This is a genomic window from Streptomyces sp. NPDC005303 (assembly GCF_040607335.1).
Lineage (GTDB): Bacteria > Actinomycetota > Actinomycetes > Streptomycetales > Streptomycetaceae > Streptomyces.
In genome coordinates, this window is sequence record NZ_JBEXGM010000006.1 from 57,672 (window position 1) to 171,539 (window position 113,868).

The following is a 113,868-nucleotide window of genomic DNA, read 5'->3' on the forward strand; positions in this document are numbered from 1 at the left end:
GCCGCGAAGAAGGTGACGGCCAAGAAGACAACCGCCAAGAAGGTGGCGGCCAAGAAGACCCCGGTGCCGAAGGCGGCCGGTGAGAGCCCCGTGGCGGAGCCGGTCGCAGTGCCGGTCGCGGAGCCGGTCCCCGCACCGGACGCATCCCTCTCGGTCCCGGCCGCGTCACCGGAGGTACCCGCCGACGACCGGGACCGGCTGCTCTCCGGCACCCACCACGACCCGCACGGGGTGCTCGGCGCGCACCCGGTTCCCGGCGGGGTGGCTTTCCGGGTGTTCCGCCCGTACGCCCTCGGTGTCACGGTCGTGGCCGGGGACGTGCGGGCCGAACTGCACGACGACGGTGACGGCTTCTTCTCCACCCTGCTGCCGATGCGCGAGATCCCCGCCTACCGGCTGCTCGTCGCGTACGAGGAGACGGTCCAGGACACCGAGGACGCCTACACCTTCCTGCCCGCGCTCGGCGACCTCGACCTGCACCTGCTCGGCGAGGGCCGGCACGAGCAGCTGTGGACGGCCCTGGGCGCGCGGCCCATGACCCACCAGGGCGTGCCGGGAACCCGCTTCACGGTGTGGGCGCCGAACGCGCGCGGTGTGCGAGTGGCCGGCACCTTCAACTTCTGGGACCCCTCGGCGTTCGCGATGCGCTCGCTGGGCTCCACCGGCGTCTGGGAGCTGTTCGTGCCCGGCGTCGGCGAGGGCGAGCTGTACAAGTTCGAGATCACCCGCCCCGACGGCTCCAAGACCCTGCGCGCGGACCCGCTGGCCCGCCGCACGGAGGTCCCGCCCAACACCTCCTCGATCATCCACGCATCGCACCACGAGTGGGGGGACGGGGAGTGGCTGGCCCGCCGCGCGGAGGGCGCTCCCGCGCATGAAGCCGCCTTCTCGGTCTACGAGATCCATCTCCCGTCCTGGCGACCGGGCCTGACGTACCGTCAGCTCGCCGAGCAACTGCCCGCCTACGTCAAGGACCTGGGCTTCACCCACGTCGAGCTGATGCCGGTCGCCGAGCACCCCTTCGGCGGCTCCTGGGGCTACCAGGTCACCGGCTTCTACGCGCCCACGGCGCGTCTGGGCACCCCCGACGACTTCAAGTACCTCGTCGACGCGCTCCACCAGGCCGGCATCGGCGTACTGATGGACTGGGTGCCGGCCCACTTCCCGCGCGACGACTGGGCGCTCGCCGAGTTCGACGGCCGCACCCTGTACGAGCACGAGGACCCGCTCCGCGCGGCGCACCCCGACTGGGGCACGCTGGAGTTCGACTACGGCCGCCGCGAGGTGCGCAACTTCCTGGTCGCCAACGCCGTGTACTGGTGCGAGGAGTTCCACATCGACGGCCTGCGGGTCGACGCGGTCGCCTCGATGCTCTACCTCGACTACTCGCGCGAACCGGGCCAGTGGATCCCGAACGTGCACGGCGGCCGGGAGAACCTGGACGCGGTGGACTTCCTCCAGGAGATGAACGCGACCGTGTACCGTCGGGTGCCGGGCGTGGTGACGATCGCGGAGGAGTCGACGGCCTGGGACGGTGTGACGCGCGCGACGCACCACATGGGCCCGGGCGGCTTCGGCGGTCTCGGATTCGGCCTGAAGTGGAACATGGGCTGGATGCACGACTCGCTGGACTACATGGCCCACGAGCCCGTGCACCGCAAGTACCACCACCACGAGATGACGTTCTCGATGGTGTACGCGTACAGCGAGAACTACGTCCTGCCGATCTCCCACGACGAGGTCGTCCACGGCAAACGCTCACTGGTGTCGAAGATGCCGGGTGACTGGTGGCAGCAGCGGGCCAACCTCCGCGCCTACCTGGCCTTCATGTGGGCGCATCCCGGCAAGCAACTCCTCTTCATGGGACAGGAGTTCGCCCAGGGCGCGGAGTGGTCGGAGGCGCACGGGCCCGACTGGTGGCTGCTGGACCCGGCGTACGGGGCCGAGGCCGACCACCGGGGCGTCCGCGACCTGGTCCGCGACCTGAACGTCGTCTACCGCCACACCCCGGCCCTGTGGCAGCGCGACACGGACCCCTCTGGCTTCCAGTGGATCGTGGGCGACGCGTCCGAGGACAACGTCTTCGCCTTCCTGAGGTTCGACGCGGAGGGCTCCCCCCTCCTCGCGGTCACCAACCTCTCCCCCGTGGTCCGCCCCGCCTACCGGCTGGGCGCCCCGGACGACGTCCCGGCCTGGCTGGAGACCCTGAACACGGACGCGGCGAGGTACGGAGGCGGTGACGTCACCAACCCGGACGTGGTGAAACCGGACCCCACCCCCTGGCACGGCCGCCCGGCCAGCATCCAGGTGACCCTCCCACCCCTGGCCACGGTGTGGCTGCGGCCGGCGTAGGGATCGACTGCCGCTTCTCAGACGCCGGAGGGGCCGATTTCAGCCCGTCCGGCGTCTGAGGGGGCGGACACTCTCAGCGGCCGACGAACATCAGCTTGCGCAGTATCGCCAGCAGTCCGCGGGGTTCATGTTCCGTCGCCGAAGTCGCCGTAGTCGCCGAAGTCGCCGAGTTCAGGGACGGCGTCGTACGCCGGGGCGCGGCAGTCACCCCCGCCCCCAGCTCATAGCGCACCGGCAACAACCGCAACCCCCGCACCACCGGCCCCGACCGCCACGGCAACTGATCCGGCGGCAGGGTCAGCTCCGCGCGGACGAAGTGATCCAGCACCCTCCCCACCGCGGTAGTCACGATCAGCCCGCCCAACTCCCGTGCCGCACTGGGGCATTGGTGCGGACCCGCACCCCACCCCAGATGCGCCCGGGTGGACACCGCGGAGCCCACGAGGTGCGAGGAACCGAGCGCCAGCAGGTCACGGTGGGCGGCCGCGGCGGACGGGGACACCGCGTCCCCCGCCCGCACCCACACCTCCCCCAGCCGCACATCCCGCGCCGCGAAGCGGAAGCACATGTTGGCCACCGGAGGATTCGCCAGCGCCGCCCGGTTGACCGTTTCTCCCAGTTGGCCCGCCGAAAGGCTGCGCCGGACCGTCGCGTTGCCGCGCAGCACCTCCAGCAGGGTGTTGAGCACCATGTTCCCGGTGATGTCGTTCAGGTACACGGCGTTCATGAACAGCTCCCGCCCGAGTTGCTCGTCGCTCAGCCTGGGGTCCGCGAGCAGCATGTAGGACGTGAGGTCGTCACCCGGCCGGGCCCTGCGATGCGCGGCGAGACGGGTGAAGGCTCCCAGTGCGCGCGCCGTCGCCGGCCCCGAGTCGGGCCCTCCGTCGAGCATCCGCCACAGGTCCATGACCAGCTCGTCGCCCAACTCCACGGGACAGCCGAACAACTTGGTCGTGACCATCAGCAGCAACGGCCTCGTGTACTGCGCCCCGAGGTCGGCGAACCCCACCGCCCCCGACTCCGCCGCCAGCATCCCGACCAGTTCGTCGGCGTACCGCGCGACGGCGACCCGCAGCTCCCAGCCCTCCGGACTCCGCGCGTCCTGGAAGGGGCTCAGCGCCGAGTGGTGCGTACGCCGGGAGCCCAGATGCTCCTCGTCGTCCATGAACATCGTCTGCCGGACCTCGTAACCGGCCAGCAGCGGCCAGTCCCGCGGCAGCCGCCCCTCGGCCCGCGCCCGCCAGTACCGGATGTCCCGCCGCCACAGGGTCTCGTTCCGCAGCACCTCGGTGACCTCGGTGTACCCGAGCACCAGCCATACCGGCACCCCCAAAAGACCGACCGGCGCGACCGGTCCGTAGGTGCCGCGCAGTCGTTCGTACACCGCGCCGGGGTCGACGTCGAACTCGGCGGTGAGCAGCGGCTCGACGGGCAGCGACCCGAGTGCGGGGCCGCCGGCCGGCGGGGTCGTGTGGGAATGGGCTTCCATACCGAACACGCTTACCGCACCGGCCGTGCACACGCAGTGACCATGGCGTGAACTGTTACGTCACGGTGATCCCTGGGACGGATGTGTCGACCAGGGCCTTCGGCAGCCGGCCCGTGTGCAGCACCCCCAGCCGCTGGGTCGCCCGGGTCAGCGCCACATACAGGTCGCTCGTGCCGTACAGCCCCGGCTCGACCACGAGCACGGAGTCGAATTCGAGCCCCTTCGACTGCCGGGGGTCGAGGAGTACGACGGTTCGTGTCAGGTCCGGCTCCGCGCCCGCCGTCACCCCGTCGAGCCGGGCCGCCAGCCTGCGGTGCAGATGGCGCGGGGCGATGACCGCGAGCCGCCCCTCGGCGGGGGTCAGCTCCTTCACCGCCTGCGCGACCGCGCCGGGCAGGTCGTCGGTGGCGCGCACCCAGGGCCGTACGCCGGTCGAACGGACCGAACTCGGGGGTTCGAAACCGGGGTTCTCCGCGCGCACCACGGCCGCCGCGAGCTCCATGATCTCCGCCGGGGTGCGGTAGTTGACACCCAGCCTCGCGTGCTCCCAGCGGTCCTGGACGTACGGCTCCAGGATCTCCTGCCATGACCCCACGCCCGCCGCCTCCGCGGTCTGCGCGGGGTCGCCGACCAGGGTCATCGAGCGGGTCGGGCTGCGCCGCATGAGCAACCGCCAGGCCATCGGCGACAGTTCCTGCGCCTCGTCGACGATGATGTGCCCGAACGCCCAGGTGCGGTCGGCCGCCGCGCGCTCGGCGGCGCTGCGGTGGTCGTCCTCCTCCTGCCGTTCGGCGAACCGCTCGGCGTCGATGATGTCGTGCGCGGACAGGACCTCGGAGTCCTCCTCGTCCTTGTCGTCGAACTCGTAGGTGCGCGAGGCGTACGACACGTCCAGCACGCCCTGCGCGTACGCGACCTGACTCTCGCGCTCGCGCTCGGCCCGGGCGCGCGCCAACCGCTCGTCCACACCGAGGAGTTCGGCCGCCTCGTCGAGCAGGGGCACGTCCGCCACCGTCCAGCCGCGGGTCACCGGGCGGCGGATGGCGGCCGCGTCCTCGTCGGGGAGGTGGCCGACGGGATCGGCGAGGAAGTCCGCGACCAGCCGCTGCGGGGTCAGACGTGGCCACAACTGGTCGATGGCGGCCCAGACCTCGGGGTTCTCGGCGAGTTCGTCGCGGATCTGCGTGATGTCGCTCGGGTCCAGCAGATTCGTCCCGTCGAACGGGTCCGTGCCGATGCGCTCGGCGACCATGTCGGTGAGCGTGTTGAGGATGTGGCCCTCGAAGTACTCACGGGCCACGTTGTGCGGCAGCCGGGCGGCCCGGGTCTTCTCGCGGGCGACCTTGACCAGGCCGTCGTCGAGCATGAGGATCTCGCGGTCGTGCTCGATCGCGATCACCGGGTCGGGCAGCGCCTGCCAGTCGCGTACGACGTCGGCGAGGACGTCCGCCATGGCGGCACGCCCCTTCACCGCGGCCGCGGCGCGGCTGTCGGTCGCCGTCGCCTTCACACCGGGGAAGAGCTCCCCGACCGTCGCGAGCAGCACGCCCGTCTCGCCCAGCGAGGGCAGCACCTCGCCGATGTAGCCGAGGAAGGCCGGGTTGGGGCCGACGATCAGCACGGCCCGCTTGGCCAGCAGCTCCCGGTGTTCGTACAGGAGATACGCGGCCCGGTGCAGGGCGACGGCGGTCTTGCCGGTGCCCGGGCCGCCCTCGACCACCAGGACCCCGCGGTGGGGGGCGCGGATGATCTCGTCCTGTTCGGCCTGGATGGTCTGCACGATGTCGCTCATGCGGCCGGTGCGCGCGGAGTTGAGCGCGGCGAGCAGGACGGCGTCACCGGTCGGGTCCTCGTGGCCGGTCCGTTCCTGGTCGCCGAGGTCGAGGATCTCGTCGTGCAGGTCGGTCACCCGGCGGCCCTCGGTGCCGATGTGCCGACGGCGGCGCAGGCCCATCGGGGTGTGGCCGGTGGCCAGGTAGAAGGGGCGGGCGACGTCGGCCCGCCAGTCGATGAGGATCGGGGTGCGGTCGGCGTCGTCGTTGCGCAGTCCGATCCTGCCGATGTGGTGGGTGATGCCTGAGGTGAGGTCGATCCGGCCGAAGCAGAGGGAACCGTCGACCGCGTTCAGCGCGGCCAGCAGCCCCGAGCGCTCGGCGACCAGGATGTCCCGCTCCAGCCGGGCCTGCATGGGGGTGTTGCCCTGGCCGAGCGCGTCCGTGACGGAGGCCTCGGTGTCGCCGCGCAGGGCGTCCACATGTGTGTACAGCCCGTCGATGAATTCCTGTTCCTGCCGCAATTCATCGTCCGGAAAGCCGGTGTTTGACAATTCCACTCCCGCCCGGATATACTCTGCTCACTGAGCTTCTTTGCGACTCGATATGCATGAAGTCGCGAACCATTCAATATACGCAAAGAAATCCCCTGGACGCAATCGTCCGGGGGATTTCTCTGTATTGCGTCAGCTCACAGGACGTCCGTGAGCTCCTCCAACAGCCGCCGCTTCGGCCGCGCCCCCACCATCGAGCGCACGGGCTCCCCGCCCCGGAACACCATGAAGGTGGGCATCGACAGCACCTTGTAGGCGTTCGTGGTCAGCGGATTGGTGTCGACGTCCAGCTGCACCACCTTGAGCCGCTCGCCCTCCTCCGCGGCGAGAGCCGCGAGCACCGGCCCCATCTGCCGGCACGGCGGACACCAGTCGGCGGTGAACTCCACCAGCACCGGCAGCTCCGAACCGAGCACCTCCGTCCCGAAGTCCGTGTCCGTCACCTCGGCCACACCCGCTGCCCTGATCACCTGTGGTCCCCTCCCAGTTCGCACACCGGCTCCGGACCGCCCGGAACCTCCGCGTCGGCGGCCAGCACGGCGCGCGCCCGCTCGGCCCGCTCCAGCTGCTGCCCGACCTGGGCACGCACGGTCTGCAACTCACCGATCAGCGCGTCCAGTTCACCGAGCTTGCGCCGGTAGACCGCGAGCGAGGCCGGGCACGAGTCGCCCTCGGGGTGACCGGCCCGCAGACACTCCACGAACGGCCGTGTCTCCTCCAGGTCGAACCCGAAGTCCTGAAGCGTCCGGATCTGCCGGAGCAGCTTCAGGTCGTCCTCGTCGTAGGTCCGGTAGCCGTTGTGCCCGCGCCGCGCGGGCAGCAGACCCCGCGCCTCGTAGTAGCGCAGCGTCCGCGTGGTGGTCCCGGCCCGTGCGGCCAGCTCGCCGATTCGCATGCCTACGAACGTAGTCCTTGACGCCGACGTCAAGGCAAGAGCGGTCCGCGCGGCAGCGGGGACGGCCCCCATTGCTCGATTTCCATTGCGGCGAGGGCGGCGGCAGGCGGAATCGGTTTCCGCGGTGGACCCCTGCTTTCCCTTTACGGCGGTCAGCGTGGCCCCCGTTCCGTGCGGGGACGACGACTTCACCGGGCGGCCGGCCGACCACGCCGACCGTATCCGCGCACACGAGCCCATCGCCGCATGGGCAACACCGGCGGCGAGTGGCCTTGCCGGCGGAAAGGCGCGACAGGGCCGTGTCGAAGGGGGTGCCAGGGCCGCTCGGAGCCAAGCCCGGCCTGTACGGGGGCGACGGCCTGGGGGCCGCCTCCGTCCCCGTCCGGCTCGATCAGCCCCCACTCCCCGTCACCGGGAAGCCGTGACCCCCGTCCACGGCTCCCCGGTGCGATCGGCCCACTCCCGGGCCGCCTCCGGGCGCCCGGTGAGCAGCAGGAGGAGGGGCGTGATGGGACCGCGGATCTCCTCACCGGCCCCACGCGTCCATGCGATGTCGGTGGCGACGAGCCGTGCCTTCGGCAGGGGCCAGGGGCGCGGCGGGAACCGCATGGTCCAGACCCGGTCGGCGGCGTCCCGCGCGGCCGCCGGCGGCACCGCGCGGTCACGGCCGAGGGCGAGGGTGATGTCCTGACCGTGGACGAGGAGGTCGAGGAGGGGTTCGTGGGGTGAGGTGGTGGGCGCGAGGCGCCGGGAGCCGATGATCGAACGGAGGTTGGCGACGATCTCGGCGACCGGCAGTTCGGCCTCGCGGACCGCCGAGTCGTGGATCATCCGGTTCCAGTTCCCCCGGGCGCGGACCATCTCCCGTACGACCTGTCCGGTGGAGAAACGCGCCGCGACCGTCAGATGCGCGGCGACGTCCCTGACCCGCCAGTCCCCGCACCGCGTGCGCGTCTCCCACTCCTTCGGGCTCAGGCCCTCCAGCAGGTCGGCCAGGCTCGCCCGCTCCCGGTCGACGACCTGCCAGAGCTCGTCGGTGTCCAGCACTGCGCCCACGGGAATCACCCACCTCAAGTGGTAAGCTTCTCTGACCAAAGTAGTCAGAGACTCTGACCAATGTCAAGCGCTGTGAGTTCAAGCAAACGCGAGTTCAAGCAGTGTGAGTGCAAGCAGCGCGAAGGAGCGTCGACGATGGTGGCCGAGAGCGAGCTCAACACGGGGCTGCTCCTGTTCCTCCCGTACCGGGCCCTGGAGAATCGAATCTTCGCCGCGCTCGCGGAAGCGGGGTTCGACGACTTCACGCCCGCCCAGGCCCGGGTCATGCAGCGGATCGGCCCCGAGGGCACCCGGCTGACGGAACTGGCCGAGCAGGCCCAGATCACCAAGCAGACCGCGGGCTTCCTGGTCGACCAGCTGGAGAAGTCGGGCTACGTCACCCGCGTCCCGGATCCGACCGACAAGCGGGCCCGGCTGGTGCGCGGGGCGGCGAAGGCGTGGGCGGCGAAGGAGGTCGCCGACGGGGTGGTGGCGGAGGTGGAGAAGGAGTGGGAGGAACACCTCGGCAGGCGCCGTATGAAGCAGCTGCGCGAGGCGCTGACGCTGCTGCGGGAGATCACGGATCCGTGGGCCTAGCGGCCCCCGGCGTCGGCGAGGGCGGTCAGCGAGGTCCCGGCGGGCGCCGAACAGCGCGCGATCCGGTCGGAGCGGAGGTCGGGAGAGCCGCCGGGTCCCTGCCTCGCTGAATCCACTCCGCCCGGGTCTCGGCCTCGACCCGCCCTCGGCCCCCACTCGCGCGCCTACTGCCGTGCCCGGGGCGCCTTCACGGCTGTGGGGACCCCTGACCGGACGCACTGAGTTCACGCAGCCCGCCGGCCTCCTCGACCTCCAGCAGCGACGCGCTCTGCCGTTCCTCCTCGAAGGCCCGGTGGCCGCCGCGCAGGCCGAACAGGCGCTTGACCAGGAGGATGTAGAGGACGGCGAGGATGTTGAGGAACAGGGTGGCGATCTTCAACCAGCTGATGCGCTCGGTGAGTTCGTAGATCTCCAGCGGGAGGAAGGCGGCGGTCGCGACCACCGTCAGGTACTCCGCCCAGCGCTTGGCGTACCAGAGGCCGACCGCCTCGACGAGCTCGATGAGGGCGTACGCCAGCAGCAGCACCGCGACGAGGACCAGGGTGCTGTGCTTGTACCCGAAGGTCTTCTGAAGGGTGTCGACGATCGGTGAGTGGTCGAGGTCGTAGTGGAAGTGCCTGAACACCGGCCGGAAGACGTCCAGATACTCGTCGAAGAGCCTGCGCACCGAATCCTGGCTGTTGCTGAACTTCCACACCGCCACCGCGGCCAGCACGATGAACACCCCGCGCACCGCCCGCTCGATCGCGAGGAAGCGCAGCACGAACAGGTCCCTGAGCACCTTGCCGCGCGGCACCAGGGGCGCGTGGTCCGCGGGTCCCGAGCCGTGCGGCTCACCGAGGGCGAAGTCCCCGCAGCGCAGGCAGCGCCACGCCCCGCCCAGGGCGGTCTCGGCGTGCAGCCGCTCCCTGAGGCGGGGTTCGTCCGGCGCGTACGTCACATGACCGCGGCGCGCACAGGTCCGCCGGTCCCAGTCGATCTTCATCCCCCGTGTGCCTCCGATGGAAAAGCGTGCCGTCCGAGGTCGGCACGCTAGTGGCCCCGGGTAAGAGTTCGGTGAGTCTGCGGGCACCGATCAGTTCCTTGTCTTGCACAGCGATGTCCACTTTCTCGATGACGTGGTGTGCCGTGCCGTGGGACGCCTGCTGCACAACGACGTGCAAGTGCGGCCGGGAAGGGCACAATGGCGCCCATGACCACGGGCCACTCCAGTCGCGCCGACGCCAACCGCCGCCGCATTCTCGACGTCGCACTCACCGAGCTGTTGCGGGACCCCGACGCGTCCATGGACCGGATCGCGCGCGCCGCGGGCGTCGTACGGCGGACCGTGTACGGCCACTTCCCGAGCCGTGAGGCGCTGATCGGCACGCTCGTCGACGGGGCCGTGGAGGCGGTGGCGGACGCGCACGCGGCGGGCCGCGAGGGGGCTCAGGACCTGGCGCAGGCCGTGGCGGGTTCCGTGCTCGCGGTCTGGAAGGTCGCCGACCGCTATCGCGTCCTGGTCACGCTCGCCCAGCGCAGCGTCACCGTGCAGGGCATCCGCGAACGGCTCGCCCCCGTGCGCGAGGCCAGCACCGAACTGCTCCAGCGCGGTCTGGACGAGGGAGTCTTCGTCTCACCGCTGCCCGCTCCCGCCCTCGCCTACGTCCACGAGCAGATGATGTTCGCGGTGATGGAGGCGGTGAACGACGGGCTGCTGGACGCGGAAGAGGCGGGCCGCTCCACCGCGGTCACCCTTCTGACCGCGGCGGGCGTACCCGCCTCTCTGGCCACCGCGCTGGTGGCGAGACTGAGCGACTGAACCCCTTCGGCAAGGGGGTCCGGGCGGCCGAGCTACGGGGGAGTACTCGGCCGCCCGGGGCGGGAGCCGGGCCCGGGTTCAGGTCGGGCCCGGCTCGGTTCTGTGTGGCCCTGCGGCCATCGGCGTCCGGCCGCTCAGGCCTTGGCCAGCTCCTTCTCGCCGCCCTGCTCGGGGATGTCCGCCGTGGTCTCCTCGTCGTGATCGAGGAGCGTCGTCTCATCGAAGGGCAGGTGACCGGCGAGCACCTGGTCGACGCGCTCGCGGTCGATCTCCTTGGTCCAGGTGCCGATCAGGACGGTGGCGACGGCGTTGCCCGCGAAGTTGGTCAGGGCGCGCGCCTCGCTCATGAAGCGGTCGATGCCGACGATCAGGCCGATGCCGTCCACCAGGGCGGGCTTGTGCGACTGGAGACCGCCGGCCAGGGTCGCGAGACCGGCGCCGGTGACACCGGCGGCGCCCTTCGAGGCGACGAACAGGAAGAGCAGCAGCGGGATCTGCTCGCCGATCGACATCGGGGTGCCCATGGCGTCGGCGATGAACAGCGAGGACATGGTCATGTAGATCATGGTGCCGTCGAGGTTGAACGAGTAGCCGGTCGGGATGGTGATGCCGACCACCGGCTTGCTGACGCCCATGTGCTCCATCTTCGCGATGATCCGCGGCAGCGCGGACTCGGAGGAGGAGGTCGACAGGATCAGCAGGAACTCGCGGCTCAGGTACTTGAAGAGCGTCAGGATGTTCAGGCCCGCGACCAGCCGCAGCAGGGTGCCGAGCACGATGAAGACGAACAGGAAGCAGGTGATGTAGAAGCCGACCATCAACAGCGCGAGATCCTTGAGCGCGTCCACTCCCGCGGAGCCGACGACGGCGGCCATCGCACCGAAGGCGCCGACCGGGGCGGCCCACATCACCATGGCGAGGACCCGGAAGACGAGCCGCTGGATGTGCTCGACACCGCGCAGGACCGGCTGTCCGACCGGCCCCATGGCCTGCAGCGCGAAACCGACGAGCAGGGCGACGAGCAGGGTCTGGAGCACCTCGCCCTCGGTGAAGGCGGAGACGAAGGTGGTCGGGATGATGCCGAGCAGGAACTCGGTGGTGTCCTTGGCCTCCGCGCTGACCTGCGCGTGGCCGACGTCCTTGACCGCGTCGGTCACGGCGAGGCCGGTGCCCGGGTCCAGGATGTTGCCGACGACCAGGCCGATGCCCAGCGCGACCAGCGACATGATCGTGAAGTAGATCAGCGCGATACCGCCGACGGCGCCGACCTTGGCGGCCTTCCGTACCGATCCGATACCGAGCACGATCGTGCAGAAGATGATCGGCGAGATCATCATCTTGATCAGGTTCACGAACCCGGTGCCGATCGGCTTCAGCTCGACCGCGAAGTCGGGTGCGACCAGGCCGACGGTGATGCCGAGGGCAACCGCGATGATCACCGCGATGTACAGGTAGTGAGTGCGGTCCTTTTTGACTGCGGGTGCCGTATCGGGGGTGCTGGCGGCCACGGCTGCCCTCCTTGACGTCTTCGTCGGCATGACCGGCGTGCGGCTCACGTCCGGGCTTTTAGGGGAATGCCGTGACTATCTCCCGCCCTGTGAGGGCGGTCACCCTTCCGTTCATTTAGTTCACAATCAGCCATGGAGGCACACTGACGACATGCGCATCCCCGTACCGAGACCCCGGAGCCTCGCGGCCCAGCTCTTCGCCATGCAGGCCGTGCTGATCGCCGTGGTCGTGGCGGGGTACGCGCTGTTCACGTATGTCAGTGACCGGAGCCAGGCCGAGGAGACGGCGCGGGTTCAGGCCAGGGCCGTGGCGCGGGCGGTCGCGGACTCGCCGTCCGTGCGGGAGGCGATAGGCACGCCGAAACCCACGGTCGAACTTCAGCCCTACGCGCTCCGCGTCATGGCCGACACCGAGGTCGACTTCGTCACGATCATGAGCCCGCGGGGCATCCGCTGGACCCACCCCGACAAGAGGCAGATCGGCAAGCACTTCCTCGGCAACACCGAGCGCGCGCTCAAGGGCCATACCTTCACGGAGAAGTACAAAGGCACTCTCGGCTACTCCGTCCGCGCGGTCACCCCGGTCAAGGACGACAAGGGGAACGTCATCGGCCTGGTCAGCGCCGGCATCCAGGTCGAGAAGATCAGCGAGCGGGTGCAGGGCCAGCTCACCGCCCTGCTCGCCGTCGCTGGCAGCGCGCTCGCGCTCGGCGCCATCGGCACGTACGTCGTCAACGCCCGGCTGCGCCGCCACACCCACGGCATGAACGCGGCCGAGCTCAGCCGCATGCACGACTACCACCAGGCCGCCCTGCACGCGGTACGGGAGGGGCTGCTGATGCTGGACGGGCAGTACCGTGTCGCGCTGATCAACGACGGCGGACGGGAGTTGTTGGGCGTGTCCTCGCAGGACGGGGTGATCGGGCGGTCGGTGGCGGACCTCGGGCTGCCGGCGCCGCTGACGGGAGCGCTGCTCTCCTCGGAGCCGCGGGTCGACGAGGTCCACCTGACGTCCACGCGGGTCCTGGTCGTCAACACCTCCCCGGTCTCCGGCGGAGAGCAGCGCGGCACTGTGGTCACCCTGCGCGATGTGACCGAACTCCAGTCCCTGATGGGCGAGTTGGACTCCGAGCGCGGCTTCACCCAGGCGTTGCGGTCCCAGGCCCACGAGGCGGCGAACCGGCTGCACACGGTCGTCTCCCTGATCGAACTGGGCCGCGCGGAACAGGCGGTGGAGTTCGCGACCGCCGAACTGGAGCTGGCGCAGGCGCTGACCGACCAGGTCGTGGCGGCGGTCGGCGAGCCCGTCCTTGCCGCCCTGCTGCTGGGCAAGACCGCACAGGCGAACGAGCGGGGCGTGGAGCTGGTCGTCTCGGAGGACAGCCGGCTGGACGACGGGCTGCTTCCGGAGACCCTGCCCGCCCGGGACCTGGTCACGATCCTCGGCAACCTCATCGACAACGCGGTGGACGCGGCGCAGGGCAGCGTACGGGCGCGGGTGACGGTGACGGCGTACACGGAGGGTACGGCGGGCCGCGGGCTGGTCCTGCGGGTCTCGGACACAGGCGCGGGCGTCGACCCTGCCCACGCCGAGGCGGTCTTCCAGCGCGGCTTCTCGACGAAGCCGGCGGGTCCGGGCGGGCGCGGCCTCGGCCTCGCCCTCGTCCGGCAGACGGTCAACCGCTGCAAGGGCACGCTGACCGTGACAGAGGCCGAGGGCGGCGGCGCGGAGTTCGAGGTACGGCTGCCCCTGGACAGCGAGGCCGAGGCCCCCGCAAACGCCACAGCCCCCGACGGCACCACGAGCCCGGAACGCTCCACAGCGCCGGAACACACACCGGGCCCGAAAGGCTCTACGGCCCCCGCAAGCGCCACGGCACCTGAAGGCCCCCCGACGCCGGCCCCCGCAAACACACCGGGCCCGGAACACTCCACGGCCGCCGAAGCCCCCCCGGACGCCCCCCCGCCCCCCAACGGCTCCCCGGTCCCCGGTGGTGCCCCGGTCCCCGGAGGGGACGTATGAGCACGCCGCAGCCCATCCGTGTGCTGGTCGTCGAGGACGACCCGGTCGCCGCCGACGCGCATGTCCTGTACGTCAACCGGGTCACCGGTTTCACGGCCGTGGGCAAGGCCCACACCGGCGCCGAGGCCCGGCGTCTGCTGGACCGTACGCCCGTCGACCTGCTCCTGCTCGACCTGCATCTGCCGGACGGGCACGGACTCCAGCTGGCCCGTTCGCTGCGCGCGGCGGGGCATCAGGCGGACGTGATAGCGGTGACGTCGGCCCGGGACCTGACGGTCGTGCGCGAGGGGGTCTCGCTGGGTGTCGTGCAGTACGTGCTGAAGCCGTTCACCTTCGCCACCCTGCGGGACCGGCTGATCCGGTACGCGGAGTTCCACGCGGCGGCCGGTGAGGCGAGCGGTCAGGACGAGGTGGACCGCGCGCTGGCCACGCTCCGCGCACCGGGCCCGGCCGCCCTGCCCAAAGGGCTCAGCGCACCGACCCTGGAGCGGGTGACGGTGGCCCTGCGGGACTGCGCGGAGGGCCTCACTGCGACCGGTCTCGCCGAGGTGGTCGGCATATCCCGGATCACCGCCCGCCGCTACCTGGAGCATCTGGTCGACGCGGGCCGGGCGGCCCGCAGTCCGCAGTACGGGACGGTGGGGCGGCCGGAGCTGCAGTACCGGTGGGTGAAGGGCCAGCAGTAAGTCCGAGGCGGTGCACGGTCATTGACGGGACTAGACCACCCCTCTTACGTTCACACGGCAGCCGTCCCGGCCACAACGACGTGAGCCCGTAGGAGGACATGCCCGTGCGCCCCACCGCCGTACTTCCCTCCCTGCTCGCCACCGCCCTCGCCGCATCCGCCCTCACCGCCTGCGGTGGCGGTTCCGGCAGCGATCCGGACACCGTGAAGATCTCCTTCAAGCAGTCCACGGACAACTCCATCCACGTGATGGACGACTATCTCGCGGACGTAAAGAAGCAGTTCGAGAAGGCGAACCCCGGCAAGAAGGTCGAGCTCGTCCCGATCAAGGCCCCGGACTCGGAGTACTACACCAAGCTCCAGCAGATGCTCCGTTCCGCGAGGACCGCGCCCGACCTGGTCTACGAGGACACCTTCCTCATCAACTCCGACATCACCAGCGGGTACTTGAAGCCGCTGGACGCCTACCTCGCCAAGTGGCCGGACTGGAACCGGTTCATCGACACCGCGAAGGCCGCGGCGAAGGCCGAGGACGGCAAGACGTACGGCGTCCCGGACGGCACGGACACCCGCGGGCTCTGGTTCGACAAGGGCATCTTCGCCAAGGCGGGCCTGTCCGCGGACTGGCAGCCGAAGACCTGGGACGAGGTCCTCGACGCCGCCCGCACCATCAAACGCAGGGTCCCGGACGTCACGCCCCTCAACGTCTACACCGGCAAGCCCGCGGGCGAGGCCGCCACCATGCAGGGCTTCGAGATGCTGCTCTACGGCACCGAGGACCGCCTGTACGACGACTCCGCCAAGAAGTGGATCGCCGGCAGCCAGGGCTTCAAGGACGCCCTCTCCTTCGTCGAGACGGTCTATCGGGAGAAGCTCGGCCCGGACGTCTCCACCGCCCTCGACCCCAACATCCAGACCATCGTCCGCGGCGACCTGCTCCCCAAGGGCAAGCTCGCCATCGACCTGGACGGCTCCTGGCTCCCGCAGGACTGGCTGCCCGGCAGCGGACACGAATGGCCCGAGTGGTCCGGCGAGTTGGGCCTCGCGTACATGCCGACCCAGCACGGGCAGGCCCCCGGCAAGGTGAGCATGTCCGGCGGCTGGACCTGGTCGATCCCGGCCAAGGCGGGCAACCCCGACCTCGCCTTCGAGTTCGTGAAGACCATGCAGACCAAGGCCAACGCCCAGAAGTGGTACGTCGCCAACTCCGGCATCTCCGTACGCGAGGACGTGGCCGCGGACCCCGCGTACGCCAAGGCCCAGCCCGGCATCAAGTTCTTCACCGACCTGGTCGCGAGCACCCACTACCGGCCCGCGTACCCGGCGTATCCGAAGGTCTCCACCGCGATCCAGGAGGCGATGGAGGGCGTGACGACCGGTGACGTGCCCGTCGAGGAGGCGGCCAGGAGTTACGACGACTCGCTCAAGGAGGCCACGGACAACCAAGTGATCGAAAAGTGAACCTCCGCTCCCTCACCCGCGCCCTCCCCGTCGCCCCCGCGCTCGTCCTGCTGATCCTCTTCCTCGCCGGGCCGATCGCCTACTGCGCCTGGATCGCCTTCACCGACCTCCAGTTGACCGGTCAGGCGCAGTCGTCGTTCATCGGCTTGGAGAACTTCCGTACGGCCTTCAAGGACGAGGAGTTCCTCAACGCCGTATGGCTGACGCTGGTGTTCACGGTCGTGTCGTCGCTGGTCGGGCAGAACACGCTGGGCCTGGCCCTCGCGGCGCTGATGCAGCGCGCCTCGAAGCCCGTGCGCACGCTCACGGGCGGCATCGTGATCACGGCATGGGTGCTGCCGGAGGTCGTCGCGGGTTTCCTGCTCTACGCCTTCTTCCGCAAGGAGGGCACCCTGAACGCCCTGCTCGACCTGCTCCATCTCCCGTCCCAGAACTGGTTGTTCACGCTGCCGATCCTGGCGGTGTCCTTCGCGAACGTGTGGCGGGGCACCGCTTTCTCGATGCTCGTCTACACGGCGGCGCTGGGCGAGATCCCGAAGGAGATCACGGAGGCCGCAGAGGTCGACGGCGCCGGCGGCTGGCGCCGGATGTGGCACATCACCCTGCCGATGATCCGGCGCTCCATCGGCACCAATCTGATGCTCAACACCCTCCAGACCCTGTCGGTGTTCGGGCTGATCTGGGTGATGACCAGGGGCGGTCCGGGCGACAAGAGCCAGACACTGCCCCTGTTCATGTACGAACAGGCCTTCCAGAACAGCATGATCGGCTACGGCACCGCGGTGGCCCTGCTGCTGCTCTTAGTCGGCTCGCTGTTCTCGGTGGTCTACATGCGCCTGCTGCGGACGGAGGTCTGAGGCCGTGTCCGACCGCCGCCGCAACCGCCGACTGGCCGCCGACGCGGGGCTGTTGGCGGTCGCCGCCGCCTTCGTGCTGCCGCTCGCCTGGGTGGTCCTGTCGGCGCTGGACCCGCACGCCGACCTGAGGGTGAAGGTCCCCGACGGTGTCACTCTCGAGAACTTCGACGCCATCCTGACCCCGGAGATCACCTTCACCCCGCTGCTCAACAGCCTGATCCTGTGCGGTGGGGCGACCTTGCTGACGGTGGTCTGCGCGGCCCTCGCGGCCTATCCGCTGTCCCGCTTCCGCTCCCGTCTCAACCGCCCGTTCCTGCTGTCGATCCTCTTCGCGACCAGTCTGCCCATCACGGCGATCATGGTCCCGGTGTACGCCCTGTTCGTGCAGGTCGACCTGATCGACACCTTCCAGGGCACGATCCTGTTCTTCGCCGCCTCCCAACTCCCCTTCGCCATCTGGCTGATGAAGAACTTCATGGACGGCGTGCCGAAGGAGCTGGAGGAAGCCGCCTGGACGGACGGGGCGGGTTCCCTTCAGTCGCTCGTCCGGATCGTGCTGCCCCTCATGGGCCCCGGAGTCGCGGTCGTGACCGTCTTCTCCTTCGTCATGATGTGGGGCAACTTCTTCGTCCCGTTCATGCTGCTGCTCACCCCGGACCAGATGCCGGCCTCCGTCAGCATCAACGAGTTCTTCGGCAACCGCGGCATGGTGGCGTACGGCCGGCTCGCCGCGTTCTCGGTCGTCTACTCGACGCCGGTGATCCTGCTGTACGTGCTGATCGCACGGCGACTGGGAGGAGGGTTCGCGCTGGGCGGGGCGGTCAAGGGATGAGCCGGCTCACGAAGGCAGCACCCCGGGACGGAACGGCTCCACGCCCACGACCCTGCGCACCCGCACCGGCTCGATCAGCAGCATCACCCTTCGCTCCCCCGCCAGCAGCCATGGATAGCGCTCCTCGCCGATGTACTTCCGGGTGAGCCGGTCCATGGAGCGCTCCGCCTCCTCGCCCTCCACGAACCGCACCACCCGGCCCCGGATCTCGACGCGGTCGTAGGGGTTGTCGGGGTCGTGGTGGGAGAGGGAAACGTTCGGATTGCGCCGCAGGTTTTCCTCCTTCACACGTCCGATCGCCGTGTTGACCATGACGTACTCACCTTCGATGTCCGCCCACATGGGCGAGACCTGCGGCGCTCCGTCCGGACCGACCGTGGCGAGATGCCAGAAGTTCGGCGCCAGCAGCCGCTCGCGAATATGCCCCTCTACCTTGCCATTCACTTCGTACACGAAGATCACACCTCTTTCCGGCCACCCGTCCGGGCACCCGGCGCCATCCTCGCCACCGCCCCCGCGCCGGCGACAGAGGATCTTCGGCCAGCCCGAATGCACGGTCGAAACCGTAGGTTCGCACAATCCGTGATCCTGGCCGAACAGACCGTAGTCACCGCACACCGGCGCCCCTAGCTTGTGGGCCGTGCGCCGACCTCCCGCCCTGCCGAACCAGCCCGGACCGCCCTTCGACAACCTCACCGCCCGCAGACTCCGTGCCGCTCTCGGCATGGGGCCCGAGCACGTGGCCTACGGGCTGTGCGTCTCGTACGGGCTCCCCTACGTCACGCCGGATCTCGTCGTCGCCTGGGAGCGCGGGATCGTCTGCCCGACCAGTCCGGAACTCACCGCTCTCGCGGGCGTGCTGTGGTGCTCCCCCGGTGAACTGATCGGCCGTCCCCGCACCCTGCGCGAGCACCGCGTCGCGCGCGGGATCGCCCCCGAGGACGTGGCCCGTGCCGTGGGACTCGAACTGCTCGTCTACCTCGGCATGGAGGAGCACGACGAGTGGCGGGGCACCGACCGCCAGTCCGCCGCCCTCGCCGACCTGCTGGAGCTGAACCTGCCGGACTTCGTCGCCGTCACGGGACGCGAGAAGCGGCTCACCGAATGCCTGCGCGGCGCGGTCTGCACCCGCTGGCAGGCGTACGTCCGTCAAGTCGCCAAGATCGTGCCCCTGGACCGGCGCCTGGTGGAGGAGACCCTGATGGATCTGCACCGGCAGTACCAGGGGCAGATGGTGTCCACGCTGAGCTGGGGCGGAGGCGGCGAACGCTCCGGCGAGGCCGGCCAGGAGTTCCTGGACGAGATCGTGGAGCGCTTCTGGGAGGCGGTCGAGAGACGGCCGTAGCAGCGCCCGGCGGATCTAGAAGACCGACTCCGCCTCGTCCATCCGGTCCTTGGGGACCGTCTTCAGCTCGGTGACCGCCTCGGCGAGCGGCACCATCACGATGTCGGTGCCCCTGAGCGCGGTCATCCTGCCGAACTCGCCCCGGTGCGCGGCCTCCACCGCGTGCCAGCCGAAGCGGGTGGCGAGGACCCGGTCGTACGCGGTGGGCACGCCGCCGCGCTGGACGTGGCCGAGGATGACCGGCTTGGCCTCCTTGCCGAGCCGGCGCTCCAACTCGTACGCCAGTGCCGTGCCGATGCCCTGGAAGCGCTCGTGGCCGAACTTGTCGATCTCGCCCGTGCCGTAGTCCATGCTGCCCTCGGCGGGGTGGGCGCCCTCGGCGACGCAGACCACGGCGAACTTCTTGCCGCGGGCGAAGCGCTCCTCGACCATCTTGACCAGGTCGGCCGGGTCGAAGGGCCGCTCGGGCAGACAGATGCCGTGGGCGCCGGCGGCCATGCCGGACTCCAGCGCGATCCAGCCCGCGTGCCGGCCCATGACCTCGACGACCATCACCCGCTGGTGGGACTCGGCGGTGGTCTTGAGGCGGTCCATGGCCTCGGTGGCGACGCCGACCGCGGTGTCGAAGCCGAAGGTGCGGTCGGTGGAGGAGATGTCGTTGTCGATCGTCTTGGGGACGCCGACGACCGGGAGCCCCGCGTCGAACAGCATGCGGGCGGCCGTGAGGGTGCCCTCGCCGCCGATCGGGATCAGCGCGTCGATGCCGAACTCGTGGATCATGTCGGAGGCGCTCTCGCAGGCCTCGCGCAGCCGGTCGCGCTCCAGTCGGGAGGAGCCGAGGATGGTGCCGCCGCGGGCCAGGATGCCGCTGACGCTGTCCAGGTCGAGGGCGCGGTAGCGGCCGTCCAGGAGGCCGGAGTAGCCGTCCTCGAAGCCGATGACCTCGTCGCCGTAATTGTCGACCGCTCGGTGCACGACCGACCGGATCACTGCGTTCAGACCCGGGCAGTCGCCGCCGGCGGTGAGAACTCCGATGCGCATCGTGCTGTGTCTCCTGCTCGCTGTTGATACCGGTGAGCCTGTCCCGATTCTTTCACGTCCCGCGGAGCACCGTCGCATGCCGTGCTGACGGGCGCCTTATCCATCGACCGGGGTACTGTCAAGAGGGTTTCCGCTCACCTCGGTGGGCGATTTTCATGACCAGTGCGAGTGAGATCCGTGAGAGAGGGAGAGCACGCGTGACCCGCAGCGTGTACGTGACCGGGATCGACCGCGGCGACGGCCGCCAGGTCGTCGAGCTGGGGGTCATGGAGCTGCTGACCCGCCAGGTCGACCGGGTGGGGGTGTTCCGGCCGCTGGTGCACCACAGTCCCGACCGGCTCTTCGAACTGCTGCGCGCCCGCTACCGGCTCTCCCAGGACCCGGCCACCGTGTACGGCCTCGACTACCACGAGGCGTCCGCGCTGCAGGCCGAGCGCGGCACCGACGAGCTGGTCTCCACCCTCGTGGACCGCTTCCACCTGGTGGCCCGCGACTTCGACGTCGTCCTGGTCCTCGGCACCGACTTCGCCGACACCCAGCTCCCGGACGAGCTCTCGCTCAACGCCCGACTGGCCAACGAGTTCGGCGCCTCGGTGATCCCGGTCGTGGGCGGTCGCAAGCAGCCCGCCGAGTCGGTGCTCGCGGAGACCCGCAACGCCTACCGGGCCTACGCCGGCCTGGGCTGCGACGTGCTCGCCATGGTCACCAACCGGGTGGGCCGTGAAGACCGGGACGAGATCGCCGAGCGGCTCCGGGGCCGGGTGCCGGTGCCCTGTTACGTCGTGCCGGACGAGCCCGCCCTCGCGGCGCCGACCGTCGCCCAGATCGGGCAGGCCCTGGGGGCCAAGGTGATCCTCGGGGACGACTCCGGGCTCGCCCGGGACGCGCTGGACTTCGTCTTCGGCGGCGCGATGCTGCCGAACTTCCTGAGCGCCCTGACCCCGGGCTGCCTGGTGGTCACCCCGGGCGACCGCGCGGACCTGGTCGTCGGCTCGCTCGCCGCGCACAGCGCCGGGACCCCGCCGATAGCCGGTGTGGTGCTCACCCTGAACGAGGTGCCGAGCGACGAGGTCCTCACCCTCGCCGCCCGCCTGGCCCCTGGCACCCCGGTGCTCTCGGTGGCGGGCAACAGCTTCCCGACCGCCGCCGAACTCTTCGCGCTGGAAGGGAAGCTGAGCGCGGCCACCCCGCGCAAGGCGGAGACCGCGCTCGGCCTGTTCGAGCGGTACGCCGACACCGCCGAGCTCGCCGGCCGGGTCTCCGCGCCGAGCAGCGACCGCCTCACGCCGATGATGTTCGAGCACAAGCTCCTGGAGACGGCCCGCTCCGACAGGCGCAGGGTGGTGCTGCCCGAGGGCACCGAGCCGCGCGTGCTGCACGCGGCCGAGGTCCTGCTGCGCCGGGGCGTCTGCGACCTCACGCTGCTCGGCCCGGTCGACCAGATCCGCAAGAAGGCCGCCGACCTCGGCATCGACCTCGGCGACTGCCGGCTGATCGACCCGGCGACCTCCGAACTGCGCGACACCTTCGCCGAGAAGTACGCGGCCCTGCGGGCGCACCGGGGCGTCACGGTCGAGCTGGCCTACGACGTCGTCTCCGACGTGAACTACTTCGGCACGCTGATGGTCCAGGAGGGCCTTGCCGACGGCATGGTGTCCGGATCGGTGCACTCCACGGCGGCGACGATCCGCCCGGCCTTCGAGATCATCAAGACCAAGCCGGACGCCGACATCGTCTCGTCGGTCTTCTTCATGTGCCTCGCCGACAAGGTGCTGGTGTACGGCGACTGTGCCGTGAACCCCGACCCCGACGCCGAGCAGCTGGCCGACATCGCCATCCAGTCGGCCGCGACCGCCGAGCAGTTCGGTGTGGAGCCGCGGATCGCGATGCTGTCGTACTCCACCGGTACGTCCGGCTCGGGCGCCGACGTCGACAAGGTGCGCGAGGCCACCGAGCTGGTACGGCAGCGGCGCCCCGATCTCAAGATCGAGGGGCCGATCCAGTACGACGCGGCCGTCGAGCCGACCGTGGCGGAGACCAAGCTGCCGGGCTCCGAAGTCGCGGGCCAGGCCAGCGTGTTGATCTTCCCCGACCTCAACACGGGCAACAACACCTACAAGGCCGTGCAGCGTTCGGCCGGCGCGATCGCCGTCGGGCCGGTGCTCCAGGGCCTGCGCAAGCCCGTCAACGACCTGTCCCGGGGCGCGCTGGTCTCGGACATCGTCAACACCGTCGCCATCACGGCGATCCAGGCCCAGATCCCTACCGCGAAGGCTTCCGCCCAGTGAGCGCCACCCGTGTCCTCGTCCTCAACTCCGGCTCCTCGTCGGTGAAGTACCAGTTGCTCGACATGCGGGACAGCAGCCGGCCGGCCATGGGGCTCGTCGAGCGCATCGGTGAGCAGTCCTCGCGGCTCAAGCACACCCCCCAGGGGGGCGCTTCCCGTGAGTGGACCGGCCCGATCGCCGATCATGACGCCGCGCTGAAGGCCGTGGCGGAGGAGTTGGCGAAGGACGGGCTCGGCCTCGACTCCCCCGAGCTGGCCGCGATAGGCCACCGCGTGGTGCACGGCGGGAAGACCTTCACCGAGCCGACCGTGATCGACGAGGCCGTGCTCGCCGAGATCGAGCGGCTGATCCCGGTGGCCCCGCTGCACAACCCGGCCAACCTCACCGGCATCCGCACCGCGCGGGCGCTGCGCCCGGACCTGCCCCAGGTCGCCGTCTTCGACACCGCGTTCCACACCACGATGCCGGAGTCGGCCGCGCGCTACGCGATCGACGTGGAGACCGCCGACGCGCACCGCGTCCGGCGCTACGGCTTCCACGGCACCTCGCACGCCTACGTGTCCCGGGCGACGGCGAAGCTGCTGGGGAAGGCGCCGGAAGAGGTGAACGTGATCGTGCTGCACCTCGGCAACGGCGCGTCCGCGTCCGCCGTGCGGGGCGGGCGGTGTGTGGACACCTCCATGGGGCTGACGCCTTTGGAAGGGCTCGTGATGGGTACGCGCTCGGGAGACATGGATCCTGCCGTCATCTTCCATTTGATGCGTGTTGGCAAAATGTCCACGGACGAGATCGACACTCTTCTCAACAAGAAGAGCGGGTTGATCGGGTTGTGCGGGGACAACGACATGCGGGAGATCCGCCGCCGGGTCGACGAGGGTGACGAACAGGCGAAGCTCGCATTCGACATCTACATTCACCGGTTGAAGAAGTACATCGGCGCCTATTACGCGGTGCTCGGCCACGTGGACGCGATCGCGTTCACGGCCGGCGTCGGCGAGAACGCGGCACCGGTGCGTGCGGCCGCCATGGCGGGCCTGCAGTCCCTGGGCCTGGCGGTGGACGACGCGCTGAACGCCGTCCGGAGCGACGAGCCGCGACTGATCTCGCCGGCGGATGCCCGGGTGGCGGTGGCCGTGGTGCCCACGGACGAGGAATTGGAAATCGCGACACAGACCTACGCACTGGTCGGAGAAGAAAGCAACTGAGCAGTAACCGCAACTGAGCGCGGCCGCGCCCATTTGTATCTTCCGCCAGACGGAATATTCCGTTGCGAAACAAACCGATAGGATCGCCCCATGCGCCGTTCGAAAATCGTCTGTACTCTCGGCCCCGCGGTCGACTCCCACGAGCAGCTGGTCTCGCTGATCGAGGCCGGCATGAACGTGGCCCGTTTCAACTTCAGCCACGGCTCGCACGCCGAGCACCAGGGGCGGTACGACCGCGTCCGTGCCGCCGCCAAGGAGACCGGCCGCCCCATCGGTGTCCTCGCCGACCTCCAGGGCCCGAAGATCCGCCTGGAGACCTTCGCCGAGGGTCCGGTGGAGCTGGAGCGCGGTGACGAGTTCGTCATCACCGCCGAGGACGTCCCGGGTGACAAGACCATCTGCGGGACGACCTACAAGGGCCTGCCCGGTGACGTCTCCCGTGGCGACCAGATCCTCATCAACGACGGCAACGTCGAGCTGAAGGTCCTGGACGTCGAGGGCCCGCGGGTCAAGACGATGGTCATCGAGGGGGGTGTCGTCTCCGACCACAAGGGCATCAACCTGCCCGGCGCGGCGGTCAACGTGCCCGCGCTGTCCGAGAAGGACGTCGAGGACCTCCGCTTCGCGCTGCGCATGGGCTGCGACATGGTCGCGCTGTCCTTCGTGCGGGACGCCAAGGACGTCGACGACGTCCACAAGGTGATGGACGAGGAGGGCCGCCGGGTCCCGGTCATCGCCAAAGTGGAGAAGCCGCAGGCGGTGGACAACATGGAGGGCGTCGTGATGGCGTTCGACGCCGTCATGGTGGCCCGTGGTGACCTGGCCGTCGAGTACCCGCTCGAGAAGGTCCCGATGGTGCAGAAGCGCCTCATCGAGCTGTGCCGCCGCAACGCCAAGCCGGTGATCGTGGCGACCCAGATGATGGAGTCGATGATCACCAACTCCCGCCCGACCCGCGCCGAGGCCTCCGACGTGGCCAACGCGATCCTGGACGGCGCGGACGCGGTCATGCTGTCGGCGGAGTCGAGCGTGGGCGCGTACCCGATCGAGACCGTGAAGACGATGTCGAAGATCGTCGTCGCGGCCGAGCAGGAGCTGATGTCGAAGGGCCTGCAGCCGCTGGTCCCCGGCAAGAAGCCCCGCACCCAGGGTGGTTCGGTCGCCCGCGCGGCCTGCGAGATCGCCGACTTCCTCGGCGGCCGCGGCCTGGTGGCCTTCACCCAGTCCGGCGACACCGCGCGCCGCCTGTCGCGCTACCGCGCCCAGCAGCCGATCATCGCCTTCACCACCGACGAGAACACCCGCAACCAGCTCACCCTCAGCTGGGGCGTGGAGTCGCACGTGGTGCCGTTCGTGAACACCACGGACGAGATGGTCGACATGGTCGACCAGGAGATCGCCAAGATCAACCGCTTCAACCCGGGCGAGATCGTCATCATCACCGCCGGCTCGCCCCCCGGCGTGGCCGGCACCACCAACATGCTCCGCGTGCACCACATCGGCGGCACGGCGCAGTAGCCGCCGGCGGTACGACAGCGAGGGCGCCCCCTGTGGCAGGGGGCGCCCTCGGGTGTTCTCGGTGTCGGGGATCAGCCGACGGTGCCCGACTCCATGGGGAAGCCCTCGGGCCAGGAGTGGGTGTAGTCGAACAAAGAGGGCTGCTCGAACGTACAGGCGGCCTCACGCCATTCGGGCCGGCCGGAGACGACGAAGTCGCCACCGGCCGGGTCGATCAACCACACGTAGGCGGCGTCCTCCGCGCTGAGGCCATGACGCTCCCTCAGCTCTGCGAAATGAGCTTCGCCTGCCCTGCGGATCCGGAGTCCCTTCTCGTAGATCGGCTTGAGGAGCATCAGCTCCACGTGCCCGAAGTACACCTCGACTCGGGTATCGGTCCCGTCGATCAGAGTGGCGTCACTGCGCAGGATGAGCTGGCGGTGCGACGGGGCGAAGCTCACCACGCGGAACAACCGCCCCTCACGCACGAACTCTGGCATTGCTGCTGTTCTCCCTGTGTCGGGGTTCTCTCGGTCTCTGGGCTCTCGGGTCACATCGCCCAGTCGGGCACGGGCATGTCGGTGACGAGACTCGGCGCTCTTTCGCCCGGCTTGGTCATGTACCAGTCGAAGTCCGTCCATCGTCTCGCGCCGTTGACCACCTTGAGCCGGAGAGTCGCCATCTCCCAGGCGGTGCCGTTGCCGCTCTGTGCGGCCGGCCTCCAGTCATTGCCGATCAGGGGCCTGCCTCGGGCGATGAGCTTCTCCAAGGCATCGGCGGCGTTCTTCGCGTCCGGGACACCGTCGAGCGAGACACTGACTCTCACCCGGGAATTCGACAGGGTGTCCTCCACGGCGACCATCCAGATCGGTCGACCGTCAGAGTTCGGATGCGGCCTGTCGAACAGGTGCTTGTTGTTGAACGTCCGCGCGCCGCCCTTCAGGGTGTCTGCCAGCGTATCGGAGTACGGGTTGATCCCGAGGACGATGTGGTCGCCGTCCTTGACGAGATTCTTGATGATGTCGTCGACGCAGGTGTTGTGAACGAGCACCGGTGTCGGGCCCGCGTACACGTAGTACGTGTGATTGTCCGCGACCTGGAAGTTGAAGACCTGGACGGCTCCGGCGGCAACGGACGTACCGGTGACCGTGTCCTTGCCCCCGTCCAGGGTCTGGAAGGCGTCGCCGGAGCGAAGGTCACGGGCCTCGGTCCAGCCCCGGTCCCGGACCCAGTAGGGGTGGTTCTCCGTGGACTGGACCGTGCCGTGCGCCGTCTCTACGCGGACCAGCCGATCGACGACCCGGTGGAACAGCTGGGTGACGGGCTTGAGGGACTTCTCGCCGGTCCGCTGGTCCATGGACCAGACCCGGTCGCCGAGTTCGATGTCCTCGATGTTCTTCGAACCGTCGGCGGTGGCGACTTTCGTCCCGGCCGGGAAGCACATGGAGAGCAGGGCCTGCATCCCCGCCTCCTCCAGCCGGGCGATGGCGGAGGCCGCCAGGCCCGACCCGCGCAGGCTCCACATGGCCGCGCCCAGCCCGGCCCCGCCACGCATGGCCGTCCGGACCGCGAACGCCGCCTCCGCCGCCTTCACCAGCAGGCCCGGGATGATGATGCTGCCGAACAGCCAGGCGCAGCTGCTGAGCTTGCCCTTGGAGCAGCCGACGATGTCCGCGACGGCCCCGGTGGCGACCGCCTTGAGGACGGACTCGGTGAGCTTGATCCCGTCGATGTGGACGTTCTTCTCCTTGAACTTGACGTCCAGGGGAGAGCTCGTGAGGTAGTCGCGCTGGATCGCCGAGCCGCAGTGGGCGCGGTCCACACCGGGCAGCGGGCAGGACTCGACGTAGAAGTCCATCTCGCCGTAGATGTGGAATTCCAGGTCGATCTCGCAGCCGATGTCGCCACCGGAGTGGCTGCCCACGCAGTCGCTCAGCGGGTTGATGTCGACCTTGGAGTCGCCGCTGGGCTTCATCACGACGCCCTCGACACCGGTGCCGCCGCCGTCGGCGGTGCGCTCCTGCTCCTTGCGGTCCTCGAAGTCGACCTGCTGGGTGCGGATGGCGGCCTCGGCGGCCTCCACGGCGAGGTTGCGGGCGTTGGCCGCGGCGGCCTCGGCCTCGGTCGCGTCCTGTTCCGCCTTGTCGGCGACGGACCGGGCGGTGGAGGCGTCGGCCTCGGCCGCGTCGGCCGCGCTGCGGGCGCTCGCCGCGTCCCGCTCGGCGTCGTCGGCGGAGGCGTCCGCGTCGGTGGCGTAGCCGTCGGCCGCGGTGGCCGCGGTCTGCGCGGCGGCGGCGTCGGCCACCGCCTGCTTGTCGTACTCGACGGTGTTGGCCTCGGACCGCTGAGCCGCCTTGGCGGAGCCGGCGGCCGCGTCCGACGAGGCCTGCGCCGCCGCGGCGGAGGTGCTGGCCTGCGCGGCCCACTCCGCAGCGTTCGCCGCCGCCTCCGCCGCCGCCTTCGCGTCGGCATTCGCCTGGGCCGCGAGCGCCTTGGCCTCGGCGGCCGCCTTCTTGGCCTGAGCCGCCTTGGCGTTGGCGACGGCGACCTGCTGCTGGGCGGCCGTCTTCGCGGCCTGACCGGTCAGCACCGCGAGACCCGCGGAGGAGTCGGTCTCCGCGTACGGGGAGCCCAGCTCGATGGCGTCGTTGGCGGGTTTGACGACCTTCGCCGCCGAGTCCCGGGCGGCCGCGGCGGCCTGCGCGGTGGAGTACGCGTGCCCGGCGGTGCGGATCGCGTCGGCGCCCGCGAGGGAGGCTTCGGAGCGGGCGACCAACGCGTCACCGCGCGCCTTGGCGGCGGCCTTCTGCGCGGCCTCGGCCTCGGCCTTGGCGGCGATCGCGTTCCACTTGGCGGCACGGGACGCGGCGATCGCGTCGGCGGCGGCCGCGTGGGCCTTGGTCACCGCGGCCCCGGTGATGGCGACATCGCGCTGGGCGCCGTCCGCGGCGGCCTGGGCGCGCTTGGCCGCCCCCTGGGCCCTGGTGGCCGCCTCTCGCGCGTTAGTGGCCGCCGCGGTGGCCTCGTTCGCCGCCTGGCGGGCCTGTGTGGCCGCGGCCGTGGCGTCGTCGGCCGCCGAGCGTGCCTTGGTGGCGGCCTGCCGGGCCTCGATGGCGTCGGCGGTGCCGTCCACGGCGGCGAGCAACGCCTCCGCGGCCTCCGCCTTGGCGACCAGGGCGTCACGGCGGTCCTCGGCGGCGAGCGCGCCGTTGCGAGCGTTCTTCGCCCGGTTCTCGGCGGCGAGCGCGGCGTCCTTCTTGTCGGCGGCCGTACCGCCCGCGGCCTGCGCGTCGGACAGCTTGTCGGCGGCGATCTGCCGCTGGGACTGGGCGCGGCCCTCGGCTTCGTGCGCCTTCTGCCGCTCGGCGGCGGCGAGGTCCGCCTGCGACTTGGCGTAGTCCCGCTCGGACTCGGCCTTCTGCCGCTTGGCCCTCGCGTCGGCAGCCGCGGTCTTGGCGGTCTGCTCGGCCGCCTTCGCCTTGTTCTCGGCGGCCTTGGCCTCGGAGGCGTGCTTGGCCGCCTCCTCCGCCTGCGCCGCGGCCCCCTCGGCGGCGGCCTTGGCCTGGGCCTCGGCCTCCTGCGCGGCGATGCGCCGGAACTCCGCCTTGGCCGCGTGCGCCTGGGTGTTGGCGAGGGAGTCGAGCGTCTTGCTGTCGGCGGCGGAGGCGCGGGTCGCGTTGAACGCCGTCTCCACGGCCTTCGCCGCGGCCTGGGTGGCCGCCGCCGACGCCTTGGCGACCTGCGCGGCCTGCTGGCCGTACAGCAGACCCCGGCCGCGCGGCAGACCGGCCGCGTCGGCGATGCCGTACGCCTGCGTCTGCGCCTGGGTGACCGCGTCGGCCTGCGTCTTCGCGGACAGCGCGGCGCGGGAGGCGACGTAGAGGCGGCCGCCGGCCCGGCCCTGGGCGTCCGTGATCCACTTCTTGACCTGGGTGAACTCGGCCGTGGTCGGGTAGTCGTTCGGGTGGTCGGCGGGCTTCTGGCCGGTCCAGTAAGCCTGCCAGTCCGTGAGCCGGCTCGCGATCAGCGACTGGGCGAGGGCCTCACCGAGCGCCTGCGAGGCCGTCGACAGGTCGGCGTTGGCCTGCTTCTCGGCCCGGATGATGGCGTCCCGCTGGGTCTTCTGCCCGTCGATCTCCGACTGCCACTCGGTGTGGGCCGTGGCGATCTCGTCGCCGAGCACCTGGTGGGGGTCCTGGGGGTCGGTGTACGCGCAGGACGCGAAGCGGGCCTTGAGGTTCTCCACGTCGATCCGGAACTCCATCGAGTCCGGGTCGGGAGCGGTGGTCGGGAAACCGCCGTACTGGAGGAAGAGCCGGGCGTCGTCGGCGTACATGTCGTGCATGAACTGCAGCGACTCCCACGCCTGGCGGTCCTCGTAGTCCTCGTAGGCGTCCGGAGAGTAGCGGGCCTTGTAGACGGCGGTGGCCGCGTCGACGGACGTCTTGTTCGCCAGGGGGTGTGGGTCGACGTAGAAGTCGCCTTCCTGCTTCCAGAACTGGGCGGCGACCCAGGACGACAGACCGACCTTGGCGAAGGGGTCGTCCTTGTCCTCCACCCACGTGAAACCGGTGTAGGTGTAGGGCGGGGGCGGGTTCTGGACGCCGAGGGACGCCTCCCACACGCGGGGGCGGGCGGCCAGCTCGTCCATCTTGGCGTCGGCGGCGGCCTTGTCCTTCTCGTACGCCGTGTGGAGTGCGGTGGTCTTCCAGTAGGACGGGTCTGCGGCCGTGTGCAGTTGGTCCTCGGTGCCGATGAGGCCGGCCCGCGCGGTCTCCTTCATCGCGGGGCCGCCCTTGCGCAGGGCCCCGCTGAGGAGGCACTGCTCCTGGCGGACGCGCTCGGCGGCCTTCGCGTCGAAGGCGGTGGGTACGGGGTCGGCGGTGCTCGCGGTCCGCTCGGACTGCCCGGCGAGGTCGGGGAGTTGACCACCCGTCACCGCGATGGCGGCGGCCACGGCCATGGCGGTCAAGGGCAGGAAACGGGATCTCGGGAAGAGCCCCCGTCTGCGTGTGTTCGTACGCATGGGAAACCTGTCTGTGAGAACGGCGGAAAGGGGGCTCAGAACAGGAGGTTGTACTGGGTCCAGCCGCTGGTGCCGATCTGCACACGGGCACTGAAGGGGGCGGTGGCGGAGCCGGTGCCCTTGTAGAGCCACAGGGCGCCGGCGGAGTCGACGGCCATCAGGTCCGTCTTGCCGTCGCCGGTGTTGTCGCCGGTCGACACGACCGCGGTGTAGTCCTTCCAGCCGGTCGTGGCCGCGGTGACGGAGGTGCCGAGGACCCCGTCGGCGGTGGCCTTGCCGGTGCCGGGGTAGATCAGCAGGCTGCCGGTGCTGTTGCGGGTGATGAGGTCGGCGATGCCGTCACCGGTGTAGTCACCGCGTCCGGCGATGACGCTCATGCCGTTCCAGCCGGTGGAGTCCTTCATCCGGACCCGGGCGGCGAGGGTGCCGTCGGCCTTGCCCTGGTAGAGCCACAGCTGGCCGTCGGTGCCGCGGGCGACCAGGTCGGGCTGGGCGCTGCCTGCCATGTTCCCCACGGAGACGAGGAGGTTGTACTGGTCCCAGCCGGTCCCCAGCACCTTGGTGTCGTTGCCGCGTTCGGCGGTGTAGTAGAGGGTGCCGCCGATCCGGAAGTAGAGGTCGTTGCCGCGGCCGTTGTCGGAGACATTGGCCTGGGCGAGCGCGGTGGCCACGGAGTAGCCGGTGCCGAGGTCGGCGCGGGCCTTCCAGCCGCCGGTGCCCTTGGCCTCGTAGTCCCAAAGGTGGCCGTCCTTACCGCGGGCGAGGAGCGGGAGGAGGCCGGTGCCGTCGGCAGCGGCCTGCTGGAGGAGAGGGGCGCCGTCGGTGGCGGCCGCTTCCGCGGGACGCGGTCCGGGTGACTCGGTGTGCGCTGTCGTGAGCGCGACCACGGTGGTCACGGCGCCCGCGAGAGCGAGAGCGGCCGCCCGGCGCAGGGGGCGGCTGAGGGAGATGCGTATCAAGGCGAGAGGTTCCCGTCGGTGGGGTCGGCGGGGACCCGCACGCGCACACCAAGACGCCGTGAACACAGGTCAGGTGTTCCCCGGTGCCGCCCCCGCGCCGCGTCTGGTCATGTCCACGGCACGTGCAACCGTAGGGAACCATGTGGATTCTGTGAAGGGATTTTTCACGACTGTGCCCCGCCGGGCCGGGCCCGGCGGGGCACAGTCTTTCTGCGGCTCCCGGAAAGGTTCGTGTGGGGGCGGCGCTCAGCCCTCGCTGTACTGGCGCATCCCTGGCACGGTCAGCGTTCCGCCGTACTGGGCGGCCTGCTGGACGGTCACATTGGTGAAGTAGATGATCGGGATGTTCAGCGGCGGGGGGCTGTCCGGGCTGAACGTGAGCGGGATCAGCCCCAGCAGGTTGCCGGAGATGCTCTCGGTGTACATGACCGTCTTGTCGCCGGTGATCGTTGACTTCGAACCCTTGCCCGCCTGCACGTGATACGTCGTGCCGCGGTCGGTGACCGTCTGGTGGAGGTCACCGATCTCGGTGCCGCCGGATATGACGTACTTCAGGACCTTCTTGGTCTTGCCGCTCGCGGTCCTGACCTTGACAACACCCTGGTAGTCCGCGTCCTTGAGGAGCAGCGAACTGGCCTTCAGGGTCCAGGAGTTGTCCGCCACCGTGATACCGGGCTCGGTGTCGCCCACGTCGTCCGTGGCGGCCGGGCAGTCCTCCGGGTCGGTGCCGGCGCTCGCCGAGGGGCTCGGGGAGGCCGTGGCGTCGGCCGCAGCCTCTTCCGCCGCCTTCGTGGTGTCCTCGACGGCTTTGGTGGTGTCCTCGGCCGCCTTGGACGCCGTGTCGGTCGTGTCCTTCACGGTGTCCTTGACCGTGTCGGTGACCTTGTCGGTCGTCTCCTTGACGGGGTCCGTGGCGCTCTGGGAGGCGGAGGCGGACGGAGTCGGGGTGGCGCTCGGCTCACTCGCGGTCGAACTCGACGAGGAGTTGCCGCCGGTGAAGATCCCGGTGATCGCGTCGCCTATGTCCGTCAGCAGGTTGCCGTCGTCGCTCGCGGAGGCGGAGGGGGACGGCGTCGCGGTGTCGGAGCCCGAGCTCGTGGAGGAGGAGCCGCTCTCCTCCGTCTCCTTGCTCGCGGAGGCGGACGGCGAGGGTGTCGGCGTGGCTTTGTCGTCGGAACCTGAACCCGACGAGGAGGAGCCGCCCGAGCCGGAGTCCGATGCCGAGCCGGCGGAGGCCGAGGGGGACGGGGTCGCGGTGGCGTCGTCGGAGTCGCCCGAGGGGCTCGCCGACGCGGACGGCGAGGCGCTGCCGTCCAGTGCCGCGACACAGTCCTTGTACTCGTCCGCCGTCAGGCTCTTGGCGGTCGGTGCGTCATCGGCCAGCGCGAGCGTCGGTGTGAACCCGATGCCCATGAGGACGGCCGTCGGCATCGCCGCCATGGCTATCGCCTTGCCGGCCGGCATGTGGAACCTGGTGATCAGCGGCTTCTTGGGTGCCGCGTGGCGGGGCCCGGATCTCGCACGGGAGGCCTCAACGTCAGCCCCGTGGGTCGCCTCGTCAGCCGGCACTGTGCCTCCCGTTCGCCCCGTTGACCGGGCTCGTTCCTGACAGATCGTTCGGCTCGCCCACTGGGTCCACCGGCCGCAGGAGCGTGGTGTCGTAGTCCGTGGCCTCGGGCGCGCCGCCCTCACCGGTCGTGTCCTGGACGGCCGGCTCCTCCGCGGGCGGTACACCCGGCGCCCACGCCACGGCCATCGCCCCGCCGAACAGCGCCAAGAGGAAGCCGACGATGAAGCCGCCGAAGTTGGAGACGGGGAGGGACACCAGCCCGAGCATGATCGCCGCGACACCCGCGAAGGTGCGTACGTGCTTCTGGAACCAGAGGGTGATGCCCAGGACGACGAGCAGTACGCCGATGATCAGGGATCCCGCGCCCGCCGTGGTGGCCATGGCGATGGTCAGGCCACCGAGCTTGAGGTGCGCATACGGGAAGTACATGATCGGAAGTCCGCTGATCATGACGAACAGCCCCGCCCAGAACGGACGGGTGCCCCGCCAGGCGCGGAACTGCTGCCTCCGGCGGTCGAACTGGCCGGGCGCGGCAGGACTCTCGGCGCTCATGGAAAACAGCTCCCTGGTGCGGCGTTGCTCTTGATGAGGGTGTATCGCGATGATGAAGGTGGGGGATGTGAAGGCGACGGGCGGGAGATGGCAGGCGGGGGACCGTAACGGCTCCCCCGCCCGTCACTGAGCGCCTAGTAGCACTCGATCCCGTCGCCGCTGCCCCAGCTCAGACCCATGTGGAGGTCGGAGAGCTTGAAGGTGCCGGCCGTGGTGGCCCACGCCGTCTGCTTCACATCGGTCAGCACGGCCTTGTCGGCCTGCTGGGCGAACCCGAACGGGTTGGACTGCTCCCCGTCCGCGGTCTTGGGCTTCGGGGTGTTCCCCTTGGTGGTCCCGGCGGGGACACCGATGTTGATGCCCGAGAACACGGCATCTTTCGCGTCGAGGTTGGCGACATCGATGTAGATCTTGTCGGCCTCGACCGCCGTGCCCTTGTCACCCGCGGTCAGCTTCAGGGTGACCGACTTGTTCAGGAACGGAACCGGGGTGACCACGGACTGGCACATGTTGGTGATCGTGGCGTGGTCGAACGCCGACACCGACACCGGGTGCGCCTGGTCCTTGCCGTCAAGACCCTTGCCGGAGTCTATGGCGCCGTACTGGTTCATGTCGTAGCCGACGAGCTGGCCGGCCCGGACCTTGAACTCCTGCCCCGACACACTGAACGACGCGGCGAGCGCGCCCTGCGCGAGGGCCACACCTACCACTGCCGTGGCGGCGACGCTGGGCACCATGACCACAGCGAACCGCTTCCATCTTGTCCCGCCACGCACCTGGGACTCCATATTTCCTCCTTCTCGGACGTACATCTCCTGACCCTGACTGCCCTCTCGAAAGGACGGCTCAGCCGGGCAGGGATGGGAGAAGTGCTACGTCCTCGGGAAGGAGAGCGCCTGCCTTCGGAGGCGCGAACCGCGCACCGATCACCGGCGATCACCCCCGAGCGACAACCACTGGTCGCGCCTGACACACATCACGCACAACCTTGCTGGACAGGCTTCGCCGGATGGGCGAAGACCCCCCTGTCCAAGAACCGGCGCACCTGCCGCCGGCTCTGCTCGGTGGGGACCCACGGAATCCCGCGGCCCGACCGGCTGTCGGGGTACGGGAAAGGACCGAGCGTCGCCGATCGTGGTGCATTCTCGCCGCCCGCACAAGGGGCTTCGTTACTCGGTAGTAACGGCGGGATAACCGAACAACGACCCACCGGTCTCGGTCGGCGACGCTGGGTGGCAAACAGGGGGAGGACAAAGCAGTTGATCGATGGACAGAATCCGACAGATCAACGCCCTTGGCTTACTGGAAGTAACAGCGGCCGCGATTGCCAAGTTTTGGCAAAGCGCGGCCGCAGTGACCCCCTGGTGGCCAATCTTTCACTCCGGCATCACATGCCGTGGTGTTTAGCGACTGGTCAGAACCGGGCTCACGCCCCGCTCGGATTCCGCTCAGAACAGGGCACGGGACAGCGCCCTGCGGGCCGCCGACACCCGCGGATCGTCGGCACCGACCACCTCGAAGAGCTCAAGTAGCCGAATCCTTACGGTGTCCCGCTCGTCACCCGCCGTGCGCTGCACGGTGTCGATGAGCCGCCCGAACGCGTCCTCCACATGGCCGCCGACCAGATCCAGGTCCGCGGCGGCGATCTGTGCCTGCGCGTCACCCGGCTTCTCGGCCGCCTCCTTGCGCGCCTGCTGCGGGTCGAGACTCTGCACCCGCTGGAGCAACTCGGCCTGTGCGAGCCCCAGTTTGGCCTCGCTGTTGCCGGGGTCGTCACTCAGTACGTTCTTGTACGCCTGGACGGCACCGCCGAAGTCCCCCGCGTCCAGGGCGCGTACGGCGGCTTCGAGGAGCGCGTCGTACGGTCCCGCGGGCACGGCCGCGGGCTGCGGAGCGGCGCCCGGCTGGGCCTCCGGGTCGACGGTGAGGCCGGTCAGCCCGAAGCGCTGCTCGGCGACCTGCACCAGCTGGTCCAGGGTCTGCTGGATCTGCTCCTTGCCCGCCGCGCCCTGGAAGAGCGGCAGGGCCTGGCCGGCCACCACCGCGAAGACTGCGGGGATCCCCTGGATGCCGAACTGCTGCATCAGCATCTGGTTGGCGTCGACGTCGATCTTGGCGAGGAGCAGGCGTCCGTTGTACTCGACGACGAGCTGCTCCAGCACCGGGCTCAGCTGCTTGCAGGGCTCGCACCACTCGGCCCAGAAGTCGATGACGACCGGGACCTCGGTGGACCGCTGCAGGACATCGCGCTCGAAGCCCGCCTCGTCTACGTCGATGACGAGATCGGACGGGGAGACGGCACCGGGCCCGCCGCCCTGCCTGGCCGCTTCGGCCCGCGCCTGCTCCGCCTTCGCCTTGGCCTCCTGGGCCGCTTTCACCGCGGCGAGGTCGACGACTCCGCTCATGGACATGTTCCGTGGCTGCATGCGTCTATCCTCCCCCGTACACGCGCGTGTGTGAAAAGCGATGTGAAAGCCGGTCGTGCAGCGCGGTCCTGACGCCGGGTCCCCACCCCACGCCGTGCGTGCCGTCGCCCGCGTACGTCCGTCGCGAGCTTTCGCTACGAGTCGTAGCGTAATGGCACCGAGTGCCTGCCCGGTACCCCACCCCGGTGATCTCCCTCACTGCCCCACAAGAACGGCCGGTTATGGTCGGAGAATGCAGAGCCGCAGCCCCGCCCCCCGCGCCACAGGTCGCCCGCGCAGCGCCGCCGCGGACACCGCGATCCTCGCGGCGACGCGGAACGCGCTGGTGGAGCTGGGCTGGTCGAAGCTGACGCTGGGGGATGTGGCTACCCGTGCGGGGGTCGCGAAAACCACCCTCTACCGCCGCTGGGCCGGCAAGAACGAACTCGTCGTCGACGCGGTGGCCGAACTCTTCGACGAACTGGAACTCCCCGACTGCGGCACCCTGGCCGACGACATCGAGGGCGTGGTCCTCCAGTTCGCGGCGATCCTGGCGCGGCCGGAGACGAAGAACGGCCTGATGGCGGTGGTGGCGGAATCGTGCCGGGACGAAGCGCTGCGCGAGCGCATCCGGTCGTCGATCGTCGACCGCCAGAAACGGCTGGTCCTGGAGGGCCGGGAACGCGCCCAGGCCCGCGGCGAACTACCCCAGGAGGCGGACCCCGCCGAGGCGGCCCGCACGGTCGACCTGATCTTCGACATGGTGGCGGGCGCGGTGGTCCACCGCACGCTGGTGAGCGCGGAGCCGGCCGACGAAGCGTGGGTCCACAGCTTCACCCAGGTCCTGTTGACGGGTCTCGCGGGAGAGAACGGGAAGTAGGGACCGCCGCGCCGTGGGGCTCAGAACCCCGGCGGCTCCGTGTACACCCCCCATTCGTCCCGCAGCACCCCGCAGATCTCCCCGAGCGTGGCCTCCGCCCGCACCGCGTCCAGCATCGGCCCGATCATGTTGGCCCCTTCCCGCGCGGCGACGAGCATCCCCTCCAGGGCAGTTCGCACGGCTGCCTCGTCCCTCGCCGCCTTACGGCCGCCCAGCACCCGCACCTGCTCCCGCTCCACCTCGTGGCTCACCCGCAGGATCTCCAGGTCGCCGGTGACGGACCCGTGGTGGACGTTCACCCCCACGACCCTCTTCTCCCCCTTCTCCAGGGCCTGTTGGTACCGGAAGGCCGCTTCCGCGATCTCTCCCGTGAACCACCCGTCCTCGATCCCGCTCAGGATCCCGGACGTGATCGGGCCGATCGGGTGGTGCCCGTCCGGATGGGCCCTCGTCCCCCGCTCCTTGATCTGCTCGAAGATCTTCTCCGCGTCCGCCTCGATCCGGTCCGTCAGTTGCTCGACGAACCACGAACCACCCAGCGGATCGGCCACGTTGGCGACCCCGGTCTCCTCCATGAGCACCTGCTGGGTGCGCAGCGCGATCTCCGCGGCCTGCTCCGACGGCAGCGCGAGGGTCTCGTCCAGGGCGTTGGTGTGCAGTGAGTTGGTTCCGCCCAGCACCGCCGCGAGCGCCTCGACGGCCGTACGGACGACGTTGTTGTACGGCTGCTGCGCGGTCAGCGAGACCCCGGCGGTCTGGGTGTGGAACCGCAGCCACTGAGCCTTCTCGGACCGCGCCCCGTACACGTCCCGCATCCAGCGCGCCCAAATGCGCCGCGCCGCCCGGAACTTGGCGATCTCCTCGAAGAAGTCGACGTGCGCGTCGAAGAAGAAGGACAGCCCGGGCGCGAACACGTCGACGTCAAGACCGCGCGACAGCCCCAGCTCGACGTACCCGAACCCGTCCGCGAGCGTGTACGCCAGCTCCTGCGCCGCCGTCGAACCGGCCTCGCGGATGTGGTACCCGGAGACGGAGAGCGGCTTGTAGGCGGGGATGCCGGCCGCGCAGTACTCCATCAGGTCGCCGATCAGGCGCAGGTGCGGCTCGGGCTGGAAGAGCCACTCCTTCTGGGCGATGTACTCCTTGAAGATGTCCGTCTGGAGCGTGCCGTTGAGGACGGAGGGGTCCACGCCCTGCCGCTCGGCCGCGACCAGGTACATGCAGAAGACGGGGACGGCGGGTCCGCTGATCGTCATGGACGTCGTCACGTCGCCCAGCGGAATGTCCCGGAACAGGACCTCCATGTCGGCTGCCGAGTCGATGGCGACCCCGCAGTGCCCGACCTCGCCGAGCGAACGGGGGTCGTCGGAGTCCCGCCCCATCAGGGTCGGCATGTCGAAGGCGACCGACAGGCCGCCGCCCCCGTTGGCGAGGATCTTCCTGTACCGCTCGTTCGTCTGCTCGGCGTTGCCGAACCCGGCGAACTGTCGGATGGTCCAGGTCCGACCCCGGTAGCCGGTCGGATACAGCCCGCGCGTGAAGGGGTACTCCCCCGGCCACCCGATTCGCTCGAAGCCCTCGTACGTGTCGCCCTGCCGCGGCCCGTACACCGGCTCCACGGGGTCCCCCGAGAGCGTGGTGAAGTCGGCCTCACGCCTGCGCGAGGCGTCGTACCGGGCCTGCCAGCGACGGCGGCCCTCTTCGATGGCGTCAGCGTCCATACCATCGAAGTTACTAGGACGTCCAAGTAAACGCGAAGGGCAACCGCCGTACGAGTGCCGTACGGCGGTGGGGTGGGGTTACGCGTTACGCCTTGACGGGCGCCGGAGACGCGTCGACGATCTTGCCCTCCAGCTCGTGGCTGATCTTCCGCTCGACGAAGAAGGCCGCCGTGGGAATCGTCCCGGCGAGCAGGACCCACAACTGCTTGGCGACCGGCCACTTCGCCTTGGAGCCCAGGTCGAAGGCGAAGACGAGGTAGACGACGTACAGCCAGCCGTGCGCGATCGCGACGACGCGGGTGAAGTCCGCGGCGCCGTCGATGTCGAGGCCGTACTTGGCGATCATGCTCAGGCACAGCAGGACCAGCAGCACACCGGTGACGTAGGCCAGGACGCGGTAGCGGGTCAGCACGCTCTTTTTCATGCCTACGAGCGTAACCACGCGTTCCGGGAGATCTTGCCCCGGGTCAGTCCTCGTCGAAGTCGTGTGCGGCGACCCTCAGCGGCCGCAGCATCGCGAAGATCTCCGCGCACTCCTCGGCGTCGTACACACCGAGCCCGAAGTCCATCGCCATGAGGTCCCGCGTGGCGGCCTCGACGACCTCGCGGCCCTTGTCGGTGATGGAGGCGAGGGTGCCGCGGCCGTCGTTGGGGTTGGGGCGCTTGTCGACCAGACCGGACCTGACCAGGCGGTCCACGGTGTTGGTGACCGACGTGGGGTGCACCATGAGCCGCTCACCGATCTTCGACATCGGCAGCTCTCCCGCCTTGGCGAAGTTGAGCAGCACCAGGGCCTCGTACCGCGCGAACGTCAGCCCGTACGGCTTGACCACCGCGTCGACCTCACCGAGCAGGATCTGGTGCGCACGCATGATCGAGGTGATCGCGGCCATGGACGGCACGTTTCCCCAGCGCTGCTTCCAGAGTTCGTCGGCGCGGGCGATGGGGTCGAAGGGAAGACTGAGCGGCTTCGGCACGGCACCGACCTTACCGGCCGGTCACATCGTGGTCAGCAGTGTCTCGCCCTTCAGACCGTCCGAGTGCGGATTCGGTGGGGGCGGGCGTTTTGCGCAGTTCCCCGCGCCCCTGGATGCCTGCGGCGGCCCGTTGCGGCTTCGGTGGGGGCTTGTGATGCGCGTTCCGTTCGGTGGGTGGGGCGGGGCCGGGGTGGGGGGTGTCCGTCCTCGGTCCGGCGGCTCGGCCCCTGAATCAGATCTCGGCAACGGACGCCGGCCGCTGCGGGCGGACACCCCCCACCCCGTCCCCTGCGCGCCGTACGCGGCCAACGGTCCACAGGGGCGCGCGGTACGGCCAACGGCCCGTCGTAGCGCGGGTGACCGCAACTACTCAGGGGCGCGGGGAACTGCGCGACCAGCCCCCACCGGCCCGCACCCGACTACACCCTCGCCGATCCCGTCACCGACATCACCAGCGAGTACAAGGAACTCGTGGCCGCGATGAACAGCCGATTCCCCTTCGGCCCGCCGAACGTCACGTTGGCCACCGGCTCAGGCACCCGCACGCGGCCGATCAGCGTGCCGTCTGGGTCGTAGCAGTGGATGCCGTCGGCCAGGGCGGCGGCCCACAGCCGACCCTCGTCGTCGAAGCGGATGTTGTCGAAGTGGACACCCTCGCGCGCCTCGGCGAACACCGTGCCGCCCGAGAGCGTGCCGTCGGCGTGGACGTCGTACCGGTGGATCCGGGCCGCTCGTGAGTCGGAGACGTACAGCCGCTGCTCGTCGGGGGACAGGATCACCCCGTTGGGGCCGTCCAGCCCGTCCGCGGCGAGCGACACCTCACCCGTGACCGGATCGATCCGGTACACCTGGCACGCCCCGATCTCCGACTCGGCCCGGTGCCCCTCGTAGTCGCTGAGGATGCCGAAGTCCGGGTCGGAGAACCAGATCGTGCCGTCGGAGCGTACGACGGAGTCGTTCGGGCTGTTCAGGCGCTTGCCCTGATAGCGCTCGGCCAGCACGGTCACCGTGCCGTCGGGCTCGGTACGGGTGACGCGGCGGTTGCCCTGCTCGCAGCTGACGAGGCGGCCCTGGGGATCGACGGTGTTGCCGTTGGTGTTGCCGGCCGGGGCGCGGAAGACGCCGACCGTGCCGGTGGCCTCGTCCCAGCGCAGGATGCGGTCGTTGGGGATGTCGCTCCAGATCAGCTGGCGCCAAGCGGGCAGGTACAGAGGCCCCTCGGCCCAGCGGCAGCCGTCGTAGAGGGTCTCCAGCCTGCTGTCGCCGTTGGTGCAGGGCCGGAAACGGTCGTCCAGGGTCTCGTAGAGGCTGTCGGACATGAGGTCCTCTCGGGTCGGAGGTGGGACGGGGTCAGCGGCGGCCGGTCCTGCGGAGATGGTGGCGCACCGCGCGCTGGGCGACCGGGCCCAGGTCCTCCAGCGCGGCGACGAGCACGCCGAGCTGCTCCAGGGCGTCCAGGGCCGAGGTGGCCCCGGCCGCGTCGACCCCTTCGTACAGCTCGATGCCCACGAAGGAGGCGGCCACCGCCCGGGCCAGGCCCGCGGGATCGGCGAACTCCCCGAAGGGCGTGGCCGCGAGGACGCGGGTGAGGACCCGCTCGATCTCCGCGATCCACAGCTGCAGGCCGGCAGCGGTGGCCGGGCCGAGGGTGGCGTGGGTCTGGGCGCCGGCCAGCAACTGGCCGAGGAGGGCGACATGTCCGCCGGCCCGCTCCTCCTCGTGGACCTTCCGTCCCACCGCGAGGAGTTCGGACAGCGAGGTCACCGCGGCCAGCCGTTCCCGGTAGCGGGCCACCGCGCGCTCCGCCCCGTAGCGGCAGGCCGCGGCGAGGAGTTCGTCGACGGTGCCGAAGTGGTAGAAGACCAGCGCCTGGTTGACCCCGGCGGCCGCCGCCACCGTACGGGCGGAGGTCTTGGCGATGCCCTGTTCGGTGAGGGTGCGCAGGGCGCCCTCCAGGAGTTTGGCCTTGGTCTCCAGGGACTTGGCGGACTCGGGGCTCACGCGCGCGCCTCCTCCCGCACGGGGCGCAGGCCGGGGCGGACTCCGCAGGCCGTGATGTCGCTGTACGTCGCCTCGAAGGAACCCTCGTAACCGAAGAGCGGGCCGAAGTACCGGTTGACGACCCGGACCCTGATGCGGAAGCGGCCCGCCCGGTCGTCGTACGACTCCCGCACCTCGGCCGTCGCGCCGATCAGCTCGGGCACCCGGACGTCCACCACGCCCTCCCGGAACCGGTGCTCTCCGGAGCGGATCAGCAGCGACCCGTCGGGCTCGGCGTGGAAGTGGAGCTCGCTGGCCAGGTGCTGGTGGGTGCCGAGGTAGTCGAGGATGCGGTCGCCCTTGGGACTGAGCACCATCTGGGCGTCGAAGCGGCGGGGGCGGCCGGGCAGGCGGAAGGTGCGCACGAAGGTCACCGTCTCACGGCCGTGGGTGTCGACGTAGGGCACGTTCTCGATCACGAACGGCACGCTCCGCCCGGGGCTCGGCACCAGGATGTTGCGGGTCGCGCCGAGAGCGAGGAAGGGCTTCACGAAGGCCCCGCCGTGCCAGACGCGGTCCATGACACCGCGGCCGGTGCAGGCCTCGCCGGACTCCAGACCCACCGAGAAGCGGCGCTGGAGCTGGGGGTGGAGGCGGTCGAATTCGGCGCCCATCACCGTGCGGAACATCGAGGTACGGCACATCGGGGTGCTGAACGGCGAGGTCATCGCGGGGTCTCCAGGGTGTGAAGGACACGCGGCGCACGCACGCGCGTGGACGGTTGGCGCAGACAGCGGCGGGCGGCCGGGGTGCCGGGCAGGGGTGACGTGAACAGGGCCAGGGAGATGGCCAGGGCGAGGAGGAGCGGCGAGAGGTAGGCCATCGACGCGGCCAGCGGGCCGAAGAGGCGCAGGAAGCGCTCCAGACCGAGGCCGGTGATGCCGACGAGCACGACGAGGGCGCGGACCACGAGCTCGGCGAGCCAGTTCCACAGGGCCCGCTCCGGGGTGATCCCCCGCTCCAGCCACAGCCGCAGCCGGTCGAAGGACCAGGCCGTCGCCCAGCCGATGAGAGGGCGGAAGAGCAGGCGGTCGGCCACGGCGCCGAAGCGGCCCCAGCGAGGGCGGTAGTCGTAGCCGGTGAGGAAGACGACGCCGTCGCCGTCGGGGAGGTAGCGCCAGTAGCCGCTGCCCTCCGCCAGGAGCGAGAGCGGGTGCGGGGAGGAGAAGCGCAGGGCGGAGGTGCGGGTGCCGTCGGGGCGTTCCCGCTCCCCCGCGGAGACGCCGGTGCCGGCGACGGTGAGGCCGGGCAGCACGCGCGTGGCGTAGCGGAAGCGCTGCGGCTCGCCCTCCGCGCGCGGGAGGTAGGTGATCCGGGTGAAGCGAAGGTCCCAACGCTGGTGCTGGGACGGTTCCTGCGTCCGGGTCCAGAGGTCGTCGAGTCCGGCACGGATGCGTGTCTCTATGTAGAGCCCCATTGTTCCCCCAGTGAGCCCATTGTTTGAGCGACTGCTCAAACCGCCTGGGCGAGAAGGTACACGCTTTTGAGCGATCGCTCAATCACGGGGTACGAGAAAACCCCGGCCCGCGCGGGCCGGGGTTCGTCTGTCGCGGTGGGGCTCGATCAGCCGGCGAGGTGCCGTTCCACCGTCTCCACCTTGGAGGTCAGACCGTCCGTCACTCCGGGCCGGATGTCCGCCTTGAGCACCAGCGACACCCGCGGCGCCCGCGCCTCCACGGCGGCAACGGCACGCTTGACGACGTCCATGACCTCGTCCCAGCTGTCGCCCTCGATCGAGGTGAACATGGCGTCGGTGCGGTTGGGCAGCCCCGACTCACGGACGATGCGCACCGCGTCGGCGACGTACTCCCCCACGTCCTCACCGACCCCGAGGGGGGTCACGGAGAAGGCGACGATCATGCGTTCACGACTCCGTCCTGCGCCTTGCGGGCACGGGAGGCGATGACGGCGTCCTCGGCCTCGCGCTTGAGCCTGCGCTCGGCGAAGAAGCCGCCGGTGGGCAGCAGGGAGAGGACGAAGTACCAGATCCCCGTCTTCGCGGACCACCTGGTGCGGAACCAGGCGTCGAGCCAGAAGATCAGGTACAGGATGAACAGGACGCCGTGGACCATGCCCATCACCGGGACGACGTTGAAGTCCGTGGTCCGCTTCAGCACCGAGCAGACGAGCAGGAGCAGGAACGAGATCGCCTCGGGGGCGGAGACCAGGCGGAGGCGTCGAATGGCGGAGGCTGTCTTGAGGTCCACGGGTCACCTTCGGTGGGAGGTACGTCGACGACTTGTGAACGCACGCACAAGCGTCCGCCCATTGTGACAAACGGTTCGGGGGGCCTTGTTCGGGGGGTCGCCGGACTTGGGGCACGTCGGGCGGGGGCGGGTGCGGGTGCGTTGTGACTGGTCGCGGGCAGCTGCGCCGGGCTTGGCGCCTCGGAGGGTGCCGGGGCGGGTTGTCGGGCGGGTGCAGGTGCGTTGTGGCTGGTCGCGCAGTTCCCCGCGTGGCCGCTGCGCTGGGCTTGGGCGGGGCGCCTCGGAGGGTACCGGGTGGGGTTGTCGGGCGGGTGCGGGTGCGTTGTGGCTGGTCGCGCAGTTCCCCGCGTGGCCGCTGCGCTGGGCTGGAGCGGGGCGCCTAGGGGGGTGCCGGGTGGGGTTGTCGGGCGGGTGCGGGTGCGTTGTGGCTGGTCGCGCAGTTCCCCGCGCCCCTAGGGGGTTGCAGTCGCCTGCGCCAGGACGGGCCGTTCGCCATCCCTGACGCGTCACGACGAACCGTTGGCCAAACCGCGCGCCAGGACGAGCCGTCTGACCACGGGCCGGACAGTTCGCCAGGACGAGCCCTCTGCCACCCCTCGCGCGCCGCAAAAGACCACGGGCCGGACCGTTCGCCAGGACGGGCCCTCTGTCGCCCCTCGCGCGCCTCGACGGGCCGTTCGCCGGACCGGGTGGCGGGACGGGCCGTTCGCCGCGTGCGGCGGGCAGGGGGTGGGGTGGGGGGTGTCCGCCCGCAGCGGCCGGCGTCCGTTGCCCAGTACATGTCGATCGACAGCTGCCGCCGGACCGAGGACGGATACCCCCCACCCCGGCCCCGACCCCACCACCGAACCGCCCGCGCTGCCCAAGCCCCCACCGGGCCGCAACGGGCCGCCGCAGGCATCCAGGGGCGCGGGGAACTGCGCGACCAGCCCCCACCGGCCCGCAGACAAACGACCACCGAACCCAGAAAACGGACCCCCGCCGACACCCCCGAGCACTGTCGGGAAGGCCTTGCCGCCAGCTACCTTCACCTCGTGGCGATGTTTCGACTCCAAGGCAGCAAGGTGCTGGCCGTCGACATGACCGGGGACGCCGTGAAGGCGAAGAACGGCTCGATGGTCGCGTACGACGGGCAGATGGCGTTCAAGAAGATGAGCGGCGGTGGTGAGGGGATCCGGGGCATGGTCACCCGGCGCATCACCGGCGAGCAGATGACCGTGATGGAGGTGTCGGGGCACGGGACGTGCTGGTTCGCGGACCGGGCCTCGGAGATCAACCTCGTCAGTCTCCAGGGGGACAAGCTGTACGTGGAGTCGAGCAACCTGCTCGCGACCGACGCCGGCCTGAGGACGGGCACGTCCTTCACCGGTCTGCGCGGCGCCTCGCAGGGCAACGGGCTGTTCACGACCACGGTCGAGGGACACGGCCAGGCGGCGATCATGTCGGACGGTCCGGCGGTCGTGCTGCGGGTCAGCCGCCAGTACCCGCTGACCGTCGACCCCGGCGCCTACGTCGCCCACCAGGGCAACCTGAGCCAGTCCTTCCAGTCCGGTGTGACCTTCCGCACGTTCATGGGTGAGGGCGGCGGTGAGGCCTTCCAGATCCGCTTCGAGGGGGACGGTCTGGTGTACGTCCAGCCCAGTGAGCGCAACACGATCGCGGGGGATGTGTGACATGCCCTTCCGCGAGATCAACTCCAAGATGGTCGAGGCCACGGTGATGCCCGGCCAGCGGCTGTTCAGCCAGCGCGGCGCGATGCTGGCGTACAAGGGCGAGGTGGCCTTCACCCCGAACATCCAGGGCGGCCAGGGCGGCGTCATGTCGATGATCGGCCGCCGCGTGGCCAACGAGGACACGCCCCTGATGACGGTGGAAGGCAGCGGCACCGTGCTCTTCGGGCACGGCGGCCACCACGTCACCGTCATCAACCTCTCCGGCGACACCCTGTACGTCGAGGCGGACCGGCTGCTCGCCTTCGAGGGCACCCTCCAGCAGGGCACCATGTTCATGGGCTCCCAGGGCGGCGTCATGGGCATGGTGCGCGGCCAGATCAGCGGCCAGGGCCTGTTCACGACCACGCTCAAGGGCCACGGCTCGGTGGCCGTCATGGCCCACGGCGGGGTCTTCGAGGTCCCGATCACCCCGCAGCGCCCGGTCCACGTGGACCCGCAGGCCTACGTCGCCCACTACGGCGACGTCCGCAACAAGCTGTCGACCGCTCTCGGCTGGCGCGACATGGTGGGCCGGGGCTCCGGCGAGGCCTTCCAGCTGGAACTCAGCGGGAACGGCGTGGTCTACGTCCAGGCGTCCGAGGAGAAGCTGTGAGCCACTACCCGGGCGCGGGCCCCACCGTGTACGACCCGATGACGCTGCCGTCGGACGACAACGTCAACAACTACACCTTCTGCGTGGAGCTCAAGGGGAGCCAGTGGTTCCTGCAGAAGGGGAAGATGATCGCCTACTACGGGCAGATGGATTTCAACGGCATCGGACACGGCCGACTCGACGGCCTCATCCGTACTTCCTTCCATTCGCCTCTGCACGCGAGCGACTGGGTCGTGGCGCAGGGCTCGGGCAAGATGCTCCTCGCCGACCGGGCCTTCGACGTCAATTCGTACGACCTCGAAGACGGCAACCTGACCATTCGCTCCGGCAACCTGCTCGCTTTTCAGCCAAGTCTCGCGCTCAAGCAGTCGATCGTGCCGGGCTTCCTGACTCTCATCGGAACCGGAAAGTTCGTGGCCGCCTCCAACGGCCCCGTCGTGTTCATGGAGCCCCCCATCCGGGTGGACCCGCAAGCGCTTGTGGGCTGGGCGGACTGCCCCTCGCCGTGCCACCACTACGACCACGGGTACATGGCCGGTCTGATGGGCGGTCTACGTGCAATGACGGGCCTCGGCGGGGCCTCCGGGGAGGAGCACCAGTTCGAGTTCGTGGGGGCCGGCACCGTGCTGCTCCAGTCGACCGAGGTCCTGATGGCCGAACAGGCCACGGGGGCGGTTCCGTCCGAGCCCGGAGTGCCCGGCGGGTACGGGGCACCCGCGGGGCAGCCACAGCAGCCGGGGGTACCGCGCCTTCCCGGACAGCTGGGGGACCTCCAGCGTCGCTTCGGGCTGTGAGCGGTAGTCTGCGGAGTGTGACGTCGAACGTGTGCACGCCGTCACACGACCCTCATTAGTTCGCCTTTCAACCTTTTAGGTAGACTGCATTCATGGAGACCGAGACGGCCACGCGCTGGCTGACCGATGCGGAGCAGTGCGCTTGGCGCACCCACCTGGAGGTCAACAGGCTGTTGACGTATCAGCTCGAGCGGGACCTTCAGCCGTTCGGCCTGACGATGAACGACTACGAGATCCTGGTCAATCTCTCCGAGTCGGAGGGCGTACGGATGCGGATGAGCGACCTCGCGTCCGCCACCCTCCAGTCCAAGAGCCGGCTCTCGCACCAGATCACCCGCATGGAGAACGCGGACCTGGTCCGGCGCGAGAACTGCGAGTCCGACCGCCGCGGCCTGTACGCGGTGCTGACCGAGCACGGCATGGAGACGATGAAGAAGGTCGCGCCCCATCACGTGGCGTCTGTGCGGAGGCACTTCATCGACCTCGTGTCGCCCGAGTCCCTGACGGAGCTGGACAAGGCCCTGAAGCCGATCGCGGAGCACCTGCGCGGGCATCGGGGACGTCCCTGACACCGGGACAGGACTAGGCGATCGGCAGGCGGAGTTCGAACAGGGCTCCGCCTGCCGTCGCGTCCCGGACCGTGAGCGTGCCGCCGTGCCGGGCGGCGACGTCCCGGGCGATAGCGAGCCCCAGTCCCGCGCCACCGTCGTCCCGCGCCCGCGCCTCGTCGAGCCGCACGAACCGCTCGAAGATCCGCTCCCGGTCCCCCACCGGCACCCCGTCCCCGTCGTCGGCGACCTCGACCACCGCGTGCCGCCCACCGTCCCTCCGTACGGCCACGGCGACCCGCGATCGGGCGTGCCGCTGGGCGTTGTCGAGGAGATTGGCCAGCAGCCGCTCCACCTGCCCCCGGGATCCGGCCACTTCCACGCCCTCGGCCTCGACGGTGACGTCCGTCCGGCCCGCCGCCTGCTCCCGGACCACTCCGGCGAGGTCGAACCGCGTGTTCTGCGGCCGCTCCCCCGCGTCCAGCCGGGCCAGCAACAGCAGGTCCGCGGCGAGGCGCTGCAGCCGTACGGTGTCCTCGACCGCCCCCTCCAGGTCCAGCAGCTCCGGATGAGCGGCGGCCACTTCCAGCTGGGTCCGCAGCGAGGCGACGGGGCTGCGCAGCTCGTGCGAGGCGTCGGCGACGAACCGGCGCTGGCGCTCGACGGAGGTCTCCAGCGCGGCCAGCGTCTCGTTGGTGGTGCGGGCGAGGCGGGCCACCTCGTCATGGGTGTCCGGCACCGGGACGCGGCGGGCGAGATCCTCGGAGGCGGTGATCGCCGCCATTTCGCCCCGGATGGCCTCGACCGGGCGAAGGGCTCGGCGCGTGACCGTCCAGGTCACCCAGGCGACCACGGCGAGCAGCAGGGGCAGGCCGACGAGCATGACCGTGGCGGCCGTGTGCACGGCGTCCTGCTGGGCCTGGAGGGAGGCACCGGCGTACACCCGGACCGTCCTGTCGCTCCGGTCCGTGACCTCGACCTGGGCGAACCGATAGGCGACGCTCTCGCCGTCCACGGCGGCCCGGCCCTGCCCGTGCCAGGTGACCTGCCCGACCTCACCGGCCTCGGAGTGGTCCTCGTCGCCGTCCCGCCCGGCGTCGGCGCCCGGAACGGGGGTGACGCCCGGGCTCCCGGTGCCGCTGACCGCCTCCAGGTCCTCGCTCACCGCGAGCACCCGCCCGTCTCGGTCGACCGCCTGGACCGGGTGGTCCTCGTCGAGGTCCAGCTCCCGGTACGGCACGCCCTGCGCGATCTGCGACGCCACGTTGCGGGCGGCGCCGTCGGCGGCCGTGTCCGCCTGCCCGGCGAGGTTGCTGCGCAGCGACAGCAGGACCACGGCGCCCGCGGCGACCAGGGCCACGGCGACCACCGCGGTCGCGGCCAGCGTGGCCCGCGCCCGGACCGAGCCGAACAGCCGCCTCATCTCCCGGCCTCCAGGCGGTACCCGGCACCGCGGACCGTCCGGATGAGGCCCGCGTCCAGCTTCCGGCGCAGGGTGCTGACGTACACCTCGACGATGTTGGGATCGCCGTCGTACGCGAAGTCCCAGACGTGCTCCAGGATCTGCGCCTTGGAGACCACCTCCCCGGCCCGCACCGCGAGCTGCTCCAGGACCGAGAACTCCTTGGCGGTGAGGGTGACTTCGGTGCCGTCGAGGAAGACCCGGCGGGCGGCGGTGTCGATTCTCAGTGCCCCGGTCTCCAGCACCGGCGAGGCCCCGGTGCCGTTCCCGCGCCGCCGCAGCAGGGCCTTGATACGGGCCACGAGGACGACGTAGGAGAAGGGCTTGGTCAGGTAGTCGTCCGCGCCGGTGTCCAGGCCCTCGGCTTCGTCGTACTCGCCGTCCTTCGCGGTGAGCATCAGGATCGGCACCTCGTGGCCGGCGGCGCGCAGGGCGGCGCAGACCCGGTAGCCGTTGAGGCCGGGCAGCATGATGTCGAGGATCACCAGGTCGTACGACCCCTCGCCGGCCCGGTGCAGCCCCTCCCGGCCGTCGTGGACGACGTCGACGGCGTAGCCCTCGGCGGTGAGGCCCTTGGCGAGGGACAGGGCGAGTCGTTTCTCGTCCTCGACGATCAAGAATCGGAAGGGGCGACGCGCAGCGTCTCGAGCAGGGTGGTGGTGGGCGACGGGCGGGCGCATGCGTACAGCCTCGCAAAGCGAACCTGAAGGCGCCTTCAGGGGACTTCAGGCCCGCTTCAGCTCGCCTCGGGCAGCTTGGTCGTCGTCGAAAGCGAACGAGGCAGAACGAAGCAGACCGGCTCTGGAGGAATCCCCATGAAGCGCAACATCGTCATCGCCACCCTCACCGCCGCCGCCCTGGCCACCGGCGGCACCGTCGCGGCCTTCGCGGCCGGGCACGACGACGCGACGGCGACGCAGCGCCAGGCGAACACGAGCGTCCGGTCGGCCGCGGAGGCGATCGCAGCCACCCTGAGGCACACCCCGGGCACCGCCCTCTCCGCCGGCCTGGACGACGACGGCGCCGACGCGTGGGAGGTGACCGTCGTGAAGGGCGACGGCACCGAGTACGACGTACGGGTCGCCCCGGACTCCGGCAAGGTGCTCGGCGCCCAGCGCGACACCGACGACGACAAGGACGCCGAGGACCGCGCCGAACTCGCAGCGGTCAAGGGCGCGCACACCGACGCCCGCGAGGCCGCGCTGGCCGCCGCCGCGAAGGGCACGGTGACCGAGGTCGGCCTCGACGACGACAACGGCACCGTGGCCTGGAGCGTGGACACCGCGAAGGACGGCAAGCACAGCGAGTGGAAGGTCGCCCTCGACTCGGGCAAGGTCACCCAGGACCGCGACGACGACGGCGACAAGGCCTGAGTCGTCCGCTGTGCGGCGAGCATGCGGTGTGGCCGCCCGCCAAGGGCTCAGCCCTGTGTGAGCCCCTCCACCAGTTCGTCCGCCGCCCGGTAGGGGTCCAGCTCGCCGGAGACGATCCGCTCCGCGAGGGCGTCCAGGCGCCGGTCCCCCTTGAGGTCGCCGATGCGTTCGCGCAGGGCGGTGACGGCGATCGTCTCGACCTCGTGGGCGGCGCGGGCGCGGCGGCGCTCGGCGAGGACAGCGTGCTCCTCCATCCAGGCGCGGTGCTTCTCCAGGGCTTCCACGACCTCGTCGACGCCCTCCGCGCGGGCGGCGACCGTCTTGACGATCGGCGGACGCCAGTCGCCGGGCGCCCGGGACTCGCCCAGGCCCAGCATGTGGTTGAGTTCGCGGGCGGTGGCGTCGGCGCCGTCGCGGTCGGCCTTGTTGACGACGTAGACGTCGCCGATCTCCAGGATTCCGGCCTTGGCGGCCTGGATGCCGTCGCCCATGCCCGGGGCGAGCAGCACCACGGAGGTGTCCGCCTGGGAGGCGATCTCCACCTCCGACTGACCGACGCCGACCGTCTCGACCAGGATCACGTCGCAGCCTGCCGCGTCCAGGACCCGGATGGCCTGCGGGGCGGCCCAGGCGAGGCCGCCGAGGTGGCCGCGGGTCGCCATGGAACGGATGTAGACGCCGGGGTCGGAGGCGTGGTCCGACATGCGCACCCGGTCGCCGAGCAGGGCGCCGCCGGAGAACGGCGAGGACGGGTCGACGGCCAGGACGCCGACCCTCCTGCCCTGCTTGCGGTAGGCGGTCACGAGGGCCGAGGTGGACGTTGACTTGCCCACCCCGGGCGACCCCGTCAGGCCCACCACGTACGCGTTGCCCGTGAGCGGGGCGAGCGTCGCCATGATCTCCCTGAGCTGCGGGGACGCCCCCTCCACGAGGGAGATCAGCCGGGCCACCGCCCGCGGCCGGCCTTCCCTGGCCTGGGCGACCAGCGAGGAGACGTCCTGCATCACAGCTCCGTTCACCGAGAGGGACTCAGGCCTTGGGTACCCGCACGACCAGCGCGTCACCCTGACCGCCGCCACCGCACAGGGCGGCCGCGCCGACACCGCCGCCGCGCCGCTTGAGCTCCAGGGCGAGGTGCAGGACGAGCCGGGCGCCGGACATGCCGATGGGGTGGCCGAGGGCGATCGCGCCGCCGTTCACATTCACCTTTTCGGTGGATACGCCGAGGTCCTTCATTGACTGGACGGCGACCGCGGCGAAGGCCTCGTTGATCTCGATCAGGTCGAGGTCGGAGACCTCCAGGCCCTCCTTCTTCAGGGCGTGCAGGATCGCGTTGGAGGGCTGGGACTGCAGGGAGTTGTCCGGGCCCGCCACATTGCCGTGGGCGCCGATCTCGGCGATCCACTCGAGGCCCAGCTCCTGCGCCTTGGCCTTGCTCATCACGACCACGGCCGCGGCGCCGTCCGAGATCTGCGAGGCGCTGCCGGCGGTGATGGTGCCGTCCTTGGTGAACGCGGGGCGCAGCTTGCCGAGCGACTCGGCGGTGGTGTCGCCGCGGATGCCCTCGTCCTTGCTGAAGACGACCGGCTCGCCCTTGCGCTGCGGGATCTCGACGGGGGTGATCTCGGCCTCGAAGACGCCGTTCTTCTGCGCGGCGGCGGCCCGCTGGTGGGACAGGGCGGAGAACTCGTCCTGCTCGGGGCGCAGGATGCCGAGGCGGGTGTTGTGCTTCTCGGTGGACTCGCCCATGGCGATGTTCTCGAAGGCGTCGGTGAGACCGTCGTACGCCATGGCGTCGAGCATCTCGATCGCCCCGTACTTGAAGCCCTCGCGGGACTTCGGGAGCAGGTGGGGGGCGTTGGTCATGGACTCCTGGCCACCCGCGACGATCACGTCGAACTCGCCGGCGCGGATGAGCTGGTCGGCCAGCGCGATCGCGTCCAGGCCCGACAGGCACACCTTGTTGATGGTGAGCGCCGGGACGCTCATCGGGATACCGGCCTTGACGGCGGCCTGGCGGGCCGGGATCTGGCCCGCGCCGGCCTGGAGCACCTGGCCCATGATGACGTACTGCACCTGGTCGCCACCGATCCCCGCACGGTCGAGGGCGGCCTTGATCGCGAAGCCGCCGAGGTCGGCTCCGGAGAAGGACTTCAGTGAACCGAGCAACCGTCCCATGGGCGTACGAGCGCCCGCGACGATCACCGAGGTAGTTGCAGAAGACATGAGCTGCGATCCCCTTACCGGCTGCACTGCCGAGGAGTGAACGAGGGTTTACTTCGAATGTACTGAGTGGCACTCCGTGCCGTCACCCGGCCGTCGGTGTGATCGCGCGCACGTTGCGTAACCGTTCCGCGAGCGCTGCACTGACTACATGCTGACGCGAATCGACCACATCGGGATCGCCTGTTTCGACCTCGACAAGACCGTCGAGTTCTACCGTGCCACCTACGGCTTCGAGGTGTTCCACTCCGAGGTCAACGAGGAGCAGGGCGTGCGCGAGGCCATGCTCAAGATCAACGAGACCTCCGACGGCGGCGCCTCCTACCTGCAGCTTCTGGAGCCGACCCGCCCCGACTCGACCGTGGCCAAGTGGCTGGACAAGAACGGCGAGGGCGTCCACCACATCGCTTTCGGTACGGCGGACGTCGACCAGGAGGCCGCGGACATCAAGGACAAGGGCGTACGCGTCCTGTACGAGGAGCCGCGACGCGGCTCCATGGGGTCACGGATCACCTTCCTGCACCCCAAGGATTGCCATGGCGTACTCACAGAACTGGTCACTTCGGCGCCTGTTGAGTCACCTGAGCACTGACCCTCGTACATATGGGCCGGTAGGGTTGGGGGCGGTCGCCGCTCTTCCGAGGGCGACCGGGTCCTGCCCATGGCGGCAGAACCGAGCCGGGGTCCGGGTTTCGGGGGACGAGCGACGGGCGGCAGCCCATGCTCCGCCGTTGATCTGACACCATTCCCCGGGGGCCCCGTTCGGCGGATGGACGGGGCTCGTCAGGAGAGACTTGCGACCAGGGGACGGATGGGACCGCGCAGTGCGGGGCTACGAACGCCAGGAGCGAGAGCCGGCGGCTGACGTCGACCACCTCTCTCGGTTCGAGGCCGAGATGGATCGGCTGAAGACCGAGCGGGAAAAGGCGATCCAGCACGCCGAGGACCTCGGCTACCAGGTCGAGGTGCTGCGCGCCAAGTTGCACGAGGCGCGGCGCACCCTCATGTCCCGGCCCGAATTCGGTGGCGGTGACATCGGCTACCAGGCCGAACAGTTGCTGCGGAACGCGCAGATCCAGGCCGACCAGTTGCGCCAGGACGCCGAGCGCGAACTGAGCCAGGTCCGCGCCCAGACCCAGCGCATCCTCCAGGAGCACGCCGAACAGGCCGCGCGTCTGCAGGCGGAGCTGCACCAGGAGGCCGTCACCCGCCGCCAGCAGCTCGACCAGGAGCTGGCCGAGCGCCGGCAGACCGTCGAGTCGCACGTCAACGAGAACGTGGCGTGGGCCGAGCAGCTGCGCGCCCGCAGCGAGTCGCAGGCCCGCCGGCTCCTGGACGAGTCCCGCGCCGAGGCCGAGCAGGCCATGGCGGCCGCCCGTGCCGAGGCGGAGCGGGTCACCACCGAGGCCCGCCAGCGTCTGCAGAGCGAGGCCGAGGCGGCCCGCGCGGAGGCCGAGCAACTGCTGCGCCGCGCCCGCGCGGACGCCGAGCGGCTGCTGGACGCCGCCTCCACCCAGGCCCAGGAGGCCACCGACCACGCCGAGCAGCTGCGCACCTCCACCGCGACCGAGTCGGACAGCGCCCGCCGCCAGGCCACCGAGCTGAGCCGGGCCGCCGAACAGCGGATGGCGGAGGCCGAGGAGGCGCTGCGCAAGGCGCAGGCCGAGGCCGAGAAGGTGCTCACCGAGGCCAAGTCGGCCGCCGAGAAGACGCTCGCGAGCGCGGAGTCGGCCAACGAACAGCGCACCCGTACGGCCAAGGAGCAGGTCGCCCGGCTGGTCACCGAGGCCAGCCAGGAGGCCGAGGCGACCAAGGAGGCCGCCGAGCAGATCGTCGCGGACGCCCGCGCCGAGGCCGAGAAGATCGTCACCGAGGCCGCAGAGAAGGCCCGCACGCTCACCGCCGAGGAGAGCGCGACCCAGCTGTCCAAGGCGGCCAAGACCGCAGAGGACGTCCTCAACAAGGCGCAGGAGGACGCACAGCGGACCACCAAGGCCGCCGCCGAGGAGGCCGAGCGGATCCGTCGCGAGGCGGAGACCGAGGCGGACCGGCTGCGCGCCGAGGCGCACGACATCGCCGAACAGCTCAAGGGCACGGCGAAGGACGACACCAAGGAGTACCGCGCCAAGACGGTCGAGCTGCAGGAGGAGGCCCGCCGGCTGCGCGGCGAGGCCGAGCAGCTGCGCGCCGACGCGGTCGCCGAGGGCGAGAAGATCCGCGCGGAGGCCCGCAAGGAGGCCGTCCAGCAGATCGAGGAGGCCGCCAAGACCGCCGAGGAGCTGCTCTCCAAGGCCAAGGCGGACGCCGACGAGCTGCGCCAGAGCGCCACCACGGACAGCGAGAAGGTCCGCACCGAGGCCATCGAGCGCGCCACCACGCTGCGCCGGCAGGCCGAGGAAACCCTGGAGCGCACCCGCAACGAGGCCGAGCGGCAGCGCGCCGAGGCCGTCGAACTGTCCGAGGAGATCGCAGCCGCCGCCGAGCGCGCCGCCCTCGAACTGCGCGAGGAGACCGAGCGGGCCATAGAGGCACGCCGTGCCGAGGCCGCCGACGAACTGACCCGGCTGCGCACCGAGGCCGAGGAGCGTCTGGCCGCCGCCGAGCGGGCCCTGACCGAGGCCCGTGAGGAGGCCGCGCGGATCCGCCGCGAGGCCGCCGAGGAGTCCGACCGGCTGCGCGCCGAGGCCGCCGAGCGGATCCGCACCCTCCAGCAGCAGGCCGAGGCGGAGGCCGACCGGCTGCGCACCGAGGCCGCGTCCGACGCGTCCGCCTCCCGCGCCGAGGGCGAGGCCGTCGCCGTACGGCTGCGTTCCGAGGCCGCCGCCGAGGCGGAGCGCCTCAAGACCGAGGCCCAGGACACCGCGGACCGGGTCCGTGCGGAGGCGCAGGCCGCCGCCGAGCGGCTCGCCACCGAGGCGTCCGAGACGCTGGCCGCCGCCCAGGATGAGGCCAACCGGCGCCGCCGTGAGGCTGAGGAGTACCTCGGCTCGGCCCGCCAGGAGGCCGATCAGGAGCGTGAGCGGGCCCGCGAGCAGAGCGAGGAGCTGCTGGCCTCGGCACGCAACCGCGTGGAGGAGGCCCAGGCCGAGGCCGTACGGCTGGTCGAGGAGGCGGACCGGCGGGCCACCGAGATGGTGTCGGCCGCCGAGCAGCACGCCCAGCAGGTGCGCGACTCGGTCGCCGGACTGCACGAGCAGGCGCAGGAGGAGATCACCGGGCTGCGCTCAGCCGCCGAGCACGTGGCGGACCGCACCCGGCGCGAGGCCCAGGAGGAGGCGGACCGGGTCCGCTCGGACGCCTACTCGGAGCGGGAGCGGGCCAGCGAGGACGCGGCCCGGATCCGGCGCGAGGCCGCCGAGGAGACCGACGCCGCCAAGTCCCTTGCCGAGCGCACCGTGTCGGAGGCGATCGCGGAGGCGGAGCGGCTCAGGTCCGAGTCGGCCGAGTACGCCCAGCGGGCGCGCACCGAGGCCTCGGACGCGATCGCCCAGGCCGACCAGGACGCCTCCCGCACCCGGGCGGACGCCCGCGAGGACGCCAACCGCATCCGCTCGGACGCGGCGAGGCAGGCCGACACCCTCATCACCGAGGCGCGCAGCGAGGCGGAGCGGCTCACCGAGGAGACCATCACCGACACCGACCGGCTGCGCACGGAGACGGTCGCCGAGGCGGAGCGGGTACGCGCGGAGTCGGTCGCCAAGGCCGAGCAGTTGATCGGCGAGGCCGCCGGGGACGCGGAGCGGCTGCGGGCCGAGGCCGCCGAGACGGTCGGACAGGCGCAGCGGCACGCGGAGCGGATCCGCAGCGAGGCCGAGCGGGTCAGGGCGGACGCGGCGGCCGCGGCCGAGGAGCTGGTCAACTCCGCGCGCGCGGAGGCCGATCGCACCCTCGACGAGGCCCGCAAGGAAGCCAACAAGCGGCGTTCCGAGGCGGCCGAGCAGGTCGACACGCTCATCACGGAGACCGCCGCCGAGGCGGACAAGCTGCTCACCGAGGCGCAGCAACAGGCGCTCAAGACCACCGCCGACGCGGAGGCACAGGCCGACACCATGGTGGGCGCGGCCCGCACGGAGGCCGACCGGCTGGTGTCCGAGGCCACGGTCGAGGGCAACGCACGCGTGGAGAAGGCCCGTACGGACGCGGACGAGCTGCTCGTCGGCGCGCGTCGGGACGCCACCGCCATAAGGGAGCGCGCGGAGGAGCTGCGCGACCGGATCACGGGCGAGATCGAGGCGCTGCACGAGCGGGCCCGCCGTGAGGCCGCGGAGACCATGAAGTCGACCGGCGACCGCTGCGACGCGCTCATCAAGGCCGCGGAGGAGCAGCTCGCGAAGGCGCAGGCGAAGGCCAAGGAGCTGGTCTCGGAGGCCAATTCGGAGGCCGGCAAGGTGCGCATCGCCGCGGTCAAGAAGGCCGAGGGGCTCCTGAAGGAGGCCGAGCAGAAGAAGGCCACGCTGGTCCGGGAGGCCGAGGAGCTCAAGGCCGAGGCGATCCGTGAGGCGAGGCGCACGGTCGAGGAGGGCAAGCGCGAGCTCGAGGTCCTCGTCCGCCGCCGCGAGGACATCAACACCGAGATCTCCCGTGTCCAGGACGTCCTGGAGGCGTTGGAGTCCTTCGAGGCCCCGACGGCGGGCAAGGACGGCGGCGTCAAGGCGGGCGCCACGGTCGGCGCCCCTCGTTCGGGTAAGCCGTCGGACAGCTGACCGACTGGTCGGAATGCGGTGCCATCTGGGGCCTTTGACCAAGTTTTTGGCAAGCCGTCCAACGGTTAGCCACTCAAAAGGGGTGTCATTCTCCAGATCAAACACGTATCCGCTCGATGACACACCGCTTCGGCCCCTAGGATTCCCCCTATCACCTCACCGGTCTCATTTGACAGGAACCCCATGAGCGACACTTCCCCCTACGGCTTCGAGCTTGTGCGGCGTGGGTACGACCGCGCTCAGGTGGACGAACGGATCTCCAAGCTCGTCTCCGACCGTGACAGCGCTCTCTCCCGCATCACCGCCCTGGAAAAGCGCATCGAGGAGCTCCACCTCGAGACGCAGAACGCTCAGGCCCAGGTGTCCGACGCCGAGCCGTCGTACGCCGGTCTCGGCGCGCGTGTCGAGAAGATCCTCCGCCTCGCCGAGGAGGAGGCCAAGGACCTGCGCGAGGAGGCCCGTCGCGCGGCCGAGCAGCACCGCGAACTCGCCGAGTCGGCGGCCCAGCAGGTTCGCAACGACGCAGAATCGTTCGCTGCGGAGCGCAAGTCCAAGGCCGAGGACGAGGGCGTCCGGATCGTCGAGAAGGCCAAGAGCGACGCGTCCCAGCTGCGTTCCGAGGCTCAGAAGGACGCGCAGTCCAAGCGTGAGGAGGCGGACGCCCTCTTCGAGGAGACCCGCGCCAAGGCCGCGCAGGCCGCCGCCGACTTCGAGACGAACCTCGCCAAGCGGCGGGAGCAGTCCGAGCGCGACCTGGCCTCGCGTCAGCAGAAGGCGGAGAAGCGTCTCGCGGAGATCGAGCACCGCGCGGAGCAGCTGCGCCTGGAGGCCGAGAAGCTGCGCACCGACGCCGAGCGCCGTGCCCGCCAGACGGTGGAGACCGCGCAGCGCCAGGCGGAGGACATCGTGGCGGACGCCAACGCCAAGGCCGACCGCATCCGTTCGGAATCCGAGCGCGAGCTGGCGGCTCTGACGAACCGTCGCGACTCGATCAACGCCCAGCTGACGAACGTGCGCGAGATGCTCGCCACGCTCACGGGCGCCGCGGTGGCCGCCGCCGGCTCCCCGGCCGACGACGAGCCGATCTCCCGCGGGGTTCCGGCGCAGCAGTCCCGGTAACACCGCCTGACGGCATCAAGGGCCCGCACCTTCTCCCCCGACAGGTGCGGGCCTTTGGCGTGTCCGCGGGCCGGCGGCCGTCGTGGGCGTTCCCCCGGTCGACGGCTGGGATATTTTTGCCTTTCCCGTCGGTCTCCGTTTGCCCGCACGATTGGCATCTGCCGACCCCCACCCATAGCGTGGACCGCATGATCGAGCTGACGGGCCTGACGAAGCGGTACGGCGAGAAGGTGGCGGTCAACAACCTGACCTTCACCGTCAGACCGGGCATCGTCACGGGCTTCCTCGGTCCCAACGGCGCCGGCAAGTCGACCACCATGCGCATGATGCTGGGACTGGACCGGCCCACCGCCGGGGACGTCCGCATCGACGGCAAGCACTACGACCAGCTCAAGGACCCCTTCAAGTACATCGGCGCGCTGCTGGACGCCAAGGCCATGCACGGCGGCCGCAGTGCCTTCAACCACCTGCTGTGCCTCGCGCAGAGCAACGGCATCCCGAGGAAGCGGGTGGACGAGGTCCTCGACACCGTCGGTCTCACCGCGGTGGCGAAGAAGAAGGCCAAGGGCTTCTCGCTCGGTATGGGCCAGCGGCTCGGCATCGCGGGCGCGTTGCTCGGTGACCCGCGGATCCTGATGTTCGACGAGCCGGTCAACGGGCTCGACCCCGAAGGCATCCACTGGATCCGCAATCTGATGAAGTCCCTTGCCGCGCAGGGCCGTACGGTCTTCGTCTCCTCCCACCTCATGAGCGAGATGGCGCTGACCGCCGACCACCTCGTCGTCATCGGCCAGGGGCGGCTGCTCGCCGACACCTCCATGGCCGACTTCATCGCGCAGAACTCGCGGTCCTACGTCCGTATCCGCACCCCGCAGCGCGAGCGCCTGCTCGACGTGCTGCACGCGGCCGGGGTCACCGTCGTGGAGACCGGCAACGGCACGCTGGAGGTCGACGGCAGCAAGTCCGAGTACATCGGCGAGCTGGCCGCCCAGCACCAGATCGTGCTGCACGAACTGAGCCCCCAACAAGCCTCCCTGGAGGAGGCGTTCATGCAGCTGACCGCGGAGTCGGTCGAGTACCACGCCCACACCGACACACCCGCCGACGTGCCACCGCAGCAGTGGGGCGACGGCTGGAAGGGGAACTGACCATGGCGGCGACCCAGGTCATCCGCTCCGAGTGGACCAAGATCCGTTCGGTGGCCTCCACGGTGTGGACGCTCTCCCTCGCCGTGGTCGTCACCATCGGGCTCGGCGTCCTGATCTCGGCCCTGTCGAAGAACGAGTTCGACAACATGAGCCGCGAGGACAAGCTCTCCTTCGACCCGACGTTCATCAGCTTCGCCGGGATGAGCCTCGGACAGCTCGCGATGATCGTGTTCGGGGTGCTCGTCGTCTCCAACGAGTACAGCACCGGCATGATCCGCACCTCGCTGGCCGCCGTACCGCAGCGCGGCACCTTCCTGGCCGGCAAGATCGCGGTGGCGACCGGGCTCTGCCTCGCCGTCGGCCTCGTCACCAGCTTCCTCACCTTCTTCCTGGGACAGGCGATGCTCGGCTCGCACCGGGCGGAGATCGGTGACCCCGGCGTACTGCGTGCCGTGATCGGCGGCGGCGTCTACATGACCCTCATCGCGATGTTCTCGATGGGCGTCGCCGCGATGCTGCGCTCGCCGATGCTGTCGCTGGGCATCCTGATGCCGTTCTTCTTCCTGATCTCCAACATCCTGGGCAACGTCTCGGCGACGAAGAAGATCGGCCGGTTCCTGCCCGACCAGGCCGGCAGCAAGATCATGCAGGTGGTCACCCCGATCGACGACGACAGCCCCTACGGCCCCTGGGGCGGGCTCGGGATCATGGCGCTGTGGGTGGCGGCGGCACTGATCGGCGGTTATGTCCTGTTGAAGAAGCGGGACGCGTGACCTGAAGAGCCTTTGCTTTCATTTGAGCGGAACCGTCAGCGTCCCGATAAGCTCCTAACCCTTACGGGGGGCGTGTGCCCCGCTGTCCTGAACCTTGCGATGGGTGCGGAGCATGATCGAGGCAGTCGGCCTGACCAAGCGCTACGGCGACAAGACCGCTGTGTACAACCTTTCCTTCCAGGTGCGTCCCGGCACCGTCACCGGCTTCCTGGGCCCCAACGGCTCGGGCAAGTCGACGACCATGCGGATGATCCTCGGGCTGGACAACCCCACCTCGGGGCAGGTGACGATCGGCGGCTACCCGTATCGCAGGCTGCCGAACGCGGCCCGGCAGGTCGGTGCGCTGATCGACGCCAAGGCCGTGCACGGCGGGCGGGCGGCCCGTAACCACCTGCTGTGCCTGGCCCAGCTGTCCGGGATCCCGGCCCGCCGGGTGGACGAGGTGCTGGGGGTGGTCGGTCTCCAGGACGTGGCCAGGAAGCGTTCCAGGGGCTTCTCGCTCGGCATGGGCCAGCGGCTCGGCATCGCGGCCGCGCTGCTCGGCGATCCTCAGGTGCTGCTCTTCGACGAGCCGGTCAACGGGCTGGACCCCGAGGGCATCCTGTGGGTGCGCAACCTGATGAAGGCGCTGGCCGCGGAGGGCCGTACGGTCTTCGTCTCCTCCCACCTGATGAGCGAGATGGCGCTGACCGCGGACCATCTCATCGTCATCGGGCGCGGGCAGCTGCTCGCCGACATGAGCATCCAGGACTTCATCGCCGCGAACTCCGCGGGCTTCGCGCGCGTGCGGACGCCCGACACCGAGCCGCAGCTGCGCGAGAAGCTGTCGGCCGCGATCACCGAGGCGGGCGGGCACGTCCTGCCGGAGCAGGACGGCGCGCTGCGCGTGACCGGGCTGCCCCTGCCCCGCATCAGCGACATCGCGCACGACACGGACGTACGCCTGTGGGAGCTGTCGCCGCACCAGGCCTCGCTGGAGGAGGCGTACATGCGGATGACGCAGGGCGCGGTGGACTACCGGTCCACCATCGACCAGAAGGCGGGGCTGATGCAGCCCCTGCCGCCGGGCGCGCAGCCCCCCGTGCCGGTCCCGGGCCAGGGCCAGCCGGACTGGTACGCCCCGCCGCCGCCCCAGCAGGGCGGCCAGCAGCCCTTCGCGGGCCCGCAGGGCCAGCCGCAGACGGCCCCGTACGGCGCTCCCGGCGCGGCTGCGCCCAATCCGTACGCCCAGCCCCCGGCCGCCGCACCGGCACCGGCACCGGCACCGCAGCAGGCGCCACCCGCGACCGCCCCGACCGCCGTTCCTGCCCCGCAGGGATCCGCCCCGACCCAGCCCGAGGACGCCCGATGAGCACCCCGCAGCCTTCGATGCCGCAGGCCCAGGCCGCCGTGCCGAACCGGCAGCCGGCGGGCGGGCCGTCGTACACCGGTTACACCTCGCCGATCCCCGTCGTGCGCACGCACCTCGGGCACGCCATCGCGTCGGAGTGGACGAAGATCCGGTCGGTGCGGTCGACGATCTGGACGCTGGGCGTGTTCGTCGTGCTCAACGTCGGGATCGGCCTCGCGGTCGCCGCGCTGCTCGCGGCCAACGCGTCCCAGGACAGTCTGCGGGACGAGAACCCGCTGTCGTTCGGCTTCTTCGGGCTGCTGCTCGGCAATATGTGCGTCATCACGCTCGGCGTGCTGACCACGGCCTCGGAGTACGGCACCGGCATGATCCGTACGACGATGGTCGCCTGTCCCTCCCGCGGCCGGGTCCTGGCGGCGAAGTCGGTCGTGTTCTTCGCCGTCGCCTTCGTGACCACCCTGGTCTCGGTCGTCGTCGTCGCCCTGATCGACGTGGCCCTGCTGGACGCCCGGACCCCGACCGGCCAGGAGTGGCTGAAGGGCACCTTCGGCATCTCGCTCTACATCTCCCTGCTCGGCCTGCTCTCGCTGGTCATCGGCTCGATCATCCGGCACTCCGCGGGCGCGATCACCATCATGATCGGTGTCGTGCTGGCCCCGCTGGTCATCGCGCTGTTCATGTTCTCGCAGTCCCTGGAGGGCGTGCGCCAGGCGCTGTTCGAGTACTCCATCCCGAACCAGCTCAGCGTGTTCTACTCCAACTCCCTCACCGAGACCGGCCCTTCGGGCTGGGACCCGTTGTGGATCATCCTGGGCGTGACGGCCGTCGCGTTCGCCGCCGCCTTCGCCCTGCTGGAGAAGCGGGACGTGTAAGTCCCTCAGAACCTCGGCGCGTTACGGGACCGCTGCACCCGCGTGGTGCGGCGGTCCCGCGCGTTCCAGCAGGCCTTGTGCCAGTGTCTGCGCTCGTCGACACCCGAGTGGTCCGGCCAGGCCACGACGTGCGGGACGCCGTCCGGGATCATCTGGTCGCAGCCCGGGCAGCGGTACGACTTGCCCTGCGCGCTCGCCCCCGCCACATGCCGGACGTTCCAGTCCTCGCCCTGCCAGTGCGTCGAGGACTGGAAGCCGCCGTAGCGGCCGGAACGGTCGTCCTCGGCACTCCGGCCGGCCGAGTCCGACGAACCGGAACCCTTGGGTCGGTTGCGACGCGGGGACACAGGACACCTCACGGGGCTATACAGGAAGCAGGGACCGCGTCCAGCCTACGCGGCACGCGTCGGGGTACGCGTAGGGCACCAACCCCCCCAAGTCCCCTCGGGGACGCCCATTCTGCAGACAATCGGCAAATCTCTCCGCCAGGCCGTGTCCTCGGCACGTGTCAGACGGTTATGCCGGGTGGGGGAGCTCCGTGTCGGAGCCAAGGAAGCAGGAAAAGCACATGCACGTTGGAAGTTTCGTGTTGGCGGCCCAGTTCCCGGGGCAGGGCCAGGGGGAGGCGCTGCACCGCGCGGTCCGCTCGGCCGAGGTCGCGGAGGAGGCCGGACTCGACGCGGTCTGGCTGGCAGAGCACCACTTCGTGCCGTACGGCACCTGCCCGTCGGCGATCACCCTGGCGGCTCTGCTGCTGGGCCGCACCCGCCGTATCCGGGTCGGCACCGCCGTGAGCGTGCTGCCCACGGCGCACCCCGTGGCCCTCGGGGAGCAGGCCGCGCTGCTGCACATGACGAGCGGCGGGCGCTTCTCGCTGGGCGTGGGGCGCGGCGGTCCGTGGGTCGACCTGGAGGTGTTCGGGTCGGGTCTCGAGGCATACGAGAAGGGCTTCCCGGAATCACTCGATCTGCTGGTGCGCTGGCTGCGCGAACCCCGCGTCGGGGCGTCCGGGGAGCGGTTCCGGTTCCGTGAGGTGCCCGTCGTACCCCGGCCGTCGGAGTCGCTCACGGAAGGGGAGGGTCCCGAGGTGATCGTCGCCTGCACCTCCCCGGCGAGCGTCCGGCTGGCCGCTGAGCGCGGGCTGCCGATGCTGCTCGGGATGCATGTCGGGGACGAGGAGAAGGCGGAGATGGTAGCCCTGTGGCGCAGGCAGGCGCGGGCCGCCGGACACACGCCGGAGAAGGTCCTGGACGCGCCCCATGTGTCGGCCGGTGTCTGCCAGATCGCGGACCGGCGCACGGACGCGGTGGAGGCCCTGGTGAAGGCGATGCCGGGCTGGCTCAGGCAGGGACTCGGCGCCCATGTCACGGTCGACGGCCGCGCACGGCAGATGCGCGATCCGGTGGCCTACACCGAACTGCTCTGCGGACTGCACCCGGTGGGCACGCCCCGGCTGTGCGCCGACCGCCTCGCGGCGACCAGCGAGCGGACGGGTGTATCCCGTTTCGCCCTGCTCGTCGAGGGCTCGGGAGACCTGGCGGCCACCGAGGAGAACGTACGGCGGCTGGGTGCGGAAGTGCTGCCGCATCTGACCTGAAACGGAACAACCCTGCCCGGCGGGAGCTTGCCGCCCCGGTACTGATGCACCTCCCGCGTACGGAGCGGCAAGCGAGCGGCGCCGCGTCAGCAGTCCCGGAACTCCGGAGACTGGTTCAGCAGCTGACTGCGCACCGAGGTGAAGCGGACCAGCGTCTCGTCGACAGAGGAGTCCAACGGGAACACCGCCACCCGGTGGCAGTTCTGGAAGGCCAGCCGCACACCGAAGTGCCGCTGCAGCGCGCCGCGTATCGCGTCACTCGCAAGCGCACGCAGCAGCTGACCGCGTGCCTGCTCGTCCGGCGGGGGCGTCTGGTTGTCGGCGAAGTTGCCACCGTCGACCTTCAGCTGGGCCACCAGGGAGCTGATCATCTCCCATGCGTAGGGCAGGGAGGTCCGGACGCAGTCGACGAATTCGGCTTCGTCGACCTCGCCTCGCTCGGCCTTCTCGAGTAGGGCCGGTGAGACGTCGAGCGACATGGGTTCTCCTCTCGCACCCCCGATTCCTCAGGGGTTGCCGGACAGATGAGGGAGCTCGCGCTGCCGGACACGCTCGGTACACGCTTCGCGACCTCCCGTTTACTACGGTAGGCAACGGACGGTGACGGCACCAGGAGAATGCGAACAAAGGGCGCTCCCAATAGGCCCACAATCGGCCACAAGTGAACAGGCTTTCTCCGCAGCCTTACGGGCCGAATCGCGTGGACATGCGCCCGTCGAGTAGCGTTGCCGACCATGCGTCTCGTCATTGCCCGGTGTTCCGTCGACTACGCGGGCCGGCTCACCGCCCACCTGCCCTCGGCCCCCCGTCTGATCCTGGTGAAGGCCGACGGAAGCGTCTCCATCCACGCCGATGACCGGGCCTACAAGCCCCTGAACTGGATGTCGCCGCCCTGCACGTTGAAGGAGGGGACCGGCGACGAGGAAGGCGTCTGGACCGTCATCAACAAGGCGGGCGAGAAGCTCATCATTACGATGGAGGAAGTTCTCCACGACTCCTCGCACGAACTCGGCGTGGATCCCGGCCTGATCAAGGACGGCGTGGAAGCACACCTTCAGGAACTGCTCGCCGACCGCATCGAAACGCTCGGAGACGGCTACACCCTGATCCGCCGCGAGTACATGACGGCCATCGGCCCGGTCGACATCCTGTGCCGGGACGCCGACGGCCAGACGGTCGCGGTGGAGATCAAGCGGCGCGGTGAGATCGACGGCGTCGAGCAACTCACCCGCTACCTCGACCTGTTGAACCGCGACCCCCATCTCGCCCCGGTCCGCGGCATCTTCGCCGCCCAGGAGATCAAGCCGCAGGCCCGCGTCCTCGCGACCGACCGCGGCATCAGCTGCCATGTGATGGACTACAACGCGCTGCGGGGCATCGAGGACGACAAGCTGCGGCTGTTCTGACAGCGCGTCTTCCGCTACGGCGAGTTCTTCCACGAAGAGGGCCGGGTCCGTTTCTGGACCCGGCCCTCTTGTTGTCGCGCGGTGCTTCTAGATGACCGACCCACTCGGCGAGCTCACGGTGCTGCTCTCCGGTGCGCCGGCCGAACTGCTGGTCTCCACCGGGGTGGTGGAGGCGGGGCCGCTGGCCGAGTCGGAGGTGGAGGGCTCGGTCGTGGGTGGTTCGCTGGTGGGCGGCTCACTCGTGGGCGGCTCGCTGGTCGGCGGCTCACTCGTGGGCGGCTCGCTGGTCGGCGGCTTCGAGCTGGGCGGCGTGGACGGCGGCTTGGGGGTCGTCGGCTTCGGCGAACTCGGCGTGCTCCCCGTTCCCTTCGTCCCACTCGGCTCGTCCGACGGCTCCGCCGCACCCGTAGGCGTCGGATCGTCCGAAGTCCCGTACGTCCCGTCGGGCCCGGGATCGGTCGGACGGGACGTGGCCGTACCCGTGTCGCCCTTGCCGTCGTCGTTCTTCGGGACGTCCGCGCCAAGGTTGCCGTCGTCGATGCCGACGCTGGCCGAGGGGTTGACGCCGACCTGGTCGGACGGGGCGTTCGGGTCGTTGTCGGAGGTGGCGCCCAGTGTCACCACCGTGCCGAGCACCGCGACCAGCAGCGCACCCGCGCCGGCCGCGACGAGGTTGCGCTTGGCGAGGCCCTTGAGTCCGCCTCGTGCCTTGCGCGAGGGCGCTGGCGTGGAGGGCGAGCGGTGGACGACGATCGTCTGCGAGTCGGCCGGCGGCTGGAGCGGCGGGAAGGGTGCGGGGACTCCCCCGGGCGGTGAGGCGGACTCGTCGTAGCGGGCGTCGGGCACCTCCTCGCCCGCCGTCGCGCCGAGGCCGACGGCCAGGCCGGACGCGCTGCCGTCCCGGTCGGAGACCAGGGTGAGGGCGCGGCGGCCCGCGACGGTCCCTCGCTTGTCGGCGAGGGCCCCGCGCAGCCCGATGGAGGCCTCCAGTTCGGCGCGGGCCCGGTCGAGCTGGCCGCCGCAGAGCGCGAGGATGCCGAGCTCGTGGTGGAAGTAGGCCTGTTCGGACACCTCACCGGCGAGCCGGGAGGCCTCGGAGCCGGCCCGCAGAGAACGCTCCCAGGCGCCCCAGTGGCCGCCGGCGGCGAACGCGGGCGCCGCCGTGCGGGCCAGCTGCACGGTGACGGCCTCCTCGCCCTCGTCGGGCGCGGTGGTGGCCGGGACCAGGACGGCGAGGGCGGCGAGCAGGGCGTCGGCCTCCGCGCACACCCGCTCGGGGGTGACCGAGGGGTGTCCGGCCCACCAGCCGTAGTGCTGGGCGGCGGTGCGGGCGCGGGTCTCGATGTCGTCGCCGTACCCGGCGGCCTCCAGCTGGGTGAGGACACCGGCGGCGAGCCGGTAGCGGGAGCCGACCGGGGAGACCAGACCGCAGTCCGCGAGCTCACCGAGGGCGGCGTCCGCGTGGGTGTCGCCGATCAGCGCGGGCAGGTGCGCCTGGTGGGGCACCTCGCCGCCGAGAGCGACGGCGAACCGCAGGGTGGCGCGTGCGGACTCGCTCAACCGGGAGGCGAGCAGCGGGGCCGGTGCCGCGGCCTCGCCGAGTGCGGGCAGGGGTATCTGCTCGCCCGGGTCCGCCTCCAACGGCTCGTCGATCGGAGTCGCGTCCGCGAAGACGCCGAACTCGTCCACGGCGTTCGCCCCGGCCCGCAGCCGGTCGCGCTGCCTGAGCAGGGCACCGGCCTGGACGAAGCGCAGGGGCAGGCCCTCGGACTCGAACCAGAGGTCGCCCGCCCAGTTCGACTCCTCCTCCGTCAGCACCCGGCCGACGGAACGCTCCAGGAGCTCCACGCCGTCGGCGCGCTCCAGGCCGCTGAGGAAGACCTCCTCGACGGCGGAGTCGGCCGAGGGCGCGGGGACGTCGGGCGTCGCGCCGATCACGAACGCGCACTCGGGGGTGGCGTCGAGCAGTTCGTCGAGGGCCGCGCCGCCGAACTCGATGTCGTCGAGGACGACGACCGCGCCGATGTCCCGGACAAGGGAGAGCAGCTCGTCCCGGTCCGGGCGGTGCAGGGGCGAGTCGAACACGGCGTAGTAGAGGTCGTACAGCAGCTCGCTCACCGTGCGGTTGAAGCCGGTGAGGCGGACCACGCCGTCGGGGGCGAGGTCCCCGCAGTCCTCGGCGACGAGGTCGAGGAGGCTGGTGCGGCCGGAACCGGCGGGGCCGGTCAGACGCACCGAGCGGCCGCGGGCGAGCAGTCGTACGAGTCGCTCGCGCTCGTCCTGGCGGGCCAGGAGGGGCAGCGCGGTGCGGGTGGGTCCGGCCGGGGCCGGCGGGCGGGCCGCGCGGTCCACCTCGGCCCGTTCGGCGGCGCCGAACTTCTCCGGACGCCCGGGCCGCTCGCCGGGCGGGCAGGCCTCTATCTCGCTGCCGTCGACGGGGTTGACGGTGAGCAGGAAGTCGCCCGCGACGAGCTGCACGGTCCGGGCTAGCGCCGGCGAGTGCTGGGCGAAGTCGGATGTGAGGGAGTCCCTGGGAGGCCGCTGACGCGGCGCGCCGCCGTCGTCATGGCCGTACTCCTCGGGTCCCCGGTTGTTCGGGTCCATAGGTTCAAGCCCCCCAAAAGCGTCTCGTGTGCCGTCAGTGGCCCCTCCCGGCCTTGCAGCACACCGCGCTGTCGCTTCTGGTCCGGGCCCGCTGGAAAGGATGCAGACAGCAGGCGACCGAACCCTAAACCTTCGCACAGTATCTACGACAGCCCGGGGTACCGCGCCGTCCGAGACGTCACAGTCTCGTGAGGATTGCGCGGGACATACGTTTCGCCACGGCGGCCCGGCTCAGACGCGGGGCAGGGACTCCACGCCGATGCCGCCCTCGATCGCAAGGATCCGGTGCAGCCGGGTGGCGACCAGGAGGCGCTGCATCTGCGGCGGTACGTCGCGCAGCACCAGCCGGCGGCCGCAGCGGCCTGCCCTGCGGTGGGCACCCATGATCACCCCGAGACCGGTGGCGTCCCAGGAATCCAGCTCGGACAGGTCCAGCACCAGGTCGCCGACTCCGTCGTCGACGGCCGAGTGCAGGACCGTACGGGCGTCCGCCGCGCTACGGACGTCGAGGCGGCCCCCGACGACCAGCTCGGCGTGGTCGCCCCTGATGTACATATGCGCTCCCCGAGAGTGCCTGTAGTACTCCACGAATCTGATGTCCAGTGATGACACCTCTGACTGCGTAGGGCGGCCTGAGGTTGCCGTCTGTAAGCGAACCGATACCGAATTCACCCCAGCGGGTGAAACCAGCGGGGCTTGTGCGGTTACGGGGACGGAAAAGCCGTCAGTGCTTGTAGAAGCCCTGCCCGCTCTTGCGTCCGATGTCACCGGCGTCCACCATCCGGCGCATCAGCTCCGGCGGGGCGAACTTCTCGTCCTGGGACTCGGTGTAGATGTTGCTGGTGGCGTGCAGCAGGATGTCGACGCCGGTCAGGTCCGCCGTGGCGAGCGGGCCCATGGCGTGGCCGAAGCCCAGCTTGCAGGCGAGGTCGATGTCCTCGGCGGTCGCGACGCCCGACTCGTAGAGCTTGGTCGCCTCGACGACGAGGGCGGAGATGAGACGGGTGGTGACGAACCCCGCCACGTCCCGGTTGACGACGATGCAGGTCTTGCCGACGGACTCGGCGAACTCCCGCGCGGTCGCGAGGGTTTCGTCGCTCGTCTTGTAGCCGCGGACCAGCTCGACGAGCTGCATCATCGGCACCGGCGAGAAGAAGTGCACCCCGACGACCCGCTCCGGGCGCTCGGTGGCCGCCGCGATCTTGGTGATCGGGATCGCGGAGGTGTTGGAGGCCAGTACGGTGTCCTCGCGGACGATCTTGTCCAGCGTGCGGAAGATCTCGTGCTTGACTTCGAGCTTCTCGAAGACGGCCTCGACGACGATGTCGGCGTCGGCGGCCGCGTCCAGGTCGGTGGTCGCGGTGATCCGGGCGAGGGCCGCGTCGGCGTCGTGCGCCTCCAGCTTGCCCTTGCTCACGAACTTGTCGTACGAAGCCTTGATGCCGTCGGTACCGCGCCTCAGCGCCTCGTCGGTGACGTCCCTCAGGACCACGTCCCAGCCCGCCTGGGCCGAGACCTGGGCGATGCCGGAACCCATCAAGCCGGCGCCGATGACGGCAAGCTTCCGTGCCACTGTTGCGACTCCCCTTTGAAACGCCTTACGCCCTGTTTGAGTTGCCTCTTTCGCGGACCCTAGCGCCCGTGAAGGGCTGTGTGACCGGTTAGTAATGCGCGTCACGTCTCATCTGACGGACATCACACCGGCGGGTGTCACTAGTGGTCTCGTACGGCGTAGTTGAGCACCGTATCGCTCAACAACTGCTCCATGCCGTCAAGGAGCACGAGCACCTCTCGTGACACTTCGTCCGGATTACGTCCGGCGACCATCTCGCGGCCGATGACCGCCATGACGGTGCTGTGGACCCAGCCGATCTGACCGGCGATCAGGCCCGGCATCGGGTCGTCGTCGGTGGCACCGGTCTCCTCCCGCAGAGCCGCCTCCAGGTTCGCCTCGACCTCCTGGCCGATCGCCCACAGCCGGGAGCGCAGCGCGGGCGCGTTCTCGATGACCCGCATGAAGGCGGCGTAGCCGGACATCAGTCCGATCCTGGGCGAGACCGCCTCGACCTCCTCGCGCAGCTCGCGCAGCACCGCGGCGGCGGCCGACTCCCCCTTGCTCCGACCGCACACCCACCGGGCGAGCCGGTCGACCACGGCGGAGGAGCGGTCGAAGAAGAGGTCCTCCTTGGCCGGGAAGTAGTTGTAGACCGTGTTGACGGAGACATCGGCCGCGTCGGCGATCTCGGCGACGGTCACGGCGTCGAAGCCCCGGTCGACGAACAGGCCCGTGGCGACGTCCGAGATGTACTGCCTGGTCTGCCGCTTCTTCCGCTCCCTGAGTCCCTCTGCCATGACCGCATCGTAACTCGTTTCTGGGCCCGCTTGAATTTTGGGGTCATTGCAAAATTTCAGGGACTCTGTTTTTCTGGCTCCATGACAGCAGTCATCAGCGCGGCCGGACTGGCCCGCACTTTCCAGACGAGGCAAGGTCCCGTCGAGGCCGTCCGTGGCGTCGATCTCACCGTCCACGAGGGCGAGATACTCGGCTTCCTCGGCCCGAACGGCGCAGGCAAGAGCACCACCCTCCGGATGCTCACGACCCTCCTGGCCCCCACCGGCGGCAGCGCCACCGTCGCCGGCCACGACCTCGCGACCGACGCCATGGGGGTGCGCCGGGCGTGCGGGTACGTGGCCCAGTCGGGCGGGGTGGATCCGCAGATCTCCGTACGGGAGGAACTCGTCACCCAAGGCCGCCTGTACCGCCTGCCCAGACCCCGGGCGGTGGCGCGCGCCGAGGAGTTGGCCCGCGATCTCGACCTCACCGGCCTGCTCGACCGCAGGTGCGGCACGCTCTCCGGCGGTCAGCGCCGCCGCCTCGACCTCGCGATGGCCCTCACACACCGGCCGAAGGTGCTGTTCCTCGACGAGCCGACGACCGGGCTGGACCCCGCCAGCCGTGCCGACCTGTGGGGCCTGGTCCGCGGCCTGCGCGACGAGTACGGCACGACCGTCTTCCTGACCACCCACTACCTCGACGAGGCCGACGCCCTCTCCGACCGCCTCGTCATTGTCGACAAGGGCGTGGTCGTGGCCGAGGGCACGCCGAGCGCCCTGAAGCTGGAGTACTCGGGCTCGATCGACGCCCCGCTCCAGGACACGTTCCTCGCCATCACCGGCCGCGGTCCCGCCCCGGCCGACGCCGCCCCCGTAGCCGTATAGGACAGTCATGCTTCTTCACGACACCGCGATCGTCTACGGCCGTTACCTGCGCCAGTCCCTGCGCTCCCGCTTCGCGCTGCTGTTCGGGGTCCTGATGCCGTTGCTGTATCTGGTGTTCTTCGGCCCGCTGCTCACCGGTCTCCCGCTCGGCGGGAGGGGCAGTTCCTGGCAGGTCCTCGTACCGGGGCTGCTGCTCCAACTGGGTCTGTTCGGGGCGCTGTTCGCAGGTTTCATGATCATCCTGGAGAACGGCCAGGGAGTCGTGGAGCGGATGCGGGTCACCCCGGTCAGCCGGCTCGCCCTGCTGCTGGGCAGGGTGCTGCGCGAGGCCACGGTCTTCGTCTTCCAGGCGGTGCTGCTGGTACTGGCCGCGCTGGCCATGGGGCTGCGGGCACCGCTGGCCGGGATCCTGATCGGCTTCGCCTTCGTCGGTCTTCTCACCGCCTCTCTGGCCTCGCTGTCGTACGCGCTGGCCATGAGGGTGCGCACCCCTCAGGAGTTCGGGCCGCTGGTCAACGCGATCGGCATGCCGTCGATGCTGCTGTCCGGCCTGATGCTCCCGATGACGCTGGGGCCCACCTGGCTGGACGTCCTGTCGCACTTCATGCCGTTCCGCTATCTGGTGGACGCGATGCGGGACGCGTACGCCGGCGCGTACACGACGGATCACATGCTGTACGGCGTCCTGGTCGCCGTCGGTTTCGCGATACTGGCCGTGACGGTCGGCACACGCGTGTTCCGGACGGCCGGGGCGTAATTACCCTGGCCATATGGTCAATCTGACGCGCATCTACACCAGGACCGGCGACCAGGGCACCACCGCCCTCGGCGACATGAGCCGGGTCGCCAAGACCGATCTGCGGATCTCCGCGTACGCGGACGCCAACGAGGCGAACGCGGTGATCGGCACGGCGATCGCCCTGGGCGGGCTGGAGGAGGAGGTCGTCACGGTCCTCACCCGGGTGCAGAACGACCTGTTCGACGTCGGAGCCGACCTGTCCACGCCCGTGGTCGAGAACCCCGGCTTCCCGCCCCTGCGCGTCGAGCAGTTCTATGTCGACAAGCTGGAGGCGGACTGCGACCGCTTCAACGAGCGGCTGGAGAAGCTGCGGTCCTTCATCCTCCCGGGCGGCACCCCGGGCGCGGCCCTGCTCCACCAGGCCTGCACGGTCGTACGCCGGGCCGAGCGGTCCACGTGGGCGGCGCTGGAGGTGCACGGTGACCATATGAACCCGCTCACGGCGACCTACCTGAACCGGCTGTCGGACCTGCTCTTCATCCTGGCGCGCACGGCGAACAAGGACGTCGGGGACGTGCTGTGGGTGCCGGGCGGGGAGCGTTAACGCTCGCGCTCGGGGAAGGCCTCGGCCACTCGACGATCAGGTGGGCGGACGACCGGGTCGCCCACCGGTTCGCTCCAGGCCGCGGTCCGGTACGTCGGCCCCTTTCGTCGTCGCCGGTGACGAGACCGCCGGTGACGAGACCGCCGGTCACATCATCGCCCGGGCGGGTCCTAGTCGCCGGTCGTGCCGTCGAGCATCTCGCGCAGGATGTCCAGGTGGCCGTTGTGGCGGGCCGTCTCCTCGGTGAGGTGGAGGAGGATCCAGCGGAGGTCGACGTGGAGGCCGTTGCGGACGGCTCGCCGGGCCTGTTTGTCCAGCTCGGTCCCGGCGACCAGTTCGCGGTATCGGGCGCTCTGTTCGGCGTATTCGTCGAGCAACCGCGGGAGCGGAAAGTCGACGGCGATACGCATCTCGCGGTCGGGATCCTCGTCGGTCCAGGGGCCCTGGTCCTCCTCGCCGAGGAAGACCACCTGGAACCAGTAGTACTCGACCCAGCGGAGGTGGTTGACCACTCCGCTCATGGTCATCAGCGGTGAGCCCGGCAGGAGCGACGTGCGTGCGTTCTCCGCAGAGACGCCATCGCACTTGGCGCGGACGGTGTCACGTGCATAGTCGAGAAACGTGGTGAGCTGGGTGCGCTCGTCCCACGCGGGCGGCGTGTCATCGATTCTGGTCATCGCGCGAAGCGTCCCCGATCGCGGCCCCCGATGTCGAAGTATTTATCGACGGCCCCAACCTCGCCCACCCAGCTCCCAGTTCGGCGGATCGCTACAGCGGTGCGGCGCCGGTGGACCACCCCGCGTGATCCACCGGTAGGTGCTGGTTGCGGCTTGCACGAGAGTGGTCCAGACCTATTGACCCGTGGTCCAGACCTTTCTATTCTCGCGGCACCGTGGGTGTGAGGCTCAGTCACGCCCCAACTCCTCCCTAGGAGGCGCACGATGCGCTTCAGACACAGAGCCGCGGCCGGGTTCGCGACGCTGTTGCTCCCCTTCGCCGGCCTGGTCGGCCTCGCGAGCCCCGCCCAGGCCGCGACCACCGCCACGGCGACCTACGCCAAGACCCAGGACTGGGGCACCGGCTTCGAAGGCAAGTGGACGGTGAAGAACACCGGCACCACCAGCCTCAGCTCCTGGACCGTCGAGTGGGACTTCCCCTCCGGCACCTCCGTCACCTCCGCCTGGGACGCCGACGTCACCTCCTCCGGCACCCACTGGACCGCCAAGAACAAGTCCTGGAACGGCACCCTCGCCCCCGGCGCCTCCGCCTCCTTCGGCTTCAACGGCGCCGGCGCCGGCTCTCCCGCCAACTGCAAGCTGAACGGCGGCAGTTGTGACGGCGGCTCCACCCCGGGCGACGCGGCGCCGTCCGCCCCCGGCACCCCCGCCGCCTCCGGCATCACCAACACCTCGGTGAAACTGGCCTGGAGCGCCGCCACCGACGACAAGGGCGTCAAGAACTACGACGTCCTGCGCGACGGCGCCAAGGTGGCGACCGTGACGACGACGTCGTACACGGACACAGGCCTGACCGCCGGCACCGACTACTCGTACACCGTGCAGGCCCGCGACACCGCCGACCAGACCGGTCCGGCCAGCGGCGCGGTCGCCGTGCACACCACCGGCGGCACCACCGACCCGCCGCCCACCACCGGTGACAAGGTCAAGCTCGGCTACTTCACCGAGTGGGGCGTCTACGGCCGCAACTACCACGTCAAGAACCTGGTGACCTCGGGCACCGCCTCGAAGATCACGCACATCAACTACGCGTTCGGCAACGTCAAGGACGGCAAGTGCGTCGTCGACGACACCTACGCCGCCTACGACAAGGCGTACACCGCGGACCAGTCGGTCTCCGGCGCCGCCGACACCTGGGACCAGCCGCTGCGCGGCAACTTCAACCAGCTGCGTGAGCTCAAGGCCAAGTACCCCAACATCAAGGTGCTGTACTCCTTCGGCGGCTGGACCTACTCCGGCGGCTTCGCCCAGGCCGCGGCCAACCCGGCCGCCTTCGCCGCCTCCTGCAAGTCGGTCATCGAGGACCCGCGCTGGGCGGATGTCTTCGACGGCATCGACATCGACTGGGAGTACCCGAACGCCTGCGGTCTGACCTGCGACACCAGCGGGGCGGCAGCCTTCAAGAACCTGATGTCGGCGCTGCGTTCGGAGTTCGGCTCCAGTTACCTGGTCACCGCGGCCATCACGGCCGACGGCACCTCCGGCGGCAAGATCGACGCGGCCGACTACGGCGGCGCCTCCCAGTACGTCGACTGGTACAACGTGATGACGTACGACTACTTCGGCGCCTTCGACGCGGACGGTCCGACCGCACCGCACTCCCCGCTCACCTCGTACGCCGGCATCCCGACGGCGGGCTTCGACTCCGCCGACGCGATCGCCAAGCTGAAGTCGAAGGGCGTGGCCTCGAAGAAGCTGCTGCTCGGCATCGGCTTCTACGGCCGCGGCTGGACCGGCGTCACCCAGGCCGCCCCCGGAGGCTCGGCGACCGGAGCGGCACCCGGCACCTACGAGGCGGGCATCGAGGACTACAAGGTCCTCAAGACGTCCTGCCCCACCACCGGCACCATCGCCGGCACGGCGTACGCCTACTGCGGCACCAACTGGTGGTCCTACGACACCCCCGCGACGATCGCCGGGAAGATGACCTGGGCCAAGAACCAGGGCCTGGGCGGCGCGTTCTTCTGGGAGTTCAGCGGCGACACCGCGGGCGGCGAGCTGGTGAGCGCCATCAACAGCGGACTGAGCTGATCCGAACTGTTCCACTGAGGGCGCGCGGCCTGTGCCGCGCGCCTTCGGCGTACTCCCCCAGGGCCGTTCGGCCCTCACCGAGGGACCATCAGCCTCGGCTCAGGCCACGTTGACACGCTGACCGGGGGGAGCTGCCTCCAGCCACGCGAGGAAGCCGGTCAACGCGTCCTCACTCATGGCCAGTTCGAGACGCGTGCCACGGTGGAGGCAGGTGAGGATCACCGCGTCGGAGAGGAGGGCCATCTCCTCCTCCCCGTCGGGCAGACGACGGCCGGCGACCTCGATCGCGGCCCGCTCCAGAACCCGGCGCGGGCGATAGGCGTAGGAGAAGACGCGATACCACTCGACACGGTCGCCGTTGTAGCGGGCGACGCCGTAGCTCCAGCCCTTGCCGCTGGTGTCGGTCTTCTCCGGCACGTCCCAGCGCAGTGAACAGTCGAAGGTACCGCCGGAGCGCTGGATGAGTCTGCGCCGCAGACCGAAGACGAACAGCCCCAGCACCACCAGGGCCACGACGATTCCGCACACAGTCAGAGCGAGGACCATCGACACCGACCTCCTCGTCTCCTAGGTACCTTCAATAGGTAACGGAACGGAAAAAACATCCAGATCTGCCTCAGCCGCGACCGGCTCCGGATCGCTCCGGTGCCGGCCGCGGCTGAGTGACGTCATACGGCTCCGCGCTGGTTCAGCGCGCAGTCGCCGCGCGCAGTCGTACGTCCGCGCGACGCTCGGCGGCGGCGTCGCCCTCCGCCTTCGCGCGCTCCAGCTCCCGCTCCGCGCGCTGGACGTCGATCTCGTCCGACAGCTCGGCGATCTCGGCCAGCAGCGACAGCTTGTTGTCGGCGAACGAGATGAAACCGCCGTGCACGGCGGCGACGACCGTCCCGCCATCGCTCGTACGGATGGTCACCGGGCCCGACTCCAGCACACCGAGCAGCGGCTGGTGACCGGGCATGACGCCGATGTCGCCGGACGTGGTGCGCGCGACGACCAGGGTGGCCTCGCCGGACCAGACCTCTCGGTCGGCCGCGACCAGCGCGACGTGCAGCTCAGCAGCCAAGGTGGCTCCTCGGGTCACCACCCGACTCTCATCGCCGGGTGTTATTGGCAAGTCTAGTGGGGCGCCGAGCACCAAAGTGTCGGGGCCCACCCCGGAACGCGGCCGGGGGTCTGGGGGTTGTCCCCCAGAGGATGCAGCAGTGGGCGTGAAGGAGGGGGCGGGACGTGCCCCGCCCCCTCAAGTGTGAACCACAGGGTTCACTCAGAACTCAGTGAGCTCAGGAGACGCCGAGCTCCTTGGCGTTGGCCTTGAGGTCCTCCAGGCCACCGCACATGAAGAACGCCTGCTCCGGGAAGTGGTCGAACTCGCCGTCACAGATCGCGTTGAACGCGGTGATCGACTCGTCCAGCGGCACGTCCGAACCGTCCACGCCGGTGAACTGCTTGGCGACGTGGGTGTTCTGGGACAGGAAGCGCTCGACGCGACGGGCACGCTGGACGACCAGCTTGTCCTCCTCGCTGAGCTCGTCGATGCCGAGGATCGCGATGATGTCCTGGAGGTCCTTGTACTTCTGGAGGATCCCCTTGACACGCATGGCGGTGTTGTAGTGGTCCGCCGTGATGTAGCGCGGGTCCAGGATCCGGGACGTGGAGTCCAGCGGGTCCACGGCCGGGTAGATGCCCTTCTCGGAGATCGGACGGGACAGAACCGTCGTCGCATCGAGGTGGGCGAAGGTGGTGGCCGGGGCCGGGTCGGTCAGGTCGTCCGCGGGGACGTAGATCGCCTGCATCGAGGTGATCGAGTGTCCACGGGTCGAGGTGATGCGCTCCTGGAGGAGACCCATCTCGTCGGCCAGGTTCGGCTGGTAGCCCACCGCGGAGGGCATACGGCCGAGCAGGGTCGAGACCTCGGAACCGGCCTGCGTGAAGCGGAAGATGTTGTCGATGAAGAACAGCACGTCCTGCTTCTGCACATCGCGGAAGTACTCCGCCATGGTCAGACCCGCGAGGGCCACGCGCAGACGGGTGCCCGGGGGCTCGTCCATCTGGCCGAAGACCAGCGCGGTCTTGTCGATGACGCCCGAGTCGGACATCTCCTCGATGAGGTCGTTGCCCTCACGGGTGCGCTCACCGACACCGGCGAACACGGAGACACCGTCGTGGTTGTTGGCGACGCGGTAGATCATCTCCTGGATGAGCACCGTCTTGCCGACGCCGGCACCACCGAACAGACCGATCTTTCCACCCTTGACGTACGGGGTGAGAAGGTCGATGACCTTGACGCCGGTCTCGAACATCTCGGTCTTCGACTCGAGCTCGTCGAAGTTCGGCGCCTTGCGGTGGATGGACCAGCGCTCGCCGTCGTAGGTCTCGTCGACGTTCAGCACCTCACCGAGGGTGTTGAACACCTTGCCCTTGGTGAAGTCGCCGACCGGGACGGTGATGCCCGTGCCGGTGTCGGTGACCGCGGCCTGGCGGACCAGACCGTCGGTGGGCTGCATCGAGATGGTGCGGACCAGGCCGTCACCCAGGTGCTGGGCAACCTCCAGGGTCAGCGTCTTCTTCTCGCCGGCGAGGGCCGGGTCGGCCACCTCGACGTGAAGGGCGTTGTAGATCTCCGGCATGGCGTCGACGGGGAATTCCACGTCGACGACCGGGCCGATGACCCGGGCGACGCGGCCCGTGGCAACGGCCGTCTCAACTGTCGTCGTCATTACCTGTCACTCCCCGCGGACGCGTCGGCCAGGGCTGCGGAGCCACCGACGATCTCGCTGATTTCCTGGGTGATTTCGGCCTGGCGGGCCGCGTTGGCAAGTCGGGAGAGCGTGGTGATGAGCTCTCCGGCGTTGTCGGTGGCCGACTTCATCGCGCGCCGCGTGGCGGCGTGCTTGGAGGCGGCCGACTGGAGCAGCGCGTTGTAGATACGGCTCTCCACGTAGCGCGGCAGCAGGGCGTCGAGGACGTCCTCCGCCGAGGGCTCGAAGTCGTAGAGCGGGAGGATCTCGCCCTGCGGCTTCGCTTCCTTCGCCACCTCTTCGAGGCTGAGCGGCAGCAGGCGGTCGTCGAGCGCCGTCTGCGTCATCATCGAGACGAACTCGGTGAAGACGATGTGGAGCTCGTCCACGCCGCCCTCGGCCGTGTCCTTCTCGATGGCCTCGATCAGCGGAGCCGCGACCTTCTTGGCGTCCGCATACGTGGGCTCGTCGGTGAAACCGCTCCACGACTCCGCGATCTTGCGCTCACGGAAGTTGTAGTGCGCTACACCACGGCGGCCGACGACGTAGATCTCGACCTCCTGGCCCTCGCGCTCCAGCCGTGCCGTCAGCTGCTCCGCGGCCTTGATGGCGTTGGAGTTGAAGGCGCCGGCGAGACCGCGGTCGCTCGTCAGGAGCAGCACCGCGGACCGCGTGACCGTCTCGGCCTGCGTGGTCAGCGGGTGCCTGGTGTTCGAGCCGGTACCGACCGCCGTGACCGCGCGGGTGAGCTCGGTCGCGTAGGGCGCGGAGGCCGCCACCTTGCGCTGCGCCTTGATGACGCGCGAGGCGGCGATCATCTCCATCGCCTTGGTGATCTTCTTGGTCGCGGTGACGGATCGGATGCGACGCTTGTAGACCCGGAGCTGGGCTCCCATGAGTCAGGTCCCTTCCTTACGTCACTTGGCCGTGGCCGGGGCGTCCTCGCCGAGAAGCCTGCCGTCCGAGGTCTCGAACTGCTTCTTGAAGTCGGCGATCGCGTCGGCAACAGCGGTGAGGGTGTCGTCCGACATCTTGCCGCCCTCCTTGATGGAGGTCATGAGGCCCTGCTCCTTGCGGTGCAGGTACTCCAGCAGCTCCTTCTCGAAGCGGCGGATGTCGTTGACCGGGACGTCGTCCATCTTGCCGGTGGTGCCGGCCCAGACGGAGACGACCTGGTCCTCGGTCGCCATCGGCTGGTACTGGGCCTGCTTCAGCAGCTCGACCATGCGCTGGCCGCGCTCCAGCTGCGCCTTCGACGCGGCGTCCAGGTCGGAACCGAAGGCGGCGAACGCCTCCAGCTCACGGAACTGGGCGAGGTCCACGCGGAGGCGACCGGAGACCTGCTTCATCGCCTTGTGCTGCGCGGAACCACCGACTCGGGAGACGGAGATACCGACGTTCAGCGCGGGGCGCTGACCGGCGTTGAACAGGTCCGACTCCAGGAAGCACTGGCCGTCGGTGATGGAGATGACGTTGGTCGGGATGAACGCCGACACGTCGTTGGCCTTGGTCTCCACGATCGGCAGACCGGTCATCGAACCGGCGCCCATCTCGTCGGAGAGCTTGGCGCAGCGCTCCAGCAGACGGGAGTGCAGGTAGAAGACGTCACCCGGGTAGGCCTCGCGCCCCGGCGGGCGACGCAGCAGCAGGGACACGGCGCGGTAGGCGTCGGCCTGCTTCGAGAGGTCGTCGAAGATGATGAGGACGTGCTTGCCCTCGTACATCCACTGCTGGCCGATGGCCGAACCGGTGTACGGCGCCAAGTACTTGAAGCCGGCCGGGTCGGACGCCGGGGCGGCGACGATGGTCGTGTACTCCAGCGCGCCGGCCTCTTCGAGGGCGCCACGCACGGAGGCGATGGTCGAGCCCTTCTGACCGATGGCGACGTAGACGCAGCGGACCTGCTTCTTCGGGTCGCCGGAGCGCCAGTTGTCACGCTGGTTGATGATCGTGTCGACGGCCAGGGCGGTCTTGCCGGTCTGACGGTCACCGATGATCAGCTGACGCTGGCCACGGCCGATCGGGGTCATCGCGTCGACGGCCTTGTAGCCGGTCTCCATCGGCTCGTGCACCGACTTACGGGCCATGACGCCCGGAGCCTGCAGCTCAAGGGCGCGACGACCGCTGGTCTCGATCTCGCCGAGGCCGTCGATCGGGGCACCGAGCGGGTCGACGACGCGGCCGAGGTAGCCCTCGCCGACGGCCACGGAGAGGACCTCGCCGGTACGGGTGACCGGCTGACCCTCCTCGATGCCGCTGAACTCACCGAGGACGACGCAACCGATCTCGCGCTCTTCGAGGTTGAGCGCGAGGCCGAGGGTGCCGTCCTCGAACTTCAGCAGTTCGTTGGCCATGGCCGAGGGCAGACCCTCGACCTTCGCGATGCCGTCGCCGGCAAGGGTGACCGTACCGACCTCCTCGCGCGAGGCCGCGTCCGGCTTGTACGACTGGACGAAGTTCTCCAGCGCGTCCCGGATCTCCTCCGGCCGGATCGTGAGCTCCGCCATCTGGGTTCCCTGCTCTCCTTGTTGGGCCCGAAGTTTCACTTTGGGGGTCTGGGGGCGACCCCCAGGATTCTTCATGTACGGCCCAACCAGGGCCGTCGTAAGTACGTACTGCTATGAAGTTGCTGCTAGCCCGCCAGGCGGCGGCCGGCGTCCTCGATGCGGTCCGCGATCGAGCCGTTGATGACCTCGTCGCCGACCTGCACCCGGATCCCGCCGACGACCTCGGGGTCCACGTCGAGGTTGAGGTGCATCGGGCGGCCGTAGAGCTTCGCCAGGGCACCGCCCAGACGCTGCTTCTGCTGGTCGCTCAGCGGAACCGCCGAGGTGACGACGGCCACCATGCGGTCCCGGCGCTCGGCGGCGAGCTTGGACAGGGACTCCAGTCCCGCCTCCAGGCTACGTCCCCGGGGCGCGGCCACAAGGCGCGTCACCAGACGTGCGGTCGTCGCATCGGCGCGGCCGCCGAGCAGGCTGGCGAGCAGCTCACGCTTGGCCGGGGCCGTGGCGGCGCGGTCGGTCAGCGCGGCGCGCAGCTCGGTGTTCGAGGCGACGATCCGGCCGAACCGGAACAGCTCGTCCTCGACGTTGTCGAGCGTGCCCCGCTGCTGCGCGGCGGTGAGGTCGGCGATGTCGGCCAGTACCTCCAGCGCGTCCACCAGGTCGCGCGAGCGCGACCAGCGGGAACGCACCATGCCGGACACCAGGTCGGTGGCGGGGCCGCCGACCTGCGTGCCGAGCAGGCGCTGGGCCAGTTCGGCCTTGGCCTCGCCGGGCTGCGCCGGGTCGGTCAGGACCCGACGCAGCGACACCTCGCGGTCGAGCAGCGCGGTGACGGCGGCCAGCTCGTCGGCGAGCGAGCCGGCGTCCACGGACGTGTTGTCCGTCAGCGCGTCGAGACGCTCGCGTGCGGCTGCCAGGGCCTCGCGGCTCGCTCCGTTCATCGCGCGGCCTCGGCCTTCTCCTCGAGGTCGTCGAGGAAGCGGTCGATCACGCGGCTCTGCCGGGCGTGGTCCTCGAGGGACTCGCCGACGAGCCTGCCGGCCAGGTCGGTGGCGAGCTTGCCGACGTCCTGGCGCAGCGCGGACGCGGCGGCCTTGCGGTCGGCCTCGATCTGCGCGTGACCGGCGGCGACGATCTCCTCACGCTGCCGCTGGCCTTCCGCGCGCATCTCGGCGATGAGCGTGGCGCCCTGCTCCTGAGCCTCCTGGCGCAGGCGCGCGGCCTCGTGGCGGGCCTCGGCGAGCTGTGCCTTGTACTGCTCAAGGACGCTCTGGGCCTCGGTCTGCGCGGCCTCGGCCTTCTCGATACCGCCCTCGATGGCCTCGCGACGCTCGTCCAGAACCTTGTTGATGTTCGGGAGGAGCTTCTTGGCGAGGAAGCCGAAGACGATGACGAAGGCGATCAGGCCGATGACAAGCTCGGGGATCGGCGGGATGAGGGGATTTTCCATCTCCTCAGCCGCGATCGTGAGCAGCGGGCTCATGTGTATGCCTTTCGTCTAGTCGGCTGGTCTGTGATCAGCGATCAGTAGCCGTAGACGAACGGCATGACGAGACCGATCAGGGCCAGCGCCTCACAGAAGGCGAAGCCGAGGATCTGGTTGGCGCGGATCAGGCCGGCCGCCTCGGGCTGACGGGCCAGGGCCTGGGTGCCGTTACCGAAGATGATGCCGACGCCGACGCCGGGGCCGATCGCGGCGAGGCCGTAACCGATGGAGCCGAGGGAGCCTTCGACAGCAGCAAGGGTCTGGGACATGCCAGTTCTTCCTTTTCTTTACGGACCGGTGGGGGTTGGCCACCGGACGATTCGTGGAGGTCGGGTGCGGGTGGCTCAGTGGTGCTCGGCCAGGGCGCCCTGGATGTAGGTGCAGGTCAGCAGGACGAACACGTACGCCTGCAGGGCCTGGATGAACAGCTCGAAGGCGGTCATCACCACGGTCATGATGAACGAGACACCCGCGTAGGCGATGCCGATGCCGTTCAGCAGGTACCAGCTGGCGATCGTGAAGAGCAGCAGCAGGGTGTGACCGGCGAACATGTTGGCGAAGAGTCGCACGGCGTGGGTGAACGGGCGGATCAGGATGTTCGAGAAGAACTCGATCAGCATCGCCAGCGGAAGCACCGGGCCGAGCGACTTGTCGTAGCCCGTCACGTTCTTGAAGAAGCCGACGAATCCGTGCCGCTTGAAGGTCAGCGACACCCACAGGACGTAGACGATCAGGGCCAGTACCAGCGGGTACGAGATGATCGACGTGACCGGGAACTGAGCGATCGGAACGATGGACCAGAGGTTCATCATCCAGACGAAGAAGAAGAGGGAGACGACGAGGGGTACGTACTTCTCGCCCTCCTTCTTGCCGATGGTCTCGTAGACGACTCCACGGCGGATGAAGTCGTAGCCCGCCTCGGCCACCATCTGGAGCTTGCCGGGGACGACCTGCGGCTTGCGGAAGGCGGCCCAGAAGAACCCGACGATGATGATCGACCCGAGGAGCGCCAGGAGCATCGTCTTGTTGAAGTACACGTTGCTGTCCCCGTCGCCCCAGATGGGCTCGAACAGGAACGAGTGCAGGCCGGGAGAGGGGAAGCCACAGCCGTCAAAGATGTGGCAATCGGTCTCGAAGGCGAGCACCTGCGTCGGGTCAGCACTCACCGCGGGCTCCTTCAGCGTGACGCATGGGTACGGCAACCTCGTTGTGTCGGCGCGGCATACTGTCGCGGTTCGGCACGGGACTGGTGTTACGGATGTGGGGGCGGCTGGTGGGCATCTCGCCTCGCGATTGAGCAGGCGTCAGCTCAGATGCCCGCGCCCGCGATGCCGCAGTTGGCACCGGACGATAGCAGGAGATCTCAGACGTCTTTATCCCGGCCCTACCCCTCACGACGAGTGCCCCGATTTATCGGGTTCGACGTAGAGGATCTTGGACTTCATGTGCGCACGGGTCTGCGCCGCGATCCACGCGAGGGTGCAGGCGACCAGCGTGAACGCGAAGGCCTTGGGATGGAACAGCGTGGTGTTCTTGAACGCGGCCATGAAGACGAAAAGCAGCAGGATCTGCGTCGCGTACAGCATCAGGCCCATCGCCTGGAACAGGTGCGGAAGCGATTTGGCGGTGCGCTGCAGGATGTACAGACCGAGACCCATGAAAAGGATCACGATCACCGTCGCGACAGCTGATCCGATCGCACCCTTGCCACCGACGACCAAGCCACTGACGACGGCGGCGATCGCGCCGACGGCGGCCGTGGGCACGGCGGCCTGAGCCAGGATCCGGACGTCGTTGGACGGCATGGCGGCAACTCCGCTTTCAAAGGGGGGGTGTGTCGTCATGGACGAGCGTAGTCCCGGGCCGAGGGTGACCCTCACGCCAAGGGACCGTCGCACTACGGTCCTTCGGCTCTGCCCCGGGTTCTCGTGAACCGTATCACAAACTATTTGATGCGGTCTTTACCTAGATGGTGTGCCCACTGTCACACATGAGAGTGAAGCTGCGCGTCTGTGCGGAAACACGGTGGAGTTGTCTGGTATAAGGGCGATTTGTCGCCCCGCCCAACTCCCACGCGTTGGCAATGCTTTAGTCAGATTCTTACCTTGGGCGTCAGCGCGAGGTCTCGGCCTGACGCCTCTCCGGAACGTGCGAACGGGCGCTCAGCGCGGTCGCGCCGTTGACACCCGCCACCCCCACGGCGACGGGAGCACGCTCCTCCACCTCCACGGGCTCCGCGGGCACGGCACGCCGACCGCGGCGGTAGCGCGGCGGCACGATGTGCTGGGCCCACATCGGGACACGCGGCGTGAAGCGCGGCAGCAGAAGCAGCACCAGACCGATCGCGCTGAGGAACACGACGCCGAGCACGATCCACATCGACGCGGAGTTCACCGAGTACGCGAGCGAGCCGAACGCGATCAGCGCCGACCAGAAGTACATGATCCACACCGCGCGGCTGTGCGAGTGCCCGATCTCCAGGAGCCGGTGGTGCAGATGCCCCCGGTCGGCGGCGAACGGCGACTGGCCGCGCCAGGTGCGGCGCACGATGGCCGAGATCAGGTCGGCGGCCGGCACCGCGATGATGGTCAGCGGCAGCAGCAGCGGAATGTAGACGGGGACCGTCTGGTGCACGGCCGCCTTCTCGGACCCGGCGAACAGCTTCAGCGCGTCCGGGTCGATCTGCCCGGTGATGGAGATCGCGCCCGCGGCCAGCACCAGACCGATGAGCATCGAGCCGGAGTCGCCCATGAAGATCCGCGCGGGGTGCATGTTGTGCGGCAGGAAGCCCAGGCACATGCCCATCAGGATCGCCGAGAACAGGGTCGCCGGAGCGGCCGCCTCGATGCCGTACGAGTACCAGATCCGGTAGGCGTACAGGAAGAACGCCGCCGCCGCGATGCAGACCATGCCGGCCGCGAGACCGTCCAGGCCGTCGACGAAGTTCACCGCGTTGATGGTGATGACGACCAGCGCGACCGTCAGCAGGGTGCCCTGCCACTGCGTCAGCGCGACCGAGCCGACGCTGGGGATGGGCAGCCACAGGATCGTCAGGCCCTGCATGACCATCACGCCGGCGGCGATCATCTGGCCGCCCAGCTTGATCAGGGCGTCGATCTCGAACTTGTCGTCCAGGACACCGATCAGCCAGATCAGGGCCGCTCCGGAGAGCAGGGCGCGCGGTTCGTTCGACTTCTCGAAGACCTCGCTGAGGTTGGTCAGGTGGTCGGCGACCAGCAGGCCCGCGCACAGTCCGAAGAACATGGCGATACCGCCGAGCCTCGGAGTCGGTTCCCGGTGCACGTCACGGGCCCTGATCTCCGGCATCGCTCCGGCCACGATCGCGAACTTCCGTACCGGCCCTGTCAGCAGATACGTCACCGCGGCCGTGATGCAGAGCGTCAGCAGGTATTCACGCACAGGCTTCCCCACAGGTCTCGCTGGCCATCTCAGCCCCACACCCTAGCGACGCACGCATATGGTTGTGGACTTCCGGGTAGGGCCGATGGTTGCACGTGCGGCTGTGCCCGCAGTGGCGGATACCCCCGCTCAGGCCGGATACGGCGGAAATCCGCCGACCAGATCCCGCACTTCTTCACGTGCCCTGACGCTCTCGGCCTTGCCGCGCACCACCTCCGCGAGCAGGGCGGCGATCCTCGCCATCTCCTTCTCGGCCATGCCCTGGGTGGTCACGGCGGCCGTGCCGAGGCGCAGTCCGCGGGTGTCCGCGTGAGGCAGCGCACAGCAGTCGAGCACCATCCCCGCGGCCGCGAGCCGTCCCCGCGCCGTCCGGCCGTCGACTCCGAGCGGTGCCGGATCGGCCGTCACGAGATGGGTGTCGGTCCCCCCGGTGGTGACGACGAGCCCCTCGTCGGCCAGCGCGGCCGCGAGGACCCTCGCGTTGGCGACCACCTGATGGGCGTACGCGCCGAACGCCGGTGTCGCCGCCTCGCCGAACGCGACCGCCTTCGCGGCGATGGTGTGCATCTGCGCGCCGCCCTGCGTGAACGGGAAGACGGCCCGGTCGACCCGCTCGGCCAGTTCACTCCCGCACAGGATCATTCCGCCGCGGGGGCCGCGCAGCACCTTGTGCGTGGTGGCACAGACGACGTCGGCGTACGGCACCGGGCTGGGCGCCGCTCCCCCGGCGACGAGCCCGATGGGGTGGGCGGCGTCGGCGATGAGATACGCGCCCACCTCGTCGGCGACCTCCCGGAAGAAGGCGTAGTCGATGTGGCGGGGGTAGGCGATGGAGCCGCACACGATCGCCTTGGGTCGGTGGGCCAGGGCGAGGGCGCGCACCTGGTCGTGGTCGATGAGCCCGGTCTCGGCGTCGACGCCGTAGGGGACGAAGTCGAACCAGCGGCCGGAGAAGTTGGCGGGCGAGCCGTGGGTGAGGTGGCCGCCGTACGGCAGGCCGAGGGCGAGGACGGTGTCGCCGGGGCGCAGCAGCGCGGCGTAGGCGGCCAGGACCGCCGAAGAGCCGGAGTGGGACTGGACGTTGGCGTGCTCGGCGCCGAACAGGGACTTCGCCCGCTCCACGGCGAGCCGCTCGGCGACATCGACGATCTCGCAGCCCCCGTGGTGCCGGGCGCCCGGGTAGCCCTCGGCGTACTTGTTGGCCAGCGCGGAGCCCAGCGCGGCCAGTACGGCCGGTGAGCAGAAGTTCTCGGCGGCGATGAGCTGGAGCGTCGACGACTGCCGGTCGAGCTCCCCGAGCAGGATCTCGGCCAGCTCGGGGTCCTGCCGCGCGAGGACGTCGGCGGTGGTGGGCGCATGGGTGACCGACATGGTGGACTCCGGGGCGTCGACGATGACGTACGTCCAATGTAGGCCCGGGGCCCGTGGGGTGCCCGGTCGTTACGTCCTTGTGGGTACACCGGTGAGCGCGATGACCACCGGATCCGGCGCCTCCCCCGACGCGCCCCTCGCCACGCTGCGTCGGACTCCGAACGCCGGCTCGGGTCCTGCCTGCGTCAGGCGCGCGCGGGAACCCCCGTCAGCGCCGTCACCACCGGATCCAGCGCCTCGTTTATCTCGTCCCCGATCGAGCGGAAGAAGGGCAGGGGTGCTCCGTACGGGTCGAAGACCTCGTCGGCCTCGGCGGTCGGGGCCAGAAGCCACCCGCGTAGAGCCGCCGCGGCGCGGACCAGGGCGCGTGCGCGGATCACCAGACCTTCCTCGAGGGGCGGCAGGGTCGCCGTGTCTATCGCCTTCACCAGACGGGTGAACTCCTTCAGCGTGAAGGTGCGCAGACCCGCCGAGTGGCCCATCGAGATCACTTGCTGGCGGTGGTCGCGGGTGGCGGTCAGGACCAGGTCCGCCATGATCACGTGTTCGTCCAGCAGCTCGCGCCCCGTGAAGCCGGAGGGGTCCGCGCCGAACTCGGCCAGCACGGTCTCCGCGTTGGCCTCCATGGGCGCGCCCTCGTGGCCCCAGGTCCCCGCGCTCTCCACGACCAGGCCACCCCAGAGCGGGTCGCCGAGCCGGTCCGCCAGGGCATGCCGGGTCAGCCGCTCGGTGATCGGCGAGCGGCAGACGTTGCCGGTGCTGACGTGGAGGATGCGGAAGCTGTCACGCGGGAGCCCTGTGAAGGTCCGCGTCTCTTCCCCGTCCCATATGCCACGCCCCGCGTCAGGGGCCGTCAATTCGCCACCTCGAGGTCGGGTACGACCTTCCTGAGCTCGTCCGCGGAGATCGCGCCCGCGCGCAGCAGCAGGGGCACCTCGCGGGTGACGTCGACGATCGAGGAGGGGACGTTGCCGGGGGTCGGGCCGCCGTCGAGGTAGACGGAGACGGAGTCGCCGAGCATCTCCTGCGCGGCGTCGCAGGTCTCCGGAGAGGGGTGACCGGTCAGGTTGGCGGAGGAGACCGCCATGGGACCGACCTCGGTCAGCAGCTCGATGGCGACCGGGTGCAGCGGCATACGGACGGCCACCGTGCCCCTCGTGTCCCCCAGGTCCCACTGCAGGGACGGCTGGTGCTTGGCGACGAGGGTGAGCGCGCCCGGCCAGAACGCGTCGACGAGTTCCCAGGCCAGCTCGGAGAAGTCGGTGACGAGACCGTGGAGGGTGTTCGGGGAGCCGATCAGCACCGGGGTGGGCATGTTGCGGCCCCGGCCCTTGGCCTCCAGCAGGTCGTGGACGGCCTCCGAGGAGAACGCGTCGGCGCCGATGCCGTACACCGTGTCGGTCGGGAGGACCACGAGCTCGCCACGGCGGACGGCGGACGCCGCCTCGCGCAGACCGGTCGTGCGGTCGGTCGCGTCGTTGGTGTCGTATCGCCGTGCCATATCTAGCGGGCCTCCTCGTACACGTACTGCTCTGGAGTCTTGGGAGTGCGGCTCACGGCATCGCCCTGCGGGCCGTGGCGAACCGGGGTCGGTTGTTGAGGTCGGGGTGGTCGGCCGCGTCGGCCCAGCCCCGCTCCTCGGTGAAGATCCACGGCACCTGGCCGCCCTGGGTGTCGGCGTGCTCGACGACGACGACACCCCCGGGGCGCAGGAGCCGGTGTGCGGTCCGTTCCAGACCGCGGATGAGGTCGAGGCCGTCCTCGCCGGAGAACAGGGCGAGTTCGGGGTCGTAGTCCCGCGCCTCGGGAGCGACGTACTCCCACTCGGTGAGCGGGATGTAGGGCGGGTTGGAGATGACCAGGTCGACATGGCCGTCGAGGTCGGGGAAGGCGTCCAGGGCGTTGCCCTGGCGCAGGTCGACCCTGGACCCCTCGACGTTCTTGCGGGTCCAGCGCAGGGCTTCCTCGGACAGCTCCACGGCGTGCACGCGGGAGCGCGGGACCTCCTGGGCGAGGGCGAGCGCGATGGCGCCGGAGCCGGTGCACAGGTCGACGATGCACGGCTCGACGACGTCCATCGCCCGGACGGCGTCTATGGCCCAGCCGACCACCGACTCGGTCTCGGGGCGCGGCACGAACACACCGGGCCCCACCTGGAGTTCGAGGTAGCGGAAGTAGGCGAGGCCGGTGATGTGCTGGAGCGGCTCGCGCTGCTCACGGCGCGCGATGGTCTCCCAGTAGCGGGCGTCGAAGTCCGCGTCCTTCACGGAGTGCAGCTCGCCCCGCTTCACGCCGTGCACGAACGCGGCGAGCTCCTCCGCGTCGTTGCGCGGCGAGGGCACGCCGGCGTCGGCCAGCCGCTGGGTGGCCTGGGCCACCTCTGCGAGCAGCAGGCCGCGAGGGTTTGGGGGTCGTCCCCCAAATGATGGCTGCACGCAAGTCCTCCGTGTCGTACTCGGTCGTGCGTAGGTACCTCTTCGGCGGCCTTTTAAGCGGCCGCCAGCTTCGCTGCCGAGTCCGCGTCGACGCAGGCCTGGATCACCGCGTCGAGGTCGCCGTCCAGGACCTGGTCCAGGTTGTACGACTTGAAGCCGACACGGTGGTCCGAGATGCGGTTCTCCGGGAAGTTGTACGTGCGGATCTTCTCGGAGCGGTCGACGGTGCGGACCTGGCTGCGCCGGGCGTCGGCGGCATTGCGCTCCGCCTCCTCCTGCGCCGCCGCGAGCAGCCTGGAGCGCAGGATACGCAAGGCCTGCTCCTTGTTCTGCAACTGGCTCTTCTCGTTCTGGCAGGAGGCGACGACTCCGGTGGGAATGTGCGTGATGCGCACCGCGGAATCGGTCGTGTTGACGGACTGCCCGCCGGGCCCGGAGGAGCGGTAGACGTCGATGCGGAGGTCGTTGGGGTTGATCTCGACGTCGACCTCCTCCGCCTCGGGCGTGACCAGCACACCGGCCGCGGAGGTGTGGATACGGCCCTGGGACTCGGTCGCCGGGACGCGCTGCACGCGGTGCACGCCGCCCTCGTACTTCAGGCGGGCCCAGACACCCTGGCCGGGCTCGGTGGCGCCGTTGCCGCCCTTGGTCTTCACGGCGACCTGGACGTCCTTGTAGCCGCCCAGTTCGGACTCGGTGGCGTCGATGATCTCGGTCTTCCACCCGACGCGCTCGGCGTAGCGCAGGTACATGCGCAGCAGGTCGCCCGCGAACAGCGCCGACTCGTCGCCGCCGGCACCCGCCTTGATCTCGAGGATCACGTCCTTGTCGTCGCTGGGGTCGCGCGGAACGAGGAGAAGGCGCAGCTTCTCCGTCAGCTCCTCGCGCTGCTTCTCCAGCTCCTTGACCTCGGCGGCGAAGTCGGGGTCGGCGGCGGCGTACTCGCGCCCGGTCTCGATGTCGTCGCCGGTCTGCTTCCAGGAACGGTACGTGGCGACGATCGGGGTGAGCTCGGCGTAGCGCTTGTTCAGCTTGCGCGCGTTGGCCTGGTCGGCGTGGACCGACGGGTCGGCGAGCTTCTTCTCCAGGTCGGCGTGCTCACCGACGAGTTCCTCGACGGCCTCGAACATCTCAGGGCTCCTGTACTGCGGACGAAAGGGGAAGGCGGGCGACCAAAAACGCCGGTCCCGGCGCACTCCGAGGAGTGCGGCGTGGACCGGCGCTGGTGGCTCGCTACTTCTGGGCAGCAGCCTTGCCGAAGCGGGCCTCGAAGCGGGCCACACGGCCACCGGTGTCGAGGATCTTCTGCTTGCCCGTGTAGAACGGGTGGCACTCGGAGCAGACCTCGGCGCGGATGGTGCCGCTCTGGATCGTGCTGCGGGTGGTGAACGACGCGCCACAGGTGCAGCTGACCTGCGTCTCGACGTACTCGGGGTGAATGTCGCGCTTCAAGGTGTCTCCTAGTTTCGGGAGGGCACCGGGTCGCCACCGCGGGGCTGCGGGAGCGTGAACCGGGGCCGACGTACCAGTCTGCCAGCACTGGCCGCATCCCCCAAAACGAGGGGGTGTCGTGGTCTATTCCCTCAGGAGGTCACGACGCCCTTGGCCTGGCCCGTGGCCGTGCCTTCCGTGGCCGACCGCGGGATCGTCCGGTCGTTCTTCAGAGCCGTCCAGATCTGCTTGGCCTTGGTCTCCTGCACGATCACCCGGTTCGGGTTCGCCGGGTCGTACCGGACCGGCATGGTGACCATGGTCATGTCCGACGGGCTGATGCCCTTGAGGCCGCTCGCGAAGGAGACCAGGGAGTTGACCGAGCCGAGGTCGGAGTCGGCGGTGACGGCCTTGGTGGCGGTGTCGGCGAGGTCGTACAGCTTCTTGGGGCTGGTCAGCACGCCGACGCTCTTGACCTGCTTGACCAGCGCCTTGATGAAGGCCTGCTGGAGCTGGATACGGCCGAGGTCGCTGCCGTCGCCGACGCCGTGCCGGGTGCGGACGAGACCGAGGGCCTGGGCGCCGGTGAGCTCGTGCGTGCCGGCCTTCAGGTCCAGGTGGCTGTCGGTGTCCTTGATGTCCTTGGTCGTGGTGACCGTGACCCCGCCGAGTTCGTCGACCAGCTTCTCGAAGCCGCTGAAGTCGACCTCCAGGTAGTGGTCCATGCGGATGCCGGTCATGGACTCGACTGTCTTGACGGCACAGGCCGCGCCGCCGGTCGTGTACGCGGAGTTGAACATGACGTCCGAGGCGGCGTCGTGGTCCTTGCCGTCGGTGTCGGTGCACTGCGGGCGGTCGATCAGGGTGTCGCGCGGGATGGAGACCACGGTGGCCTTCTTGTGGCCCTTGTACACGTGGATGATCATCGCGGTGTCGGAGCGGGCGCTGCCGTCGTCGGCGCCGCCGCCGAGCTCCTTGTTGGAGCCGGAGCGCGTGTCGGAACCCAGGACGAGGATGTTCTCCGAGCCGTTGTCGACCTTCGTGGGCCGTTCACTGCCGAGGGCCTGGTCGATGTCGACGCTCTTGAGGTTGCCGTTGAGCTTGAAGTACACGTAGCCGGCCCCGGTGCCGCCCACCACGACGATCCCCGCGGCGACCCACGCCATGACCAGCAGGCCCTTGCGGCCCCTGCTGCGGGGTTTGCGGCGGCGTCCCTTGCCCCCCGGTCCACCGGGTATGGGCGTGCTCTCGGCTGACATGTGCTCCTCGAATCTCGTCCGGTCGGTTACCCCCTGCTTTCAGGGTCAGACGTGGTCGTGGAAGGCCCTCCCCCAGTTCTCGGCTCCGCTCGAACCGGGCGGTGCCCCCATCGCACCATCGTCGCTCCGCCTGGTCAGATGGCGAAACTCGAGAAAGGGTTGCACAACGCGCTGTGACCGCCACGTGAAGCAGCGGTCACAGCACGTCACTGGAGCATCAGGGCAAGCCCTGCTCACCAGCGGTTTCAGCCAAAGATGTCGTACTGCTGGAAACCGGTACCAACGCTGACCCTTGTGGCAAAGATCTCGCTGGTCGCCTTGCCGGTGCCCTTGTACAGGTAGAGCGTGCCGCCCGGCGTGCGGGCCAGCAGGTCGGCCCTGCCGTCGCCGGTGATGTCGCCGACGGCGTCGTAGGCGTTGTACGTCGTGCTGCTCCAGTTGCGCACCTTGACCCGGGCCGCGAAGACGCCCGTGCCGGACTTGCCGGTGCCCTTGTACAGGTAGATGTCGCCCGTGCTCTTGTTGCGGGCGAGGATGTCCGCCTTGCCGTCGCCGCTGAAGTCGCCGTGGCCGAGCAGCTGGTTGTACTGGCTCCAGCCGCCGCCGACCTTGACCCGGGTCGCGAAGCTGCCGTCGCCCTTGCCCGGGTAGATCCACAGGACGCCCGCGGAGTCCACGGAGAGCAGGTCGGGCTTGTAGTCGCCGGTGACATCGCCGGGGGTGACGATCCGGGTGCGGGTCTTCCAGTCGGTGAAGACCTTCTTCGGGTCGGCCCACTCGCCGGTGGCGGGCAGGAACCTCAGCCAGTAGACGTCACCGGTGGCGGAGACGCGGTACACGAGGTCCTGGTAGCCGTCCCGGTTCAGGTCGGTCTGCCGGACCAGGTTCACGCCGTTCCAGTCGCCCCAGGACTGCGGGGCGGCGAAGGTGCTGCCCTTGGAGTCCAGCTCGTAGCCGACCTTGGTGGAGGACTTGCGCACCCACAGGTCGGCCTTGTGGTCGAAATTCAGGTTGGTGTCGTCGACGCGCGGATAGGCGGCGCCGACGTACTTGCTGACCTTGGTGAAGACGCTGTAGGCGCCCTTGGCCACGCAGTCGGTGACGTTCCAGGACACCACGCCGACGATCCGGCCGTTCGCCACGAGGGGGCCGCCGGAGTCACCGCTGCAGATGGCGGTCGTACCGGAGTCGCGGCCGCTGGCGGGCGGGCCCGCGCAGGTCATGTGCCCCTTGATGAACCAGGAGCCGTAGGCCGCGGCGCAGGTCGTGTCCGACTTGATGGGCAGCGTGGCCGTCTTCAGCGTCGGGGAGATGTCGTCGCTGGTGGAGCTGGTACGGCCCCAGCCGTAGACCTTGGCGGTCTTGGCGCCGGTCGTGGCGGGGTCGTACGAGGCGGTGTCGGTGGCCGTCGTCATGCGGATCGGGGTGGCCTTGACGGGGGTCGCCAGGGTCAGCACGGCGATGTCGTTGTCGATCGTGTCCGCGTTGTACGACGGGTGGTACCACTGCCGCAGGACGGCCGTGCCGGTACCGCCGTGCAGGTCGCCGTCCTCGGAGAGCAGCTGGGTGGCCCCGGTCACCACCAAGCCGCCCTTGGCCCAGTCGGCGCCCTTGACGCAGTGCGCGGCGGTGAGGATCTTCGTCGGCGCGACGACCGCCCCGCCGCAGAAGAAGCCGGTGTCGTCGCTCTCGTCCGTGGTGCCCTGGTCGTCGACGTACCAGAGCTGGGCCATCCAGGGGGCGGAACTGATGGTGGTCGTCGTACCGCCGATGATCATCGGCGAGATGGTGGAGTCGACCGTGCCACCGCTCGCCGGCGTCCGGGTCGCGGTGCGGGAGGTGTCCACGACCGCGGCCGCCTCGGAGATCCGCTGCTTCAGCTCGGCCTGCGACGGCGCGGACGCGGCGGCGGGCGCGGCCGGTGCCTGCGGCCCGGGCTCGACGGTGGCGGCGTTCGCCGACGTGGCCAGCAGCGCGGCGGCCACGGCGACGGGCAGCGCGATCCACGCACGCCGTCTGTGCCGGCCGGCGCCTCCGGACATGGGTATACCCATGCAAGTCCCCCCAAGGGATCAGAAGTTCAGAGATCGATCATTCGACCGAAGAACGTGATCGTAACCCGGCAGGACACACCAAAAAGGGCCGCCCCCTGAAACAGGGGGCGGCCCTTTCGAAGGCTTTGCCTCAGTCGCCGTTGCCCGGCGTCGGCGTCGTCTTCTGGATCTGCATCAGGAACTCGGCGTTCGACTTCGTCTGCTTCATCTTGTCGAGAAGCAGCTCCACCGCCTGCTGCTGGTCGAGGGCGTGCAGCACCCGGCGCAGCTTCCAGACGATCCCGAGCTCGTCGGGGGCGAGCAGGATCTCTTCCTTACGGGTACCGGACGCGTCCACGTCCACCGCCGGGAAGATCCGCTTGTCGGCGAGCTTGCGGTCGAGCTTGAGCTCGGCGTTGCCGGTGCCCTTGAACTCCTCGAAGATGACCTCGTCCATGCGGGACCCGGTGTCCACCAGCGCGGTGGCGAGGATGGTCAGCGAGCCGCCGTCCTCAATGTTGCGGGCCGCACCGAAGAAGCGCTTCGGCGGGTACAGGGCGGTCGAGTCGACACCACCGGACAGGATGCGGCCGGAGGCGGGCGCGGCGAGGTTGTACGCACGGCCCAGACGCGTGATCGAGTCGAGCAGCACGACGACGTCGTGGCCCAGCTCCACCAGTCGCTTGGCGCGCTCGATGGCGAGCTCGGCGACCGTGGTGTGGTCCTCGGCCGGGCGGTCGAAGGTCGAGGAGATGACCTCGCCCTTCACCGACCGCTGCATGTCGGTGACCTCTTCCGGACGCTCGTCGACCAGGACGACCATCAGGTGGCACTCGGGGTTGTTGTGCGTGATCGCGTTGGCGATCGCCTGCATGATCATGGTCTTGCCGGTCTTCGGCGGGGCCACGATCAGACCGCGCTGGCCCTTACCGATCGGCGCGACGAGGTCGATGATGCGGGTGGTCAGGACGCCGGGGTCGGTCTCCAGACGAAGGCGGTCCTGCGGGTACAGCGGGGTCAGCTTGTTGAACTCCGGGCGGCCGCGGCCGTGTTCGGGCGCCATGCCGTTGACGGAGTCCAGGCGCACCAGCGCGTTGAACTTCTCGCGCCGCTCGCCTTCCTTGGGCTGACGGACCGCGCCGGTGATGTGGTCGCCCTTGCGCAGGCCGTTCTTGCGGACCTGCGCGAGGGAGACGTACACGTCGTTGGGGCCCGGCAGGTAGCCCGACGTACGGATGAAGGCGTAGTTGTCGAGGATGTCCAGGATGCCCGCGACCGGGATCAGGACGTCGTCCTCGTTGATCTGCGGCTCGGGGCCGCCCATCTCGTCACGGCCACGACGGCCACGACGGTCCCGGTAACGGCCCCGGCGACCGCGGCGGCCGCCCTCGAAGTCGTCGTCGTCCTGCGGGCCGTTGTCGCGCTGCTGACGGTCCTGGCGGTCCTGACGGGCACCGCCCTGCTGCTGGTTCTGCTGCTGGCGCTGACCGCCCTGGCCCTGCTGGTCGTCGCTCTTGCGACGGTCACCGCGGTCGCCACGCTCCCCGCGGTCACGGCCGCGGTCACGCTCACGGCGGTCGCGGCGGCCACGGCCCTCGCCGTCACCGGCGTCGCCCTGCGGCTGCTGCGCGGGGGCCTCGGCCTTGGGCTCGCTCTTCGCCTCGGCCACGACCGTCTCGGCGCTGCCCGTGGGGGCGCCCGCCTCGGCGGTGGCGCGGCGACGGCGGCGCTCGGCGGGAGCGTCGTCCCCTCCGCGCTCGGCGGCCGGCTGGCCGGGGATCTCGATCTGCTGCTGGGCCACGGCCTTCTCGGCGGGGGCCTCGGCCTTCGCCTCCGCCTTCTTCTCGGCGGTGTCGCCCGTACGGGCCTTGGAGGTGGCGCGGCGCTTCGGCTTGGCCTCGGCGGCGTCCCCGGCGGGCGAGGCTGCGGCCTTGGGAGCCGCGGCACCTCCCCCGGCCTGCGCCTCCTTGATGACCTCGATCAGCTGGCTCTTGCGCATACGCGCGGTGCCCCTGATGCCGAGGCCGGATGCGACCTGCTGCAGCTCGGCCAGCACCATGCCGTCGAGGCCGGTACCGCGGCGCCGCCGGGAGCCGGCACCGGTGGCAGGCGCGGAGGCGTCCGTGGAGGGCGCGGCAGCGGTCTCCTCGACACGTGCGCCCATCAGATCGGTGGTGTCGCTCACGAAGGGTCCTTCCCTGGAGCGGACGTCGGCCTGTCTGGCTCGGCGACCGTTTGTGCTGTCCGACGTCGGTCCCATCCTTGTGGACCGTGCCGGGGCGGTGGTCCGCCTGAACGGCGGAGGAATGTGGTGACGGCGCTTCCGATAGCCGTGGCACTGAGTGTCCGTGTCACGTGGCTTGGTCACACCGGTTCCGGAGCGTGCCCGGCAAGTCGCTCAGTGCTCGCGTACGAGGTACTGCCCATGTACGTCGTACGGAACGCAGTGCGGCTTGGGAGGCTCCCGGAAGAATGTCTGTCCCGGACGGGGACGTGAAGCACCTCGCCATGGTGGGGTCGGGTGCAGACTTGAGATTAACACTACCGGATCCAACAAACATTCCCCCTCTCGAAATCCGGCACACGCCGGATCTCACATGTCACTGGCGGCCGCGAGCGGGAGCACACAGGCTCCCTGGGCGTCGAGTTCCAGACGGTTTGCCGCCCAGCCCCCGCCCGCCAGATGGGCCACCTTGTCGGCGCTGTCCGCGTCGGCCAGCGCGAGCACGGTGGGTCCTGCCCCTGAGATGACTGCCGGGACTCCGTCGGCCCGCAGCCGCTCCACCAGTGCGGCGCTCTCCGGCATGGCGGGAGCGCGGTACTCCTGGTGGAGACGGTCCTCGGTGGCCGGCAGCAGCAGCTCGGGGCGCCTGGTGAGGGCCTCGACGAGCAGCGCGGCACGGCCCGCGTTGGCGGCGGCGTCGACGTGCGGCACGGTGCGCGGGAGCAGTCCGCGCGCGGTCTCGGTCAGGACGGGCTTTCCGGGCACGAAAACCACCGGAACGATGGAATCGGCGGGATCCATCCTGATCGCCCGGGCGGCGCCGGCCTCCATCCAGGAGAGCGTGAAACCGCCGAGCAGACAGGCCGCCACGTTGTCGGGGTGGCCCTCGATCTCGGTGGCGAGCTCCAGGAGCGCGGTGTCGTCGAGCCGGGCCTCGCCGCCTATGGTCACGGCGCGCGCGGCGACGATGCCGGCGCAGATGGCGGCCGAGGAGGAGCCGAGGCCCCGGCCGTGCGGGATGCGGTTGGCGCAGACGATCTCCAGGCCGCGCGGCTGGCCGCCCAGCAGGTCGAAGGCGGTGCGCAGGGAGCGTACGAGAAGGTGGTTTTCGTCACGCGGGAGCGTCTCGCTGCCCTCCCCCGCGATGTCGATGTGCAGCCCTGAGTCGGCCACCCGGACCACGACGTCGTCGTAGAGCCCCAGCGAGAGGCCCAGGGCGTCGAAGCCCGGGCCGAGGTTGGCGCTGGTGGCGGGGACGCGCACCCGGACGGCGGCGGCACGGAAGGCGGGACCGGCCATCTCTCGATGACTCTCCTTGAGCTGCGTGATTGTCGAATGACATTCGATGACGTACGAAGACCCTGCGGGCCGCGGAGACGACACGGCACCCCGCTGTACGCGAGGGCATATGCAGCGGGCGGGTTCGGTACAGCCTATCGAAGGAAGGTTCCGTGGCGACATAGGGCGCACAGGAGGCGCACGATGCGTGTCGTAAGCCCCCTGTGCACCCCCGGTAGGGAAGGCCCGGCCGTACGCCGGTCGGGGATGCCGCGCGCTGTTACGCGAGCCCGAGCCGCTCGGCCGCCGTCGCCGCGTCGACCGGGACGGTGACCGGCTGCGGGGCGCCCGCGACGGCCCAGTCGGGGTCCTTGAGGCCGTTGCCGGTGACGGTGCACACGATGCGCTGCCCCGGGTCGACCTTGCCCTGCTCGGCGGCCTTCAGCAGACCGGCCACCGAGGCGGCGGAGGCGGGCTCCACGAAGACACCCTCCTGAGCGGCCAACAGCCGGTAGGCGCGCAGGATCTCACGGTCCGTCACCTCGTCGATGAACCCGCCGGACTCCTCCTTCGCCGCGAGGGCGTACTGCCAGGAGGCGGGGTTGCCGATGCGGATGGCGGTGGCGATGGTCGACGGGTCCTTGACGACCTCGCCGCGCACGATCGGGGCACTGCCGGAGGCCTGGAAGCCCCACATCCGGGGCGTCTTGGCGGCCACCCCGTCGGCGGCGTACTCCTTGTAGCCCTTCCAGTACGCCGTGATGTTGCCGGCGTTGCCGACCGGCAGGACGTGGATGTCGGGCGCGTCGCCGAGCATGTCGACGATTTCGAAGGCGGCCGTCTTCTGGCCCTCGATGCGCACCGGGTTGACCGAATTGACCAGCGCCACCGGGTAGTTGTCGCTCAGCGCGCGGGCCAGGGTGAGGCAGTCGTCGAAGTTTCCGTCGACCTGGAGGATCTTCGCGCCGTGGATGAGCGCCTGGCCCATCTTGCCGAGCGCGATCTTGCCCTGCGGGACGAGCACGGCGGAGACCATGCCCGCGCGTACGGCGTAGGCGGCCGCGCTCGCCGACGTGTTGCCGGTGGAGGCGCAGATGACCGCCTTCGCGCCCTCCTCCTTGGCCCGCGTGATGGCCATGGTCATACCGCGGTCCTTGAAGGACCCGGTGGGGTTGGCGCCCTCCACCTTGAGGTGGACCTCGCACCCGGTGCGCTCGGAGAGCACCTGCGCGGGCACGAGGGGCGTGCCGCCCTCGCGGAGCGTCACGACCGGCGTGGTGTCGGAGACGGGCAGCCGGTCCCGGTACTCCTCGATGATTCCGCGCCACTGGTGGGTCATTGCTCGTTACTCTCCTTCAACCCGCATGATGCTGGCGACACCCCGCACGGTGTCGAGCTTGCGCAACGCCTCGACGGTCCCGCCCAGGGCGGCGTCCGACGCGCGGTGCGTGACGACGACGAGAGAGGCCTCGCCGTCCTTCCCCTGCTGCCGAACGGTATCGATGGACACCCCGTGCTCGGCGAACACGGTCGCGACCTGGGCGAGAACACCCGGTTTGTCGGCCACGTCCAGGCTGATGTGGTAGCGCGTGACGACCTCGCCCATGCCCTCGACGGGCAGGGCGGCGTACGCGGACTCACCGGGCCCGGTCGTGCCGCTGAGCCGGTTGCGGCAGACGGCGACGAGGTCACCGAGGACGGCGGAGGCGGTGGGGGCGCCGCCCGCGCCGGGGCCGTAGAACATCAGCTGGCCGGAGGCGTCGGACTCGACGAAGACGGCGTTGTAGGCGCCGCGGACGGAGGCGAGCGGATGCGTCAGCGGGATCATCGCGGGGTGCACGCGCGCGGTGACGGACCGCCCGTCCTCGGCCCGCTCGCAGATGGCGAGCAGCTTGATGGTGCAGCCCATGTTCTTCGCGGAGGCGAAGTCGGAGGCGGTGACCTCGGTCATGCCCTCGCGGTAGACGTCGTCGAGACGCACGCGCGTGTGGAACGCGATCCCGGCGAGGATGGCGGCCTTCGCGGCGGCGTCGAAGCCCTCGACGTCGGCGGTCGGGTCGGCCTCCGCGTACCCGAGGGCGGTGGCCTCGTCGAGGGCCTCCTGGTAGCCGGCCCCCGTGGAGTCCATCTTGTCGAGGATGAAGTTGGTCGTGCCGTTGACGATGCCGAGCACGCGGTTGACCTTGTCACCGGCGAGGGACTCGCGCAGCGGGCGGATCAGCGGGATGGCACCGGCGACGGCGGCCTCGTAGTAGAGGTCCTTGTCGGCCTTCTGTGCGGCCGCGTGCAGCGCGGCGCCGTCCTGGGCGAGGAGCGCCTTGTTGGCGGAGACGACGGAGGCGCCGTGCTCGAAGGCGGTGGTGATGAGGGAACGGGCGGGTTCGATCCCCCCGATGACCTCGACGACCACGTCGATGTCCCCGCGTTTGACGAGGGCGGTGGCGTCGGTGGTGACGAGTTCCTGCGGGATGCCCTCACGGACCTTGGAGGGCCGCCGTACCGCGACCCCCGCGAGCTCGACGGGAGCGCCGATCCGCGCGGCGAGGTCGTCGGCGTGCGTCGTCATGATGCGCGCCACCTCTGAGCCGACCACTCCACAGCCCAGCAGCGCCACCTTCAGCGGACGCGTACGCATCATCCGACCTCGTTTCCTCATACCGTCTACGGTGGAACCAGTCTCACTCACCGGACGGGAGTTTCTGCCCCTCGTCCGGATTATGAGACATCTATTTCATTTGTCCGGGGGCGGAAGACCGTAGATCTTCCGTTCCTGGTCTGCGGGGGTTTATCCGCGGCGGTTCATCCGACGTCGAGCCGCAGAAGGTCATCCTCCGTCTCCCGGCGGACGATGACCCGGGACTCACCGTCATGGACGGCGACGACCGGCGGGCGCAGCACGTGGTTGTAGTTGCTCGCCATGGAACGGCAGTAGGCGCCCGTCGCCGGTACGGCGATGAGGTCACCCGGTGCCAGGTCGGCCGGCAGGAACGCGTCCTTGACCACGATGTCCCCGCTCTCGCAGTGCTTGCCGACGACCCGGGCGAGCATGGGCTCGGCGTCGCTGGTCCTGGACACGAGGGCGACGGTGTACTCGGCGTCGTACAGCGCGGTGCGGATGTTGTCCGACATCCCGCCGTCGACGGAGACGTAGGTGCGCAGCCCGTCGAGGGGCTTGATGGTGCCGACCTCGTAGAGCGTGAACGCGGTGGGGCCGACGATGGCGCGCCCCGGCTCGACGGAGATGCGGGGCGTGCGGAGCTTGGCGGCCTCGCACTCACGGGTGACGATCTCGGTGAGCGCCTTGGCGATCTCGTGCGGCTCACGGGGATCGTCGTCGCTGGTGTAGGCGATCCCCAGGCCGCCCCCGAGGTCGATCTCGGGAAGCTCGACACCGTGCTCGTCACGGACGTCCTTGAGCAGCCCGACCACGCGGTGTGCCGCGACCTCGAAGCCGGACATGTCGAAGATCTGCGAGCCGATGTGGGAGTGGATGCCGATGAGCTCGATCCCGTCGAGCTTCAGCGCCCGCCGCACGGCCTCGGCGGCCTGTCCGCCGGCCAGCGGGATGCCGAACTTCTGGTCCTCGTGGGCGGTGGCGATGAACTCGTGGGTGTGCGCCTCGACGCCGACGGTGACCCGGATCTGGACCCGTTGCCGCTTCCCCAGGCTCTGCGCGATGTGCGCGACACGGACGATCTCCTGGAACGAGTCGAGGACGATACGCCCCACCCCGCTCTCGACGGCCCTGGTGATCTCTTCCGTCGACTTGTTGTTGCCGTGGAAGGCGATGCGGTCGGCGGGCATGCCGGCGGAGAGGGCGGTGGCGAGTTCGCCCCCGGAGCACACGTCCAGGTTGAGCCCTTCCTCGTGCAGCCAACGCACGACCGCTCGCGACAGGAACGCCTTACCTGCGTAGAAGACGTCGGCGTCATGGCCGAACGCGGTGCGCCAGGCCCGCGCCCGGGCCCGGAAGTCGGCCTCGTCCACGACATAGGCGGGGGTGCCGTGTTGCTCGGCGAGTTGCGTCGCCGTGATGCCGCCCACGGTGAGGACGCCGTTTTCGTCGCGGGTGACCGTCTGGGCCCAGACCTTGGGGTCGAGGGTGTTGAGGTCGGCGGGCGGCGCGGAGTAGTGGCCCTCGGGAAGGACGTCGGCGTGCCGGGGCCCGGCGGGATGTGCGGAACGGCTCATCTTCTTGACTGGCTCTCTAGAGGTGTTCGGGTGCGTCGATGCCGAGCAGGGACAGGCCACCGGCCAGCACCGCCCCGGCGGCTTCGGCGAGCGCGAGCCGGGCACGGTGGGCGGCCGAGGGTTTCTCCGCACCACGCGGAAGGACGGCTACGAGAAAGGGGAGAACGGCATCGGCGACGGTGACGAGATGCCGGGCCAGGCGGTCGGGGGCGTGGTGCGAGGCGGCGGCCTGGAGGACACGGGGGTGATCGGCGAGGGCGTTACGCAGAGCGGTCGTGTCCGGTACGGCGGTTTCCGGTACGAGGGTTTCCGGTACGGCGGTGTCCGGTACCGCCGCCTGTGCGTCCCGTGGGTCTATGTCCCCGGGCTCGGCGTGGAAGCCCAGGTCGCCGGCGTTACGGGTGAGGGCCCGGGTGCGGGCGTGGGCGTAACGGACCCGGAAGAGAGGGTTGCTCTCACGCTGGACCAGATGGTCGGCGGTGATGCGGGGCCGGTCGTGGGGCGCGGGGTGGAGGAGCGCCCAGCGGGCGGCGTCCCGGCCGAGGGGGGTGGGGTCGGTGGGGGGTGCCGGTGCGGGTCGGACGTTGGCGTCCAGAGGGGCGGGAGTCTCGGGGGTGCCGTACGCGTCGACCTCCACGCCGAGGATGTCGGTCCAGGCCGGCTCCGGGCGGGCGACGCAGCTGGTGCGGACGAGGGCTCCTTGGGAGCGGAGGATGCGGGCGGCGGCGTCCATCATGACGACGGCGCGGACCTCGTGGGGCGCGTGCAGTTGCACGAGCTGCCCGGTGGGCCGGTCGGCATGGCCGTACCGCTGCCCGAGTCGCAGCACCTCCCGCACGAGGGCGTCTCCGCTCCCCCGCAGGCTGATGTTGAGGAACCCGGGCCCGGTGACGACGACCTCGCTGATGCCGTCGCTCTGCGCGAGGCGCTGCCGGATGATCTCGGCGACCCGCAGCGGCGGCTGCCCGGCGGGCCGGGCGAGCTGGAGGGCGACGTTGCTGGCGTAGTCCCCACAGCCGCCGGGCCCCGGGGGCGCGACGTCGGCCCGCCCCGGCACGACCACGTCCAGCTCCCCGTCATCGACAGCACGACGCACCGCGCGCAGCACGGTGCGGGAGAGCTCGACGGGGGTCACGGGACAAGCGTATGGGAGGAGGGGGGTGGGTGGGCGAGCGGGTTTCGCGGGGTTCCGGTATGTGGACTGGCGGGGGGCGGTAGTGGGTGCGGGAGCACGGGTCGGTATACCGGGCGCCGTCTGGGGTGCGAAGTGCGGGGTGCACGTATGCGGAGCGCAGGCACGGTACGGGGTAGCAGGTACTCGGTAGCAGGTACCGGATATCAAGTACTCGGTAGCAGGTACCGGGTTATCAAGTGCTCGGTACCGGGTACCGGATGCGGTTCTTGGGACCGCCGATGTCATTGCGAGCCGATGCGCGGGAATCGTCAACGCCCAGCGTGGATCAGCCGCCGGCCCGACCGGCCCGCTCGGTCTCGCCGGCCCCGAGGACGCCACCGACAAGGGGAGTGTCCCCCTCCTCCGGACCTCGCCCCTCCCGACTCCCCTCCAGCAACTGCCGTACAAGCTGCACGAGTTCGGCGGGTTCGAAGGGCTTGGCGAGGAAGGCGTCGACGCCGACGTCAAGACCGCTGTCGACCTCGTGCTGCGTACAGGCGCTGACGATGGCGAGGGGAAGGTGAGCCGTCCGGGGGTCGGAACGCAGCTGTGCGGCGGTCCGCAGTCCGTCCAGCCGGGGCATGACCACATCGAGGGTCACAACATCGGGCCGCACCTGATGAACGACATCCAGACACTCGACACCATCGGCCGCGGTCACGACCTCGAGACCCTCCAGCTCGAGATTGACCCTGATCAACTGCCGGATGACCTTGTTGTCGTCCACAACAAGCACCCGACCCGACGCGCCTGGCACAACTCGAGAGTAGGTGCGGACCGGCCACCGCGTCCGGGTTTTCCCCACTTCCACCCCGCGCGGGGGAACCCACGCCCGCGAACCGCCCCCGCGAAACCCGTTCCTGATCACCCCGAGGGAGCTGGTAGTGTTCTACCCGTCGCCACGAGCCACCAGCTCACACCGACACGCCCCCGTAGCTCAGGGGATAGAGCAACGGCCTCCGGAGCCGTGTGCGCAGGTTCGAATCCTGCCGGGGGCACCCTTCATAAGGTGCCCAAAGACCCCGTCACCAGCGGAAACGCTGAGGCCGGGGTCTTCGCGTATGTGCAGGCGAATGCCGCCGGAAGCAGCCGTTTGTCAGTGATCACGTAATGACGACGTAATGATCTTGTCGGGCTTCATGGCAGGTCAGAACGCGCTTCGCGAGACCCTGAGCGTAGCCGTGTGGACCACCTGTGGACAGGCCAGAAAGCCCCAGCCGCTCGTACTCCGAGGACCGGCATTCGATCGAGCCTGTCAGAGACATCGTTAGGTCAGATCGAAGAGTTGTTGATCTGCTCACGGGTGAGGCACACCGGCTCGCCGGTGGCGTTGTCGAACCGGCGCCGCACCAAGATGCTGAACCCGAGATCGCGTAGAGCCATCTCGGCGACATTGGTGTTCCACGGGTCTCGGCCCTTCAACGCCTCCCGCGCGAGCACGAGGGCGGGGACGTTCTTCCCACCGACCACCGCGAGCACGTCGTACTTATCGTTTTCGGGCGTATGCAGGGCAGCGACAGCGACGTCCGCGAGTGTGAGGACGGCATAACCACCGCCCTTCAGGCGAACGCGGGTCTCTGCAGGCGTGTTCACGGGCTCGGGCACCATAGCGCCTCCCCAATCGGACCCGGCCGGATCGCTCTCCGACCCCACAGCCCAGGAGGGTATACGCCTCCCGACAGGCGGGACCCCGGACTGCGAGCAGTCCGGGGTCCCGTATTGGTCAAGGCGTTGTGTCAGTCCTCCGAGTAGTCACCAAGCCCCTGCATGATCCGGTCGTTCATCTCCTCTTCCTGGCCGTCGATGCACTTCGCGTAGATCTTCAGGAGCACGTCCACTGAGTGGCCGGCGCGAGCCGCCACCTCCGGAGCGGGGACACCTGAGTTGAGCCATTGGGAGACGCCGGCGTGTCGGAGGTCGTAGGGGCGAGTCGCCATGACGGAGGCGACCTGTTCGGGCGGGAAGGCCAGCATGCGGGCCTGCTTCCACGCGCGCGAGTACGAGGACGCCGCTACGACATTGCCCCGCTCGCTCGCGAACAGCCGGCCGTCCTTCGCCGTGCCGAACTCCTTGATGTGGTCCTGCAGCAGATGTACGAGAGGCGGCGGTATCGGCACGATGCGTACCTCACCATCCGCCCGCTGCTTCAGGCCCCGCCGGTCGTGCGCCTCACCTGAGTCGGTCCACGCCTTGCCGGCTGTGGGTCGGGTCTCCGCCAGGTCGATACGGCCCCAACCCTTCTCCGGGAGGGTGCAGTCCGAGAGCCGCAGGCCGAGCGCCTCACCGGGCCGCATGGCCGCGTAGTACAGGCAGCCGAAGAACGCGCGCAGTCGTCGACCACTCGCCCGCTCGTAGCCGCCCACGTACGTGAGCGCGGTCAGCAGCTCCCGCGCCTGCCGAGGGTTGACCACCACCCGACGGTCGACTTCCTGAACCGCCCGTTTCCCCCGCTTGCGCCGCACTCTACTCAGCGGGTTCGACTGCAGCGCCTCCAATTCCACCGCGTACTCAAGTGCGTTGAAGACCACGGCACGGCGCCGCCGATAGGTCTGCGTAGCCGCAGGCTTCCCGTCGAGCTTCCTTGTGAGCGCGTCGATCAGGTCGTGTACGCGGGCGATCTCTTGGAGTTCCGCCACCGGCAGCGATGCTTTCTCAATCCACTTCACCGCCGACGCGATCTCCTCGGGCCGCTCGCGCTCCCGCCGAGGCGGAGGCAACACGTAGGACCGCAGCGCCCGCCTGAGGTCAGCCGGAGCAGGTCGGCCACGAACCTGTTTCACCAGCGCGGGAAGGACCGTTGCCAAGGCGTCCGTAATGCTGTCCCGCTGCTTCGCCGAAGCCTCCGCCCATCGGGCATCGATGTACTTGAGCGCCAGCTCCAGGAACGACAAGGCGGCTTTGCCACCCCGCAACGAGTCTGGCAGACCAGTCACAGTGTCGAACGGCTCGCCCTTGTCCGCCGCCCGAAGCAGCTTCGCGCGGAAGCGATCCGCCAGCGCCTTTGTCTTGTGCGACTCGTGGAACGGCTCTCCTTCCACGGACCAGCGAACGAGGTACGTCGGTTTCTTCGCGGAGCGGTTGATGCTCAGCTTCCAGATGACGACCTTGTACGACTTCACGATGCAGCCCCCTCCGCCCGCTCCTCCAACCAGTCGTTGAGCACGTCCCGCCGAACCCGGAGCTCCCCGTTCGGCAGCCGTATGCAGGGCGGAGCGAGGCGCAGTTCCCGCCAGCGATAGAAGGTGCGCCGCGAGATGCCGCCCAGCTCGTCGAGCACCTGGCGGACCGTGAGCAGTTCGGCCGCCTTCGCGCGGCTGTCACGCGTCATGAAGACCACCGCCCTCCCGCACGGAAGCGGCCAGGAGCGCCGCCGCCGGCGAGTAGCCGCGACCCGCGTAACGCCACTGGCCGACCGTGACCGCCGGACCGTCGACCAGGCCGAGGGAAGCCCGTTGCTGCTCCGCACGGTGATCGGCACGAGCCTGTCGGAGCACGGTCAGGGTCGTCGAGTAGCGGCGTGATTTGGTGGAGAAGTGCCCGCCGTACCCGAGCATGTGAGCCCACCGACGCAGCCCGAGCGGCTCGAACTCCGGCAGACCGCCGAGCCACCAGCACGTACCGATCATGCGCAGCACGTGTGCCCGTACCGGCAGCATGACCATGTCCCGCGCGTGGTAGATCCGACCGTCCACCGCGCCGGCAGACTCGGCTCCCTTCGTGGCGTACTTGGCGATGTAGCCCGCCACGGCCGCCGCGGAGGCAGGCCGCTCCCCCGCATTCCGCCTGTATGAGGTGACCGGCCGTACGTCGACCTGCGTACCGAAGCGGAGCTCCCGCGTGCCAACGACATCCGCCCCCGGAGCGGCCAGCCGCACCTGACCAGCCACCTCCCGAACAGCGTCGATCAGCAGCGGCACGGTCGCCCATCCCGGTGGGGACGAGTCGGGCCCCTCCGGTCCGTCGAGGCGGATCACGCCATGAAAGTGGACCAACCCACGCCGCTGGTACTCGGCGACCTTCGCGTACGAGAGCCGGGCGACTTCCCCGAACTCCGTGCGCGACAGCCCGGCACGTCGAGCAACCTCACGCCGCAGCTCCAGCCCGAACCGATGCCAGAGCCGACCGGCGGACGCATGCCAGAGGACGGCGCCCGCGTAGTCGTAGCAGCGCGGGCAGAGCGGCTCGCCGAGACGGAGATCGTCCACCAAATGACGCTCAAGGCATCCGATCGGCCGACCATGGGGACACGATTCCCCCGCCCGGCGGGGACGACAGGCCCGTACACGCCCATCGTGTTCCCGCCGTGTGTGCACAGGGCCGAAGCTGGGCGCGGTGAGCGTGACGAACACGCGCGGGTAGCCGCTCACCGCCTCCGTGACGTTCTTCCCGCCGACAAGCCCGGCCCGGACCAGTTGGTACGTGTCCGCCCGGTACAGGGCCGAGCAGGCCGGGCAGACCGTCGCCCGCCGGTTGCCGCACGCGACGAGCAGGCGACCGCCGTAGACGTCCGAGCCGTACGAGAGCAGGGCCGCGCCCGTGGTCGTGTCATAGACGGTCGCCGCACCGACCAGGTGAATCGGGTTGGTGCAGCCGCCGAGCCGGTCGATGTTCCGCCTCCAGGCCGCGAAGTCCGCCTCAGATGCCCTGGCGACCAGGGCAGCAGCGTTCGTCGTGAGGGTCTTGGTCATCGGCGACCACCCCCACCGCCGAACGCATGCGCCATCACGGCCGAGATGCCCTCGGGCCGAGTCTTGGCACTGAAGCGGAACGTCGGATCCGTGAGCCAGAGTGCCGCCGCGTGCGCGGGGCACAGGCGTTGCTCGGTGTCGTCGAGCCCGACGAGGACGACCTGTTCCCGTCCGGCGCAGGTCGAGACCTCCGAGTCTCGCTGCCTGAGTTCGCAGTCGGGCAGCGGGGATTTGCGCGAATGATGCGCGGTGGACAAAGTGTGAGTGCTCCTTTCACTGCTCATGTGGCGGATGGAGTGGGTTCCTGACGGGGTCGGGTTTGGCGACTTCGCGCCCCGTCGGGAGCCCTTCGTGCGGGCGATCACTGCCGTTCCTTGGGCGGGGTCGCGACGACGACGTACGTGATCGGTCCGAACTCGCGGCGGGCGTCGAAGTAGCCCTGGCCGAGGTCCTCCGTGGACACACCGAGCGGAGTGGCGACGCACTCCACTCCCTCTCGCCGACCGGCGGAGTCGGATGCGTCGACCAGAAGGGCGACGGATGCATGGCGCGGTACGACGACCGCGGGGTTGGCTGTCAGGAAGTCGACCAGCTCCCGCAGACCGGCCAGGAACGCGGTACGGTCACCGGAGCGGATGACGTATGCAGACACGGGATGTACCCCTCTCGGGTCAACCGGTGGTTTCAGAAGCGGAGTTGGCCGAGCAAGCCGTTCACGCCGTCGAGGAAGGCCTGAGCGAACGGCGCGGCCATGGTCTTGGACAGCAGGAAGCCGAAGGCTCCGCAGAGCAGCACGTCGACCCACCGCAGGTACCGGATGCGGAGAAGGAACCAGATCAACAGGCCGAGCAGCAGGACGGCGGACATGGACACCAGCACGGCAGGCCCCTTTCACGGCGCTTCTACGTGCAGTTCGGACAGGACGGGAGTCAGGTGCGCGTACTCGGCGGCGACGGCTTCCGCCTCTGCCTCCGTGATCAGGTGCGAACGGGCCCGCTCCCAGCCGTCGCCGGAGGCGAGGACCGCTGTACCGGCCTGTTCCGGCGTGATGGCCTGAGCCGCCTTCAGGGCGTCGGGATTCAGATCCCCGAGCGCCATTTCGGCCGTACCGGGGTCAGCGACGCGGTGGCAGACCCGGCCGCCGAGCTGTGCCCGCAGTGCAGTGACACCGGGTCCCAGGTCGGAGCCGACACGTTGGCCGGCGACGACGAGGAACACCCCCAGGGCCGCGCCCAGTTGGGCAAGTCGGATCAGTGCTGTACCGGCCGCCTGAGCTTCGTCCTTCTCGTTCCGGTTCGCGACAAGGAACAGTTCCGCGAGCTCATCGACGATCACGACGACGGGGACCGGGCGTTCCTTGTCCGGCAGACCCCAGATGTTGCGCACGCGAGCCGTCCGGCAGACGGTCATGCGGTCGAGGGTCAGGTCCACGAGCGCGGCCAGTAGCCGGACCGCCTGTTCACGGTTGGTCGCGAGGGCGGACAACCGCGGTTCGTAGAGGGACAATTCCATGCCGCCCTTGCAGTCGATGCCGACGAGGGCGACAGGTTGCGGAGCCAGCCCCGCGACGAGGGCGTTGATCAGCGTGGACTTGCCGGAGCGGGTGGCGCCCACGATCAGCCAGTGCGGCACGCGCCGCAGGTCGAGCACCCACGCGGCACCGGTCTCCAGCGCGCCCACGGTCACCCTGAGCAGATGACCAGGGCCCCGCTGCTTGGGTATCCGAGGAGCGGCCAACGGGTCGGCCGCCGAGGCGACTATCCGTACGACGCCCGGCTTCCAGGAGGTCACCCGCACCGCGTGAACCTGCCAGTCCTCCGCCATGGCAGACGCAGCCTTGACGAAGTCCTCCGGGACCTGGCCCGGTAACAGACGTACCAGCAGCAAGAACCCGCCGGAGGTCGGGCGTATGAGCCCGCGACGAGGCACCCGCGGCTGAGGCGGAGGCGCCCCGTTGCCGACGAGCCCGGACACGACCGTCAGCGCCGGCCGCCGGCTGACCGCGAGTCCACACCCGGCCATCAGTTGCCGCCAGGTCTGCATGACGCGGAAGGCGGCGACCGGGAAGCCGAGTAACAGCCACCAGGCAATGGGGTAGCGGCGGCGCAGGGCCGGGCCCGCCAGGAGCAGGCCCGACACCAGCACTACGGCCACCACCAACCAACTCGGCCCGGACGCACCGGCCGAAGTCGTGGAGGCCAGGTTCATCACTGCGCGGCCCCCTTACCCGCCGGGGCGGGGGTGTTCAGGGGTCGGATCTCCGCAGCACGGAAGGCGATCCCGTGGCGCCCCTCGTTCTCCCACGGCGTGGCGACCAGGTCCCGCACGGCGACCGGCATGCCGAGTTGCACGCCACTCGGTTCACCGGCCACGCTCACGTTCACGACGTCCGCCGACGACCCAGCCATCAGGCAGAGCCCGACTTGGTACATGGTCTTGCCGGTCTCGCGGTCGACGCGAAGCTGACCGGTCTCTCGGTTGGCGACCCGCGGGGCCGGGGGTACGGCGCAGATGATCCCCGTGTACTTCGCGGTGTCGATCGGAAGGCTTGCCACTGTTCGGATCTCCTCTTCTCTGGTGCCCAAAGACGGATCCTTCGGGCTGCTAGACCACCCGTACTACGGGTGACGCAGACAAGAGTGCAACCCGTAGTACGGGTTGTCAATCGACCTGGCGATGAGAGAAGCTGTGCACGCTCGTAGACAAGCCGTCCACGACGACGCGCAGCCGCAGAAGCCCCGGCCAGGGAGGGCCCCCATGCCACCGAAGAACACGCAGCCGAAGTACCGGCAGATCGCCGACTACCTGCGCGATGGCATCCTGGACGGCACCTTCCCAGCCGGCCAACCGCTCCCGTCGGAGGAGGCGTTGGCGAAGCAGTTCGGCGTGACGCGTCCCACAGTCCGTCAGGGCCTCTCCGAGCTACGGGCATCTGGTCTCGTCGAGGCCATCATGGGCCGCGGCACCTTCGCCCGCTCACCCCATGGCCGCCCGAGCCACACGCGCCCGCGCGGCGTACGCCGGGCCCCTGACGGCCGTTACGTCGAGGCCGACGGCATCCGCTGGACCGACGCCGAGCCGCCCGTAGCCACCCGCACCGACGCCCCGTTGGCCCTGGCGGACCTACTCCGCATCCCGCCGGGCGAGCCGATGTTCACGTACGACGCCCTACAGACGGCAGACCATGGCCGCCTCCGGCAACTCCACCGGACGTACGTGCCGTTCTCACTACTGATCGACACCAAGTACGAGGAGGAGGCACCGCCGCCGGCGCCGGAGCTCTACAGCGCACTCGCCAACCTGGGCCACGAACTCCACTTCACGGAGTACGTCCGCACCCGGATGCCGCTCCCAGACCAAGCCCAGGCCCTCCGACTCGCGGACGGGGTGCCGCTCCTGCATGTCATCCGCGTGACGCTGGGGGAGGCGGACAAGCCCTTGGCCCTGGAGGAGTTCCACCTACCGGGCGACGAGCTGGAACTGTCGTTCAGGCTGTAGCCGAACCCGAGTTGGCTCAGACTTTCTTTACGTGATCAAGGCGGCTCGCTCCGCTCCCCGCGCGCGGCACGGCCCCCGGCCGGGCCTGCGCTCCTGTCTCCGCCCCGCTCCAGCCCGGCCGGCGCCCGTGCCGCGCTCAGAGCTATCAGCCACCTGATGCCAGAGAAGGGGTACGTCGTGGCTGGGGCGGTCGGCTCCACGGCTTTACGGAGCCACTTTGGCGCGAGCCTCGAAGATCATGGCCCCAACGTCGTGCTTTACCGGGCAGGTCCACAGACTGCCCGACGCGCCGGAAGCTTTCGGGGCCATGATCACTCGCGCCAAAGCAGCGCCACCCCAAAGCCGCTCCGCCGACCTACGTAGCCGGTCATAACTTCCTTCATGACCGCCAAACATCTCACTCAGGTCATCCGGCACGGGACGAGAAATCTCCGGCGCCGCCCCACCTCGTGAAGTCACGCTCAGTGGAGATTGCGTGAGAAGGGCTGTTCGCTGACACCGATTCCTGCCTGCAGATCAGCCAAAAGCTTATGGAGAACTGCGTTGCCAGTGCGCGAGCTGGGCATACATTGGGAACACTCGTCGGGGATTCGCCGCCCAGACGAGTCCGTTATCACGTCTGTGATTCCAGAATTCTTCACCACTCCGAGGTTGAAGCTGGACTCTGCGAAACGCGGTTCGGCTTGCAAGTCGCATGGGGTGTAGTGCCCGTAGGCGCCGATCGTAGGACGGAAATAGCGTGCAAGACATTCCGTAGTGCGACTGCGATCAACTGTCTGGCCATTTGCCACGGAAACTAGTTCGTCACCAATGTCAATCCGCATCCTGCCGGAGGAGCGAGAGCGAACTCGGCGCAACTGGTCTCGCACTACCTCAAGTTGGCCATCGGTTAGCCCTTCGGTGACGTCTACTTCATCCTTTCGTATGTCAAGCCAATCGACACCCAGCTCTTCAGAGAACTCGACCATCCTCTCGATCTGCCAATAGTTAAGCACTTGGATTACGAAGCCGATTCCCACATGGGGAGCCTCATCCCGAACATCTAGAATTGCACGGACATTTCGCTTTACGCGATCGAAGGCACGCTGCGCAGGCCGAGTCCCCGCAATTCGCTCGTAAGTAGATGCGTCCGGTGAGTGGATGCTAAACCGGATGCGATGGCAGCGCATCAGCGCTTCGGCCAAGGTTGTTCCAGGCCTCATACTGAAGCCCGTGGTGTATACGCAGATTTCGAAGCCAAGGTCGGCAGCTGTGTGCAAGATTTCTGGCAGGTCTGGATTAATCAGCGCCTCGCCGCCACCCGACACGACGAGACGGCGGACACCCTGCTGATTCAGTTCGGTGAGAATTCTCCTCCACTCGGCGAGAGTCATCACTCCATCACGGTCCAGCTGCTTCGTGGTATAGGTGAGGTCCTGCTGGTCCGACCAGAGACACATAGCGCAACGGTAATTACATGTTCCGCGCGTAGGGTGAATCTCTACTGTGTCGGCGATTGCAGGCTCGTGTGCCAGAATACGAGCAGGGCGATCAGGTGTCCGCCGCCATTCGGCCACAGTCGCAGCAGCAAAAGACCAGCGCAATCTGTAGGGATAGAACAAAGACTCGACCAGTTGTGACACTGGCCGGCCATCTCGACAATAATGGTAAGCGCTCCGTACAGCATTGAGGTCGCCACCGACCGCTTCGGCCAAGTGAACTGCAGGCGTCGTGGGGGCGGCAAGGTGACAGAGCACCATCATGCGCGTTAGATGGTCTGCCGGGGCTTCTAGAAGTGCCTTATTGCATAGCTGTCCGAGGCCATCGTCGGCGTAGAGCAGCCCGTATGCGCTATCGACTGAACGGTTCATGCTTGTTCGATCCTTATGCTGCGAAGGACGCAGCGACAGTATGCCACTCATCGGGGCGCAGTAGAGTGATCAACGACCGCGCTTTCTCGAATATGAGGACCGTTCCGGTGGGGTGCGTCGCCACGCGGTACGCCTGTGGCTGTGTACGCAGCTGCCTGGTGAGGGCTGTTGTGGGGGCTGGGTTGTCCATGAGCCAGTGCTTGTCTACGCTGACGATCGGAACCATCTCCACCCCGGCTGCCCCGCCCTTAACTCGACCGATGACGCGCTCGGTCAGGCTGGAGTCTGCTCGGGTACCGATCTGAAACTTATGCCGCGCCTCGACCGCTCTAGGGAGCTGCTTAGGTCGCCCGGAAGCTAGAAGAGATTCTGCCCTCTCCAGTAGATCGGCCACAGCATATTGATAAACAGACCCAAGGATCGCATTATCTACCATCTCCCGGCCCCACGTCGCCGCCTGGAGGCGAAATTCACCGTTCGGTCGAATGTTGCAAAGAGTGTCTTTGACCTGTTCGGACAGCTGTTGCAATGTGATGGTTCTGCCAGGATTCACAACCAGCGTCCGTTCACCAGTCGCTGGCCATTGTGAATTGAACGTCAAATACATGCCCCGGCTCAACATGGCATGATGGTGTTGATCGACGAGTCGCTGAACGGCATGGAACTCGCACTCCTGCAGTGCGATCCTGGGATAGTGTTCCCGCGCCTGACCGGAGTAGCTTGGTGCACATAGATGATGCTGCTCGGCCAGTCCTTGATCCGCCAAGTATTCGGTCAGCTCGATCACTCGTTCCCAATTGTCGCGGTGAACGACTGTGATCACAGTGATCGGCTTACCTGTTTCGCACAGTTGCGACAGGCCGCGGAGCACCTTCGGGAGGTTCTTGCCCCGTGCAGCACCGTGCAGGTCGTTTGTCACCCCGTCGATGCTTGTACAAACGCGAGTAAGGTTCGACCTGCCTATTGCCGTCGCGACCTCAGGTGTGATGCGAGTCGCATTGGTAATCAGCGTTGACGCTGTCCGCGTCAGAGCGTGCGTGGACTCAAGGATTTGCGGGAGATCACGGTGCATGGTGATCTCAC

At 69.6% G+C, this 113,868-nt stretch carries 105 protein-coding genes and 1 tRNA gene (2 of these 106 running past the window's edge); 33 read left to right on the forward strand and 73 right to left on the reverse strand.

Annotation, left to right across the window (positions count from 1 at the left end):
- Positions 1-2,352, forward strand: the 3' portion of a protein-coding gene (glgB, locus tag ABZT93_RS11595; protein ID WP_356102358.1) for a 1,4-alpha-glucan branching enzyme. It extends 420 nt beyond the left edge of the window; 2,352 of the gene's 2,772 nt are visible here — the last part of the coding sequence; the start codon falls outside the window, past its left edge; it ends in the stop codon at positions 2,350-2,352.
- 73 nt (positions 2,353-2,425) lie between these two features.
- On the opposite strand, the gene ABZT93_RS11600 is transcribed toward glgB, so the two are convergent.
- From ABZT93_RS11600 to ABZT93_RS11620, 5 genes are all read right to left on the reverse strand, one after another.
- The gene (locus ABZT93_RS11600) at positions 2,426-3,841 is read right to left on the reverse strand and encodes a cytochrome (protein ID WP_356102361.1); all 1,416 of its coding nucleotides are present in this window, start codon (positions 3,839-3,841) and stop codon (positions 2,426-2,428) included.
- Positions 3,842-3,896: 55 nt separating this feature from the next.
- Entirely contained in the window at positions 3,897-6,137 is a 2,241-nt protein-coding gene (locus ABZT93_RS11605) for a UvrD-helicase domain-containing protein (protein ID WP_356102906.1), read from the reverse strand.
- 167 nt (positions 6,138-6,304) lie between these two features.
- Positions 6,305-6,637, reverse strand: a complete 333-nt coding sequence (locus ABZT93_RS11610) for a thioredoxin domain-containing protein (RefSeq protein WP_356102363.1) — start codon at positions 6,635-6,637, stop codon at positions 6,305-6,307.
- Positions 6,634-7,062 carry a MerR family transcriptional regulator gene (locus tag ABZT93_RS11615; protein WP_356102366.1) on the reverse strand — a complete coding sequence of 143 codons (429 nt, stop codon included), beginning with the start codon at positions 7,060-7,062 and terminating at the stop codon, positions 6,634-6,636. Before ABZT93_RS11615 ends, ABZT93_RS11610 begins: the two co-directional genes overlap by 4 nt.
- A 408-nt stretch (positions 7,063-7,470) precedes the next feature.
- Positions 7,471-8,127, reverse strand: a complete 657-nt coding sequence (locus ABZT93_RS11620) for a maleylpyruvate isomerase family mycothiol-dependent enzyme (RefSeq protein WP_356102910.1) — start codon at positions 8,125-8,127, stop codon at positions 7,471-7,473.
- Positions 8,128-8,253: 126 nt separating this feature from the next.
- Between ABZT93_RS11620 and ABZT93_RS11625 the strand changes: the two genes are divergently transcribed.
- Positions 8,254-8,694 (forward strand): MarR family transcriptional regulator, encoded by a 441-nt coding sequence (locus ABZT93_RS11625; protein ID WP_356102369.1) that lies wholly within the window; start codon positions 8,254-8,256, stop codon positions 8,692-8,694.
- A 187-nt stretch (positions 8,695-8,881) separates the two neighbouring features.
- On the opposite strand, the gene ABZT93_RS11630 is transcribed toward ABZT93_RS11625, so the two are convergent.
- Complete coding sequence (locus ABZT93_RS11630; RefSeq protein ID WP_356102370.1) at positions 8,882-9,679, reverse strand: DUF2127 domain-containing protein; 798 nt, start codon at positions 9,677-9,679, stop codon at positions 8,882-8,884.
- Between the two features lie 198 nt (positions 9,680-9,877).
- On the opposite strand from ABZT93_RS11630, the gene ABZT93_RS11635 reads away from it, so the two are divergent.
- The gene (locus tag ABZT93_RS11635) at positions 9,878-10,495 is read left to right on the forward strand and encodes a TetR/AcrR family transcriptional regulator (RefSeq protein ID WP_356102372.1); all 618 of its coding nucleotides are present in this window, start codon (positions 9,878-9,880) and stop codon (positions 10,493-10,495) included.
- 134 nt (positions 10,496-10,629) lie between these two features.
- Here the strand turns inward: ABZT93_RS11635 and ABZT93_RS11640 are convergent, their stop codons facing one another.
- Positions 10,630-12,033, reverse strand: a complete 1,404-nt coding sequence (locus tag ABZT93_RS11640; protein WP_356102913.1) for a cation:dicarboxylase symporter family transporter — start codon at positions 12,031-12,033, stop codon at positions 10,630-10,632.
- Between the two features lie 121 nt (positions 12,034-12,154).
- Here ABZT93_RS11640 and ABZT93_RS11645 point away from each other — a divergent pair, with 121 nt between their 5' ends.
- From ABZT93_RS11645 to ABZT93_RS11665, 5 genes are all read left to right on the forward strand, one after another.
- Positions 12,155-14,026 (forward strand): sensor histidine kinase, encoded by a 1,872-nt coding sequence (locus ABZT93_RS11645; RefSeq protein WP_356102374.1) that lies wholly within the window; start codon positions 12,155-12,157, stop codon positions 14,024-14,026.
- Positions 14,023-14,712: a response regulator gene (locus ABZT93_RS11650; RefSeq protein WP_356102376.1), complete on the forward strand. Its 690-nt coding sequence runs from the start codon at positions 14,023-14,025 to the stop codon at positions 14,710-14,712. Before ABZT93_RS11645 ends, ABZT93_RS11650 begins: the two co-directional genes overlap by 4 nt.
- 98 nt (positions 14,713-14,810) lie before the next feature.
- Positions 14,811-16,172 (forward strand): extracellular solute-binding protein, encoded by a 1,362-nt coding sequence (locus ABZT93_RS11655; RefSeq protein WP_356102378.1) that lies wholly within the window; start codon positions 14,811-14,813, stop codon positions 16,170-16,172.
- Positions 16,169-17,029, forward strand: coding sequence for a sugar ABC transporter permease (locus tag ABZT93_RS11660; RefSeq protein ID WP_356102381.1), 861 nt, complete (start codon positions 16,169-16,171; stop codon positions 17,027-17,029). Before ABZT93_RS11655 ends, ABZT93_RS11660 begins: the two co-directional genes overlap by 4 nt.
- 4 nt (positions 17,030-17,033) lie before the next feature.
- Positions 17,034-17,861, forward strand: a complete 828-nt coding sequence (locus tag ABZT93_RS11665; RefSeq protein ID WP_356102384.1) for a carbohydrate ABC transporter permease — start codon at positions 17,034-17,036, stop codon at positions 17,859-17,861.
- Positions 17,862-17,867: 6 nt separating this feature from the next.
- Here ABZT93_RS11665 and ABZT93_RS11670 read toward each other — a convergent pair whose 3' ends face one another.
- Entirely contained in the window at positions 17,868-18,323 is a 456-nt protein-coding gene (locus ABZT93_RS11670; RefSeq protein WP_356027892.1) for a PPOX class F420-dependent oxidoreductase, read from the reverse strand.
- A gap of 178 nt (positions 18,324-18,501) precedes the next feature.
- Between ABZT93_RS11670 and ABZT93_RS11675 the strand changes: the two genes are divergently transcribed.
- Positions 18,502-19,206, forward strand: a complete 705-nt coding sequence (locus ABZT93_RS11675) for a helix-turn-helix transcriptional regulator (RefSeq protein ID WP_356102386.1) — start codon at positions 18,502-18,504, stop codon at positions 19,204-19,206.
- 15 nt (positions 19,207-19,221) lie between these two features.
- On the opposite strand, the gene ABZT93_RS11680 is transcribed toward ABZT93_RS11675, so the two are convergent.
- Positions 19,222-20,247, reverse strand: a complete 1,026-nt coding sequence (locus tag ABZT93_RS11680) for an ATP-dependent 6-phosphofructokinase (protein ID WP_356102389.1) — start codon at positions 20,245-20,247, stop codon at positions 19,222-19,224.
- 197 nt (positions 20,248-20,444) lie between these two features.
- On the opposite strand from ABZT93_RS11680, the gene pta reads away from it, so the two are divergent.
- The 3 genes from pta (at position 20,445) to pyk (ending at position 25,258) form a co-directional block, all read left to right on the forward strand.
- Positions 20,445-22,535: a phosphate acetyltransferase gene (gene pta / locus ABZT93_RS11685; RefSeq protein ID WP_356102392.1), complete on the forward strand. Its 2,091-nt coding sequence runs from the start codon at positions 20,445-20,447 to the stop codon at positions 22,533-22,535.
- On the forward strand, positions 22,532-23,740 hold the full coding sequence (locus ABZT93_RS11690; RefSeq protein WP_356102395.1) for an acetate kinase: 1,209 nt from the start codon (positions 22,532-22,534) through the stop codon (positions 23,738-23,740). Before pta ends, ABZT93_RS11690 begins: the two co-directional genes overlap by 4 nt.
- A 90-nt stretch (positions 23,741-23,830) precedes the next feature.
- A complete protein-coding gene (gene pyk / locus ABZT93_RS11695; protein ID WP_356102398.1) occupies positions 23,831-25,258 on the forward strand; it encodes a pyruvate kinase in 1,428 nt (475 codons plus the stop codon).
- A gap of 71 nt (positions 25,259-25,329) precedes the next feature.
- Here the strand turns inward: pyk and ABZT93_RS11700 are convergent, their stop codons facing one another.
- The 7 genes from ABZT93_RS11700 to ABZT93_RS11730 all read right to left on the reverse strand — a co-directional run bounded on the left by ABZT93_RS11700 (position 25,330) and on the right by ABZT93_RS11730 (position 35,770).
- The gene (locus tag ABZT93_RS11700) at positions 25,330-25,737 is read right to left on the reverse strand and encodes a hypothetical protein (RefSeq protein WP_356102401.1); all 408 of its coding nucleotides are present in this window, start codon (positions 25,735-25,737) and stop codon (positions 25,330-25,332) included.
- Positions 25,738-25,787: 50 nt separating this feature from the next.
- Entirely contained in the window at positions 25,788-30,263 is a 4,476-nt protein-coding gene (locus ABZT93_RS11705; protein WP_356102404.1) for a polymorphic toxin type 27 domain-containing protein, read from the reverse strand.
- A gap of 35 nt (positions 30,264-30,298) precedes the next feature.
- Complete coding sequence (locus tag ABZT93_RS11710) at positions 30,299-31,222, reverse strand: VCBS repeat-containing protein (protein WP_356102407.1); 924 nt, start codon at positions 31,220-31,222, stop codon at positions 30,299-30,301.
- A 246-nt stretch (positions 31,223-31,468) separates the two neighbouring features.
- Positions 31,469-32,791 carry a hypothetical protein gene (locus ABZT93_RS11715; protein ID WP_356102409.1) on the reverse strand — a complete coding sequence of 441 codons (1,323 nt, stop codon included), beginning with the start codon at positions 32,789-32,791 and terminating at the stop codon, positions 31,469-31,471.
- The gene (locus ABZT93_RS11720; protein WP_356102412.1) at positions 32,781-33,344 is read right to left on the reverse strand and encodes a DUF6114 domain-containing protein; all 564 of its coding nucleotides are present in this window, start codon (positions 33,342-33,344) and stop codon (positions 32,781-32,783) included. The genes ABZT93_RS11715 and ABZT93_RS11720 overlap by 11 nt, the downstream gene beginning before the upstream one ends.
- Before the next feature lie 134 nt (positions 33,345-33,478).
- Positions 33,479-34,132, reverse strand: coding sequence for a DUF6230 family protein (locus ABZT93_RS11725; protein ID WP_356102414.1), 654 nt, complete (start codon positions 34,130-34,132; stop codon positions 33,479-33,481).
- Positions 34,133-34,792: 660 nt separating this feature from the next.
- Entirely contained in the window at positions 34,793-35,770 is a 978-nt protein-coding gene (locus ABZT93_RS11730) for a tetratricopeptide repeat protein (RefSeq protein ID WP_356102417.1), read from the reverse strand.
- 232 nt (positions 35,771-36,002) lie between these two features.
- Here ABZT93_RS11730 and ABZT93_RS11735 point away from each other — a divergent pair, with 232 nt between their 5' ends.
- The gene (locus ABZT93_RS11735; RefSeq protein ID WP_356102420.1) at positions 36,003-36,629 is read left to right on the forward strand and encodes a TetR/AcrR family transcriptional regulator; all 627 of its coding nucleotides are present in this window, start codon (positions 36,003-36,005) and stop codon (positions 36,627-36,629) included.
- Positions 36,630-36,649: 20 nt separating this feature from the next.
- Here ABZT93_RS11735 and ABZT93_RS11740 read toward each other — a convergent pair whose 3' ends face one another.
- From ABZT93_RS11740 to ABZT93_RS11780, 9 genes are all read right to left on the reverse strand, one after another.
- Entirely contained in the window at positions 36,650-38,350 is a 1,701-nt protein-coding gene (locus ABZT93_RS11740) for a methylmalonyl-CoA mutase family protein (RefSeq protein WP_356102423.1), read from the reverse strand.
- A gap of 85 nt (positions 38,351-38,435) precedes the next feature.
- On the reverse strand, positions 38,436-38,774 hold the full coding sequence (locus ABZT93_RS11745; RefSeq protein ID WP_356102426.1) for a DUF3817 domain-containing protein: 339 nt from the start codon (positions 38,772-38,774) through the stop codon (positions 38,436-38,438).
- A 43-nt stretch (positions 38,775-38,817) separates the two neighbouring features.
- Positions 38,818-39,327 carry a MarR family transcriptional regulator gene (locus tag ABZT93_RS11750; RefSeq protein ID WP_356102428.1) on the reverse strand — a complete coding sequence of 170 codons (510 nt, stop codon included), beginning with the start codon at positions 39,325-39,327 and terminating at the stop codon, positions 38,818-38,820.
- A 419-nt stretch (positions 39,328-39,746) separates the two neighbouring features.
- Entirely contained in the window at positions 39,747-40,646 is a 900-nt protein-coding gene (locus ABZT93_RS11755; protein ID WP_356102431.1) for an SMP-30/gluconolactonase/LRE family protein, read from the reverse strand.
- Between the two features lie 31 nt (positions 40,647-40,677).
- Entirely contained in the window at positions 40,678-41,328 is a 651-nt protein-coding gene (locus ABZT93_RS11760) for a TetR/AcrR family transcriptional regulator (protein ID WP_356102434.1), read from the reverse strand.
- On the reverse strand, positions 41,325-42,035 hold the full coding sequence (locus tag ABZT93_RS11765; protein ID WP_356102436.1) for a DUF4166 domain-containing protein: 711 nt from the start codon (positions 42,033-42,035) through the stop codon (positions 41,325-41,327). Before ABZT93_RS11765 ends, ABZT93_RS11760 begins: the two co-directional genes overlap by 4 nt.
- A complete protein-coding gene (locus ABZT93_RS11770; RefSeq protein WP_356102439.1) occupies positions 42,032-42,784 on the reverse strand; it encodes a hypothetical protein in 753 nt (250 codons plus the stop codon). Before ABZT93_RS11770 ends, ABZT93_RS11765 begins: the two co-directional genes overlap by 4 nt.
- A gap of 146 nt (positions 42,785-42,930) precedes the next feature.
- The gene (locus ABZT93_RS11775) at positions 42,931-43,227 is read right to left on the reverse strand and encodes an MTH1187 family thiamine-binding protein (RefSeq protein ID WP_356102441.1); all 297 of its coding nucleotides are present in this window, start codon (positions 43,225-43,227) and stop codon (positions 42,931-42,933) included.
- Complete coding sequence (locus ABZT93_RS11780) at positions 43,224-43,574, reverse strand: DUF3817 domain-containing protein (protein WP_356102444.1); 351 nt, start codon at positions 43,572-43,574, stop codon at positions 43,224-43,226. Before ABZT93_RS11780 ends, ABZT93_RS11775 begins: the two co-directional genes overlap by 4 nt.
- A gap of 1,040 nt (positions 43,575-44,614) precedes the next feature.
- Between ABZT93_RS11780 and ABZT93_RS11785 the strand changes: the two genes are divergently transcribed.
- From ABZT93_RS11785 to ABZT93_RS11800, 4 genes are all read left to right on the forward strand, one after another.
- The gene (locus ABZT93_RS11785; protein ID WP_356102916.1) at positions 44,615-45,247 is read left to right on the forward strand and encodes an AIM24 family protein; all 633 of its coding nucleotides are present in this window, start codon (positions 44,615-44,617) and stop codon (positions 45,245-45,247) included.
- Position 45,248: 1 nt separating this feature from the next.
- The gene (locus ABZT93_RS11790) at positions 45,249-45,899 is read left to right on the forward strand and encodes an AIM24 family protein (RefSeq protein ID WP_356102919.1); all 651 of its coding nucleotides are present in this window, start codon (positions 45,249-45,251) and stop codon (positions 45,897-45,899) included.
- Entirely contained in the window at positions 45,896-46,693 is a 798-nt protein-coding gene (locus ABZT93_RS11795) for an AIM24 family protein (RefSeq protein WP_356102447.1), read from the forward strand. The genes ABZT93_RS11790 and ABZT93_RS11795 overlap by 4 nt, the downstream gene beginning before the upstream one ends.
- Before the next feature lie 92 nt (positions 46,694-46,785).
- Positions 46,786-47,262 (forward strand): MarR family transcriptional regulator, encoded by a 477-nt coding sequence (locus tag ABZT93_RS11800; RefSeq protein ID WP_356102451.1) that lies wholly within the window; start codon positions 46,786-46,788, stop codon positions 47,260-47,262.
- 13 nt (positions 47,263-47,275) lie between these two features.
- On the opposite strand, the gene ABZT93_RS11805 is transcribed toward ABZT93_RS11800, so the two are convergent.
- On the reverse strand, positions 47,276-48,664 hold the full coding sequence (locus tag ABZT93_RS11805; protein WP_356102454.1) for an ATP-binding protein: 1,389 nt from the start codon (positions 48,662-48,664) through the stop codon (positions 47,276-47,278).
- Positions 48,661-49,320 carry a response regulator transcription factor gene (locus ABZT93_RS11810; RefSeq protein ID WP_356102457.1) on the reverse strand — a complete coding sequence of 220 codons (660 nt, stop codon included), beginning with the start codon at positions 49,318-49,320 and terminating at the stop codon, positions 48,661-48,663. Before ABZT93_RS11810 ends, ABZT93_RS11805 begins: the two co-directional genes overlap by 4 nt.
- A gap of 198 nt (positions 49,321-49,518) precedes the next feature.
- On the opposite strand from ABZT93_RS11810, the gene ABZT93_RS11815 reads away from it, so the two are divergent.
- A complete protein-coding gene (locus ABZT93_RS11815; protein ID WP_356102460.1) occupies positions 49,519-50,076 on the forward strand; it encodes a PepSY domain-containing protein in 558 nt (185 codons plus the stop codon).
- 47 nt (positions 50,077-50,123) lie between these two features.
- Here ABZT93_RS11815 and meaB read toward each other — a convergent pair whose 3' ends face one another.
- Both meaB and ABZT93_RS11825 read right to left on the reverse strand, forming a co-directional pair.
- Complete coding sequence (gene meaB / locus ABZT93_RS11820) at positions 50,124-51,080, reverse strand: methylmalonyl Co-A mutase-associated GTPase MeaB (protein WP_356102463.1); 957 nt, start codon at positions 51,078-51,080, stop codon at positions 50,124-50,126.
- A gap of 25 nt (positions 51,081-51,105) precedes the next feature.
- Positions 51,106-52,302, reverse strand: coding sequence for an acetyl-CoA C-acetyltransferase (locus tag ABZT93_RS11825; protein ID WP_356102466.1), 1,197 nt, complete (start codon positions 52,300-52,302; stop codon positions 51,106-51,108).
- A gap of 148 nt (positions 52,303-52,450) precedes the next feature.
- On the opposite strand from ABZT93_RS11825, the gene mce reads away from it, so the two are divergent.
- From mce to ABZT93_RS11860, 7 genes are all read left to right on the forward strand, one after another.
- Positions 52,451-52,891, forward strand: coding sequence for a methylmalonyl-CoA epimerase (gene mce / locus ABZT93_RS11830; RefSeq protein WP_356102469.1), 441 nt, complete (start codon positions 52,451-52,453; stop codon positions 52,889-52,891).
- Positions 52,892-53,123: 232 nt separating this feature from the next.
- Entirely contained in the window at positions 53,124-57,002 is a 3,879-nt protein-coding gene (gene scy / locus ABZT93_RS11835) for a polarized growth protein Scy (RefSeq protein WP_356102921.1), read from the forward strand.
- A gap of 183 nt (positions 57,003-57,185) precedes the next feature.
- Positions 57,186-58,121, forward strand: a complete 936-nt coding sequence (locus ABZT93_RS11840; protein ID WP_037721493.1) for a cellulose-binding protein — start codon at positions 57,186-57,188, stop codon at positions 58,119-58,121.
- 188 nt (positions 58,122-58,309) lie between these two features.
- Positions 58,310-59,269 (forward strand): ABC transporter ATP-binding protein, encoded by a 960-nt coding sequence (locus ABZT93_RS11845; protein ID WP_356102474.1) that lies wholly within the window; start codon positions 58,310-58,312, stop codon positions 59,267-59,269.
- Between the two features lie 2 nt (positions 59,270-59,271).
- A complete protein-coding gene (locus tag ABZT93_RS11850) occupies positions 59,272-60,042 on the forward strand; it encodes an ABC transporter permease (protein ID WP_356102476.1) in 771 nt (256 codons plus the stop codon).
- Between the two features lie 112 nt (positions 60,043-60,154).
- Positions 60,155-61,393, forward strand: a complete 1,239-nt coding sequence (locus ABZT93_RS11855) for an ABC transporter ATP-binding protein (RefSeq protein ID WP_356102479.1) — start codon at positions 60,155-60,157, stop codon at positions 61,391-61,393.
- Positions 61,390-62,265 carry an ABC transporter permease subunit gene (locus ABZT93_RS11860; protein ID WP_356102482.1) on the forward strand — a complete coding sequence of 292 codons (876 nt, stop codon included), beginning with the start codon at positions 61,390-61,392 and terminating at the stop codon, positions 62,263-62,265. Before ABZT93_RS11855 ends, ABZT93_RS11860 begins: the two co-directional genes overlap by 4 nt.
- A 5-nt stretch (positions 62,266-62,270) precedes the next feature.
- Here the strand turns inward: ABZT93_RS11860 and ABZT93_RS11865 are convergent, their stop codons facing one another.
- Complete coding sequence (locus ABZT93_RS11865) at positions 62,271-62,612, reverse strand: ATP/GTP-binding protein (protein WP_356102485.1); 342 nt, start codon at positions 62,610-62,612, stop codon at positions 62,271-62,273.
- A 221-nt stretch (positions 62,613-62,833) separates the two neighbouring features.
- Here ABZT93_RS11865 and ABZT93_RS11870 point away from each other — a divergent pair, with 221 nt between their 5' ends.
- Entirely contained in the window at positions 62,834-63,862 is a 1,029-nt protein-coding gene (locus tag ABZT93_RS11870; protein WP_356102488.1) for an LLM class flavin-dependent oxidoreductase, read from the forward strand.
- Between the two features lie 86 nt (positions 63,863-63,948).
- On the opposite strand, the gene ABZT93_RS11875 is transcribed toward ABZT93_RS11870, so the two are convergent.
- Positions 63,949-64,341, reverse strand: coding sequence for an SCO5389 family protein (locus tag ABZT93_RS11875; RefSeq protein WP_007384741.1), 393 nt, complete (start codon positions 64,339-64,341; stop codon positions 63,949-63,951).
- Between the two features lie 255 nt (positions 64,342-64,596).
- Here ABZT93_RS11875 and nucS point away from each other — a divergent pair, with 255 nt between their 5' ends.
- Positions 64,597-65,268, forward strand: a complete 672-nt coding sequence (gene nucS, locus ABZT93_RS11880; RefSeq protein ID WP_356102492.1) for an endonuclease NucS — start codon at positions 64,597-64,599, stop codon at positions 65,266-65,268.
- 87 nt (positions 65,269-65,355) lie between these two features.
- On the opposite strand, the gene ABZT93_RS11885 is transcribed toward nucS, so the two are convergent.
- From ABZT93_RS11885 to ABZT93_RS11900, 4 genes are all read right to left on the reverse strand, one after another.
- Positions 65,356-67,872: an ATP-binding protein gene (locus ABZT93_RS11885; protein WP_356102494.1), complete on the reverse strand. Its 2,517-nt coding sequence runs from the start codon at positions 67,870-67,872 to the stop codon at positions 65,356-65,358.
- A 231-nt stretch (positions 67,873-68,103) separates the two neighbouring features.
- Positions 68,104-68,427: an STAS domain-containing protein gene (locus ABZT93_RS11890; protein ID WP_031040714.1), complete on the reverse strand. Its 324-nt coding sequence runs from the start codon at positions 68,425-68,427 to the stop codon at positions 68,104-68,106.
- Between the two features lie 169 nt (positions 68,428-68,596).
- The gene (locus tag ABZT93_RS11895) at positions 68,597-69,445 is read right to left on the reverse strand and encodes a 3-hydroxyacyl-CoA dehydrogenase family protein (RefSeq protein ID WP_356024729.1); all 849 of its coding nucleotides are present in this window, start codon (positions 69,443-69,445) and stop codon (positions 68,597-68,599) included.
- Between the two features lie 140 nt (positions 69,446-69,585).
- Complete coding sequence (locus ABZT93_RS11900; protein ID WP_356102497.1) at positions 69,586-70,224, reverse strand: TetR/AcrR family transcriptional regulator; 639 nt, start codon at positions 70,222-70,224, stop codon at positions 69,586-69,588.
- A gap of 81 nt (positions 70,225-70,305) precedes the next feature.
- Here ABZT93_RS11900 and ABZT93_RS11905 point away from each other — a divergent pair, with 81 nt between their 5' ends.
- From ABZT93_RS11905 to ABZT93_RS11915, 3 genes are read left to right on the forward strand one after another with little or no spacing between them, the layout of a single operon-like run.
- Positions 70,306-71,091 (forward strand): ATP-binding cassette domain-containing protein, encoded by a 786-nt coding sequence (locus ABZT93_RS11905; RefSeq protein WP_356102500.1) that lies wholly within the window; start codon positions 70,306-70,308, stop codon positions 71,089-71,091.
- Positions 71,092-71,098: 7 nt separating this feature from the next.
- Positions 71,099-71,848 (forward strand): ABC transporter permease, encoded by a 750-nt coding sequence (locus ABZT93_RS11910; RefSeq protein ID WP_356102503.1) that lies wholly within the window; start codon positions 71,099-71,101, stop codon positions 71,846-71,848.
- 13 nt (positions 71,849-71,861) lie between these two features.
- The gene (locus tag ABZT93_RS11915; RefSeq protein WP_356102507.1) at positions 71,862-72,434 is read left to right on the forward strand and encodes a cob(I)yrinic acid a,c-diamide adenosyltransferase; all 573 of its coding nucleotides are present in this window, start codon (positions 71,862-71,864) and stop codon (positions 72,432-72,434) included.
- A gap of 170 nt (positions 72,435-72,604) precedes the next feature.
- Here the strand turns inward: ABZT93_RS11915 and ABZT93_RS11920 are convergent, their stop codons facing one another.
- A complete protein-coding gene (locus ABZT93_RS11920) occupies positions 72,605-73,111 on the reverse strand; it encodes a DinB family protein (RefSeq protein WP_356102510.1) in 507 nt (168 codons plus the stop codon).
- Positions 73,112-73,375: 264 nt separating this feature from the next.
- On the opposite strand from ABZT93_RS11920, the gene ABZT93_RS11925 reads away from it, so the two are divergent.
- Complete coding sequence (locus tag ABZT93_RS11925) at positions 73,376-75,202, forward strand: glycoside hydrolase family 18 chitinase (protein WP_356102513.1); 1,827 nt, start codon at positions 73,376-73,378, stop codon at positions 75,200-75,202.
- Positions 75,203-75,301: 99 nt separating this feature from the next.
- Here the strand turns inward: ABZT93_RS11925 and ABZT93_RS11930 are convergent, their stop codons facing one another.
- The 26 genes from ABZT93_RS11930 to ABZT93_RS12055 all read right to left on the reverse strand — a co-directional run bounded on the left by ABZT93_RS11930 (position 75,302) and on the right by ABZT93_RS12055 (position 103,554).
- Positions 75,302-75,748 carry a DUF2550 domain-containing protein gene (locus ABZT93_RS11930; RefSeq protein ID WP_355751279.1) on the reverse strand — a complete coding sequence of 149 codons (447 nt, stop codon included), beginning with the start codon at positions 75,746-75,748 and terminating at the stop codon, positions 75,302-75,304.
- Between the two features lie 142 nt (positions 75,749-75,890).
- On the reverse strand, positions 75,891-76,265 hold the full coding sequence (locus ABZT93_RS11935) for a F0F1 ATP synthase subunit epsilon (RefSeq protein ID WP_007384727.1): 375 nt from the start codon (positions 76,263-76,265) through the stop codon (positions 75,891-75,893).
- 217 nt (positions 76,266-76,482) lie between these two features.
- Positions 76,483-77,919 (reverse strand): F0F1 ATP synthase subunit beta, encoded by a 1,437-nt coding sequence (gene atpD / locus ABZT93_RS11940; protein WP_356102515.1) that lies wholly within the window; start codon positions 77,917-77,919, stop codon positions 76,483-76,485.
- Entirely contained in the window at positions 77,919-78,836 is a 918-nt protein-coding gene (locus ABZT93_RS11945; RefSeq protein WP_356102518.1) for a F0F1 ATP synthase subunit gamma, read from the reverse strand. The genes atpD and ABZT93_RS11945 overlap by 1 nt, the downstream gene beginning before the upstream one ends.
- Positions 78,837-78,857: 21 nt before the next feature.
- A complete protein-coding gene (gene atpA, locus ABZT93_RS11950) occupies positions 78,858-80,447 on the reverse strand; it encodes a F0F1 ATP synthase subunit alpha (protein WP_356102520.1) in 1,590 nt (529 codons plus the stop codon).
- A gap of 125 nt (positions 80,448-80,572) precedes the next feature.
- Positions 80,573-81,388, reverse strand: coding sequence for a F0F1 ATP synthase subunit delta (locus tag ABZT93_RS11955; protein ID WP_356102523.1), 816 nt, complete (start codon positions 81,386-81,388; stop codon positions 80,573-80,575).
- On the reverse strand, positions 81,385-81,930 hold the full coding sequence (locus ABZT93_RS11960) for a F0F1 ATP synthase subunit B (RefSeq protein ID WP_356102526.1): 546 nt from the start codon (positions 81,928-81,930) through the stop codon (positions 81,385-81,387). The genes ABZT93_RS11955 and ABZT93_RS11960 overlap by 4 nt, the downstream gene beginning before the upstream one ends.
- A 41-nt stretch (positions 81,931-81,971) precedes the next feature.
- On the reverse strand, positions 81,972-82,202 hold the full coding sequence (gene atpE / locus ABZT93_RS11965; protein ID WP_009321656.1) for an ATP synthase F0 subunit C: 231 nt from the start codon (positions 82,200-82,202) through the stop codon (positions 81,972-81,974).
- A 75-nt stretch (positions 82,203-82,277) separates the two neighbouring features.
- Positions 82,278-83,099: a F0F1 ATP synthase subunit A gene (gene atpB, locus ABZT93_RS11970; protein ID WP_037901436.1), complete on the reverse strand. Its 822-nt coding sequence runs from the start codon at positions 83,097-83,099 to the stop codon at positions 82,278-82,280.
- A gap of 225 nt (positions 83,100-83,324) precedes the next feature.
- Positions 83,325-83,738 (reverse strand): hypothetical protein, encoded by a 414-nt coding sequence (locus ABZT93_RS11975; protein WP_007384719.1) that lies wholly within the window; start codon positions 83,736-83,738, stop codon positions 83,325-83,327.
- A 307-nt stretch (positions 83,739-84,045) separates the two neighbouring features.
- The gene (locus ABZT93_RS11980) at positions 84,046-85,353 is read right to left on the reverse strand and encodes an MraY family glycosyltransferase (protein WP_356102528.1); all 1,308 of its coding nucleotides are present in this window, start codon (positions 85,351-85,353) and stop codon (positions 84,046-84,048) included.
- A gap of 129 nt (positions 85,354-85,482) precedes the next feature.
- Positions 85,483-86,724 (reverse strand): serine hydroxymethyltransferase, encoded by a 1,242-nt coding sequence (gene glyA, locus ABZT93_RS11985; protein ID WP_356102531.1) that lies wholly within the window; start codon positions 86,722-86,724, stop codon positions 85,483-85,485.
- A 185-nt stretch (positions 86,725-86,909) separates the two neighbouring features.
- On the reverse strand, positions 86,910-87,581 hold the full coding sequence (locus ABZT93_RS11990; RefSeq protein ID WP_356102533.1) for a protein-tyrosine-phosphatase: 672 nt from the start codon (positions 87,579-87,581) through the stop codon (positions 86,910-86,912).
- Positions 87,578-88,225, reverse strand: a complete 648-nt coding sequence (locus ABZT93_RS11995; protein ID WP_007384715.1) for an L-threonylcarbamoyladenylate synthase — start codon at positions 88,223-88,225, stop codon at positions 87,578-87,580. Before ABZT93_RS11995 ends, ABZT93_RS11990 begins: the two co-directional genes overlap by 4 nt.
- A 52-nt stretch (positions 88,226-88,277) precedes the next feature.
- Positions 88,278-89,117 carry a peptide chain release factor N(5)-glutamine methyltransferase gene (prmC, locus tag ABZT93_RS12000; RefSeq protein ID WP_356102925.1) on the reverse strand — a complete coding sequence of 280 codons (840 nt, stop codon included), beginning with the start codon at positions 89,115-89,117 and terminating at the stop codon, positions 88,278-88,280.
- Positions 89,118-89,212: 95 nt separating this feature from the next.
- Positions 89,213-90,289 (reverse strand): peptide chain release factor 1, encoded by a 1,077-nt coding sequence (gene prfA / locus ABZT93_RS12005; RefSeq protein ID WP_356102536.1) that lies wholly within the window; start codon positions 90,287-90,289, stop codon positions 89,213-89,215.
- Positions 90,290-90,392: 103 nt separating this feature from the next.
- Complete coding sequence (gene rpmE / locus ABZT93_RS12010; RefSeq protein ID WP_356102538.1) at positions 90,393-90,611, reverse strand: 50S ribosomal protein L31; 219 nt, start codon at positions 90,609-90,611, stop codon at positions 90,393-90,395.
- 131 nt (positions 90,612-90,742) lie between these two features.
- Positions 90,743-91,849 (reverse strand): LCP family protein, encoded by a 1,107-nt coding sequence (locus ABZT93_RS12015; protein ID WP_356102541.1) that lies wholly within the window; start codon positions 91,847-91,849, stop codon positions 90,743-90,745.
- 245 nt (positions 91,850-92,094) lie between these two features.
- Positions 92,095-93,891, reverse strand: coding sequence for a trypsin-like serine protease (locus ABZT93_RS12020; protein WP_356102544.1), 1,797 nt, complete (start codon positions 93,889-93,891; stop codon positions 92,095-92,097).
- Between the two features lie 142 nt (positions 93,892-94,033).
- The gene (gene rho, locus ABZT93_RS12025) at positions 94,034-96,067 is read right to left on the reverse strand and encodes a transcription termination factor Rho (RefSeq protein WP_356102547.1); all 2,034 of its coding nucleotides are present in this window, start codon (positions 96,065-96,067) and stop codon (positions 94,034-94,036) included.
- Between the two features lie 408 nt (positions 96,068-96,475).
- Positions 96,476-97,405 carry a homoserine kinase gene (gene thrB / locus ABZT93_RS12030; RefSeq protein WP_356102550.1) on the reverse strand — a complete coding sequence of 310 codons (930 nt, stop codon included), beginning with the start codon at positions 97,403-97,405 and terminating at the stop codon, positions 96,476-96,478.
- A 259-nt stretch (positions 97,406-97,664) separates the two neighbouring features.
- Positions 97,665-98,723: a threonine synthase gene (gene thrC / locus ABZT93_RS12035; protein ID WP_356024672.1), complete on the reverse strand. Its 1,059-nt coding sequence runs from the start codon at positions 98,721-98,723 to the stop codon at positions 97,665-97,667.
- Positions 98,724-98,729: 6 nt separating this feature from the next.
- On the reverse strand, positions 98,730-100,022 hold the full coding sequence (locus tag ABZT93_RS12040; protein ID WP_356102552.1) for a homoserine dehydrogenase: 1,293 nt from the start codon (positions 100,020-100,022) through the stop codon (positions 98,730-98,732).
- Positions 100,023-100,183: 161 nt separating this feature from the next.
- Positions 100,184-101,575: a diaminopimelate decarboxylase gene (lysA, locus tag ABZT93_RS12045; RefSeq protein WP_356102559.1), complete on the reverse strand. Its 1,392-nt coding sequence runs from the start codon at positions 101,573-101,575 to the stop codon at positions 100,184-100,186.
- A 16-nt stretch (positions 101,576-101,591) separates the two neighbouring features.
- Positions 101,592-102,710, reverse strand: coding sequence for an ArgS-related anticodon-binding protein NrtL (gene nrtL, locus ABZT93_RS12050; RefSeq protein WP_356102562.1), 1,119 nt, complete (start codon positions 102,708-102,710; stop codon positions 101,592-101,594).
- A gap of 325 nt (positions 102,711-103,035) precedes the next feature.
- Positions 103,036-103,554 carry a response regulator gene (locus ABZT93_RS12055; protein WP_356102565.1) on the reverse strand — a complete coding sequence of 173 codons (519 nt, stop codon included), beginning with the start codon at positions 103,552-103,554 and terminating at the stop codon, positions 103,036-103,038.
- A gap of 121 nt (positions 103,555-103,675) precedes the next feature.
- On the opposite strand from ABZT93_RS12055, the gene ABZT93_RS12060 reads away from it, so the two are divergent.
- Positions 103,676-103,747 (forward strand) — tRNA-Arg (locus tag ABZT93_RS12060).
- A gap of 274 nt (positions 103,748-104,021) precedes the next feature.
- On the opposite strand, the gene ABZT93_RS12065 is transcribed toward ABZT93_RS12060, so the two are convergent.
- The 9 genes from ABZT93_RS12065 to ABZT93_RS12105 form a co-directional block, all read right to left on the reverse strand.
- Positions 104,022-104,357, reverse strand: coding sequence for a hypothetical protein (locus ABZT93_RS12065; RefSeq protein WP_356102568.1), 336 nt, complete (start codon positions 104,355-104,357; stop codon positions 104,022-104,024).
- A gap of 128 nt (positions 104,358-104,485) precedes the next feature.
- Positions 104,486-105,868, reverse strand: a complete 1,383-nt coding sequence (locus tag ABZT93_RS12070) for a tyrosine-type recombinase/integrase (protein WP_356102571.1) — start codon at positions 105,866-105,868, stop codon at positions 104,486-104,488.
- Positions 105,865-106,077: a helix-turn-helix domain-containing protein gene (locus tag ABZT93_RS12075; protein WP_356102574.1), complete on the reverse strand. Its 213-nt coding sequence runs from the start codon at positions 106,075-106,077 to the stop codon at positions 105,865-105,867. The genes ABZT93_RS12070 and ABZT93_RS12075 overlap by 4 nt, the downstream gene beginning before the upstream one ends.
- Positions 106,067-107,437, reverse strand: a complete 1,371-nt coding sequence (locus tag ABZT93_RS12080) for a replication initiator (RefSeq protein WP_356102576.1) — start codon at positions 107,435-107,437, stop codon at positions 106,067-106,069. The genes ABZT93_RS12075 and ABZT93_RS12080 overlap by 11 nt, the downstream gene beginning before the upstream one ends.
- A complete protein-coding gene (locus ABZT93_RS12085; RefSeq protein ID WP_356102578.1) occupies positions 107,434-107,694 on the reverse strand; it encodes a hypothetical protein in 261 nt (86 codons plus the stop codon). Before ABZT93_RS12085 ends, ABZT93_RS12080 begins: the two co-directional genes overlap by 4 nt.
- A gap of 104 nt (positions 107,695-107,798) precedes the next feature.
- Positions 107,799-108,089 (reverse strand): hypothetical protein, encoded by a 291-nt coding sequence (locus ABZT93_RS12090; RefSeq protein ID WP_356102581.1) that lies wholly within the window; start codon positions 108,087-108,089, stop codon positions 107,799-107,801.
- 32 nt (positions 108,090-108,121) lie between these two features.
- Entirely contained in the window at positions 108,122-108,316 is a 195-nt protein-coding gene (locus tag ABZT93_RS12095; protein WP_356102584.1) for a hypothetical protein, read from the reverse strand.
- Between the two features lie 12 nt (positions 108,317-108,328).
- On the reverse strand, positions 108,329-109,645 hold the full coding sequence (locus ABZT93_RS12100) for an FtsK/SpoIIIE domain-containing protein (protein WP_356102587.1): 1,317 nt from the start codon (positions 109,643-109,645) through the stop codon (positions 108,329-108,331).
- Positions 109,645-109,992, reverse strand: a complete 348-nt coding sequence (locus ABZT93_RS12105) for a hypothetical protein (RefSeq protein WP_356102590.1) — start codon at positions 109,990-109,992, stop codon at positions 109,645-109,647. Before ABZT93_RS12105 ends, ABZT93_RS12100 begins: the two co-directional genes overlap by 1 nt.
- Positions 109,993-110,194: 202 nt before the next feature.
- On the opposite strand from ABZT93_RS12105, the gene ABZT93_RS12110 reads away from it, so the two are divergent.
- The gene (locus tag ABZT93_RS12110; protein ID WP_356102593.1) at positions 110,195-110,935 is read left to right on the forward strand and encodes a GntR family transcriptional regulator; all 741 of its coding nucleotides are present in this window, start codon (positions 110,195-110,197) and stop codon (positions 110,933-110,935) included.
- Positions 110,936-111,396: 461 nt separating this feature from the next.
- On the opposite strand, the gene ABZT93_RS12115 is transcribed toward ABZT93_RS12110, so the two are convergent.
- Both ABZT93_RS12115 and ABZT93_RS12120 read right to left on the reverse strand, forming a co-directional pair.
- Entirely contained in the window at positions 111,397-112,836 is a 1,440-nt protein-coding gene (locus tag ABZT93_RS12115; RefSeq protein ID WP_356102596.1) for a radical SAM protein, read from the reverse strand.
- A protein-coding gene (locus ABZT93_RS12120; RefSeq protein ID WP_356102599.1) for a radical SAM protein crosses the window boundary here: on the reverse strand, positions 112,799-113,868 show its 3' portion. Its footprint extends 193 nt past the window's final position; only the last 1,070 of its 1,263 coding nucleotides appear in the window; its start codon lies off the right edge, out of view — the gene reads right to left on this strand; the stop codon is at positions 112,799-112,801. The genes ABZT93_RS12115 and ABZT93_RS12120 overlap by 38 nt, the downstream gene beginning before the upstream one ends.

What these genes read in the sequence shown, in the direction of transcription:
- ABZT93_RS11975 (WP_007384719.1), bottom strand. Translation starts at nt 83,738, where the DNA reads ATGCCGTCCAACGACGTCCGGATCCTGGCTCAGGCCGCCGTGCCCACG.
- ABZT93_RS11945 (WP_356102518.1), bottom strand. Translation starts at nt 78,836, where the DNA reads ATGGGAGCCCAGCTCCGGGTCTACAAGCGTCGCATCCGATCCGTCACC.
- thrB (WP_356102550.1), bottom strand. Translation starts at nt 97,405, where the DNA reads ATGGCCGGTCCCGCCTTCCGTGCCGCCGCCGTCCGGGTGCGCGTCCCC.
- lysA (WP_356102559.1), bottom strand. Translation starts at nt 101,575, where the DNA reads ATGAGCCGTTCCGCACATCCCGCCGGGCCCCGGCACGCCGACGTCCTT.
- ABZT93_RS11635 (WP_356102372.1), top strand. Translation starts at nt 9,878, where the DNA reads ATGGCGCCCATGACCACGGGCCACTCCAGTCGCGCCGACGCCAACCGC.
- ABZT93_RS12040 (WP_356102552.1), bottom strand. Translation starts at nt 100,022, where the DNA reads ATGATGCGTACGCGTCCGCTGAAGGTGGCGCTGCTGGGCTGTGGAGTG.
- ABZT93_RS11910 (WP_356102503.1), top strand. Translation starts at nt 71,099, where the DNA reads ATGCTTCTTCACGACACCGCGATCGTCTACGGCCGTTACCTGCGCCAG.
- atpA (WP_356102520.1), bottom strand. Translation starts at nt 80,447, where the DNA reads ATGGCGGAGCTCACGATCCGGCCGGAGGAGATCCGGGACGCGCTGGAG.
- meaB (WP_356102463.1), bottom strand. Translation starts at nt 51,080, where the DNA reads ATGCAGGACGTCTCCTCGCTGGTCGCCCAGGCCAGGGAAGGCCGGCCG.
- ABZT93_RS12100 (WP_356102587.1), bottom strand. Translation starts at nt 109,645, where the DNA reads ATGAACCTGGCCTCCACGACTTCGGCCGGTGCGTCCGGGCCGAGTTGG.
- ABZT93_RS11680 (WP_356102389.1), bottom strand. Translation starts at nt 20,247, where the DNA reads ATGCGCATCGGAGTTCTCACCGCCGGCGGCGACTGCCCGGGTCTGAAC.
- nucS (WP_356102492.1), top strand. Translation starts at nt 64,597, where the DNA reads ATGCGTCTCGTCATTGCCCGGTGTTCCGTCGACTACGCGGGCCGGCTC.
- ABZT93_RS12075 (WP_356102574.1), bottom strand. Translation starts at nt 106,077, where the DNA reads ATGACGCGTGACAGCCGCGCGAAGGCGGCCGAACTGCTCACGGTCCGC.
- ABZT93_RS11655 (WP_356102378.1), top strand. Translation starts at nt 14,811, where the DNA reads ATGCCCGTGCGCCCCACCGCCGTACTTCCCTCCCTGCTCGCCACCGCC.
- ABZT93_RS11875 (WP_007384741.1), bottom strand. Translation starts at nt 64,341, where the DNA reads ATGTCGCTCGACGTCTCACCGGCCCTACTCGAGAAGGCCGAGCGAGGC.
- thrC (WP_356024672.1), bottom strand. Translation starts at nt 98,723, where the DNA reads ATGACCCACCAGTGGCGCGGAATCATCGAGGAGTACCGGGACCGGCTG.
- ABZT93_RS11625 (WP_356102369.1), top strand. Translation starts at nt 8,254, where the DNA reads ATGGTGGCCGAGAGCGAGCTCAACACGGGGCTGCTCCTGTTCCTCCCG.
- ABZT93_RS11955 (WP_356102523.1), bottom strand. Translation starts at nt 81,388, where the DNA reads ATGAACGGAGCGAGCCGCGAGGCCCTGGCAGCCGCACGCGAGCGTCTC.
- ABZT93_RS12115 (WP_356102596.1), bottom strand. Translation starts at nt 112,836, where the DNA reads ATGAGTGGCATACTGTCGCTGCGTCCTTCGCAGCATAAGGATCGAACA.
- ABZT93_RS11785 (WP_356102916.1), top strand. Translation starts at nt 44,615, where the DNA reads ATGTTTCGACTCCAAGGCAGCAAGGTGCTGGCCGTCGACATGACCGGG.
- ABZT93_RS11860 (WP_356102482.1), top strand. Translation starts at nt 61,390, where the DNA reads ATGAGCACCCCGCAGCCTTCGATGCCGCAGGCCCAGGCCGCCGTGCCG.
- ABZT93_RS12015 (WP_356102541.1), bottom strand. Translation starts at nt 91,849, where the DNA reads ATGTCAGCCGAGAGCACGCCCATACCCGGTGGACCGGGGGGCAAGGGA.
- ABZT93_RS11645 (WP_356102374.1), top strand. Translation starts at nt 12,155, where the DNA reads ATGCGCATCCCCGTACCGAGACCCCGGAGCCTCGCGGCCCAGCTCTTC.
- glyA (WP_356102531.1), bottom strand. Translation starts at nt 86,724, where the DNA reads ATGTCGGTCACCCATGCGCCCACCACCGCCGACGTCCTCGCGCGGCAG.
- atpD (WP_356102515.1), bottom strand. Translation starts at nt 77,919, where the DNA reads ATGACGACGACAGTTGAGACGGCCGTTGCCACGGGCCGCGTCGCCCGG.
- ABZT93_RS11705 (WP_356102404.1), bottom strand. Translation starts at nt 30,263, where the DNA reads ATGCGTACGAACACACGCAGACGGGGGCTCTTCCCGAGATCCCGTTTC.
- atpE (WP_009321656.1), bottom strand. Translation starts at nt 82,202, where the DNA reads ATGTCCCAGACCCTTGCTGCTGTCGAAGGCTCCCTCGGCTCCATCGGT.
- ABZT93_RS11600 (WP_356102361.1), bottom strand. Translation starts at nt 3,841, where the DNA reads ATGGAAGCCCATTCCCACACGACCCCGCCGGCCGGCGGCCCCGCACTC.
- ABZT93_RS11765 (WP_356102436.1), bottom strand. Translation starts at nt 42,035, where the DNA reads ATGACCTCGCCGTTCAGCACCCCGATGTGCCGTACCTCGATGTTCCGC.
- ABZT93_RS11900 (WP_356102497.1), bottom strand. Translation starts at nt 70,224, where the DNA reads ATGGCAGAGGGACTCAGGGAGCGGAAGAAGCGGCAGACCAGGCAGTAC.
- ABZT93_RS11615 (WP_356102366.1), bottom strand. Translation starts at nt 7,062, where the DNA reads ATGCGAATCGGCGAGCTGGCCGCACGGGCCGGGACCACCACGCGGACG.
- ABZT93_RS11800 (WP_356102451.1), top strand. Translation starts at nt 46,786, where the DNA reads ATGGAGACCGAGACGGCCACGCGCTGGCTGACCGATGCGGAGCAGTGC.
- ABZT93_RS11850 (WP_356102476.1), top strand. Translation starts at nt 59,272, where the DNA reads ATGGCGGCGACCCAGGTCATCCGCTCCGAGTGGACCAAGATCCGTTCG.
- ABZT93_RS11805 (WP_356102454.1), bottom strand. Translation starts at nt 48,664, where the DNA reads ATGAGGCGGCTGTTCGGCTCGGTCCGGGCGCGGGCCACGCTGGCCGCG.
- ABZT93_RS11740 (WP_356102423.1), bottom strand. Translation starts at nt 38,350, where the DNA reads ATGGACGCTGACGCCATCGAAGAGGGCCGCCGTCGCTGGCAGGCCCGG.
- ABZT93_RS11925 (WP_356102513.1), top strand. Translation starts at nt 73,376, where the DNA reads ATGCGCTTCAGACACAGAGCCGCGGCCGGGTTCGCGACGCTGTTGCTC.
- ABZT93_RS11890 (WP_031040714.1), bottom strand. Translation starts at nt 68,427, where the DNA reads ATGTACATCAGGGGCGACCACGCCGAGCTGGTCGTCGGGGGCCGCCTC.
- ABZT93_RS11815 (WP_356102460.1), top strand. Translation starts at nt 49,519, where the DNA reads ATGAAGCGCAACATCGTCATCGCCACCCTCACCGCCGCCGCCCTGGCC.
- ABZT93_RS11905 (WP_356102500.1), top strand. Translation starts at nt 70,306, where the DNA reads ATGACAGCAGTCATCAGCGCGGCCGGACTGGCCCGCACTTTCCAGACG.
- ABZT93_RS11700 (WP_356102401.1), bottom strand. Translation starts at nt 25,737, where the DNA reads ATGCCAGAGTTCGTGCGTGAGGGGCGGTTGTTCCGCGTGGTGAGCTTC.
- ABZT93_RS11745 (WP_356102426.1), bottom strand. Translation starts at nt 38,774, where the DNA reads ATGAAAAAGAGCGTGCTGACCCGCTACCGCGTCCTGGCCTACGTCACC.
- ABZT93_RS11825 (WP_356102466.1), bottom strand. Translation starts at nt 52,302, where the DNA reads ATGTCTTCTGCAACTACCTCGGTGATCGTCGCGGGCGCTCGTACGCCC.
- ABZT93_RS11920 (WP_356102510.1), bottom strand. Translation starts at nt 73,111, where the DNA reads ATGACCAGAATCGATGACACGCCGCCCGCGTGGGACGAGCGCACCCAG.
- ABZT93_RS11885 (WP_356102494.1), bottom strand. Translation starts at nt 67,872, where the DNA reads ATGGACCCGAACAACCGGGGACCCGAGGAGTACGGCCATGACGACGGC.
- prfA (WP_356102536.1), bottom strand. Translation starts at nt 90,289, where the DNA reads ATGTTCGAGGCCGTCGAGGAACTCGTCGGTGAGCACGCCGACCTGGAG.
- ABZT93_RS11960 (WP_356102526.1), bottom strand. Translation starts at nt 81,930, where the DNA reads ATGAGCCCGCTGCTCACGATCGCGGCTGAGGAGATGGAAAATCCCCTC.
- ABZT93_RS11755 (WP_356102431.1), bottom strand. Translation starts at nt 40,646, where the DNA reads ATGTCCGACAGCCTCTACGAGACCCTGGACGACCGTTTCCGGCCCTGC.
- ABZT93_RS12080 (WP_356102576.1), bottom strand. Translation starts at nt 107,437, where the DNA reads ATGACCAAGACCCTCACGACGAACGCTGCTGCCCTGGTCGCCAGGGCA.
- ABZT93_RS11930 (WP_355751279.1), bottom strand. Translation starts at nt 75,748, where the DNA reads ATGGTCCTCGCTCTGACTGTGTGCGGAATCGTCGTGGCCCTGGTGGTG.
- ABZT93_RS11870 (WP_356102488.1), top strand. Translation starts at nt 62,834, where the DNA reads ATGCACGTTGGAAGTTTCGTGTTGGCGGCCCAGTTCCCGGGGCAGGGC.
- ABZT93_RS11640 (WP_356102913.1), bottom strand. Translation starts at nt 12,033, where the DNA reads ATGCCGACGAAGACGTCAAGGAGGGCAGCCGTGGCCGCCAGCACCCCC.
- ABZT93_RS12065 (WP_356102568.1), bottom strand. Translation starts at nt 104,357, where the DNA reads ATGGTGCCCGAGCCCGTGAACACGCCTGCAGAGACCCGCGTTCGCCTG.
- ABZT93_RS12110 (WP_356102593.1), top strand. Translation starts at nt 110,195, where the DNA reads ATGCCACCGAAGAACACGCAGCCGAAGTACCGGCAGATCGCCGACTAC.
- ABZT93_RS11915 (WP_356102507.1), top strand. Translation starts at nt 71,862, where the DNA reads ATGGTCAATCTGACGCGCATCTACACCAGGACCGGCGACCAGGGCACC.
- pyk (WP_356102398.1), top strand. Translation starts at nt 23,831, where the DNA reads ATGCGCCGTTCGAAAATCGTCTGTACTCTCGGCCCCGCGGTCGACTCC.
- ABZT93_RS11840 (WP_037721493.1), top strand. Translation starts at nt 57,186, where the DNA reads ATGAGCGACACTTCCCCCTACGGCTTCGAGCTTGTGCGGCGTGGGTAC.
- ABZT93_RS11630 (WP_356102370.1), bottom strand. Translation starts at nt 9,679, where the DNA reads ATGAAGATCGACTGGGACCGGCGGACCTGTGCGCGCCGCGGTCATGTG.
- ABZT93_RS11720 (WP_356102412.1), bottom strand. Translation starts at nt 33,344, where the DNA reads ATGAGCGCCGAGAGTCCTGCCGCGCCCGGCCAGTTCGACCGCCGGAGG.
- ABZT93_RS11775 (WP_356102441.1), bottom strand. Translation starts at nt 43,227, where the DNA reads ATGATCGTCGCCTTCTCCGTGACCCCCCTCGGGGTCGGTGAGGACGTG.
- mce (WP_356102469.1), top strand. Translation starts at nt 52,451, where the DNA reads ATGCTGACGCGAATCGACCACATCGGGATCGCCTGTTTCGACCTCGAC.
- ABZT93_RS11770 (WP_356102439.1), bottom strand. Translation starts at nt 42,784, where the DNA reads ATGGGGCTCTACATAGAGACACGCATCCGTGCCGGACTCGACGACCTC.
- ABZT93_RS11790 (WP_356102919.1), top strand. Translation starts at nt 45,249, where the DNA reads ATGCCCTTCCGCGAGATCAACTCCAAGATGGTCGAGGCCACGGTGATG.
- ABZT93_RS11735 (WP_356102420.1), top strand. Translation starts at nt 36,003, where the DNA reads ATGCAGAGCCGCAGCCCCGCCCCCCGCGCCACAGGTCGCCCGCGCAGC.
- ABZT93_RS11995 (WP_007384715.1), bottom strand. Translation starts at nt 88,225, where the DNA reads ATGGCACGGCGATACGACACCAACGACGCGACCGACCGCACGACCGGT.
- ABZT93_RS11650 (WP_356102376.1), top strand. Translation starts at nt 14,023, where the DNA reads ATGAGCACGCCGCAGCCCATCCGTGTGCTGGTCGTCGAGGACGACCCG.
- ABZT93_RS12020 (WP_356102544.1), bottom strand. Translation starts at nt 93,891, where the DNA reads ATGTCCGGAGGCGCCGGCCGGCACAGACGGCGTGCGTGGATCGCGCTG.
- ABZT93_RS11845 (WP_356102474.1), top strand. Translation starts at nt 58,310, where the DNA reads ATGATCGAGCTGACGGGCCTGACGAAGCGGTACGGCGAGAAGGTGGCG.
- ABZT93_RS11725 (WP_356102414.1), bottom strand. Translation starts at nt 34,132, where the DNA reads ATGGAGTCCCAGGTGCGTGGCGGGACAAGATGGAAGCGGTTCGCTGTG.
- ABZT93_RS11730 (WP_356102417.1), bottom strand. Translation starts at nt 35,770, where the DNA reads ATGCAGCCACGGAACATGTCCATGAGCGGAGTCGTCGACCTCGCCGCG.
- ABZT93_RS11855 (WP_356102479.1), top strand. Translation starts at nt 60,155, where the DNA reads ATGATCGAGGCAGTCGGCCTGACCAAGCGCTACGGCGACAAGACCGCT.